Origin of the sequence: Humidesulfovibrio mexicanus (assembly GCF_900188225.1) — a bacterium.
Taxonomy (GTDB): domain Bacteria; phylum Desulfobacterota; class Desulfovibrionia; order Desulfovibrionales; family Desulfovibrionaceae; genus Humidesulfovibrio; species Humidesulfovibrio mexicanus.
Genome location: NZ_FZOC01000009.1, coordinates 1 through 82,543, shown reverse-complemented (window position 1 = coordinate 82,543; position 82,543 = coordinate 1). Strand labels below are relative to the sequence as shown.

The following is an 82,543-nucleotide window of genomic DNA, read 5'->3' as shown; positions in this document are numbered from 1 at the left end:
GGGTCGTCGACGCAGTACCCGTACCAGTCCCTGTCGCCGCCCTTTGCGCCCAGTGGGTCCAGGGCGGTGAAGCGGCCCGTGTCCGCGTCATAGTCCCGCCAGACAAAGCGCGTCAGGCCCGTATCCGCATCAAACAGCCCGCCCGCAAAGCCAAGAGGGAACCGCACAGGCCCCTGAAGCCCCCGAAGGGGGTTGCCGAAAGCATCGTACCGCATCGTCTGTACAATGTTTCCGTCCAGGTCGGCAAGGGCCAGCGGCGTGCCAAGGTGGTCGGGAAAAAGAATGATTCCAGACTGTTTTGGCTGGCGTTTGTGCCTGTCATGCCTCCGGCGGCCAAGGGGCCTCTCCGGCCCCTTGGAACCCCGGATACAGGGGGAGGCAAGGGGAGCGCGCTCCCGGTCCCGTAGACGCGGGTCCAGGGGCGCGTAGCCCCTGGCCTGCGGAGCACGAAACAGGCACAGCGCCCGCCCGCCACGAAAAACGCCCCCGCAGGCCGTGGGGGCTTGCGGGGGCGCGAGTGTGGGCGGATGCCGGGAGGGCCTTACATGGCGCTCGAGTCGATCATTTCCACCTGTTCCTGGATGGCCTTGGCCAGCGGTCCTTCCAGACCCATGATGTCCACGTTGAGGAAGCCGCGCACGATGGTCGAGGTAGCCTCGGATTCGTCCATGCCGCGCGCCATGAGGTATTCGATTTCGTCCTGGGCGATTTTGCCCACCGCGGCCTCGTGGGAGAGTTCCACGCCCTCCACGGTGGCGTCCAATTCGGGAATGGCCAGGGACCGGCCGCCGCCAAGGATGAGGCCCTTGCACTCCAGGTGTCCGCGGCAGGGCACGGCGTGCCCGGCGATGTGCCCGCGCGCGATGTTTACGCCGCCGGTGGTGATGGTGCGGCTGATGATTTCGCAGCGGGTGTCGGGTGCGTTCATGATGACGCGGTTGCCGGAGTCCACGTGCGAGCCCTCTGGGGTGACGATGACGGAGTTGAAGCGGCCCACTGCCCCGCGCCCGTTGAGCTCTATGGTGGGGTAGGACTGCAGGGTGCCTACGGGGCTTAGGAGCACGTAGTTGCTTTGGAACACGCCGCCTTCCTCCACCACGCCCACGGAGCGGGGGCGCACGCTGGCGTTCTGGCCCCAGTTGTGGATCATGGTGAAGGTGAGTTTGCCGCCCTTCTTGACGTAGTATTCGGTGATGCCCAGGTGCGCGGCGCTGGTGGCGTTATGCGCGGTGGAGCAGCCTGTGGTGATGTGCAGTTCGCTGCCTTCCTCAACCACCACGATGTTGTGCACGTTCTGCCCGGCCTTTTCGGCCTTGAGGAACAGGCACGACTGCACGGGGCGGGCGATCTTGGCGCCGGGCTTGGTGCGGATGAAGTAGCCGCCGTGGACGTTCTCGGCCACGTTGCGGGTGAACTCGTCCTTGTCGCGGGGGACGAGCTTCCAGGCGTATTCCGGCAGGCCGTCGTAGCGCTTCATGGCCACCTTGATGTCCAGAAGCTCCACGCCGGGGTCGCGGGTCTCGCAGTGCACGGTGCTCTGGTCCATGTGCATGAACACGGCGGCGGCGGAGTCGGACTCCACATCCACCCCGGCATACAGGATGCGGGTCTTGTCGCTTTGGTCCAGGGTGCGCAGGTCGGCGATCTCGCCGTGCTCGATGCCGCTGAACGCGTAGTCGCTGAGAGTGACGTCCTTCATCGTGATCTCCCCGGGCCTAGAGCGTGGTCAGCCCGTTGATGCCCCCGTTGGGGCCGGGCTCGTTCAGACATTTGATGCATTCCTGGTAGCCGTAGCTTCTGATGTGCTCCAGGATGTCGCGGGGGCGCGCCTCGCAGCACATGCGCCCCTGGTAGAGCACCTGGCCCCGGTCGGCGTTGATGTAGTCGAGAATGTAGCCCGTGTGGGTGATGATGAGCCCGCTTGTGCGCAGCTTGCACTTCAGCGGCTTGGCGCAGGCGCCCGGCGGCAGGTCCACCTCGCCGTCCAGCAGGCGGCGCACCACCTTGCCGATGAGCTGCATGTTCTCCAGGTCCACGCCGCTTTCCGGCTCGTCGAAGAGCACGAAGCCGGGCTTCTGCGCCATAAGCTGCAAGAGCTCCGATCGTTTGATCTCGCCGCCGGAGAAGCCCGCGTTGATGTCGCGTTCGAGGAAGTCGGTGAAGTTGACCTTGGCGGCCATGGCGGGGATGTCCACCTCGCGGCCACGGGCGCACATGCGCACCAGGTGGCGGGTCTTGAGGCCGTGGATGGTGGGCGGGCGCTGGAAGCTCATGCCTATGCCCAAGCGCGCGCGCTCGTACATGGGCATGTGGGTGATGTCCTGCCCGCGGAAGAGGATGCGGCCGCTGGTGACGGTGTAGCCGGAGAAGCCCATGAGGGTCATGAGCAGCGAGGTTTTGCCGGAGCCGTTGGGGCCGAAGAGAATGAAGGTCTCGCCCTCGCGTATGTGCAGATTGATGCCGCGCAGCACCGGACGGTCGCCTATGCTGACGCGCAGGTCTTCGATTTGGAGCATGGAAGCCTCGCTTCATTCCCGCCAGGGATTGCCTTCCCGATGAGGGGGGCAGGCGGGCTTGCGAGCGGATTCCTACCGTCTTTGTCAGGTGAAGTCCAGCCGGGTGGGGAACTCTGCCGGGAACCCGCTTTTCTCGCGGCCTGGAACCGTGTATCCTCGCCGCTTCGAGGAGAAGCCCATGAGCAAGAAGCTGCATTCGCTGGACGCGTTGAAGGAGTTGAAACTCAAGAGCGCCAAGCCGACCCTGGTGGAGCAGGCCAAGGCCGCCCTGCGCCAGGGCGCCAAGGGCCGCGTGGCCCCGGCCGGACCCAAGGCGAAAGCCCCGGAAGCCGCGCCCCAGGTCGAGGTGGCGGGCGCGGACGAGCATCTGTTCTTCAGCGCCATGCAGGGGGTGGAGCAGATCGGCGGCGCGGGCCGCCAGATCCAACCGCCTCCCCCGCCCGTGCCGGAGCCGGAGGACGAGGAGGGCGACCCGGAGGCCCGGCTTATGCGCCAGGCCATGCAGGGGCCGGTGGAGTTCGAGCTGGAGCTCTGCGAGGAGTACATGCACGGCTACGTGCGCGGACTGGATTCCAAGATCTTCCAGCAGCTCAAGGCCGGGCGTCTTTCCCCGGAGGGGCACCTGGACCTGCACGGCCAGAACGCCGACCAGGCGCTGGATTCGCTCTTGTTCTTCATGCGCGAGAGCTACCTGGCCGGGCGGCGCATGGTGCTGGTGATCCCCGGCCGGGGCAAGAACTCGCCCAAGGGCCTGAGCATCCTGCGGCAGGAACTGCAGGCCTGGCTCACCCGCGAGCCGCTCAGGCGCATCACCCTGGCCTTCTGCACGGCCCAGCCCAAGGACGGCGGCGCGGGCGCGCTCTACGTGCTCTTGCGCAAGATGAAGAAGAGCCAGGGCAAGGTGGCCTGGGACAAGCAGATGAACTGGGAAGAGATGGAGCGCTAGGGGCGGGTCCGCAAGGCCGCGTCCTCCCGGCCCCCTTTCGCATCCGGCTCACCTGCTGGTCATGGGGCCAGGCGGGTACCGCTTCACCGACTATGTGAAGATAGGCCTGCCCCTGACCCTGATCGTCATGCTGGTGTGCGTGTGGCTGCTGCCGGTGCTGTGGTCGGCCCAGGCCTTGGCGCGCGGCACTCTCCTTGGCCGCTGGCTCCACGAAGACATCTTCTACAGGAATCGCACCGTATTGCACGGCGAGGCGCCAATCTGCCGGATGGGGCCGGTTGCACGCACGGCTTGCACCGCCGCAGCTAGAATTCCTGGGGCAGTGTTTTCAGCTGGGCCTGGGTGAACACCGGGCCATCCACGCACACGAACTTGTCGCCGATGTTGCAGCGTCCGCACAGGCCGATGCCGCACTTCATGCGCCGCTCCAGGGTGGTGACGATCTGCTCGTCGGAGAAGCCGAGGGCGGCCAGGGCCTGGATGGTGAAGCGGATCATGATGGGCGGCCCGCAGGTGACGGCCACGGCGTTTTTCGGGCTGACGGCCAGCTCCGTGAGCACGGCGGGCACCACGCCGGTGCGCCCGGACCAGCCCTTGTCCGGATTGTCCACGGTGAGCTCCACGCGCATGTCGCCGCGCGCGGCCCACTGGGCCAGTTCGGCCTTGAAGCACAGGTGTTCCGGGCTGCGGCCGCCATAGATGAGCGTGATGTCGCCGTAGTCGGCGCGGTTGTCCAGCATGAACAACAGCAGCGTGCGCAAGGGGGCCAGCCCCAGCCCGCCGCCGATGAACACGATGTCCTTGCCCTTCATGGACTGGTGGTCGAAGTGGTTGCCCAGCGGCGCGCGCACGCCCACGGGGTCGCCCTGGCGCAGGGTGTGCAGGCGGTGGGTCAGCTCGCCCACGCGCATGACGGTGAACTGCAGAAAGTCCATGCGGGTGGGCGGCGAGCAGATGACGAAGGTGCTCTCCCCGGCGCCGAACACGGAGAGCTGCGCCACCTGCCCCGGCTCGAAGCGGAAGCGCGCCATGGCCTCCTCGTCTTTCAGCCGCACGCGGAAGGTCTTGATGTCCGGGGTCTCGTCAAAGGTCTCGACGATGACGCCGAGCATGGGGATGTAGGGATTCGCGCTCACTGTCCGCCGCCTTTCTCCAGAATGTCCAGCACCACGCGCCGGATGTCCACGGACACCGGGCAGGACTTGATGCATCGGCCACAGCCCGTGCAGGAGAACTCCGGCTGGCCGCCCCGGCCCTGGCCGGGATACTCCTGCGGGTGGTAGCAGAACTTGTGCCCCACGCGGTTGCGCAGGCGGTGCGCCCGGCTGGGGCGCGGATTGTGGCCGCTGCCCTCCAGGGTGTACAGGGCGCTCATGCAGGTGTCCCAGGTGCGGATGCGTCTGCCCTTCATGCCGCTGGCCTCGTCGGTGATGTTGAAGCAGGAGCAGGTGGGGCAGAGGAACGTGCATATCCCGCAGGACAGGCAGCGCGCGCTCTGGTCGGTCCAGAAGTCCAAGTCATCGAAGGCCTTGAGGAAGGCCTCCGGCGCGCCGGAGAGATCCGGGGCCGGGGCTGGCTCCGGCATCCGGGCGAGTCTGTCCGCCATCTCGTCCCTGGCCTGGGCCGATGCTTCGGGCAGGGCGGCAAGCAGCCTCTCCCCCTCCGGGGTGAGGGGCTTGGCCACGTGTCCGCCGCCATCGGCCGCCACGGCGAAGAGCAGCACGTCGGAGCCGTCCTCGGAGGCGGGGCCGCCGCCGGTCCAGTGGCAGAAACAGGTGTTCTTCATGCTTTCACAGGCCACGGTGACGAAGAGGGTGGCCCCCCGCTTGGCCGCATAGAGGGAGTCGGCCGCGCCGCGTTCCACCAGCACGCGGTCCAGCAGCGCGCGCCCGCGCGCATCGCAGGGGCGGCAGCCCAGCACCAGGGTGGGCTCCGGCGGCAGGGGCTCGGCCACGAAGACCTCGGTGCGGGTCAGGTCGTCCGCGTCCTTGCGGTAGGCGTAGGTCAGAAGATCCTCGGTCTGGGGCAGCAGGGCCTCCTTGGCCGAGGTCGTGGGCGTCCGGCCCAGGAAGGGGCGCATGTCCGGCGCCCAGGGGCGGTACACCACGGCCTGGCCCTCGCGCACCGGGGCCAGCAGGCGCACATCCCTGGCCCAGGCGGCGGCGATGTCCGGCAGGGCGCTTGCGGCAAGAAACTTCATCACCATAGCAGCCCCCGGTCGGAGATCTTCTCCTCCTCCATCTGGAAGGTGTGCAGCGGGGGCACGGCCTCCAGGTCCACCCCGGCCTCGTAGTTGAACACGTCCTTCAGCTCCCGGTTCATCTTGCGCTTGAGCAGGAGCAGCGGAATGCCCATGGGGCAGGAGCGCTGGCATTCGCCGCATTCGGTGCAGCGCCCGGCCAGGTGCAGGGCGTGCATCACCTGGAACAGCCATTTCTCCTGCAGGGTCGATTCGGCCGAAAGCCAGTGCGGATCGCGGCTGTCGGCCAGGCACACGTGCTTGCACACGCACAGCGGGCAGGCGTTCCTGCAGGCGTAGCAGCGGATGCAGCGGCTCATCTGCCGTTTCCAGAAATCGAAGCGCTCCCTCGCGCTCAGCTTCTCAAAGCCCTCCAGGTCGGCGTAGGTGTCCTCGGCGGCCGCCGGGGTCAGCTCCGGGCCGATGACATGGTCGGCCACGAGCGGGTTGGGGTAGCGGCAGCGCAGGCACTTGTCGGCCAGCACCTCGCTGCGGGGCAGCCGTTTTTCGCCTTCGGGCGTTTGCAGGCGCAGCTCCTCGCCATCCATGTCCGCCGCGCGCACCTGGCTCGTGTCCGCGCGCACGCGGATCTTGGCCAGGTCCAGCACGCCGTCGCAGGGGATGCCGAAAACCACCAGCTTGGAGCGGTCGAGCAGTTTTTCCTGCAGCAGTTCGACGATGGAGCGCGAATCGCAGCCCTTGACCACGATGCCCACGCGCTTGTCCGTAAGGCCGTAGAGGCTGGTGGCCAGGTTCTGCACGCAGGTTTCGTCGAAGATGAGCTTCTGGGCGTCCGCTTCCGTGCGCACGGTGACGGGCGTGGCGTGCAGGGCGTCGAAGCCGCGCGCGTAGCCCAGCACGAAGTCCACGTTGGGCAGTTCGCGGGCCACGGCCTCGCGCAGTGTCCGGGCGCGCTGGTCATCGGCCATGGCCGTTCTCCTCCTTGTCCGCCAGGCCCGCGATGTCGCTGGCCGAGAGCAGGGCATCGGCGCGCGGCTCCACGCGCGGCGGCTTGCTCCAGTCCGGCAGCCTGGGCTCGCCCGATAGAACGGTCTGGACCTGCCGGTCCGAGAGGGGCTCCGCGCCCATGTCCGGCTGCGCCAGGGATTGTCCAAGCATTCCGGAAAGCTGGCACATGGTGCGCACGGGCTCGGCCATGCGCGGCATGGGACCCAGGGCGTGGATCTTCTCGGTGAAGCTGGTGACCATGTCGCGCCAGCGCGAGCCTTCCGAGGCCGAGACCCAGATGTATTCGAAGCGCCCCTCGTTGACGCCCATGATGGGCAGGAAGCGGCGCAGCATCTCCAGGCGTCTGCGGGCGTAGAAATTGCCCTCGGAGTAGTGGCAGTCGCGCGGGTGGCAGCCGGAGACGAGCACGCCGTCGGCCCCGGACAAAAGCGCCTTGGCCACGAACATGGGGTCCACCCGGCCGGAGCACGGCACACGGATGATGCGCAGGTCCGTGGGCTGGCTGAAGCGCGCCACGCCCGCCGCATCGGCCCCGCCGTACGAGCACCAGTTGCACAAAAAGCCTATGATTCTGTAGTCTCGTCCCATGTCCTGCATAGGGCGTTGACCTCCGCGAGCAGTTGCGAGTCGGTGAAGTGGGCGAGCTGTATGGCCCGCACGGGGCAGGTGACGGAGCAGATGCCGCAGCCCTGGCACACGGTCTCCACCACCTCGGCGCGTTTGCTGCCGTCGCGCAATTCGCGCATCCGGATGGCGCCGAAGGGGCAGGTGCGCTCGCACTTGCCGCAGCCGATGCAGCGCGTGGCGCGCACCTGGGCGATCTGCGGGTCGCTTTCGAGCGTGTCCTTGGAGAGCAGGGCCAGCACCTTGCCCGCAGCCGCGCTGGCCTGGGCCACGCTGGCCGGAATGTCCTTGGGCCCCTGGCAGGCTCCGGCCAGGTACACGCCCACGGTGTTGGTCTCCACCGGGCGGAGCTTGGGGTGGCTTTCCAGAAAGAAGCCATAGTGATCGTAGGAGATGCGCAGCTTTTCGGCCAGGTCCGGGGCGCCGGGCGAGGCCTCGGCCCCGACCGCAAGCACCACCAGATCCGCGGCCAGCTCCACTTGTCGGCCAAGAAGCGTGTCCGCGGCGCGCACCAAAAGCTGCCCGCCCTCCGGCCCCTGCACCGGGTGGATGTGGGCCACGCGGCCGCGCACGTACTCCACGCCGTATTCCTCCTGGGCGCGGCGCACAAACTCCTCGTAGCCCTTGCCGCCCGCGCGGATGTCCATGTAGAACACGTACGCGCGCGAATCGGGGATGTGGTCGCGGGTGAGGATGGCCTGCTTGGCCGTGTACATGCAGCAGAAGTTCGAGCAGTACGGCCGGTCCACGCTGCGGTCGCGGCTGCCCACGCAGGAGATGAAGGCCACGGTCTTGGGCTCTTTGCCGTCGCTTGGGCGCTTGATGTGCCCGGCCGTGGGGCCGGAGGCCGAGAGCATCCGCTCGTAGGCCAGGGAGGTGACCACGTCCGGGTACCTGCCCGCGCCGTATTCGCCGAGCTTCGTGTGGTCGAAAAGCCCGATGCCCGTGGCCGCGATGATGGCGCCCACCTTTTCGGTCACCACCTCGTCCTGCATGTCGAAATCGATGGCCCCGGTGGGGCACACCCGTTCGCAGTTGCCGCACTTGCCCTTGGTGAGGCGGATGCAGTGGGCGGCGTTTATGGTCGCGCGCTTGGGAATGGCCTGGGGAAAGGGGATGCCTATGGCCGTGGTGCAGCTGACGTTTTCGTTGAAGGCGTCGGGCACCTTCTTGCTGGGGCATTTTTCCTGGCAGGCCCCGCAGCCGGTGCATTTCGTCCAGTCCACATAGGTGGCGCGCTTTCTGATCTTGACCTCGAAGTTGCCCACGTAGCCGGAGACCTCGTCCACCTCGGAAAGGGCGTGCAGGGTGATGCGCGGATGCTGCCCGCAGTCCACCATCTTGGGGCCCAGCACGCACACGGAGCAGTCGATGGTGGGGAAGGTCTTGTCCAGCTTGCTCATGATGCCGCCGATGGAGCTTTTCTTCTCCACCAGCACCACCTCAAGCCCGCCCTCGGCGCAGTCCAGCGCGGCCTGGATGCCGGCCACGCCGCCGCCCACGATGAGCACGCGCTTTTGCACCTCGAAGCTCTTGGGGGTGAGCGGCCGGTCCACGCGCAGCTTTTCCACGGCCATGCGCACCAGGTCGATGGCCTTTTGCGTGTTGCGCTTGCGGTCCAGCGAAACCCAGGCCACATGCTCGCGGATGTTGGCCATTTCGAACATGTAGCGGTTCAGGCCCGCGCGCTCCACCGCGCGGCGGAAGGTCTGCTCGTGCATCCTGGGCGAGCAGGAGGCCACCACCACGCCGTCGAGCTTGAGGTCCACGATGGCCTGCTCGATGCTCTTTTGGCCGGGGTCGGAACAAGCGTACATGTGGTCCGTGGCGAAAACAACGTCCGGGAATTCGCGCGCTGCCTGGGCCACGGCCTCGCAGTCCACGGTGGCGGCGATGTTGTTGCCGCAGTGGCAGATCATGACGCCTATGCGCATGGGGCGTCCTCCTTGCCGTTTTTGGCGGCCTCGGCCTGGCGGGCGGTGGCGGCATCCAGGGCCGGGGCGAGCGGCAGCACCAGCTTGGAGAGGGCCAGGTCGGCCTCGGGCAGGCCCAGGGCCAGGCCCATGAGCTGGGTGAAGTAGGGCACGGGCATGGCGTGGGGCGCGCGCGCCGCCGTGTTAGCTTGGCCGCGCCGCAGGTCCAGGTTCATCTGGCACAGGGGGCAGGCCACGGCGATTGCGTCCGCGCCGCACTCCGCCGCCATGTCCAGCAGCCGCGCCGTGAGCCGCCGCATCACGTCGAGCCGGGGCATGGCGAAGGCCGCGCCGCAGCATTCGGTCTTGAAGGGATAGTCCACCACGGTGGCCCCGCAGGCGGCCATGAGCTCGTCCATGGCCGTGGGGTTTTCGGGGTCGTCGAAGGCCATGAGCCCCGGCGGCCTGTTCAGGAGGCAGCCGTAGTAGCAGGCCACCTTGAGCCCGGTGAGCGGCCGCGTGACGCGGGCCTTGACGCCCTGCGGCCCGGCCTGCTCCATGAGCACCTGGAGCACGCTTTTGGACTCCATGGGGCCGGGCGCGGCGCGGCCCAGCAGGCGTTCCACGGCGGCTTTGTACGCGGGCTCGGCCAGGTGCGCGTCGGCCGTCTTGAGGGCGGCCAGGCAGCTGGGGCACGGGGTGGCGATGCAGCCGAACCCGGCGGCCTCGGCCTGCAGGAGGTTGCGCGCGGCCAGGGCCCCGGCAAGATGATGGTCCACGGTGTGCGCGGGCGTGCTGCCGCAGCAGGTCCAGTCCGGCACGTCGGACATGCCGATGCCCAGGGCGGCCAGGCAGGCGCGGCTGGAAATGTCGTTTTCCGCCGCGGTGCCGCTTTGCGAGCAGCCGGGGTAATAGCCCAGGCGCGCGCTCATTGTCCGTCCCCCGTGTCAGGGGCGCTCGTTGCGCCGTGCGCGCGCGCCTTTTGCCTGGCGAAACGCTCGAAGATGCCCGCTACCTCGGCCTTGGCCTGGGCGCTGGGTTCGTGGGGCAGAAGCGAGAGCTTGCCGCGCGAGAGCATGGCCGGACCCAGGCAGGCGTCCTGCAGGGGCTTGCCGCTTTTGAGGGCGAACACGGCGGCCAGACCCACCTCGAACACGCGGCCGTGCCGGGCCACGCTGGCAAGAAAGCCGTCGGCGAAGGTCTTGACCAGGCGTTCCGGGGCGTGGCCTGCGCGCCGCGCCATGTGCCGCAGCACGTCCATCACCCGCGCCACGTCGATGTTGTTGGGGCAGCGGGTGGTGCAGGCCTGGCAGGTGGCGCACAGCCATATGGAGCGGCAGGAGAGGGCCTCCTCGCGCTGGCCCAGCTGCACCAGCCGCATCACCTTGTGCACGGGGATGTCGAAGTCATGGCTGTAGGCGCAGCCCGCGGTGCAGTTGCCGCACTGGTAGCAGCTTTTGAGATCCTGTCCGCTTTCGCGCGCCACGGCCTCCATGAAGGCGAGGTCGCGCCGGGCCTCCAGGTCGAGGGGGGTGGTGGGCTGGCCTTGGGCGTGAAGGGACATGAACGGCTCCTCCGGGCTGTGCCGGCAAGGGGGGGCGAAGTGGCCCGCCGGGTCAGCCCCGGCAGGGGCGCGGCCCAATCAGGTTTCTGGTAAAGCTAGCAGACGGACCTTGAAAGAGCAAGGGCGCTGGCGGACTTGCATCCTCCAGCGCCCTGGTGCGTCCTGCGTGTCTGGTCCGCCCGCGCGGGGCCGGGCTGTTCCCGCTGATCCGGGGGCAGCGGGAGGCCGGCCGGGCGCGGCGGCCGGGGGAGGCAGGTTGGCCGACTGCGGTAGCGCCACGAGTCGGCCCCCCCCGGAAATGGCCTATTCGTCCAGCTTCGGCCTGGCGTACAGCTCGCCGCCAAAGGCGTCGTTGATGACGAGCAGGGGGAAGTTCTCCACCACCATCTCGCGCACGGCCTCCGGGCCGAGCTCATCGAAGGCGATGACCGTGCTTTTGGTGATGCACTTGGACAGCAGGGCCCCGGCGCCGCCCGTGGCGCCCAGGTACACGGCCTTGTGCTCGCGCATGGCCTGCTTCACCGCGTCCGAGCGCTTGCCTTTGCCGATGCTGGCCTTGAGACCCAGGGAGATGAGCCGGGGGGCGTAGGCGTCCATGCGGTAGCTGGTGGTCGGCCCGGCGGCGCCGATGGGCCTGCCCGGGGGCGCAGGAGAGGGGCCGACGTAGTAGATGGCCGCCCCGTTCAGGTCAAAGGGCAGGGGCTCGCCCCGGTCCAGCAGGTCCATCAATTTCTTGTGCGCGGCGTCGCGGCCGGAATAGATGGTGCCGGAGAGCAGCACCACGTCGCCCGCGCGCAGTGTTTCGATGTCCGCGTCCGTGAGCGGGGTGGAGAGCGTGTGCGTGGGCATCTAGAATTCCACCTCCTCGTGCCGGGAGCTGTGGCACTGCACGTTGACGGCCAGCGGCAGGCTGGCGATGTGGCAGGGGGCCACGGCTATTTTGACGCCCAGGCAGGTATGGTCGCCGCCCAGGCCCATGGGCCCGATGCCCAGCCGGTTCACGGCCGCAAGCAGCTCGGCCTCCATGGCCGCGATCTTGGGGTCGGGGTGGGTGTCGTCGAGCTTGCGCAACAGCGCCTTCTTGGCGATTTTCGGGGCCATTTCGAAGGTGCCGCCGATGCCCACGCCCAGGATTACCGGCGGGCAGGGGTTGGGCCCGGCCTCGGCCACGCGCTCCACTACGAAGCGCTTGATGCCCTCCCAGCCCTGGCTGGGGGCCAGCATGGTCACGCGGCTCATGTTCTCGCTGCCGCCGCCCTTGGCCATGTAGCTGATCTTGAGGCGGTCGCCGGGCACCAGGTCGATGTGGATGATGGCCGGGGTGTTGTCGCCGGTGTTCTTGCGGGTGAGCGGGTCGCAGCTGCTCTTGCGCAGGAAGCCGTCGCGGTATCCGGCCACCATGCCCTCGGTGATGGCGTTGTTCACGCCGCCGGGCACGCGCGCGTCCTCGCCCAGCTCCACGTAGAAGACGGCCAGGCCGCAGTCCTGGCACAGCGGCAGCTTGGTCTCCAGGGCCAGGTCCGCGTTTTCCAGAAGCTGGCGGAAGATCTCGCGCCCGGCCTCGCTGGTCTCGGCCGTAAGGCCCTGTTCAAAGGCGCGGCGCACGTCGTCCGGCAGTTTGGTGTTGGCGCTCATGCACATGCGCGCCACCGCGGCCGAGACCTCCGCTGGATTGATCTCTCGCATTGCGGCTCCTTGCTACTTCTTGCCGAAGAAGTTCTTGAGGGCGGTGATGCCCATCTTGCGGCGCAGAAAGCCGAGCTGGTCCTGCAGGGGCAGGTGCTTGGGGCACACGTCCTCGCAGGCGAGCAGCCCCATGCAGCCGAAGATGCCCATGTCGTTGCCCAGTATCTCGTAGTAGTCCTGTTCGCTGCGCTCGTCACGCGGGTCTATGAGGAAGCGGCCCACGCGGTTCAGGCCAGCCGCGCCCAGGAAGTCCGGGCGCATCCGGGCCGTGCCGCAGGCCGCGATGCAGCAGCCGCACTCGACGCAGCGGTCCAGTTCGTAGATGGCCTCGGCCGTGTCGTTGTCCATGCGCTCTTCCGGCGCTGCCGGGTCGAAGGTCTTCTTGGTGTGGATCCAGGACTCCACGGTGTCGTACATCTCGCGGAACCAGCTTCCGGTGTCCACGCTCAAGTCGCCCACCAGCTGGAACACGGGCAGGGGCAGCAGGGTGATCTCGTCCGGCAGGTCGCGGGTCTTGGTGTGGCAGGCCAGGCCCGGCCGGCCGTTTATGACCATGCCGCAGGAACCGCAAATGCCCGCGCGGCAGCAGAAGTCGAACTGGAGGCTCGGGTCCTGCTCCTCGCGGATGCGGTTCAGCGCGATGAACAGGGTCATGGAGTCGCTCTCGCCAAGGGTGAAGGACTCCATGTGCGGGGTGGATTCCGTGTCCTGCGGATTGTACCGGAAGATGTTGAATTTGAGCGATCTGGCCATGTCGTGCTACCCCTTGGTCTCGGCCGGAGTGTCGGCGGTGATGATCTGGCTTTTGCCGTAGCCGCGGTCTCCCGGCGGGATGTGGAAGACCGGGGTGGCCGGTTCGTAGTCGAGCGTGGGCATGTCGTCCTTCTCGCTCTTCCAGTAGGCCAGCGTGCGGCTCAGCCAGTCGCGGTCGTTGCGCGCGGGGTAGTCCTCGCGGTTGTGGCTGCCGCGGCTTTCGGTGCGCTTCAGCGCGCCAAAGGCCAGCATCAGCGCCATTTTGACCTGGCCCTCGATCTTGAGGGCGGCGGAGAGTTCCGGGTTGACCCCCAGGCCGTTGCTCTTGAGGCCCACCTTGCGGGCGCGGGCCAGTATTTCCTGCAGTTCGCCCACGCACTGGGAAAGACCCTGCTCCGTGCGGAAGATGTTGGCGCCCTTGTGCAGGGCGTCCTGCATGGCGCGGCGCACCTTGTACACGTATTCCGTTCCGGCCTTGCAGCGCACCAGGCTCTCTATGCGGTCGCGCTGGCGCTTGACCTCGTCGTCGATGACGCTGGAGTTGAAGGTGACCTCGGCCCCTTGCAGGAACTCGGCGATCTTCTTGCCCACAATGCCGCCGGCCACCACGGTTTCGGCCAGGGAGTTGCCGCCCAGGCGGTTGAAGCCGTGCATGTCCCAGCAGGAGGCCTCGCCCACGCTGAACAGGCCCGAAAGCCCGTAGGCGTGGCCGTCCTTGTTGGTGCGCACGCCGCCCATGCTGTAGTGCTGGGTGGGCCGCACGGGAATGAGCTGGTGGATGGGGTTCACGCCCAGGAAGCTGGTGCAGATTTCGTACACCTCCCTGAGCTTGCCGGTGATGTGCTTTTCGCCCAGGTGGCGGATGTCGAGCCAGAGGTGGTCGCCGTAGGGGCTTTTGACGCCCTTGCCCTGGCGGATGTGGTGGGTCATCCAGCGCGCCACCACGTCGCGGGAGGCCAGCTCCTGCTTTTCGGGCTCGTACACGTGCATGAAGCGCTCCTCGTTCACGTCCAGGAGCGTGCCGCCGTCGCCGCGGCAGCCCTCGGTGACGAGGATTTCGGTGGGCACGATGCCCGTGGGGTGGAACTGCACGGCCTCCATGTTGCCCATGGGCACCACGCCGGTGTTGAGGGCCGCGATGTGCCCGCCGCCGTCGCAGATGACGGCGTTGGTGGTGCCGGGGTACAGGCGGCCGAAGCCGCCGGTGGCGATGACCGTGGCCTTGGCCAGGTACACCAGCAGCTCGCCCGTGCGCAGGCAGCGCGCCACGCAGCCGAAGCAGGTGTGGCCGTCCTGGATCAGCGCGATGGCCTCGGTCTTGTCGTGGACCTCCACGCCCAGCTTGGCGCACACGTTGTCCACGGTGAAGAGCACGCTGTGGCCCGTGCCGTCGGAAACGTAGCAGGTGCGCCACTTGGCCGTGCCGCCGAAGTCGCGGGAGGTGATGAGCCCGCGGTTTTCTTCCTTTTCTTCCTTTTCGAATTGCTTGCCGCCCTTGTAATACATGCTCTTGCCGGGCACCACGCGGTTCCAGGGCACGCCCCAGAAGGCCAACTGGCGCATCTCGATGGGCGCGCGGTCGGCGAAGAGCCGCGCCACCTCCTGGTCGCAGCCCCAGTCGGAGCCCTTGACCGTGTCGGCGAAGTGCACGTCCGGGCAGTCGCCCTCGCCCTTGGCGCAGTTGCCCATGGCGGCCTGCATACCGCCCATGGCCGCGGAGGAGTGCGAGCGCCGCGAGGGCACCAGGCTCAGGCAGATGGCGGAGAATCCCGCCTGGGCGGCTTCGATGGCCGCGCGTTCCCCGGCCAGCCCGGCCCCCATGACCAGCACGTCTGTGTAGATGGTCTGCATTCCCTTTCGTCTCCCTAGGCTTCCATGAACCAGAACCGGAACAGCGTCAGCACGCTGATGCCGACGGAGACCAGGATGAGGGCGTATACGAAGCGCTTGAGGCCCTTGCGGTCCGCGCGTTTGGCAAAGCCCCATTTCACGGCGATGCGGTACAGCCCGATGCCCAGATGCACATGCACCAGCGGGGCCAGCAGCAGGTAGAAGGCCAGCCACCACTTGTTCTTTTGCAGGGTTTCTGCGCACTTGAGGGCGTGGATGGGCAGCTCCGAGAGCACGGCCCACATGTGGATGGCGCCCATGATCAGGATGACCATGGCGCTGGCCGCCTGCACGACCCAAAGCCAGGTGTCGGCGTGGTGGATGAGCCTGGCGTGCTCCCAGATGGTCTTCTGCCCTTCCAGGCGGAAGGGGATTTTGCGCGCGGCGAGCACGAAGTGCGCCAGGAACAGGGCGAAGATGAGCGGGCCGCCCACCTGCGCCATGCCGCTTTCCTCAAAAAAGGCGGCGATGGCGTTCATGATGGCGGGGCTTGCAAGCACGCTGCCCACAAGCAGCATGTGCGCCCACATGAAGGCGATGAGGCCGACGCCCGTGAGCATTTGCGCCCAGTCGAGCAGCCCGTCCAGCCGCTTTATGGCCAGGGTGGGGTGGTTGGCCGTCATGGGTTGGGACATGGATCCTCCAGGAACTTCGAAACGGTTATGCTTGCTACTCGTCCACGCGCACGGTCACGGGCTGCATGGCCCCGTCCAGCACTTCCTCGGGCGAGTCCGTCTCGCCCGCGCCGGAGAGCGCGCGCTTGAGGGCGTCGGCGTCGAGGGCGCCTTCCCACTTGGCCACCACGATGGTGGCGATGCCGTTGCCGATGAGGTTGGTGATGGCGCGCGCCTCGCTCATGAAGCGGTCTACGCCAAGAAGCACGGCTATGGAAGCCACTGGGATGGTGTGCAGGCTGCCCAGGGTGGCGGCCAGGGTGATGAAGCCGCCGCCGGTGACCGCGGCCGCGCCCTTGCTGGTCAAAAGCAGAATGCCCAGCATGTAGAGCTCGTCGTTGAGGGAAAGCGGGGTGTTGGTGGCCTGGGCCAGGAACACCGCGGCCATGGTCAGGTAAATGCAGGTGCCGTCGAGGTTGAAGGAGTAGCCCATGGGCAGGGTGAGGCCCACCACGGAGCGGTTGCAGCCCGCCACCTCCATCTTGGCCATCATGCGCGGCAGGGCGGATTCCGAGGAGCTGGTGCCGAGCACAAGAAGGATCTCCTCCTTGATAAACTTGAGGTACTGCCACAGGCTGAAGCCGGTTAAACGGCACACGGTCCACAGCACGCCGAAGATGAACACGATGCAGGTGGTGTACACCCCGGCCATGAGGTACATGAGCTGCTGGAGGCTGCCCACGCCGTGCGCGCCCACCACGTAGGCTATGGCGCCGAACGCGCCCATGGGCGCGAAGAACATGATGTAGTGCACGACCTTGAACAGGCCCTTGCTGAATTCATCGATGAACCTGGTGACGGTCTTGGCCTTTTCGCCCAGGCTGGAAAGGGCCAGGCCGAAGAAGATGGAGAAGAACAGCACCTGCAGGATCTCGCCCTTGGCGAAGGCGTCCACCACGTTGCTGGGGATGATGTGCATGATGAAGTCGACCGTGGAGAGCTTTTGCGCGCTGCCCGCGTATTTCTCCACCGCGCTCATGTCCAGGGTGGAGACGTCGAGGTTCATGCCCACGCCGGGCTTGTAGGTGTTCACCACCACCAAGCCGATGATCAGCGCCATCAGGGTCATGGTCCAGAAGTAGAGCATGGCCTTGATGCCCACGCGGCCCACCTTGCCCATGTCGCCCATCTTGGCGATGCCCACCACCACGGTGCAGAAGATGATGGGCGCGATGATCATCTTGATCATCTTGATGAAGGCGTCGCCGAAGGGCTTCATCTGCGCGGCCAGCCCCTCCTTGCCGGGGAAGACAACGCCCAGGGCGATGCCGATGCAGATGCCCATGATGACCTGGAAATAGAGTGATTTGTAGATCGGTTTCCGTGCTCCAGCTTCTGCCATGCCCCTGCTCCTTGGGCCGCTGTGCGGCTCAGTGGTTTGCGCCGGGAGCCCCCCTCCCGCGTGTGGCGCGATGTTTCGGCCGCAAGGCGGCCGCTCCCCTCATCGGCTCCGTGTCGTGTTCCCGTGCCCTCCCCAGGGCTTCGGGCCAGCGGCGCGGGCCGTTGGCGCTTTGAGCAATAGCCGTGCCATGGGGGAGGGGGAAGCGGCGCAAGGTTTGCGGCCATATTTTTGTTCGGTATTCCTTGTAGATGCACGAAAATGACGCGGCTGGCCCCGTTTCCTTGCCCAAGGAAGGAAGTGTGGCGTGTGCCACATGTGTGGCGCCTCATATGTGTGGCGCCACATGTTTTGTCCCGCACCGCCGGGAGGGCTCAGGATACCTGGTGCTTGGCCATGTTGCGGTACAGGGTGCGGCGGTCCACGCCCAGCAGACGCGCGGCCTTGGCCCGGTTGCCGCCCGCGTGGGCCAGGGCGCTCAGCACATCCTCGCGCGTCAGGCCCGCGTGTCCGCGAGGGCGGTCCAGGGCGGCGGCTGGTGTGGCGGCGCGGCTTGGCGCACGCAGGCCCGGAACGCCAAGTCCTGGCAGGCCCTGCTCGAAGCGCAGCAGGTCGGCAGGCAGGTGCGCCCGGCCGATTTCGCCGCCAGGGCAGAGGATGCAGGCGTGCTCCAGGGAGTACTTGAGCTCGCGCACATTGCCCGGCCAGGGGTAGGTCATGAACAGGCGCATCACGTCGTCCGAACATTTGGTGATGCGCTTGCCGAAGCTGGTCTGGAACTGGCTGATGAAGTGCCCCATCAAGAGCGGGATGTCCTCGGTGCGCTCGCGCAGGGGGGGCAGCTGGATGACCATGACCTTGAGGCGGTAGTAGAGGTCCTCGCGGAAGAGCCCCTGCCGTATCTTGTCCATGAGGTCCACGTTGGTCGCGGCCAGCACGCGCACGTTGGCCTTTTTCGTGCGCGAGTCGCCCACCCGCTCGAATTCCTTGCGTTCCAGCACGCGCAGCAGGTTCAGCTGGATGCGCGGGGAGATGTCGCCGATTTCGTCCAGGAAGATGGTGCCGCCCTCGGCGGCCTCGAAGCGGCCGATCTTGTCGCGGATGGCGCCGGTGAACGCCCCGCGCATGTGGCCGAAAAGCTCGCTTTCCAGCAGGCTTTCCGAAAGCGCGGAGCAGTTGACCTTGATGAGCGGGCCCTTGGAGCGCGAGCCGCCGTAGTGCAGCGCCTCGGCGATGAGCTCCTTGCCGGTGCCGGATTCGCCGGTGATGAGCACCGTGGACTCCACGTCGGAAAGCTGGTCCAGCACGGCGTAAATGTCTTGCATCACCTTGCTTTTGCCCACAATGCCCCGGTGGGAGTGCCTGTCGGTGAGGCGCTTCTCCAAATCGGCCAGGCGGGTGATGTCGCGGATGACCAGCACGGCCCCGGCGAAGTTGTTGTCCTGGTCGATCAAGGGCGAGCTGTTGATGACCACCACCTTGCCCGGAGTCTTGGTGCGGCACTCCACGCGATGCTCGAACACGGGCTTGCGGGTTTCGAGGGTGGTCTTGAGCATGGAGAAGCAGCCCCGGCTGCACGAGCCGCTGACGCCCGCCAGGTCGGTGGCCTTCTCCAGGCGCGAGCCGATGCAGCAGACCTCGGACAGGGCGCGGTTGGTCTGGATGACGCGCATGTCCGTGTCCACGGTGATGATGGCGTCGGGAATGGAGCGGAACACGGCCTCCAGCCCGGCGCGCAGGCGCTCCTTTTCCGCGTGGATGGCCTGCATGGCGCGCTCGGTCTCCATGCGGTGGTTGATGTCCTGCACCATGGGCAGCAGGTACAGGGGCGTTCCGGCCGAATCGCGCACCAGTCCGGCGGAAAGGTGCACCCAGACCTCGCGCCCGTCCTTGGTGATGTAGCGTTTGTCCTGCTCCCAGGAGTCGATCTCGCCGCGCTTGACGCGGTCGTATTGGCGCAGGCTTTCCCCTCGCTCGTCCGGGTGGGTGATGGAGTCGAAGGTGATGCGTTTGAGTTCGGGCTCGGTGTAGCCGGTGATGCGGCAAAAGGCCTCGTTGGCGCGCAGGAAGGTGTTGTCCAGGCTGACCATGCTGGCCCCGATGGGCGATTGGTCGAAGGTGTGGCGGAATTTTTCCTCGCTCTCCTTCAGGGCGCGCTCGGCCTCCTTGCGGGCGGTTATGTCGATGTTCAGGCCTTCGATGTACAACAACTCGCCGCTGGTGGGGTCGCGCACCTCGCGCGCGGTGAGGGAGATCCAGCGCGTGGAGCCGTCCTTGCAGATGAAGCGGGTCTCGAAGCCCTTGATCTGCCCGGCTTTGCCCAGCACGCGGAACAGGGTGTCGCGGTCGGCCGGGTCCACGTAGAGCTGGCTGCGCAGGTCCTTGAAGTGGGCGATGAGCTCCTCCGGCGAGTCGAAGCCCAGGATATTGGCCAGGCCGGGATTCACCATGAGGTAGCGGCCGCTCTTGGTGGACTGGAACACGCCCTCGATGACGTTCTCGAAGAAGCTTTGGTAGCGGGCCTCGGCGCGGCGCAAAAGCGAAAGGTCGGTCAGGGTGAGCAGCAGCAGGCCGCCCGCGCCCCCTTCAACCCGGCGCGAAGCCAGCAGCACAGGCACGCTGCGGCCCTGGGCCCCGCGCACGCGGGTTTCCACGCCGCTTATGCCTTCCAGCAGATCCTCAAGCGGGAATCCGCCTCCTGGGAACAGGGCGGCGAGCTTCGGCGGGTCCCCCCCGGGGCAGAGCATGGCGCGCGCCCGTTCGTTGGCCTCAAGCACCGCGCCGGTGCGCGCGCACAGCAGCAGCACGCCCGCGTTCACTGCGTTCAGCAGCTCGGCGTCGCCCTGCACGTTCAGGGGAGTGTTGTGCTCGGCCCGGCGCATGGATGTGGTTCAGCCTTTGCCGCGTCCCATCAGCCCGGCCAGCAGCTTCGGCAATTCATCCGGCCGGGAAATGATGTCCCGCGCCCCGTTCTCACGCAGTTCGGCCTCGTCGCGGAAGCCCCACAGGGCGCCCACGGGCAGCATTCCCGCGCCGCGCGCGGTCTTCATGTCCGTGGCGGTGTCGCCCACAAAGACCACCTCGCCTGGCGTGAGTCCGAGATCGGCCGCCAGCGCCAGCGCGCCGGCCGGGTGCGGCTTGTTGGGCACTTCGGGCCTGGCCCCGCGCACGTGCACGAACGGGGCGCTCGGGAAGAATTCGTTCACCGTGATGTCGGTGTAATACTGCGGCTTGTTGGACAGCACGCAGGCCGGGAGCCCCAGCTCCCCAAGCCCGGCGAGCATCCGGTCCACGCCGTGGTAGGGCCTGGTCTTGTCCTTCCAGCGGCGCTTGTACTCCACCCCGGTCATGGCCGTGGCCTCGCGCACGAAGTCCGGGTCGCGGCGGTCCTCGGGCAACATGCGGCGCACCAGCTCCTCTATGCCCAGGCCCACGAAGTAGCGGTAGGCGTCCACCGGGTGCACGGGGAGGGAAAGGGCGGCCAGCACGGCGTTTCCGGAGTCGGCCAGATCGTCCAGGGTGTCCAGCAGGGTGCCGTCCAGGTCGAATATCACTGCGCGCGGGGGGATGTTCATGGGGCTCCTTGGCTTTGCATGTGGCCGCGAAGGCGCGGTGGCGGAAATCTACACGCCCCCCGCCCCGCGTGCAAGGCCGTGGAGGGCTGCGGCCGGGGGGCTTGCCGGGCCGGGGCCGACGTGGCATCACGGGGCATGGCCAAGCCCTTCGTGTTCCGACTGCAAAAGGTGCTGGAGTTCCGACGCCAGCTGGAGGACCAGGCGCGCATGGCGCTGGCCCAGGCCCAGGCCGCCCACGACGCCCAGAAGCAGGCTTTGGAGGACGTGCGTCAGCGGCTTGCCGCGCACAACGCCGCGGGCTTCGGGCAGAGCGCCACCGAGGCGGATATTTGGCTTTTCATGCGCTACCGCGAGGCCCTGGAGCGCGACGAGGCCGCTGCCACTGCCGAATTGGAACGTCTGGCCTCGATTTTGCAAACCCGGCGGCAGGAAGCCGTGCTCCGCTCCAGGAATCGCAAGCTCTTGGAAAAACTCAAGGACAGGCAGGCCGGGAAACACCATGTCGCAGAAAATCTCCTTGAACAAAAAGAATACGACGAAATGGCAACGCTCCGGCATAAGCTTCAAGATCATTAAGGTTCTTGTGGCCTTGTGCGTGGTGGCGGCCGTGAAGCTGGCCGTGCTGGGCAGCCTGGGCATTGATTTGTGGCAGGAACTGGCCGAGCAGGACATGCTGCCCGTTCCCAGCGCCCTGGCCGCGCAATCGGCCAAGTCCGGCAAGGCGGCCAAGCCCGTCCCGGCCGACCCGGACGCTCCGGCCGACCTGGCCGCGCCCCTGGCCGAGGCCCTGGGCGAGGGCGGCATGTTGGCCGAGAGCGCCATTCCCCAGCCCAAGGTGGGCGAAAGCCGCGAGGCCGGGGCCGCCAACCGCCGCGAGGCCGAACTGGCCGCCAAGGAACGCGCGCTCACCGCCATGGAAAAGAGCATTGACGACAAATTGGCCGAGATGAAGCGCGTGGAAGCCTCCATCAAGAAGCTGCTGGACGAGGCCGACAGCCTCAAGGACGCGCGCATCAAGCGGCAGGTGGACACGTATCAGGCCATGAAGGCCAAGCAGGCGGCCGAGGTGCTCTCCAACATGGACCAGGACCTGGCCGTCAAGATCCTGACCGGCATGAAGCCCAAGGTGGCCGGCGAGATCATGACCTACATCAAGACCGACAAGGCGGCCAAGCTCACCGAGGCCATGACCAAGATCCAGGCCCCGATGCAAGGCCCGGCCCAGTAAAATTCCCGCCCCATTCGCACAGACCCGGCCCGGCGTTCCCCGTGGACGCCCGGCCGGGGCTGTGCTACCTGCGCCCCCATGGCGAAGACGACGACCACCACCCGCATCATGCTTACCCTGGCCTACGACGGCACCGACTTCTGTGGCTGGCAGCATCAAGGCGGCGTGCGCACGGTGCAGAGCGATCTGGAGGCCGCCATCGCCCGTGTCGTCGGGGAACCGACGCATGTGGAGGCCTCCGGGCGCACGGACTCCGGCGTGCACGCCCTGGGGCAGCGCGCGCATTTCGACGTGCCGGAGCGGTATGCCCGCGTGCCTTGGGACAAGGCCCTCAACAGCCTGCTTGCGCCGGACGTGCGCGTGCTTGCCGCTGTTCCCGCGCCAGCGGGCTTCCACGCCCGGTTCAACGCCGCAAGCAAGATCTACGGCTACACCCTGTGGCTGGGGCAAGGGCCGGTGAATCCCCTGCGCCGCCGCTTCGTGTGGGCCACGCCAGGGCTCAACCTGGCCGCCATGGACCAGGCCGCCACCCTGCTGCTGGGCACGCACGACTTCAACAGCTTCCGCAACCTGGGCACGCCCCTGGGGCCGCGCGGCACGGTGCGCACCCTCATGCGCATCTGGCGCGAGCCGGGCCCCGGGCCGGAGGAGTGCGTCTGGCGCTTCCAGGCCAACGGCTTTTTGAAGCAGATGGTCCGCAACATCATGGGCTGCCTGGTGGAGGTGGGCCGGGGTAAAGTCGCGCCCGGCGATGTCCGATGCATCCTTGAGAAGCGCGACCGCGCCGCAGCACCGGCCACGGCCCCGGCCAGGGGCCTGTGCATGGAGCGGGTGTTCTACCCCGGCGAGGGGGACGACGCCCCGGACGCGGGCGCGCCTTCGAAGGACGCGGCCCATGACGAGCATCAAATGGGGGGGCTCCCCGGGGATAGCCGGGGGAGCTGACGCCACCGGCCTGCCCGCCGGGGTCTCCCTGTACGTGGACGGCTCCCGCGCCCGCGTGGGCCCCACCCAATCCGGCCTGGACGACGCCCGGCAGCATTTGTCCTCCACCACCCAGAAACGCCTTGTGGGCAGTCTCACGGCCTCGCTTTCCGGGGCGCTCGCGCGGCTGGAGGAACGCCTGGACGCCGTGGAGTGGCCCGTGGGCGGACTGGGCCTGGGCGCAACGCCCCTGGGCGCGCGCACGGCCAGCGTGGGCGGCCAGGCCTTTGGCGCGCTTGCGGCCAGCGTCAACGAGCCGGGCGCGTCGTCCCTGGAGGAGCGCCTGGCCAGCCGCCAGCGCCGCGAATCCGCCGCCTCCGGCCTGGCCGCCGGAACCTATGGCCTTACCCTCTCCCTTGGCGAACAGACCGACAGCCTGAGCGTGGACATCGGCGCGGGCTGGACGGCCGGCCAGGTGCACGACGCCGTGGCCGAGGCCGTGAACGCCTCGTCCCTGGCCGTGGAGGCCGAGGTGCGCCGGAACGCCTCGGGCATGTTCATCGGCCGGGAAGCGCTGGTGCTTTCGGCTGATGCTTCGCAGGCCGGGCAGGCGGCGTCGCTCGCCGCGACCACGGGCGCGTCCTCGGCCCTTACGCGCTGGCTGGACCTTTCGGCCGGGGCGGCGGAACGGCTGGCGGGCGTTTCCGGAGATGCGGACGGCATCGCCGCGATCGGCGTCACCAAGGCGGCCGTGCTGTCCACGGCCAGGGCCACGCGCTACGCCAGCCAGGGCTTCGACCCCGAGGCCGAGACCACCCTTGCGCCCGGCGCCTACACCTTGGACTACCTCGTGGGTCCGGCCTCCGGGGCTGCGGGGGAGAGCGGCGAGGTGAGCATCCAGGTGGCCAGCGGCGACACCTGGGGCGAGGTGCTGGCGCGCATGGCGCGGGTGCTGGGTTCGGCCTCGCCCTCCATGGCCGCGCGGCTTGTTCCCGCCACCCGCGTGTACGAGCTGCCCACGGGCGAACGCGGCCTTGCCGAGGCCAGCGGCCTGGAGGTGACGGAGACCTCGGGCAAGAGCGGCTGGCGGCTCAGGCTTTCCGGGGCGGACGCGGCCGCGCAGGGGCTGCTGGACGCCTTGGGCCTGGGCGACCCGGCGGAATATGGCGGCGAGGCTGCAATGGTCGTCGACGGCCGAACGCGCACCAGTCCCAGCGGGGTTTTCAGCGCCGACTCCGGGCGGCTGACGCTGACGGCGTCCGGCGTGTTCGGGGAGGCCGCGCCCGTGCGCGTGCAGGAGGGTGCGCAGGCCCTGGCCGACGCCCTGGCCGCGGTGCTCGATTCCTACAACGAGGTGCAGGACCTGCTTTCCCGCAACGCTGGCGAGGTGCGCGCCGGTGTGGTGGACACCTGGACCAGTCTCGCGGCCAGCCGCTCCACGGCGCTCGATTCCATCGGCGTGGCGCGCACGGGCCAAAGCCTGTGGCTGGACGAGGAACGTTTTCTGGTGGCGCTGTTGTCGCGCACGGATGAGGTTCAAGACACCCTGACGGGCGGCGGCGGTTTCCTCACGGCGCTGGAGAGCGAGGCGCGGGGCGCGCGTGCTGGCGGCGAGGACGCCGCGGCTGCCGCCTGGATCGCCCCAGCCGCGCGGGAGCGGGCGGAAGAGGACGCCTCGGCCTCGGCCCTGCGCGTTTGCGAGGCGCGCACCGAAGCGCAGGTGGAACGCTCCAACCAGCTGCTGGACCTGTACGACGCTGCGCCAACGCTGGATTTTTCCGCGTTTTCCGGCAGCGGCGGCATCCTGAGCCGCAAGGGGTAGTTGGCCAGGAAATCGGCCAATGCGTAAGGCTCCGCGCCTTGAAGCCCGGTCAGTCAGGGCATAGCCTGCCGCTGAAGAGGAAAAAAAACCTGCAACATGCTTTCATTTTGGCCTTTTCCCTCTTGCTGTTTTTGGTTCGCTGGGATAGTGCGGCCTATAGGTCAAGGCAAGCTTGGGGCGCCGCAACACGGCTTCGGGTGAGCCGCGCCACGGCGACGCAAGGCGGGTATTCGTGTCTTTCACTTTTGAGGAGTAGGAAGCGATGAAGTCCATTTACGTCGGTAATTTGCCTTTCAGCGCCAAGGAAGACGAGATTCGCGATCTGTTCGCCACCTACGGTGAAGTGCAGATGGTCAAATTCGTCATGGACCGCGAGACCGGCCGCTTCCGCGGCTTCGGCTTTGTGGAGATGGAGGACGCAGGCGCCGCCAAGGCCATTGAGGCCCTGGACGGCAAAGACTTCGGCGGCCGCACCCTGCGCGTCAACGAAGCCAAGGAGCGTGCTCCCCGCCCGCCCCGCCGCTACTAGACACCACGCCGCATGGAACAGGCCCCCGCGTCCGTCATGGCGCGGGGGCTTTTTTGCGCCCGGCGCTGCGCGTTGCGGGCGATTCGGCGAGCGGCCCGGCGGACTTGCCGCAGACGTCTGGGCGGAGGCCCCGGCACTGCGCCCGGCCGCGCGCTTACGCGGGCAGGAGCTTCAGCCCCGCAATGCCCGCGGCGATGAGGCCGATGCAGCACAGGCGCAGGGCCCCGGCGGGCTCGCCCAGCACCGCCATGCCGAACGCCGCCGCGCCAAGCGTGCCGATGCCCGTCCACACGGCGTAGGCCGTGCCGATGGGCAGATGCCGCACGGCCAGGCCCAAAAGGCCCATGCTGGCGACCATGGCCCCGGCCACCAGCACCGAGGGCACAAAGCGGGTGAAGCCTTCCGTATACTTGAGTCCCACCGCCCAGGCCACCTCGAAGAGCCCGGCGATGACCAGATATATCCACGGCATGATGTGTGTTCCTTGAAGGCTGGCGGGGTCGTCCCCGTGAACGGGCGGCGCGGACGGTTTGTCCTCCGGCGGGTCGTCCCGCCGGGCCGGATGGGCAGCGAAGGGAATGCGCTAGTCCAGATGGACGTGGGCGTCAAGAACGGGGCATTGCGTCGTCAAAGCGCCTGGAGAAGGTCCGCCGCCGGACTGGTGTCGGCCAATCCGCTGCAGCGTGAAGTCCAGGGGGGGCGGCGTGCCGACTTTGGCATGGATTTACTTGCGCGCCTGCTTCTTGAGCATTTGCGCGTGCGGATCTTTCTCGGGCCAGAAGTCGAATACACGCAGGCCTTCCTTTTCGAGAACCGGCCCGACGAATTCCAGCTCCATGCCCATGGTCTTGAACAGGGCCGGGCAGGACACGGACTTGCCCTTGAGCCCGAAGCGTTTGTTGAGAGCGTCGTGGGAGACGCCGTACACTATTCGGGTAAAGCCAGCCATCGCGAGGGTCGCGGTGCACATGGCGCAGGGCGCGCAACTGGTGTACACGGTCGCCTCCGGGATGATCTGCCTTGACAGCGTGCGCGCCGCCTCCGCAATAAGATTCATCTCCGCATGGTTGGTGAAGTCGTTGTCGGTCAACACGGTGTTCTCCGCTTCCAGTACGATCTTGCCTTTGTGCACCAGCAGGGCTCCAAAAGGATGGTTCCCCTTCTTTCCGGCGTCTATGGCCAACTGGTAGCACCTGCGGATGAACGGCTCGTGTTCCTTGAGGGAAGCGTTCGCCAGTGTTGCGGCCGTATCGTCCGCCGTGTGCCCCTGCGGCTGCGCGTGTGCCGTGCCGCAGATCAGGCCGATGGTGAGGAGGAGGAAGGAAAAGAGTGAAGGGAAATGCTTTTTGCTGGCGGGAGACATGCACCGGTCCTTTGGCAAAAAAATGGGGGGACGCCACATTCTTGGCTGCACCGTGGTTATTTGTGAACAAACATGATTCGTTGTGAAAAATGGCGCCGGACCTTATCGGGTAGGCTGGATGCCGTTCGCCTCCCACGCCCGCGCCAGCAGTTCCTCCAGCATGGCCAGCATCTGCCCGCACACCCCGCCCGAGGCGGGCGGCAGGCCGAAGAGCGCGGCGCGCATGTCGCGCAGGCTGCGCGCGAACACCTCGTCCCCCCCGTCCATGCCCGGCGTCTGGCGCACGGTCATGTCCAGGCGCTCGGCCAGAAGCAGGCCGGAAACCCCCTGCCGGAACAGCGCCGCGAGCCGGGCGAATTCCTCCCGGCTGGCCTCCCAGAAGGCCGCGGCCGGGCCGCCGGGCGCTGGCGGGGCGCATTCCAGCGCCTCGCACACAAGCGCGTACAGGCTGTTGACGCCCGGTCCGGGAATGCCGCGCCGCCAGCCCAGCAGCCAGGGGTTGCGCCAGAACAGCAGCAGGTGCTCCTGCCCCAGGGCGATGACCTCTTCCACGGCGGCCTTGGCCGCCAGCAGCGCGGCATCGGGCCAGCGCGGCGGCGCGCCGCCTACGCGCCAGGGCGGGCTGGCCGCTTCCGCGCAGTGCGCGCCCGCCAGGCTGTGCAGCAAATGCGCCAGCCAGGCGTTGGCCTGGGGCGAATCCGGCGTTTCCAGGTGCGGGTAGGAGAGCACGTAGCGCCCCTGCCCATGGGTTCCGGCAATGACCGCCGGGCGGCCGAAGAGGAAGTGCGGCCGCACTTGCAGGCCGTATAGGTTTTCCCAGTCCGAGAGCGCCTCGTCCGGGAAACGGGCAAGGGCCAAGTCCGCCACCTGGAAATCCGGCCCAAGGCCGCAGTAGCGGGCCAGCACCGTCACGCCGCCGTCCCCTTCGCCGTCTTTGTCGCCGGACGGCGCGAACTGGGCGGGCCACCACACCTGGCCCAGCAGTTCCTGCGCGCCGGGCAGGGCAAGGCCGCCGGACTGCGGTGCAAGGGCCAGGCGCACATCGCCGGAGAGGAAATGTTGCAGGCGCCCGGCAAAGCCCATGCGGCCCCAGGGGCACAGGCCCAGGGAATCCCCCGGCCGTGGGCTGGTGAGCGCCAGCCCGGCCCCGCCGCAGAAGCCCAGGTAGCAGCCGCCCTGCGCCACGAAGCCGCGTATGGCCTGCACGCCCGCCGGACCCAGGCGCAGGGCCTTGCCGCGCGCCCAGCCTCCGGGCACGATGAGCAGGGGCGGGGCGTCGTGCGCTCCGCCATCGGCTATGCCTTCCCCGGCGGTCCCGCAGAAGGCGGCGGGCTTGCCAGACAGCGCGCCCTCGGCTATGTCATGGGCGCGCAAAATCTTGTGGGGCAGCCGGAGCGCGCGCAGAAAGCGCAGCACAAGCAGGCCCCACAGGTGCGAGTCATCCCACAAGACGAAAACGCGCGTCATTCAGCCGCCCCCAGGGTTTCCGGGCACCCTATCCGCGCCCGCTCCCCCTGGCAATCCCCTTGGGGACGCATGGCGGAGGGCGGTACACCGCCCGCGCGCGACCAAGGAGAGCACATGTCCGACGCCACCGCCGCGAAGAATCCCCAAGAAGTCGCGCTCCCCAAGGGCTACGAGCCCGCAGACGTGGAAGCCCGCTGGGGCAGGCACTGGGTGGAGAACAAGACCTTCACCCCCGATCCCCAGGACGTGCTTGAAGGCCGGAAGGAGCCCTTCTCCATCGTCATTCCGCCGCCGAACGTCACCGGCGCGCTGCACATGGGCCACGCGCTGGACATCACCATCCAGGACATCCTGTGCCGCTTCATGCGCCAGCAGGGCAAGAGCGTCCTGTGGGTGCCCGGCACCGACCACGCGGGCATCGCCACCCAGAACGTGGTGGAACGCCAGCTCAAAAAGGAGGGCAAGAAGCGCGACGACCTGGGGCGCGAGGCCTTCATCGAGCGCGTGTGGGACTGGAAGAAGGAGTACGGCGACCGCATCCTGAACCAGATCCGCAGCCTGGGCGCCAGCGTGGACTGGGACAACCTGCGCTTCACCATGGATGAAGGACTTTCCAAGGCCGTGCGCGAGGTGTTCGTGCGGCTCTACGGCGAGGGCCTCATCTACAAGGGCAACTACATCGTCAACTGGTGCAACCGCTGCCACACCGCCCTGGCCGACGACGAGGTGGAGCACGCGCCCAAGAAGGGCAAGCTGTACCGCATCCGCTACAAAATGGCCGGCGGCCCCCTTGCCGACGGGGCGGGCGAGCTCATCGTGGCCACCACCCGGCCGGAGACCCTGCTGGGCGACGTGGCCGTGGCCGTGCACCCGGAGGACGAGCGCTACGCCTCGGCCGTGGGCAGGAAGGTCGTTCTGCCTTTGGTCGGCAAGGAAATTCCCGTCATCGCCGATGCCTACGTGGACCGCGAGTTCGGCACCGGCTGCCTCAAAATCACCCCGGCCCACGACATGAACGACTGGGCCCTCTCCAAAAAGCACGACCTGCCGGTCATCACGGTCATCGACGACAAGGGCCTGATGAACGACAACGCGCCCGAGGCCTACCGCGGCATGGCTTGCGCCGCCTGCCGCCAGAAGATCGTGGAGGATCTGGAGGCGGCGGGGTTGCTGGTGGACATCGCCGACCACGACCACAGCGTGGGCGAGTGCTATCGCTGCAAGTCCGTCATCGAGCCCCATGTGAGCGAGCAGTGGTTCGTGAAGGTGGGCCCGCTGGCCAAGGCCGCGCGCGAGGCCGTGCCCGCGCAGACCCAGATTTTCCCGCCCAACTGGGAGAAAACCTACTTCGAGTGGCTGGACAACATCCGCGACTGGTGCATCTCCCGGCAAATCTGGTGGGGGCACCGCATCCCGGCCTGGACCTGCCAGGCCTGCGGCGAGATGGTCGTGGCCACGGAGGACCCGGCCGCGTGTCCCAAATGCGGCGGCGCGCTCACCCAGGAGGAGGACGTGCTGGACACCTGGTTCAGCTCGGCCCTGTGGCCGTTTTCCACCATGGGCTGGCCCGACCGCGACGCCGATCGCCTGAAGGCCTACTATCCCACCAGCGTCCTCGTCACCGGGTTCGACATCCTGTTCTTCTGGGTGGCGCGCATGATGATGATGGGCATCCACTTCATGGGCGAGGTGCCCTTCAAGCACGTGTACCTGCACGCCCTTGTGCGCGACGAGCAGGGCAAGAAGATGAGCAAGTCCACGGGCAACGTCATCGACCCCCTGGCGATGACCGCCAAGTACGGCACGGACGCCATGCGCTTCACCCTGGCCTCCTTCGCCGCCATGGGCCGCGACATCAAGCTTTCCGAAAAGCGCATCGAGGGCTACCGCCACTTCGTGAACAAGATCTGGAACAGCGCCCGCTTCGCCCTCATGAACCTGCCGGAGGCCCCCAGGGCCACGCTGGACGAGGCGCTTACGAACGCCCCCCTGGCCAACCGGTGGATTCTGCACCGGCTGGAGGAAGTGAAGGATGAAGTGGAGAGCGCGTCCCTGGAATACCGCTTCAACGACATCGCCCAGAGCCTGTACCGCTTCATTTGGAGCGAGTTCTGCGACTGGTACGTGGAGATGGCCAAGGGCGACCTGTACGGCGAGGACGAGGCGGCCAAGGACGCCACCCGCCGCGTGCTCTTGACCGTGCTTTCCGAGACCATGGTGCTGCTGCACCCGGTGATGCCCTTCGTGACCCAGGAGATCTGGAGCGTGCTGCCGGGCATTCCCGAGGAAAACAACGGCCGCGAGCTGGCCCTCTTGCCCTACCCGCAGCGCAGGCCAGGCTGCCGCGACGCCAAGGCCGCCCGCGACATGGCCTTTTTCCAGGGCCTGGTGGGCAGCGTGCGCACCATCCGCACCGAGCTCTGCATCGACCCGGCCAGGAAGCTGCCCCTGGTGGTGGATACCGAGGGCGCGTACGATGGCGCGCTCTCCGTGCTGGCGGACAACGTGCACCTCATCGCCCAGCTGGCCCGTGTGGACTCCGCCGACATCGGCCCCGGCAAGACCGGCCCCCGCGCCAGCGGCACCGCCGTGGTGGAGGGCGCGCGCGTGTTCGTGCCCTTGAAGGGCATCGTGGACTTCGGGGCCGAGGTGGCCCGCCTGGACAAGGAGCTTGGCAAGCTGGACAAGCAGCTCGCCGCCATCACGGGAAAGCTCTCCGCCCCCGGCTTCGCGAACAACGCCCCGGCGGACATCGTCGCCGCGGAGCGCGAGAAGCTGGCGGGCATCGAGGACGCGCGCGCCAAGCTGGCCGAACTGCAAGAGCGCTTGAAGAACGCCCTGGCGGAAGGGGAATAAGGCCGCCCGTCCGGGACAGCGAAACACATACCGCCGGGCATCCGGCACGGCCATACATCCAGGCCACGAGGAGCGAACACCATGTCCACCGTCCACCTCATCGGCGCAGGCCCCGGCGATCCCGGCCTGCTCACCATCCGGGCCAAGGAGCTCATCGAGACCTGCGACGTGGTGGTCTACGACTACCTCGCCAACAAGGACTTCCTCAAATACGCCCGCACGGACGCGGAGATCATCTACGTGGGCAAGAAGGGCGGCGACCACACCCTGCCCCAGGACCAGATCAACCAGCTCATCATCGCCAAGGCCAAGGAGGGCAAGAGCGTGGCGCGCCTGAAGGGCGGCGACCCGTACGTCTTCGGCCGCGGGGGCGAGGAGGCCGAGGAACTGGTGGAGGCGGGCATTCCCTTCGAGGTGGTGCCCGGCGTCACTGCGGGCGTGGCCGCCCCGGCCTATGCGGGCATTCCGGTCACCCACCGCGACTTCACCACCAGCGTCTGCTTCATCACCGGGCACGAGGACCCCACCAAGGAGGAGACCGGCCACAATTGGGAGGTGTACGCCAAGAGCACCAGCACGCTCGTGTTCTACATGGGCGTCAAGAACCTGCCCATGATCGCGGGCAACCTCATGGCGAACGGCCGCGACCCCAAAACCCCGGTGGCCCTGGTGCGCTGGGGCACCCGCTGCACCCAGCAGAGTATGGTCAGCACCCTGGAGAACGTGGCCGCCGATGCCGAGAAGCGCAAGTTCGCCGCGCCCAGCATCATCATCGTGGGCGGCGTGTGCTCCCTGGCGGACAAGCTCGCCTGGTTCGAGAAAAAACCCCTGCTCGGCAAGGGCGTTGTGGTCACCCGCGCGCGTGAGCAGGCCAGCGACTTGGCCGACGTGCTCAAGAACCTGGGGGCCTGCGTCTACGAATTCCCCACCATCACCGTGGAGCCGCTGGACGACTACGAAGAGGTGGAAAAGGCCATCCTGACCCTTGGCGCGGTGGATTGGCTCATCCTGACCTCGGTCAACGGCGTGAAGCATTTCTGGAATCAGTTGGCCGAAATCGGCCTGGATACGCGCGCCCTGGGCGGCATCAGCGTGGCGGCCATAGGCCCGGCCACGGCCGACGAGCTGAAGGCGCGCGGCGTCACGCCCGACTTCGTTCCGGCGAAGTACGTGGCCGAGGAGGTTGTGGCCGGGCTTTTGGAGCGCGGCATAGCGGGCAAGAACGTGCTCATTCCGCGCGCCAGGGTCGCGCGCGAAGTGCTGCCCGAGGAGCTTGCCCGCGCCGGGGCGCATGTGCGCGTGCTGCCCGTGTACGAGACGCGCCTGACCCAGCAGGACCCGGCGGAAATCGTCGAGGCGCTGGAAAAGGGCAAGATCCACGCGCTGACCTTCACCAGCTCCAGCACCGTGGAGAACTTCTTCACCCTGCTGTCGCCCGAGACCCTCAAACAGTATCCGGATGTCAAAATCGCCTGCATCGGGCCGGTGACCGCCAACACGCTTTCGCGCTTCGGCTTCACCCCGCACATCCAGCCCGAGGACTACACCATCCCCGGCCTGGCCGCCGCCCTGGCCCAAGGCATATAACGGAATCAAGGGGCGCCGCCCCCTGCTCCCGCCAAAGGGCCGCGGGCCCTTTGGAATCCCTTTGCCGAGCATGACGGCCCGGCAAGGGTTCTGGCGGGAGAGGATACGGTCTGGGGAGAGGCGGGGATTCTGGACGTTGCGCCGAAGAGGCCCCCGTTCTGGACCCATGCTCACGATGTGGAGACTGCGGGCTCCCGCCCGCAGTCTCCACATCGCGTGCGCAGGGGCTCCGGGGGGCGCGAAGCCCCCCGGCCGCCGGAGGCATATTCCTGTCCTCCGGCTGCTGCCGACCTGTCCGCCAGCAGGGGGGCTAGACGCCGAGCATCCCCTTGAGCACGTCCCACACGCGTTCGGGGCGGATGTCCTTCATGCAGTGGTGGTGCCCGAGGGGGCAGGCCTTGTGCCCGTGCAGCCCGCAGGGGCGGCAGTCCAGGTCGGTCTCCAGCACGCGGGAGTTCGGCCCGCGCGGGAAGAAGCCGAGGGAGCGGACCGTGGGGCCGAAGCAGGCGGCCAGCGGCACGCCTTGCGCCCAGGCCAGGTGCATGGGGCCGGAGTCGTTGGTCAGGCAGGCGTCGAGCCTGCCCAGGCAGGCGGCCAGGGCCGGGAGGGTGAGCATGTTGGCCAGGTTCACCAGGTGGCCCGGAGCGGGCCCGGCTTCGCGTTCGATGTCCGCTGCGAGCGTCTCTTCGCCCGGCCCGGCGAAGAGCAGCACCACGGCTCCGGCGGCCAAGGCGCGGCGCGCCACCTCTGCGAAGTGCTCTTTGGGCCAGCACTTTGTGGGCCAGGTGGAGCCGGGATGGATGCCCAGTATCGGCCCGTGCGGCAGGCCGGAGAAAATTTCATCGGCCCGGGCCTTGCCTTCGGGCGCGATGTCCAGGCGGGGCAGGGGGGCCGGGGTTTCGGCCGTGGCGAAAATGCCCAGCGGTCCGCCCAGTTGGAAGATGCGTTCGATCTCCTCCAAGCTGTCGAAGCGGCGGTCCACCAGATGGGTATAGGCCAGCCAGTTGAACCAGGGCGAGCCGTAGCCGATGCGCACGGGCGCGCCCACGCTTCTGGCCATGTAGGCGCTGCGCAGGCTTGCGTGCGGGGAGATCCAGAGGTCGAAGCCCTCGAGCGAGAGCTCGTTTCCCAGGGCGCGGGCGGCGAGCAGGCCCCTTTGGCTGCCGCGCTTGGCGAAGGGCCGGGCGCTGGCGAGCTCCTTCTGGGCGCTGAACAGCCCTTCGAGCCCGGCGCGCACGAAGAAATGGATTTCGGCCTCCGGGTAGCGGCCCTTCAACACCTGGACAAAGGGCAGGGTGAGCACGGCATCGCCAAGAAAGGCGGTCTGCCACAGGCCGATCTTGCGGAATTCGCGGGTGGAGAGGTCGCTCATGGGCGCGGCTCCTGGGTCCGAATGCGGAGAGGCGTCTTGCCCTTGGGCCAGGGCTGCGCTACTACAGCGCTAGAGTTCTGGGCGACCGCCCTGGAGGAAGCCATGAAGTACATCATGTTCGAGGATTTTTCCGGCGCGCCGGTACCCATCATTTTTCCCAAGCGCATCGATTTTGCCGAGCTGCGCGAGCAGATTCCCTACACCAAGGTGCTTTCCGCCGGGTATGTGCATCTGGCGGGCAGCGGCTTCGCCTGCCATGGCGAGTCCGAGAGCCTGGAGGCCCAGGCCAGGCCGGAGGACGCGGGCATCATTTCGGCCAAGCTGTCCAATCCGGATCTGTAGGGCCGGTCGCTTTTTTTGGGTGCGCCTGCGTGCTGGGGCGCGGCCGGACCTGAAGAACAAGGCCGGGGGGGGCACAAGCCCTTCCCGGCCTTGTTCGCGCCGCTAGTCGTACTTGACGGCGCTGAACTTCATGAGGCTGTCCCAGGAGTGGATGGCCTCGATGTAGCGGATGGTGCCGGTCTTGCCGCGCATGACCAGGGAGCTGGTCTCCGCGCCGTAGCCCAGGTAGCGCACGCCCTTGAGGAAGGTGCCGCCGCTGATGCCGGTGGCGGCGAAGAACACGTCGTCGCTTTTGACCAGGTCGCCCACGGTGAGCACGCGGCGGATGTCGATGCCGGACTGGGCCAGCGCGTTCTTTTCGTCCTGCTTCTGCGGGTCGAGCTTGCAGAACATCTCGCCGCCCATGATGCGGATGGCGCAGGCGGCCAGGACGCCCTCCGGCGTGCCGCCGGTGCCCATCATCACGTCCACTTCGTTGCGCGGGTCGATGGCCATGAGCGCCCCGGCCACGTCGCCGTCGGTGTGCAGCTGGATGCGCGCCCCGGCCTCGCGGATGTCTGCGATGAGCTTTTTGTGGCGCGGCTTGTCGAGAACGAAGACCACCAGGTCGTCCACGTCCTTGCCCAGGGCCTTGGCGATGCGGGTGAGGTTGGCGGGCACGGGGGCCTCGATGTCCACCACGTTTTTGGCCGCCGCGGGCACCACGAGCTTCTGCATGTAGAAGCTGGGTCCGGGCACGAACATGGTTCCGGCCGGGGCCACGCCCACCACGGAAATGGCGTTGGGCCGCCCATAGGCCAGCAGGCTGGTGCCTTCCACCGGGTCCACGGCCACGTCCACGGCCAGGGGCCCGCCGCCGCCCACCTTCTCGCCGTTGTGCAGCATGGGGGCGTTGTCCTTCTCGCCTTCGCCGATGACCACCGTGCCGCTGATGGCCAGCGAGTTGAACGACAGGCGCATGGCCTCCACGGCCGCGCCGTCTCCGGCGTTCTTGTCGCCCTTGCCCAGCCAGCGCGCGCTGGCCAGCGCCGCCGCCTCGGTGACGCGCACCAGGTCCAGGGCCAAATTTCTCTGCGGAGCTTCCATCCGTGCTCTCCTTGTGTGGGGACGAAGTGTCTTGTTCGTCGTATGTTGCGTGGGTGGGATGCTAACAGAGCAGACGGCAGGTCGGCAAGGGCCGTGGGGACATGCGGCCGCGGAGTCCGCCTGTGGCGGGCGAAAAAAAGCGGGGCGGCCCGTGCGAACCGCCCCGTGTGACGCCGTTTTGGAAGCCGTGTCCTAAATGCTGATCTTGGCGCCCAAGAGGGCCACGAACTGGGCCAGCCAGTCCGGGTGGGCGGGCCAGGCCGGGGCCGTGACCAGGTTGCCGTCGGTGACGGCCTTGTCCAGGGCGATTTCCGCGTACGCGCCGCCCGCGCAGGTCACGTCCGGGCCGCAGGCCGGGTAGGCGGCGCTTGTGCGGCCCTTGAGCACGCCCGCCGTAACCAGCACCAGGGGGCCGTGGCAGATGGCGGCGATGGGCTTCTTCGCCGCGTTGAACTGCCGCACGATTTCGATGACGCGCGTGTTCAGGCGGATGTATTCCGGGGCGCGGCCGCCGGGAATGACGAGCCCGGCGTAGTCGGCCGCGTTGATCTTGGCGAAGTCCTTGTTCAGGCTGAAGTTGTGCCCACGCTTCTCGGAATAGGTCTGGTCGCCCTCGAAGTCGTGGATGCTGGTGCGCACGATGTCTCCGGCCGTCTTGTCCGGGCAGGCCGCATCCACCTGGTAGCCCAGCATGAGCAGGGCCTGGAAGGGCACCATGACTTCATAATCCTCCACGTAGTCGCCCACGAGGAAGAGGATGCGCTTGACCTGGGCCTTCTCCGCGGCCTTGGGCGCGGGCTTCTTGGCGGCCGCCGCGGGCTTGGCCCCGGCTTTCGCCATGGGCTTGGCCGCTTTCTTGGGAGCCGCCGCCTTTTTCGCGGGCGCCTTGGCCGGGGCCTTCGTGACCGGGGTTTTCTTGGCCGGTGCGGGTTTTTTCGCCGTCGCCATGCATCCTCCTGAGAAAAGAAACAGGTTCTGGTCCCAACGCGCCGCACGGCCCGCCGGTGTTTCCGGCCCCGCCGCGGGCCTCCCTAGCCGAAGAAGCGCTCCCGGACCTTGCGGGCCACGGTGGGCGCGGTGAAGCCGTATTTTTCCGCCAGCTTGCCAGCGGGCGCGCTCTCGCCGAAGTGGCCTAGACCAAGGGCCAGGCCGTCCAGGCCCACGTAGCGGTACCAGCCTTCGGCGCGTCCTGCCTCCACGGCCACGCGCTTGCGGCAGGCCGGGGGCAGAACGGCGTCCTTGTATTCCTGCGGCTGCTCCTCGAAAAGCGCCACGGAGGGCATGGACACCACGCGTATCTTGCGGCCGGGGGCTTCTTTTTCCAGGATTTCCGCCGCTTCCAGCACCAGGGAGACCTCGGAGCCCGAGGCCAGCATGATGAGTTCCGGCGTCCCTCCGCAGTCCTTGAGCACGTAGCCGCCTTTTTTGACGCCTTCGGCCATGGCCGGGAAGCTCTTGGGATCCATGACCGGCAAGCCCTGCCGGGTGAGGAACACGCACGAGGGCTTGGCCGTCTGGCGCAGGGCCGTCTCCAGGCACAGGGCGGTTTCGGTGGCGTCGGCCGGGCGCAGGTCGATGAGCTCCGGAATGAGGCGCAGCGAGGCCACATGTTCGATGGGCTGGTGGGTGGGGCCGTCCTCGCCCACATGGAAGGAGTCGTGGGTGAAGATGTAGAGCACGGGCAGCTTCTGCAAGGCGGACATGCGGATGGCGTTCCTGCAGTAGTCGGAGAAGGTGAGGAAGGTGGCCCCGAAGGGGATGACCCCGCCGTGCAGGGCCATGCCGTTCATGATGGCGGCCATGGGGAATTCGCGCACGCCGAAGGACAGGTTGCGGCCGAGCGGGTTGTCCGCCCCGAAGATGCCCACGGCGTCGCGGAATTTCGCGGTCTGGTTGGAGGGGTCGAGGTCCGCGCTGCCGCCCACGAGGTTGGGCAGGAAGTCCTTCATGGCGTTCAGGCACGCGCCCCAGGCCTGCCGTGTGGCGATCTTCTTGCCGGGCTCGAAGGCGGGCATGGCGATGGGAAGCTCGTGGCGGCCGGTGTTCATGGCCTTCCAGAAGGCCAGGAAATCCGGATCGGCCTTTTTGAGGGTGCGCGCCAGCGTGCCCTGCCAGGCCTTGGCGCGCTTGCGCAGTTCCGGAAAGCGGGCCTGGAAATGGGCCTTGGCTTCGGCGGGAACCTCGTAGCACTTGCCCTGGTGCAGGCACATGCCGGTCTTGGTGGCGGCGATTTCCTCCGGCGAAAGGGGCTCGCCGTGGGTGCCGAAGTCGCCTTCGCGGGTGGCCGCGCCCTTGGCCATGACCGTGTGGCCGATGATGAGGCTGGGCTTCTTCTTTTGGGCCTGCGCCTTCTTGATGGCCGCGCGGATCTGGTCGCGGTCGTGGCCGTCCACGGACTGCACGTGCCAGCCCATGGCGGAGAAGACCTTGGCGTAGTCGGTTTTGTCCACGCGGCTGGTGGGACCGGCCAGCTGCACCTTGTTGGAGTCGTAGTAGACCACGAGTTTACCCAGCCCCCAGAGCCCGGCCAGGGAGGCCGCGCCCATGACCACGGGCTCCTGCATGTCGCCGTCGCTGGCCAGCACGTAGGTGTGGTGGTCCGCCACGGCCTTGCCCAGCTTCGCCCGCAGGAAGGCCTCGGCCTGGGCCATGCCCACGCCCATGGCGAAGCCCTGGCCCAGGGGCCCGGTGGTGGCCTCCACGCCGGGGGTTACGTCGTGCTCCGGGTGTCCGGGGGTGCGGCTGCCCAGCTGGCGGAAGCCCGCCACGTCCGTCTCGTCGATGAACCCGGCCATGTGCAGCAGGCCGTAGAGCAGGGCGGATTCGTGCCCGGCGGAGAGCACGAAGCGGTCGCGGTTGAACCAGCCTGCCCGGTCGGGGTCGAAGTTCAGGAACTCCGAGTAGAGCACGGCCGCGAAGTCCGCGGAGCTCATGGCGCCGCCCGGATGGCCGGAGTTGGCCGCGCGGGTCATGTCCATGATGAGCCCTTTGAGGGTGTTCACCACAAGCTGGTCTGGGGCGATGGTCTGTGCCATGGATGTCTGTCCTTCAGGTGGATTTGGCGCGAAAGCGCCCTTATGGTTTTGGGGTGAGCGCGTCGAACTGGCTGATGCGCCGCAGGTGCCGCGCGCCTTCGAAGCCGGTGGAGAGAAACACGCGGGCGATGTCGAGCCCGAGGCCCTGGCCCAGCACGCGCTCGCCTAGGCAGAGCACGTTGGCGTTGTTGTGCGCGCGCGCCATGCGGGCCATGAATTCGCAGGTGCACACCGCCGCGCGGATGCCGGGCAGCCGGTTGGCGGCCATGCTCATGCCGAGCCCCGTGCCGCAGACCAGGATGCCCAGGGTCTCGCCGTTCTGCCCCGCTTCGCCCGCATCCAGCACGCGGCGGCACAGCTTTTCGGCGTAGGCCGGATAATCGCAGGAGCCTGTGCCATCAGGCCCAAGATCCTCCACTTGGCAGCCCGCGTTGCGCAGGGCCTGCACAAGGGCGCCCTTGAGGGCGAAGCCGCCGTGGTCCGAGGCGATGAACACCGTCTTGCGCATCTGCTCCTCCTGAGGGGTTTGGCTCATTGCGGGCTTCTCCGGCCGTTCGTCGCCTGTTCCTCGCGCCGCAGCCGGGCGATTTCAATTTTGAGCATCTCCACCTGGCGCAGGCACAGGTCGCGTTCCGGTCCGGGCGCGGCGTCGAGCCTGGCCAGCAGGTCGGTCTCCTGGCGCAGGCGGGCGTCCAGCTGCCGCAGTTCGTGGCGCATGGCCTGCCGTGTGGCCAGCCGGGCCATCTCGCGTCCCCAGACCTTCACGCCCAGGACGAAGGTTCCGATGACGCCGGGCTTGTCGGCCTCAGCGACCGGAATCAGGGGCCGGGTTTCCTGTGCCATCGTCTCCTCCGGTAATGACTTCGCGCACCTGCGCGGGAGCGGCCTGCCGCTCAAGGGGGATGAATTCCACGCCGGCGGGCAGGACAAGCCCAAGGGCCTTGGCGGCCCAAGGCTCCTGCCTGGGGGTGACGGCTTTGACGCGCAGCACGGCGCTGTCGCCCTTGGGCAGGGTGAGGGTGAGGGTCTTGGCCGGACCCACGGGATCGCCTTCGTCCTCGGGATAGCCGGAGAACTCCAGTCCCCACACGCGCGGGCCGGAAATCTTCTGGCCGTCGCGCTCCACCTGGGCCTTGAAATGTTCGGAGAGCACGCCCTCCATGCGCTCTGGCCGACCGTAGCGGTCCAGGACCAGTCGGCGCACCGCGCCCGTTTCGTAGCTGAAGGCGAAGCCGCCGCCGGGAATGGCCCGCACGCGGTTCGGGGTCTCGGGCACAAGGGAGCCGAAGTGCCCGGCGCTCACCATGGCGAGGTCGCGCAGGGCGAAGGGGAAGGGCAGGCCCAGAAGCTGCGCGCCGACGACGGGGTCGCGGTGGGCGTAGGCGCGCTTCTGGCCGGGATAGAAGGCCAGCAGCCCGCCTTGGTCCTCGCGCATGAGGGCCAGCATGGTGCCGATGCCCGCGCGCACGTCGAGCCTGAGGGGCCGGTCGAACTCGCCGAAGAGCTGCACATCGGTACGGTTGGCCTTGGTGGGCGTGGAGTAGAGCAGGCTGGCGCGCACGGCCACGCCAGCGCCGGGAAGGCCCGGCTCCACGAACCGGGCGCGGAAGGCGGCCATGTCCTCCGCCGCTTCTTCGTGGCGGGGCAGCTCGATGCGCGGCGCGCAGGCGCACAGCGAGCAGATGCAGAGTGCGGCGGCCAGGGCGGCGCGGAGCCGATGGACATGGGGGGCGGTGACGGTCATTTCGCTCTCAGCTTTTTCTTGATGCGTTCGGGGTGCTCGTGCTTGAACTTGAGCGCGTTCTGGTAGGCCTTTTGGGCCTGGGCGGCGCGGCCGGACTGCTTGGCTATGTCGCCGTAGTGCTCCCACATGGTGGGATCGTCTTTGGTCAGGGTCACGGCGCGCTGGATGTGCTTCCAGGCTTCCTCCAGCTTGCCCAGGCGGAAGTAGGTCCAGGCCAGGGAGTCCACGATGTAGCCGTTCTCCGGCTTGAGGCGGTCGGCCTTCTTGACCAGGGCCAAAGCGCGCTCCAGGTCGCGGCCTTCCTCGGCCAGGGTGTAGCCGATGTAGTTGAGGGCGTCGGCGTGGTCCGGATTCTTGTCCACGATTTTCTGCATAAGCCCAAGCGCCGTCTTGCGGTCGCCCTGCCGGTCCAGCACGGCCCCCAGCTGGTAGCGCAGATCCTCGTCCTCGGGCTGGTCGTCCAGGGCCTTTTCAAGAACCTCCCTGGCTTCGGGGAGGCGCTTCTTCTCTATGAGGTAGCCCGCCTGCAGCAGCGGGAAGCGGCTCTGTCCGGGGTACAGCCGCTTGCCCTGGTCCATGAGCGCGACGGCTTCGTGCTCGCGGCCCATGCCGTAGAGCAGCTGGATGCGGAACTGCAGGGCCTGGCTGAAGTGCGGGTCGCTCTCTGGAACCAGGTCCAGGAACTGCAGCGCTTTTTGCGGGTTGCCTTCGCCATCGTGGGCGATGACCGCCTTGTAGAAGAAATACTCGCCGGGCACGGGCGGCTGGCTTGCCAGCACGTCCAGCAGGGTGCTGGCCTGGGCGGAGTAGCTCTCGTTCAGGAACAGCAGCGCGGCCGCCAGGATGAAGGGCTTGCCGCCGGAGCTTCGCAGGGCGGCGTCCAGGGCCTTGTCGGGGTTGTTCAGCTTGAGCCACAGGCCCACCACGCGCAGGCGGATGTCCTCCCGGCCTTCGCCCCCGCCGTTCTCGATGCGCTGGCGGATGTCCTCGCGCGTGGCGCCGAGTTCGAGGATCTGCGAATAGGTGGCCACGGCGGCGGCGTAGTCGCGGTCCATCTCCTGCTGAAAGGCCAGCTCCACCCAGGCCTCCAGGTGCTCCGGGTTCTGCTTCAGCAGCTGCTTGAGGGCGTTCATGGCCGCGGTTTTGCGGCCCAGCCGGGCCTCGGCCCGGGCCATCTGGAACTGGGCATCGGCGCTGCGTTCCTTGGGCGGGATGCGCTTCAAGGTCTCCAGCGCCTTTTCCGGCTGTTCCGAGTCCACGTAGAGCTGGCCCAGACGCTCGCGCAAGGTGGTGTTCTCCTGGCGCGAAAGATAGCCGGAGAGCACGGCGGCCGCCTCGGCGAGCCTGTTTTCCATGAGGAAGGCGTTGGCCAGGGCCGCGTTCAGATTATAGTCGTTCGGGTACTTCTCAAGGCCCTGGTCCAGTATGGTCCGCGCCTGGCCGGCCTGCTCGGGGTTCCAGTACAGGAAGGCCTTGTCCATGTAGAGAGAGGGCGCGGACTCGCGGGCGATGACGCGGTCCAGGGCCCGGGCCGCGGCTTTTTGGAGCGCGAGGGTGCGCGCAAAGGCTTCCGGGGAAAGTCGCGCCGTGGAGGCCGTGCGCGACATTTGCTGCAGAAGCGCTTGGTATTCCAGGTAGTCGTAGGTGGAGCTGGCGGCCTGGGCGACGGGCCGGGGCGGCTGGACCCTGGGCTGGGCCGGGGCGCAGGCCGTGCACAGGGCCATGGCCAGGAAAAGGGCGGGGCGCAGGCCCAGGGAAGAGATGCGACGCATTGTGGTCCTCATGTGTTGGACGGAACTCCATCGGCCAGTCTTTCGCGAATCATGGCCGCGTAGCGCCGGGCCAGGGCCTGCCCCTCGTCCAGCAAGGCCGGGCCGTAGCGGCGGCCTATCTCCGTGCGGAAGCTGCGCGCGCAGCTTGCGGCCCTGTCCGCGCCCTTGGTGAATGCCTGGGCGATTTCTTCCAGCGGCCATTCGTCACAGTCGCAGTATTCCCACATGGTGGCGGCGAAGATGTCGGGCCCGAAGCGGAAGCGGTCGGCGTCGTGCACGGCTCCGCAGATCAGGTGCGCGGCCTCGGGTCCGGCCTCGGCCAAGGGCAGGTCGGCCTCGTGCAGGGCCACGGCCTGGGCGATCCACACCCGTTCCTCCGGGGTAAGGGCATAGCCGCGCAAAAGCCGCAGACACAGGTCCGCGCCGCGTTCCGGGTGCTCGTCCTCATGGTTCATGGCATCGTGCAAAAGCCCGGCCATGGCGGCCAGCAGGGCCGCGCGGCGGCGGTCGTCCGGGGAAAGATCGCAGGGCTCGGCCAGCACGATGGCCGCGGCGTCCATGGCCACCCGCTTGCCGTGTGCGACACCGAAGCCGCAGACATCATTCAGGAACCCAATGGCATCACCCTGCAGGCGCAGCATCAGCGGATGGTCGAAGAAGAGGTTGGAGGCGTGGCGCAATTCCTCTGCGCACTCCGTGCTGAAGGCCGTCTTCGGCCGCGCGGCGGAGATTTCCTTCGCCCTGCGTTTGATGTCGAGAATGCGCGGATCCATCGTGAGAAGCCCCCCCGTCTAGTCGTTGCCTTTAATCCACTCGGGCGAAAAGTCCTTCACCGTGCTTTGCAGATGCGCCTTGAGCTTTTCCAGCAGGCGCGCCTCAATTTGCCGCACGCGTTCGCGGGTCACCCCGTAGCGGTCGCCGATTTCGCGCAGGGTCACCGGGCTGTCGGAGAGCAGCCGTTCGTTCAGGATGGCCTGCTCCTTGTCCGAAAGCCTGGGCGCGATGGTCTTGAGGTTTTCCAGCAGCAGCGCGGAAATCTGGTCCTGGCCGAGGATCTCCTCGATGCCGGGGCCAAGGGCGGGCAGGAAGTCCAGGCGCGTGTTCTCCGAATCCTCGCCGATGGAAATGTCCAGGCTCATGTCCTGGCGCGAGAGGCGCTGGTCCATCTGCTCGATTTCGGCCTCGCTCACCTGCAGGCTTTCGGAAAGCGCGCTGGTGGTGGGGTCGAAGCCCATGTTGGTGAGCCGCTGGCGTTCCTTGTTCAGGTTGTAGAACAGCTTGCGCTGGGTCTGCGTGGTGCCGATCTTGACCATGCGCCAGTTGTCCATGATGTACTTGAGGATGTAGGCCTTGATCCAGAACGCCGCGTAATAGCTGAACTTGATGCCTTTGTCAGGATCGAACTTGCGGACGGCCTTCATCAGGCCCACGTTGCCTTCCTGGATGAGGTCCTGCACGTTCTGCATCCAGCGGCGCTGGAAGTCCATGGCGATCTTGACCACCAGGCGCAAGTGCGAGGACACCAGCCGGAAGGCGGCCTCCTGGTCGTTCTCGTCGCGCACGCGCTTGGCCAGCTCGAACTCCTCTTCCGGGGCGAGCAGGGGAAAGCGGGCGATCTCGCGCAGGTAGTGGCTGAGCGAGTCGCGCGTGGAGACCTCGCCCCGTTTTCGGGCGACGGGTGCGGGCAGGAAGGGCTTCTTCCCGGCCAGGGCCGGGGGGGCGGCGGGCCTGCTCTCTGGGGAGGCGGCGTGGGTGTTTTCCGATTTCATTCCGAATTTGGCCGACCTGGCGGTTCGGCCCGGCAGGGCGTCTGGCCCCCTGGGCCGGGTCGTGGGTTGCGCAAGGGGGAAGCGTATAGTTTTTGTTTGTCCTTTTCAACGATTTTCAGTACACCCGGATTCCCGGCCCGGCAAAGGCTTCGCGCCCGTCGCGCAAGGGCCAGGACGGCCCCGCCCCGCCCGGCCCCACCGCTGACGGAGAGATTCCCATGTCCGACTTCCGCTCGCTTTTGTCCGATTCCTCCCTCCACTTCTTCGACGGCGGCTTCGGCGCGCTCTTGCAGTCGCGCGGGCTGCCCCCGGGCGTTGCGCCGGAAATGTTCGGCGTCAAGAACCCGGAACCCGTGGCCGCCATCCACGCCGAATACGCCGCGGCCGGGGCCGAGGTGGTCACCACCAACACCTTCGGCGGCACGCGCTTCAAGCTGGACCCCGGCGTGGACGCCCGCGCGCTGAACCGCGAGCTGGCGCGCATCGCCAAGCGCGCCGTGGACGGCCGGGCCTTTGTGGCGGGCAGCGTGGGGCCTTCCGGGCACTTCATCGCCCCTCTGGGCGACGTGAGCTTCCGCGAAATGGTGGCCGCCTATCGCGAGCAGATCTTGGGCTTGGCCGAGGGCGGAGCCGACCTTATCCTGGGCGAGACGCAGTTCGACCTGGCCGAGGCCAAGGCCATCGTCATCGCCGCGCGCGAGGTCTCCGAGCAGCTCTCCCGCGACCTGCCGGTGGGCGTCACCATGACCTTCGAGGGCGCCAAGTCCCTGACGGGAACGTCGCCGCTGACTTTCATCGACACCATGCAGAACCTGGGCGTGGACTTTCTTGGCACCAACTGCTCCGCCGGGCCGGAGCAGATAGTGGATGTAGTGCGGGCCATGCTGCCCAGGCTCTCCACGCCGCTTCTGGTGCAGCCCAACGCGGGCCTGCCGGAGCTGGACGAGGAAGGGCGCACGGTGTTCCGCCTGGGGCCCGAGGACTTTGCCCGGCAGTGCCGCGCCTTCGCCGAGATGGGGGCCAAGTTCCTGGGCGGCTGCTGCGGCACCACGCCCGCGCACATTTCCGCCTTGCGCGCCGCCGTGGCCGACCTGCCCTGGCGCAGGCCCGTTCCGCCGGACCCCTCGCCGCTGGTGCTGACCTGCCGGTCGTCCTCCGTGGCCTTTGGCGGCGAGAACCCGCTGGTCATCATCGGCGAGCGCATCAACCCCACAGGCAAGAAGGTTCTGGCGGACGAGCTTTCCCAGAACCTGCACGCCGAGGCCCTGCGCCTGGCCACCGAGCAGGCGGCCCAGGGGGCCGGCGTGCTGGACGTGAACGTGGGCGCGCCCATGGTGGACGAAAAGACCGTGCTGCCCGCCCTGGCCCTGGCCTTGAGCTCCCGCTTCGAGTTGCCGCTGTCGCTGGACACCTCGGACATCGAGGCCATGGAGAACGCCCTGTGGACGCAGCCCGGCTCGCCGCTGGTGAACTCCATCAGCGGGGAGCCCGGCCGCATGGAGCAACTGGGCCCCCTGTGCAAGAAGTTCGGCGCGCCCTTCATCCTGCTGCCCCTTGAGGGCCGGAAGCTGCCCTACACCGCGCAGGAGCGCATCGCGGTCATCGACCGCCTGCTCGCGCAGGCCGACAGTCTGGGCATTCCGCGCCGACTGGTCATGGTGGACGCTCTGGTGCTCACGGTGTCGTCCAAGGCGCTGGCCGCGCGCCACTGCCTGGAGACCATCCGCCACTGCGCGGACGTGCTGGGCCTGCCCACCACCATGGGGCTGTCCAACGTCTCCTTCGGGCTGCCCGCGCGCGAGCTGCTCAATTCAAGCTTCCTCACGCTCTCCATGGGCGCGGGCCTGTCCTCGTGCATCGCCAACCCGGCCAGCCGCCGCCTGCGCGAGGCCGCGGCCGCGGCCGAGGTGCTGCTGGCGCGCGACGCCAACGCCGGACGCTACATCGCCTCCTACGCCGACTGGACCCCAGGCGCGGGCGGAGTGGGCGGGCCGGCGTCTGGCGCGGGCGGCGGCGCGGGCCGGGGCAAGGCCGCCACCCCTGGCGAGGCCGTGGTCATGGGCGACCGCGACGGGCTCATCTCGCTCATCGAGGCCGAGCTGGCCGCCGGGGCCGACCCCTTCGCCCTGGTGGACGGCGCGCTCATCCCCGCCATATTGGAGGTGGGCCGCAAATACGAGCGCAAGGAATACTTCCTGCCGCAGCTGTTGCGCAGCGCCGAAGCCATGCAGGCGGGCTTCGCCCGGTTGGAGCCCCTGCTCATGGCCTCCGGCCGGGCGGAGAAGAAGACGCCCATCGTCATGGCCACGGTGGAGGGCGACATCCACGACATCGGCAAGAACATCGTCTGTCTGATGCTGAAAAACCACGGCTTCGAGGTCTTCGACCTGGGCAAGGACGTGCCCGCCGCGCAGATAGTGGACGAGGCCGAGCGCGTGGGGGCCAAGGTCATCGGGCTTTCCGCGCTGATGACCACCACCATGGTGCGCATGGAGGACACCGTGCGCCTGGTCAAGGAGCGCGGCCTCCCCATCAAGGTCATGATCGGCGGGGCCGTGGTCACCGAGGCCTTCGCCCTGTCCATCGGGGCGGACGGCTTTTCCCGCGATGCCGTGGCCGCGGTGAAGCTGGCGGCGGAGTTGTCGGGCCGGGTGCTGGCGCAGTAGCGCCTTTGCGTCCGCCGCGGGTTTCTGCTACACGGCCAGCAGACGCTGGCGCGGCCCTTTTGCGCGCCCGCTTGAGGAGTTCTGGATGAACGCATACGTACGACCGCTTTGGGCGGGGGTGTTGTCCTGCCTGTTGCTCTTGGCCGCCTGCTCCGGCGACGCGACGGCCCCGGCGCCCTCCGGCGGCAAGCTGGAGACCCTGGACATGCCCGCCGTTGAGCAGCGTTTCGCCGCCAACAAGGGCAAGATCACCCTGGTGATGTTCTGGGCCACCTGGTGCCCGGCCTGCAAGACCGAACTGCCCGTGCTGGAGCAGCTGCGCGCCAAGTACCCGCCCGAGGAGCTGGACATCCTGGCCATCAGCGTGGATGACACCGAGGAGATCATGGCCGAATACCTCAAATCGCGGCCCACCACGGTGCCGGTGTACCTCTCCAAGGCGGAGGTCGGCTCGGAATTCGGCGTCAAGGGCGTGCCCGCCCTGTACGTGCTGGACAAGAACGGCCAGGTGGCCTTCAATAGCGCTGGCGCGTATCCTTTTGAAATGCTTGACCAGGTCATCGGACCTTTGGCGAGGGACTAGGCGTTGGCGATGCGGTTGCGCAAGGCGCGCATCACCGACGTCAAGGGCGTGCACAAGCTCATCATGAACACCAGCGCCGACGACGGGCTGGTGCTGCCGCGCTCGTACAACCAGCTCTACAGCCACCTGCGCGACTTTTTCGTCATCGTGGACGAGTCGCGCGAAGACGAGGCGCTGGGCTGCTGCGCCCTGTCCATCTGCTGGGAGAACCTGGCCGAGGTGCGCTCCCTTGTGGTGGCCCGCGAGGCGCGCGGCCAGGGCCTGGGCCGCAAGCTGGTGGAGGCCTGCCTGTCCGACGCGGTGACGCTGGGCATCTACCGCGTGTTCGCCCTGACCAACACGCCGGACTTCTTTCGTCACATGGGCTTCGTCGAGGTGTCCAAGGACACCCTGCCGCAGAAGGTGTGGAGCGATTGCCTGAACTGCCCGCGCTTCCCCGACTGCGACGAGATCGCGTTGCATATCGAACTGTAAGGATTCTTTAAACATGTCCCACAGCATGAAGACCGTCATCGATTCGCAGTCCATCCAGCGGCGCGTGGCCGAACTGGGGGCGGAAATAACCGCGTTCTACGCGGGCAAGCCGCTGGTGGCCGTGTGCGTCCTCAAGGGCGCGTTCCTCTTCTTCGCCGACCTGGTGCGCCACATCAAGAACGACGCGCTGGAGCTCGACTTCGTGCGCATGGCCAGCTACGGCTCCGGTACAAACCGCAGCAGGCAGACCATCTTCAGCAAGGACATGGAGGTGGATGTCTCGGGCAAGCACGTGCTCCTTGTGGAGGACATCGTGGACACCGGGCATTCCGCGCGGTTTTTGTTCGACGTGCTGGAGAAGCGCGGGGCCGAAAGCGTGCGGATTTGCGCCGCCGTGGACAAGCACGAGCGCAGAGAGATCGCGCTCACGGTTGACTTTGCGGGCTTCCCCCTTCAAAAGGGGTTTATTGTGGGATACGGCATGGACTATGCGGAGAAATACCGCGAGTTGGACGCCGTGTACGAACTCGTCCTGTAACGGGGCGTTGGAGCTAGAGAAACATCATGATTGTCGCCTGTCCCAACTGCCAGAGCAAGTACAACCTCCCAGAGGAAAAGATCGCGCCCACCGGATCCAAGGTGCGCTGCGCGCGGTGCAAGCACGTGTTCACCGTCATGCCTCCGGGCAAGGATTTCGACAAGGAGCTTGGCGACCTGAACGCGGCCGAGGCCGCCGCCCGGCCCGCGCCCGCCGCGCCCGCCGCGCCCGAAGCCCCGGCCACGGCCCCTGGCAAGAAACTGCCCTGGGACGACGACGAGCCCGCGGCCCCTGCCGCTGCCGGAGGCAAGAAGCTGCCCTGGGACGATGACGAGCCCGCGGCTGGTCCGGCAGACGACGACGACCTGCCCGGCTTCTCCGCCACGGCGGGCAAGAGTCCCTTCGACGACGAGCCCGTCGCGCCTTCCACCAGGACCGATGTCGACGACGATGGCGGCAGCTTCAGCGCCAGCCTGGACGCGGCCTCCGGCCACGAGGCCAAGATCGGCGGCGAAGACGACTTCCTGAACTCCCTGGGCGGCGCCAGCCTGGACGCTCCCGCCAAGGACGCCGGGGCGGCGAAAAAGAAGAAGCTCATCATCCTGGGGGTCTCGCTTGCCGTGGTGGCCGCGCTGGTGGCCGCGCTCTTCGTGTTCAAGCCCTGGACCAAGATGAACATTCCTTTCCTGGGCTCCCTCTCCGGAGAGAAACAAGGCGAGGAGAAGATCGACAAGGTCAAGGACATTGCCCTCCGGAACGTTCGCCAGTACTACATCCCCAATGAAAAGGCGGGGAACGTCTTCGTGGTGGAAGGCAAGGCGGTGAACAACTTCGCCACCCCCAAGGAGCGCATCAAGGTCGAGATCACCCTGTTCGACGAAAAGGGGCAGGTGCTGGCCAGCAAGCAGCTTTTGTGCGGCAACACCCTTTCCCAGTTCCAGCTCCAGGTGCAAAGCGAGGAGGAGATCAACGCCAGCCTTTCCTCGGAGGTCGGCATCCTCACCAGCAACACCTTCCTCAAGACCGGCATGGACACACCCTTCATGGCCGTGTTCTTCAAGCCGCCAGACGCGGTCAAGGAGTTCGGCGTCAAGGTCATCGACGCGCTTGACCCCAAGTAGGGGCGCGGGCGGCACAGCTCTACACGCATCGGCGGCGCCGGGGCGGGCGCAACAACCCACCCCGGCGCTTTTTCTTTCACACCAGCAGCATCGCGAGGCCGTCCATGAGCCGCACGCCCTACACCATCGCCCTTGTGCAGACCGCCTGCCGCGACAGCGCCCAGGAGAACCTCCAGGCCAACCTGGAGCTGGCCGAGCGCGCCGCAGGCCTCGGGGCCGATGTCGTCTGCCTGCAGGAGCTCTTCAAAGGCCCCTACTTCTGCCAGCAGGAGGATGCCCGCCTCTTTGATTTGGCCGAGCCGGTTCCCGGCCCCACCACAGAGGCCTTCGGCACGCTGGCGAAAAAGACCGGCGCGGCCATGGTGGTCTCGCTGTTCGAGAAGCGCGCCATCGGGCTCTACCACAACACGGCGGCGGTCATCGGCCGCGAGGGGAACGTGCTCGGCGTGTATCGCAAGATGCACATCCCCGACGACCCGGCGTTCTACGAGAAGTTCTACTTCACCCCCGGCGATCTGGGCTTTCTGGCCGTGGACACCCACGTGGGGCGCATCGGCGTGTGCGTGTGCTGGGACCAGTGGTACCCGGAGGCCGCGCGTTTGACCGCGCTGAAAGGGGCCGAGGTCATCTTTTACCCCACGGCCATCGGCTGGCACCCGCAGGAAAAGGCCCAGCTGGGCCAGGAGCAGCGCGACGCCTGGATGCTGGTGCAGCGCGGCCACGCCGTGGCCAACGGCTGCTACATCGCGGCGGCCAACCGCATCGGGCTGGAGCGCCCTTTGCTCGACGGCAACAACGCGGCGGGCGCGGGCATAGAGTTCTGGGGCACGAGCTTCGTGGCCGGCCCGGCGGGCGAGCTGGTGGCCCAGGCGCCCACGGACGAGGAGACCATCCTGCTGGCCCGGGTGGACCCCGGGCGCATGGAGGACGTGCGCCGGGGCTGGCCGTTTTTGCGCGACCGCCGCACCGACGCCTACCAGAACATCGTGAAGCGTTTCGACGACTAGCAATCCCGCAAGCTCTAGCGAGGACCTCCAATGCGTCAGTTCATCAAACTCATGCTCGGCTTCGCGCCGTGGATCGCGTTCCTCTTCCTCGCGCACGGCTCCATGTTCCGGCTCAAGCTGGGGCTGGCCGTGGCCGCCGCGCTCACCCTGGTCATGGCCGTGCTCAAGCTGCACAAGGGCGTCATCATGTGGGTGGGCATCGTGTTTTTCAGCTACGCCTGCGTGGCCGTGTTCGCCTTCGAGCACATGTGGACCGTGCGCTTCATGGGCGTGCTGGCCAACGGCGCGCTGGCCGTGGGCGCCTGGACCACGCTCGCCCTGGGCCGCCCCTTCACCCTGGAGTACGCCAAGGAGCATACCGATCCCTCGCGTTGGAGCCATCCGGCCTTTGTGCGCACCAACACCGTGCTCACCGCCACCTGGGCGGCGGTGTTCACCGTGGGCGCGGGCCTGGCCTAGCTCAAAAGCCAGGGCACGGCATGGCCGGAGTGGCAGATCGAGGCGCTCAACTACTCCATGATGCTCTCCTGCCTGCTGTTCACCACCTGGTACCCGGAGCGTGTCAAGCGCCGGGCCCAGGCGCTGACCCGCACGTAGCCGCCGGGTGCGCTCGCGCCCTGTTGCCCCGCCCGGCCCCTTGGGGCGCGTTGCCATTTTCCGCGTCATTGGGTAGATGCATACATATCCACCCCCCCTTGAGTCCGCCAAGGAGGAACCCATGCGCATCCGCCCACCTTTGGCCCTCGTCCTGGCTGGTGTCCTGACCGGCCTGGCCCTGCTGGCCGCCGCCCCGGCCCTGGCCGACACCCAGAAGCGCCTGGCGCTGGTCATCGGAAACTCCGCCTACGAGTCCTCGCCGCTGAAGAATCCGGTCAACGACGCCACGGACATGGGCTCCATGCTCAAGAATCTGGGCTTCGAGGTCATCTCGCGGCTGAACGCCAACCAGAAGCAGATGGAGGACGCCATCCGCGAGTTCCAGGGCAAGCTGAACAAGGAATCCATGGGACTCTTCTTCTTCGCCGGGCACGGAATGCAGGTGGGCGGCGTCAACTACCTCATCCCCATCGGGGCCAAGATCAGCCAGGAAAGCGACATCAAGTACGAGTCCGTGGATGCCGGGCGCGTGCTGGACGCCATGCACAACGCGGGCAACCCGCTCAATATCGTCATTTTGGACGCCTGCCGCGACAACCCCTTTGCCCGCAGCTACCGCTCGTCCTCCAAGGGGCTTGCGCGCATGGACGCGCCCACGGGCACCTTCATCGCCTACGCCACCGCCCCGGGCGACACCGCCGCCGACGGAGAGGGCAGGAACGGCGTGTTCACCAAGTACATGCTGGAGTACATGCCCACCCCGAATCTGGAGGTGGACAAGGTGCTCAAGAAGGTGCGCGTGTCCGTCATGCGCGAGACCAGCAAGCGGCAGGTGCCCTGGCAGTCCTCGTCCCTCACCGGTGATTTCTTTTTCAGGGGCGGGGGCGAGACCGCGGGCGGAGCCATGGACAAGGCCGCGGCCGAGGAATGGGCCAGGATAGAGAAGGAGCGCGCGGAGATCGCGGAGCTCAAGCGGCAGATAGAGCGCGGCCAGCAGCAGGCCCAGGCGGCGGCTTCCAGGCCCGCCCCGGACCCGGCGGTAAGCCCTGCCCCTGCCCCTGCCCGGCCCGCGGCCCAGCGACAAGCCAAGCCGCCCAAGCTCATGCTGCTGGTGCAGGAGGACTGCGTGAACTGTCCGGTAAAGGGCATGAGCATGGCCGAGAACGAGCTTTTGGCCCGGCTCTCCGCCCTGGGCTACCCGCTCATCGACAAGGCCCAGCTTGAGGCCGCCAACCAGAAGGGGCAGGTGCGGCTGGCCCTTTCCGGCGACGCCGACGCGGCCAAGCAGCTCGGGGCCATGTTCGGCGCGCGGTACGTGCTGGTGGGAAAGGCCGCCATACAGGATGCGGGCGAGGTTATGCCTGGAACCAACCTGCGCTCCATTCAAACCAACATCCAGCTCAAGATCGTCAGCGCCCAGAATGGGCAGGTGCTGGGCTCCACGGTGCAGAGCGCGGCCGCAGCGCACGTAAGCGCGCTCAACGGCGCGCAGAAGGCCCTGGCCCAGGCCTCCCGCGCGACCATAGACGGCTACGTGGCCCCCACGTTGACCAGCCTGGCCATGAAGGACGCGGCCGAGGGCGGGCAGATACGCCTCTTCGCCACCGGCGTGGGCGACATGTCGGCCTACGCGTCGCTTTTGTCCGCCCTGCAAAAGACCTCCAGCGTGAACGAGGTGGCCACGGACCGCTGGAACAAGCAGAGCGGCCTGCTGGTGCTGGACGTGCGCTACGGCGGCACGGGCGAGGACCTGGCCGTGGCCGTGGACAACACGCCCCTTTCCGGCAAGCGGCGCATCGTGGTGCAGGATTTTGCGGCCGGGCAGGTGGACGTGCGCATCCGGTAGCCGGGCGCGGAGTCGGGGGCAAAACAAAAGGCCCCGGCGGGACGTTCGTCCTGCCGGGGCTTTCGCGTCAGGGCCGGGCTACTGGTTCAACGCGGCCATGATGCCCTCCACCTGCCGCTTGTAGGCCGGGTCGGCGGCCACGGTCTCGGCGAAGAGCTTCTCGGCCCCGGCGCGGTCGCCCTTGTCCAGGGCCTCCAGCCCGCGGGAGTACAGAAGCGCCGCGTCCATGCCGCTGGCCGCGGGCGGAATCTGCGACAGGCTCACCTTGAGGGCGGCGGCGATCTTCTCCGCCAACTGGCGCTCCAGCTTCATGAAGTCCTTCTTGCCGCCGGTGATGGAGGCGGCCATGATGCACTCGCTGGTCTCCACGTTGATGATGCGGGCGTCCATGCGCACGTCGTCGCCCAGGACCATGAACGCGCCGAAGGCGATGCTCTGCGCGCCCAGGAGCCGCCCGGCCTGCACCGCCGTGGCCGCGTCCACCATGCCGCTCTGGCTCAAGGCCACCTCCTTCAGGATGGCGGCGATCTGCGCCCGCTCGATGACCTTGAGGCTCGTTCCGGCCATCTTGAGGTCCGTGATGAGCATGGCGGCCAGCCCCTGGGCGAGGGGCTCGTACATCTTCGCATCGGTGACGGCGTTGTTCTCGAAGGGCAGCACGGCCAGGGTGGTGGGGGCCTGGGCGCGGGCCAGGCCGCACAGGGCCAGGACAAGAGCCAGGGCCATGGCCTGGGCGCGGAGTCGGATGCGCATGAAAAAAACCTCCTGTGTGCGGTGCTATTTGCGGCGGCTGGCCCGGTCCATGCCATAGGCGCGCAGATCGATCATGAAGTTTTCGCCCGCGCTCACGTCTTTTGCGCAATAGCCGGAGTTGTACTCGTCGATGTAGGCGGCCATGGGCTGCCCGCCCACCTTCACCGCGTAGCCGTAGATGCGCCCGTTGCGCAGGATATAGAGCCCCACGGTCTCCTGGCCCTTCTTGTACACGCGGATGACGGTGTCGTCGCCGGGGATCTCGTGGAATTTGTCGGCGGGCTTCTCCGTGACGAAGCGGAAGCCGCGCGCGATGAGTTCCTCCTCCGAGGGCGTGTCCATGCGGCCGGCGCCCGGAGCGGCCGCAGGCAGGCAGAGCAGAGCCAGGGCAAGCAGGGCCGCTGCGGAAGCGGCCAACGGCATGTGCGGATGCGCCTGCATGGCGGGGGCCTCCTCTTGCTGGACCGGGGGGTTGATACCCTACGTATGCACGAACACGCGTCGATTATCAAGGCGGGAAAGCAAACCCCTTGCCCGCACGGCGCGTTTCGGGATATGCTGTGTCCAAGCCCCCCGAACGTCCCGCGCATCTTCACCGCAGACGAGGAGGCCCCATGCCCAGGCGCATCGCCCTTCCGTTTCTTCTGGTCATCCTCTCCCTGCCGCTGTGCCGCGCCACCGCCCTGGCGGAGGAGATCATCCGCTACAAGCCCGTGGTGGTGCAGAGCGGCGACAACAATCTGTTTCCGCCCAAGGTGCTCATCGTGGACACCAAGGACGGCCACGTGTGGCTTTGGCGCGAACGCGGCCGCAAGGACGCCGCCGAGGGGCCGGACTCCCAGATCATCTACCAGGGCCGCGTGGCGCCGGGACGCGCGCCCGGCGAGGCCGTGGCCACGGTCAAGGGACGGTAGGGCTTTACTTGCCGCCCACGTTCACCCCGCCCACGGCGCTGTCGGCGCTGGTGTTCTGGCCCACGGACTGGGAATGGACCTTGTCCACGGCTCCGCTCACCCGCACGTCGCCGGTGCGGGCATCGGGGTGGATGGTCACGGAGTGGACCACGGAGCGCGCTTCGGCGTTCCGGCCCTCGGCCTGGGTGGACACCTTGCCCACCTTGCTGGAGACCGCGAGGTCGGATTCGTGCACCTGGGCGGCCAGCCCCGCCGCCGGGAGGGCAAGAGCTGCGGCCAGGCAAAGGAAAAGCATGTGAAACTGTGTCCAGTTCCCTGCAGCATCCGGCTTGTGGACGGGCAAGGCGTTCATGGCGTTCCTCCTCTCAAACGTTGTTTGAGGGTCTCCTGCACGGACGGCTGGGGGGCACAAGGTAATGACAAATGCTAGCACGCGCCGGAAAGCGTTGCAATGCCCCACGGCCAGCTTCTTCCTGCGTGTTGTTTCGTGTGCTCGCCTTGACAACAGTGTTGCGTCATTATACGTACATGGTATGCTGGAATAGCTTCCAGCGATACACGTAACGGACGGGCGTCCAGCCCCGGCGCAAGGCAGCGTCGGCGGGTGCGGCGTCCGGGGGAGGCGGCCATGAAGCGTCTTGCAGCGGTCATCCTGGGCATGAGCCTGGCGCTTGCCGCCGGAGGCCCGGCCCTCGCCAAGGACATGGACGACAAGATCGACAACGACGACGGCTTCGAGTTCGACAACACCCTCAAGAAGGGCACCAACGTCAAGTACGAGAAGGTCAAGGCCAAGTCTCTGGCCAAGCGCCAGCAGGGCGGCGCCATCGAGGCCGGATCCGGCGACACCAACGTCAACAGCGCGGTCGTGGGCGGCAACGTCTACGGCGACATCGTCATCATCGACGAAGGCAAGGGCGACAAGAACATCATCAAGGGAAAGTAGCCGGGAGCAGGCCCGGCGGGCCAAGCCCAAGGAGACGCTCCATGAACACCCGCGCCAGCATCGCGGCCATTTTGGCCATGGCATTGCTCCTGGTTTCGTGCAAACAGCCCTCGCCCACCCTCCCGGTGGAGCCGCCCAAGGCCCAGGAGACCACCTACACCGGTGCGCTCAAGCGCTTCGGCCGCCTGACGCGCGAGTTCCGCGTGGGCACCCTGCGCGTGCAGACCACCCAGGTGCAGGACGAGACCGGCTCCTCCCAGGCCAGCGGCGCGGAAATCCCCTTCGACATCACCAAGATGATCATGAGCGCCATCAACAGCATCGGCGGCAGCATCGTGTTCATCCCCTACGACCCCATCTACATCAAGAACCAGGCCGCGCTGAACATGACCACGCTGGAGGGCAAGGTGAAGCCCGACGTGGTGCTGAACGGCGGCATCACCGAGTTCGACCGGGCGCTGGAGTCCGGCAGCTCCGGGCTGGATTTCGGCGGCCAGTTCGGCGCGGGAAAGAACTCGCCGGGCGTGGATTTCGGCAAGCAGGACCGCGATTCCGTGTCCAGCATCACCATCGACCTGAACGTCACGGACGTTGAGACCATGGTCATGGTGCCGCGCGTGCAGGCCGTGAACACCATGCGCGTGTTCAAGGCCGCCAGCGACCTGGACATCGGCTTCTCCATCTTCGGGGCCACCTTCGGCTACAAGAGCAGCGTCAAGAAGATCCAGGGCCGCCACGCCGCCGTGCGCGTGCTGGTGGACCTCTCCGTGCTGGAGACCTTGGGCAAGTACCTGAACCTGCCCTATTGGAAGTGTGTGGACCAGGGCGCCAAGCCCGACCCCGTGGTGATGGAGAACGTCCGCGAACAGTTCGCCCTGGCCGACCAGCAGGGCCGCGTGCGCATGATCCAGAACCTGCTGTACGTGTACGGCTACCGCAGCCTGCGCAGCACCGGAACCCTCGATGCGGAGACCGGCGCGGCCATCCAGGCCGTGAGCGCGGCCTACGGTTTCCCGGCCGCCAGCCTGGACGAGGATTTTTATGAGAATCTGTTCCTGAACGCCCCCGTGCTGGGCGAGAAGAGCCGCGTGGCCGGAAGCGGGGCCGTCGCCGCCCAGGCTACGGCCGGACCGGCCCTGGTCAGCCGCGCCCCGGCCCAGTCCACCCAGCCCGGCGTGCCCCTCTCGGTGCAGATCAAGACCGACAAGGCCGTGTACAAGCAGGGCGAAAAGATCCGCATCACCCTTTCCGGCAACAAGGATTTCTACGGCAAGATCGTCTACGTCACCGCAGACGGCCAGACCGTGCAGCTTCTGCCCAACGGGCACCGCAGCCTGGACTTCTTCAAGGGCGGGCGCAGCTACACCGTGCCCGAGGACTCCGACGGCTTCTCCCTGGACGTGGCCCCGCCCTACGGCGCGGAGCGCATCGTCCTGTACGCCAGCGAGTCGCGCCTGCCAGCGGTCAAGACCCGCTCCCTGGGCGAAACCGGGATGCTCAGCGTCGAGGGCGGCGCGCAGGCCCTCAAGGGCTTGAGCCGAGGCATCAAGATCAGCGAGGCCAAGCCAGCGGCCCCGCCCGTGCCCACGGAGGCCAGGGAGGCCGCTCCGCCCATGAAGCCCCAGCAGGCCCCCGGCGCCTCCGCCGAGGTGGTGGAGCAGAGCGTGCTGATAACCACCAAGGCCAAGTAAGCGGCGAACGCCCCCCGCGGGGGAACCCCCTCCCCCTTGCGCATACGGAAGAGAAGGCCATCGAACCCGCAAATTCAGGAGGAGACCATGAAGAAGTTCGCACTGAGCATGATCATCGTGCTGGCCAGCACCGCGCTGGCTTTCGCCGCCGCCAAGACCGGCGACATCACCGTGGACAGCAAGGTGGGCAACGTGACCAACGTGGCCTCCGGCCAGAACGTGGAGGCCAAGACCAACGTGCATTCCGTTGATGTGAAGGACGGCGCCAAGACCGGCGACATCACCATCAAGGGCAAGGCCGGCAGCGTCACCAACGTGGGCTACGGCCACAACGTCAAGAGCGAGACCAACGTCGGCAGCGTCAAGGTCGGCGGCAAGTAGGACATGTCATGGCGGGAGGGGGCGGCCACAAACCGGGCCGTCTCCTTCCGCGAACGACCCGCGTTCGCCCGCCAGGGGCAACGGCCGATGCCCGCATTCGGGCAGGGAGGCGCGCATGAAGACCCGTTTCGCCGTATCGCTGTTGTGTTGCGCGGCCGTGTTGGCCGGGTGCAACGCCGCCATGAAGGGCACCAGCGCCCTGCGCGCCGGAAACTACGCCGAGGCCATCGCCGACTTCCAGGCCCAGGCGGCCGCGGATCCCGCCAACTGGCAGGCACGCGAGCTGCTGGGCTACGCCTACCTCAAAAGCGGCGACGCCGCGCGCGCCATCCCCGAGCTGGAGCGCGCCCTGGCCCAGGAGCCCAAGGCCAGCATGTGCCACGTGTACCTGGGCTGGGCTTACGTGAAGCTTGACCAGCAGGACAAGGCGCTTGCGGCCTGGCGCGCCTTCAACGACCCCGGCAAGCCGCTGGTGGCGCAGGAGGTGGGCCGCCTCATCACCCTGGTGGAAATAGAGCAGAGCAAGAAGCTGGCCCGCAAGGCCCTGGCCGCGGAGGGCCAGCGGTCCCTTGCGGCCGCCAAGGACAACTCCTACGCCGTGTTCAACTTCGCCATAGCGGGCAGCGGGCAGGAACTGGTGCCCCTGCAGAAGGCGCTCACCGCCATGACCATCTCGGACCTGGCGCAGATCAAGGGCATAAGCGTGGTGGAGCGCGCGCGGATGCAGGCCCTGCTGGACGAGCTGGCCCTCGGCGCAACAGGCGCTGTGGATCCGGCCACTGCCCCCAGGGCGGGCCGGATGCTCGGCGCGGAACGGCTGGTGGTTGGCAGCATGAACGATGCTTCGGGCAAGCTGGGCTTGGCCAGCAGCGTGGCCTCCACCAGGCAGGGCGATGTGGTCGGCTCCTTCGGGCTGAGCGAGGCCAAGGAAAAGTTTTTCGAGCTGCAAAAGCAGGTTCTTGCGCGCATCGTCGAGGTGAACAAAATCCAGCTCGACCCGGAGCAGGGACGGACGCTGTTGCGCAGCTACCACACGCGGAGCTTCGAGGCCACCGTGGCCTACGGCCAAGGGCTCGACGCGCTGGACAAGCAGGACTGGCTTGCGGCCCAGGAGCATTTCGCCCGCGCGGCGAAGCTCGACTCCAGTTTCATGCTGGCGCGCCTGGCCAGGGACCATGTTCCCGTGGGCGTGACCATCACAATCGGCCAGCAGTCCTCGGGCGATGTGGTGGGCCAGCGCATCGAGGCCGCCAGCGCGGCCCAGGGCGTGCTGCCCACCAGCACCACGCACCCGGTGGTCACTCCGGCCACGCCCACCTACACGCCGCCGCCGGTGATCCGCAGGCACGGCTGCTAGCCAAGCCAGGAGGGCACAGAAGAAAAGCCGGGAGGTTGGCCTCCCGGCTTTTGCTGTTTTTGGGGCGGGCGGCGCTTGGGTCCCCGGAGCCTATCTCCGGAGACCCGCGCGCAGGTGCGAGGGAGGGTGGGTGTGACAGGAGGGATCAGGCCACGAGGCGTGCGGCCTGGTAGATGACGACGGCCACGGCGTAGGCCAGGACGGTGTTGAAGACCATGGAGAAACCGGCCCACTTCCAGCCGACCTCCTTGGCCATGGCCACCACGGTGACGAAGCAGGGCGCATAGAGGATGACAAAGGCCATGAGGGCCATGGCCGCGGCCTTGGAGAAGCTGTCGTCCGCCGCGATCTTCTCGGACAGGGGGGCGGCGTCCTCGGCGTCCACCTCGCCCAGGGCGTAGGCGGTGCCCAGGGTGGAGACCACGACTTCCTTGGCCGCGAACCCGCCGATAAGGGCGATGTTCACGCGCCAGTTGAATCCGGCCGCCTCGCTGATGCCCTCCAGGGCCACGCCGGCGCGTCCGGCGAGGGAGTTGCGCAGCTCGGCCTCGGACTTCTCGGCCTCCACCGCGGCGACGGCCTCGGCAAAGGGGTCTGCGGGCTCTTCGCCTTCCGCGACTTCGGTCGTGGAGGCCGCGGCGGCGGGAGCTGCGGCTTCGGGAGCTGCGGCTTCAGGGGCTGCGGCTTTGGCGGCCTCGGCCTGGGCCTCGATGGCGGCGATGCGCTCGTCAAAGGGCGCGGCCTGGTCCTCGGGCAGGGCAGGGAAGGTCATGGCCGCCCAAAGGATCACCGAGATGGCCAGGATGACTGTACCGGCCTTGCGGATGTACGCCCAGCTGCGCTCCCAGGTATGGATGCACAGGCCGCGCAGGGTGGGCATACGGTACGGGGGAAGCTCCATGACAAAGGGGGTGCTTTCGCCCTTGACTATGGTGGAGCGCAGAAGCCTGGCCACCAGCAGGGCTGCGGCCCAGGCGCTGAAGGTCACGGCGCTCATGATGGCGGCCTCTTCGCCGGGGAAGAAGGCCGCGGCGAGCATCAGGAACACGGGCACTTTTGCGCCGCAGGTCATGAAGGGAGCGACCAGCAGAGTGGCCAGCTTCTCCTTGGGGCTTTTCAGGGTGCGGGCGGCCATGACGCCGGGCACGGCGCAACCGCCGGCGATGCCGCCGGAGATGATGAAGGGCAGCACGCTGATGCCGTGCAGGCCGAACACCCGGAACACGCGGTCGAGCATGTAGGCCATGCGCGCCACGTAGCCGGAGTCCTCCAGGGCGGAGAGCAGGAAGAACATGATCATGATGAGCGGCACAAAGCCGAGCACGCCGCCCACGCCGCCGATGGCGCCGTCCACGATGAGGGAGCGCAGCAGCCCGTCGGCCATGGCGCCGGTCACCGTGTCGCTCAGCCAGCCGAAGCCGTCTTCCAGCCAGCCCATGGGGTACTCGCCCAGCACAAAGGTGACGGTGTAGAGCAGATAGATGATGACGCCCATGATCACCGGTCCGGCCAGCTGGTGGGTGAGCAGCTTGTCCATGCGGTCGGAGAGGCGGATGCGCTTGGCGCGGTCCTCGGGGTAGCGCACCACCTGTTTGGTGATGCCCGCTATGAACCCGTAGCGGTAGTCGGCGATGATGCCGTCCGGCGTGGCCTTGAGGGTTTTCTTGAGGTGCTGCGCGACCTTGTCCACCAGGGATTCCAGGCGGGCCGAGGTGCTGGCGTCCTGTTCGCGCCCCTGGCGGATGACCGAGGAGTCGGCCTCCAGGTACTTGATGCCCACCCAGCGGGCGGGGCCCTTGGCGGCCAGCAGCCCGGCCTTCTCGATGATGGCCTCCATCTCGTCGAGCACGGGATCCAGGTCCATGCCGTAGGAAATGCGCAGGGGCTCGGCCTTGCCGTTGGCGCCCTTGGCGATGCGCACCGCCTCGTCCAGCAGCTGGTGCTTGCCCTTGCCCTCGCGGGCCACGGTCTCCACGGCGGGGCAGTTCAGCAATGTGGAAAGCAGGCCCACGTCGATGTCTTTGCCGCCCTTGCGCACCTCGTCCATCATGTTGAGGGCCAGCACCACCGGCACCCCAAGCTCCATGATCTGCACGGTGAGGTACAGGTTGCGCTCCAGGGCGTCGGCGTTCAGCACGCTGATGACCGCGTCGGGCTTGTCGTCGGTGAGAAAGTTGCGCGCGGCCTTCTCCTCCTCGGAGTAGGCCGTGAGGGAGTAAGTCCCCGGCAGGTCCACAATGTCAAGGACGGTTTCGCCCTGGCGGATGACGCCGCTTTTCTTTTCCACGGTGACGCCCGGCCAGTTGCCCACATGCTGGTGGGCCCCGGTGATGGCGTTGAACATTGTGGTCTTGCCGCAGTTGGGGTTGCCGGCAAGACCGATGGTGATTGTCGTTGACATGGCGGTTACTCCATCGGCTCCACGGTGATGTGGTCGGCCTCTTTGTTGCGCAGGGTCATGGTGAAGTCGCGCAGGCGCAGGGCCACGGGATCGCGCAGCGGGGCCTTGCCCACGACGGTGACCTCTGTTCCGGGCACAAGGCCCATGTCGCGTACCCTGCGACCCAGTTCGCCGTCGGCGTCAATGGAACAGATGCGCATTCTTTGGTTCAACTGCGCGTGGCGCAACGATAGACACGAATCCATGGAACCCTCCTCTGCGAATGCGCGGGAACACCCCCGCGCGGTTCAACATGCCTGGTCTTCCCGGCGCGGAACGCCGAACCCATTGGGGTGTTTCCGGTCGGCCAGCCCGGCCATTCCGGAACGTCCGCAAGAATTCTTGCCGACGCACCCGTCTTCATGAACAAGGGTCCGCCTGCCGAGCGTGGTTTGAAACCGCCACAGGGTCAGGCACACCCCCAGGGCGATGGTGAGATAGACCAGTATCTCCTGCCACATGCCGCTTGCTCCTTTGCGCGGCACGCCCACCCGGGCCTGTGCCGTCGGAAAGGTTCTATTGAAAATGATTTTCGATGTCAATGATTGGCGCGGAAAAAGACGCGGCACGCCGTTGGCATGACGGACGCTGCCGCCTGACAATCCTTGCGTTTCTAAACGGTTGCGAATGGATTGCCGTATGTTGCGCTGCAAGACGAAGGGTGAAACCGCCGCCGGAAGGCTGGCGGGGATGTCGGCGGCGGAAGAGGATGAAAATCAGAATCAGTTGCAGGCCGAGCTAGAGCCGCGCAACGACCTTGGCCAGCATGTCCATGAACCGGGCCAGTTCCTCCGGGGCAAGGGCGCCGGCCATGTCCTGGCTCAGCTGGCCGTGCAGGGCGTGGTGCTCCTTGAACAGCCGCCGTCCCTCGGGGGTCAGGCCCACCTGGATGGAGCGGCGGTCCTGGGGATTGGGGATGCGCTCCACCAGGCCCGCGCGCACCAGCCGATCCACCAGCACGGTGAGGGAGCCGGTGGTGATGCTCATCTTGCCCGCCAGTTCCTTCATGCGCATTTCGCCGCCAGAGCCGAGGATCTCCAGGGTATGCATCTGCTGCAGGGTGATGCCCGTGCCGCGCACCACATCCTGTTCCCAGGAGGAAAAGCGTTCGTAGAATTCGATGAGCAGTCGCGTGAACGCGTCGGTGCGGCGCTCCTCTTCGTCGGCGCCGCAGGCGCCCGCATGGGCGTTCTGGCCGGTCATGTCGTGTCCTCCTAGGCGTTGGGTGCGGTCTCCGGGGCCGGGGTGCGGTCCTTGTACAGCAGCAGGCTTGCGGAAGCCAGCACCACGAGGATGGAGCCCGCGTTGTGCAGCAGCGAGGCGGCGATCGGGGAGAGCAGGCCGCTCATGCCGCCGTACACGGCCACGGTGTTGGACAGAAGCCCCAGGCCGATGTTCATCTTGATCACCATGAGCATACGGCGCGAGAGGGAGACCACGAAGGGCAGGCGGGTGATGTCGTCGCGCGTGAGGGCCATGCCCGCGGTGTCCAGGGCCACGTCCGTTCCCGCCGCTGCCATGGCCACGCCGAGGTCGGCGCGGGCCAGGGCGGGCGCGTCGTTCACCCCGTCGCCCACGAAGAGCACGCGGCGGCCGTGACGCTGGTGCGCGGCGATGACCTCGCCCTTGTCGCCGGGCTTGAGGCTGGGCCTGGCGTCCGCAAGGCCCAGGGAATCGGCCATGCGCCGCACGGCCGCTGGTTCGTCGCCGGAGAGCATTTCCAGGCTGGTGATGCCGAGTGAACGCAAGGCGTCCAGGGTGCGCCGCGCGCCAGGCCGGGGCGTGTCCGTGATGGCGAGCAATCCCAGGGGCGCGCCATCGGCCAGCACCACCAAAGCCGTGGCTCCGGCCGCGCGCATGGCGTCCAGGCGTTCCGCCAGCTCCGGCGGCAGGGTGCGCCCGGCGAGCAGGGCCGGGCCGCCCACCTCGATTGCGCGGTGTGTTCCGTTCATGACCAGCCGCCCCCGCACCCCAAGGCCCGCTTCGGCCACAACGCCCTGCGCCTCCGGAATGGCGAGGCCGCGCGTTTCGGCCGCGCGCAGCACGGCCCGGGCCAGCGGATGCGCGGCGTGGCGTTCCACCCCGGCGGCGGCGGACAAGAGTTCGTCCAGGCCAACCCCCGCGGCGGGAGCGGCCTCGTCCACGCGGGGCTGGCCCAGGGTGAGGGTGCCGGTCTTGTCGAACAGCGCGGCGTCGGCCGTGGCGGCGGCTTCCAGCTGCGCCCCGCCCTTCACCAGCACCCCGGCGCGCGCCGCGCGCGCCACCGTCGCCACCGTGGCCGTGGGCGCGGCCAGCAGCAGCGCGCAGGGGCAGCCCGCCACCAGCACCGCCACGGCCCGCGAGGGATCGCCGCTTGCGGCCCAGGCCAAACCGGCCAGGGTGAGCACCAGGGGCGTGAACCAGCGCGCATAGGAGTCCACGAAGCGCACGGCCTCCGGCTTGTGGGCCTCGGCCTCCTCCACCAGCCGCATGACGCGTCCCAGGGTGCTGTCCGCGCCGATGCGCGAGGCGCGCAGCTCCAGCACGCCGTTGTGGTTGAGGGTTCCGGCCAGCAGGGTGTCGCCGGGACCGCGCTCGACGGGAATGGACTCGCCGGTGATGCTCGACTCGTCCACCGCGGCCGTGCCGGAGAGAAGCTCGCCATCCACGGGGATGCGCTCACCCGGGCGCACCAGCAACCTGTCGCCGGGCCGGATGCCCTGCACGGGCATGGTGCGCGGGCCGTCCTCGCCGATCACCGTGGCCTCCTCCGGGGTCATGGCCGCCAGCGATTCTATGGAACGCCGGGCCGAGTCGCTGATGGCCTCCTCCAACTGGGAGCCCAGGGCCATGATGAAGGCCACCACGGCGGCGGTGAGCACCTCGCCCTGGATGAGCGAAGCCGTGATGGCCAGCGCCACCAGCTCGTCCACGTTGACGCGGCGCTGCAAAAGCCCCTGCGCCGCGCCCCAGACGATGGGCAGCCCGTTCACCGCCACGGCGGCCAGGCCGAGCGCCATGGCCGCCCAGGCCGGTTCAAGCCCGCGCTCCGCCCACGCCCAGGAAAGCAGGGCCAGTGCACCGCCCGAAAGGCATTGGAGCACCTCGCGTTTGCGGAACAGCTCGCGGTATTCGCCAAGGTGGGAAAAGCGTCCAATCATTTGGGGGGCTCCTTGTCGTTTGATGTGATGGCTTTTTAGCTTTAAAAATATTTGAGTGTCAAGTGAAGTTGATGCGACAAACGTGCGCCATTTGACCCGCAGCGTGGACAGTTGTGCGGAAACAGGTATTGTGGGGGTGAATAGGGCCGTAGCCGAACGGGCGGGTGGAAAATACAGTGCGGCCCCTTGCCGCATGGTTTCAGATGGTTACACTCAGTCGACGGATGTCGGCTGAGTGCAGTCGGCCAGTGGGCCGCTGCGTCGTCGTGAAACAAGGAGCGTTCCATGCGCATCGCACAGTCCATGGCCGAACTCATCGGCGCAACGCCGCTGGTGCGGTTGAACAGGCTGGCCGCCGGGCTTTCCGCCCAGGTTCTGGCCAAGCTGGAGTCCCGCAACCCCGGCGGTTCCGTGAAGGACCGCATCGCCGCCTCCATGATCGAGGCCGCGCTGGCGGACGGGCGCATCACCCCGCAGAGCCTCATCGTGGAGCCCACCAGCGGCAATACCGGCATCGGGCTGGCGCTCATCTGCGCCATACAGGGCCTGTCGCTTGTGCTCACCATGCCGGAGAGCATGAGCCTGGAGCGCCGCAAGCTGCTGGCCGGATACGGGGCGCGGCTGGTGCTGACCCCCGCGGCCGAAGGCATGACCGGGGCCATCCGCAAGGCTGAAGAGCTGGTGGCCGCCACGCCGGGGGCCTTCATGCCCATGCAGTTCGCCAATCCCGCCAACCCGGAAGCGCACCGGGCCGCCACGGCCCTGGAGATCTGGGACGATACCGACGGCGGCGTGGACTGCTTCGTGGCCGGTGTGGGCACGGGCGGCACCATCACCGGCGTGGGCCAGGCGCTCAAGGCTCGCAAGCCCGGCCTGCGCGTGGTGGCCGTGGAGCCCAGCGACTCGCCGGTGCTCTCCGGCGGTGCGGCCGGGCCGCACAAGATCCAGGGCATCGGCGCGGGCTTTGTGCCCCAGGTGTTGGACACCGGCGTGTATGACGAGGTGTTCCCCGTGACGGCACAGGACGCCTTCGCCACGGCGCGCCGCCTCATGCGCGAGGAGGGGATCAGCTGCGGCATCTCCTCCGGAGCCAACGCCTTCGCCGCGCTGGCCGTGGCCGCCCGACCGGAGATGGCGGGCAAGACCGTGGTGTTCATCGTGTGCGACACCGGGGAGCGCTATCTGTCCACCCCGCTGTTCGCCGAGGGGGAGGAGGGCGCATGAGCGAAGACGCCGCGCCCGACGCGAACGCCGCCAACCTGGACAAGGACGCCGTGCTGGCTGAGACCGTGGCCCGGCTGTGCGCGCCAACGGCCTGCGAGGCCGCCTGCCACCACGTCAACCGCGACCAGCCCATGCCCTCGCTGGAGGTGCTGGCCGAGGTGGTGGAGCTGCTGCGCGCGGTGCTGTTCCCGGGTTTTTTCGGACCGCCGGACGTGAGCGGCCGCACCATGCCTTTTTACGTGGGCAGTGCGCTGGACCGCGTGGTGAAGCTGCTGTCCGAGCAGATCAACCGGGGGTATTGCTTTGTGTGCACCAGGGACAGGCGCGAGCCCTGCCTGGACTGCGCGGAGCGGTCCCGCGCGGTGGCGCTGCGGTTCGTGGAACGGCTGCCCAGGGTGCGCGAGCTGCTTTCAAGCGACGTGCAGGCCGCCTTTGACGGCGACCCTGCGGCAAAGAGCCCCGGCGAAACCATTTTCTGCTATCCCAGCATCAAGGCGCTCACCAACCACCGCATCGCCCACCAGCTGCACCATCTGGGGGTGGACATCATCCCGCGCATCATCGGGGAAATGGCGCACTCGGACACCGGCATCGACATCCACCCCGGCGCGCACATCGGCCCGCGCTTCTTCATCGACCACGGCACCGGCACGGTCATCGGCGAGACCTGCGTCATCGGCAGCAACGTGCGGCTGTACCAGGGCGTAACCCTGGGAGCCAAGAGCTTCCCCAAGGACGACACGGGCTCGCGCCTGGTGAAGGGCCTGGCCCGGCACCCCATCGTGGAGGACGATGTGACGGTCTACGCCGGGGCCACCATCCTGGGCCGGGTCACCATCGGCCGGGGCGCGGTCATCGGCGGCAACGTGTGGGTCACCAGCGATGTGGCGCCGGGCGCGCGCGTTGTGCAGGCGCGCGCGCCCGAGCAGTTTTTCATCAGCGGCTCTGGAATATGACGCTGGACGTTGCGGCTGGGGAGAACCGATAATTTGTTGCGCGTTGCGGTGGAAAAGACTTGAATTATTTGTGGCAGACGCGTAATGATTGGCGACAGTTGGCGTGTTTAAACAGTGGAGAGCACAGTGAGCCAGGACTGCATATTCTGCAAGATCATCGCCGGGCAGATTCCCTCGGCCAAGATCTATGACCAGGGCGGGGTGTACGCCTTTTTGGACATCGCCCCGGTGAACAAGGGCCACGCGCTTGTGGTGCCTAAGAAGCACTACGCGACCTTGTTCGACCTGCCCGACGACCTGGGGCGCGAGATGCTCGCCGCCCTCAAGAACGTCGGCCGGGCCGTGATGACGGCCACCGGCGCCAGCGGACTGAACGTGGGCATGAACAACTACGAGTCCGCCGGACAATTGGTGCACCACGCGCACTTCCACCTTATTCCGCGCCACGACGGGGACGGGCTGACCCTTTGGACCCAGCACGCCTACGAGAGTACGGAGGAAATGCGCAAGCTCGCCCAGGCCATCGCGGCGGCTCTGGGCTGAACAAACGGGAACCCCACGGAGGTTTCATGAGCGGGCAGACTTTGACCAAGGCGCACATCGTCGACGCCATCTACAAGAAGACGGACCGCAACCGCGCGGAAATCAAGGATCTCGTCGAGACCACCCTTGAGCTGATGAAGCAGGCCATCAAGAAGGACCATGCCATGCTGGTGAGCGGCTTCGGCAAGTTCGAGGCCTACGACAAGAACTCGCGGCGCGGGCGCAACCCCCAGACCAACGAAAGCATCACCCTGCCGCCGCGCAAGGTTGTTGTGTTCCGCCTGTCGCGTAAATTCCGCGCGGAGCTCAATCCGCAGGAATAAACGCCTGGGGCCAGTCGGCCTTGAGCTCTTCCAGGGCCTTGCGGGCTGCCGCGAGGTCCTGGAAGGGGCCTGCCTGCACGCGGTGAAACACCGTCTGCCCTTGCTCCACGCGCGCCACCCGCGCCTCCTCATATCCTTTTCCCGTCAGCCAGGCCCGCGCGGCCTCGGCGTTCTTCTCCGTCGTAAAGGATGCGATCTGCACCACCGGGGTCCTGGGGACGGCCGCCGGGTCCGCCTTGGCGGCCTGCTCGGCCGCGTCGGCCTTGGCCTCTGGCGAGGGCTCCGGCTTGGGCGCGGCCGTCTGCTGCTTCGGCGCTTCGGCCTTGGCCTCTGGCGCGGGCACCGCCTTGGGGGCGGCCGCCTTGGCCTTGGGCTCTGTCGGCTTGGACGCGGCGGGCGGATTGGAGGGTTTCGGGTCCGTGACCTCGGCGACGACCACGTCGCTCGTGTCGTGGGTCACCGGGCGCGTGTCCGGGACGCGCTCGCCGTGCGGGGGCGGCGGCCCTTTGCGTTCACCGCGCACCTCGGCCTCTGTGCGCACTTCTGGCGGGTCGGAAGGGATGGACTTGCGCGGGGCGCAGGCGGGCAGCAGGATGAGCCCGGCCAGGGCCAGCGCTTGCGCGCGGGAAAGCAGGCGTGGACCGTTCATGGGGGCCTCCGTGCGTTGGACGGGTGGGGGAGCCGTGTTTGTTAAACAAAGTCTAGAATAGGGCAGCGCGTGTTGGAATGCAAGGGGCTGAGGCGGGGATGGGCCGAGAATCCACAAGGGCGTTCGCCTGTCGGTCTCGGCTTCGTTCGCGTCCGTGGTCGGCTCCGAGTCTTTTGGTTCGTGTCGCCACACGCAAAAAAAGACGCCCGGTCTTTCGACCGGGCGCCGTCCTTAGCCGATTGTGCCCTTGCGGGTCTTAGAAGCCGTAGCCCAGGGCCTCGCGGATGTCCGCGGGCAGGTTGGCCTTGCTCTCAGGAGCGGACTTCTTCTTGGACTTGCCGGCCTTCACGCGGGCGGCCTTGGCGTCATCCAGGGAGAAGGCGCGGGGAATCTCGAACACCTGGCCGGGGTAGATCAGGTTGGCGTTCTTGATTTTGGCGCGGTTGGCCTTGAAGATCAGGGGCCACATGAAGGGGTCGTTGTAGATCTCCTTGAATTCGGAGATCCACCACAGGCAATTGCCCTTCACCACGGTGTAGGACGTGGGCAGTTTGGCGTAGTCGGCCTCGTAGATCTGGCGCGGGGACAGAGGTGCGGGGGCGGCTTCGCGGGTTTCAACGACGGGCGCCGGGGCCGGAGCCGGTGCGGGCTCGACCTTTTTGGAGCAGCCAAGGGCGAAAACAGCACAGCAGGCGATGGTCAGCAGCATGAACTTTTTCATAGTTAACTCCCTCCTCCAGTTGGGAACTGCAAGATATTCCTGGCCGCCGGAACCTGTCAAGCTTAACCAACCATTCTTTGCGTCCAGTTGTCGAGAATTTTTTTCTCCTGCAGCACAAGGCGCTCGTTCGGATTGATGGCCAAAGCGCCTTGCACGGCGAGCGCCGCTTCGTCAACCCAGCCGCCAAGGCGCAGGCTTTGCGCCGCCAGCACGAACATGCGTTCCGGGTGCTCGCCGTAAATGGTGGCCACGAGGTTGGCGTAATCCGCGCCAAAGACTTCGCGCACCAGCTGGTTTTGCGAGAACAGGTAGCGCGCCAGCAAGGCGTTTTCGCTGTGGCGGGCCAGGTAGATGGGGAACAACTGTCGGCACTGGCTCATGATGAAGCGGATGCGGTCGATTTCGCGGCGCATACTTTCTTCCGTCTGGCGCAGCACCTGGAAGAGCTCCTCCACCACCACGCGTTCGGCCTCGGGCAGGTCGCGGCCGCGCAGGGCCAGGAACCACGGCGCGTAGGTCAACGCCTGGTAGGCGTCCTCCTTGAGCTTGATGGTCTCGTGGAAGATGTAGCCCAGGCCCCAGTCCAGGAACTGCCCGGTGAGCGGGGTCTCCGGGTCGTTGCGGAACACGTGGTGGGAGGTGTCCTTCATGCGCCACAAGAGCCCCTTGTCCATCTCCTGTCCGATCAGGTCGCGCAGGATGGTGAAGGCCACCGCGCCTTCGCGGTCGAAGGAGCCGAACTGTTGCTCCAGCGCCTTGCACGACATGCAAAAGTTGCGGAACATGTCGCGCACGAACTCCGGCAGCTTGGCCCGAATCCAGGTCTTGGACATGCGTTAGCCCCTTTTCTTGCGTGGATGTTCGGCCTGGGAGGCCAGCCGCGTCAGTTCGGCCAGCCGCGCGTCCACCATGCTGTAGAGCGATCCCGGCGTGTAGCGGCCGTCCTTGCGGCGCGTGCCGGCGGGCAGGCCGGTCAGAATGGTCATGGCCTGCTCTATGCTGGCCACGGGGTAGAGGTGGAACTGGCCCGCGCGCACGGCCTCCACCACCTCGTCCTTCAGCAGCAGATGCACGGCGTTGTCCGCCGGGAAGAGCACGCCCTGCCGTCCGCTAAGTCCCCGCCTGCGGCAGACCTCGAAGAAGCCTTCCACCTTGCGGTTCACGCCGCCCACGGCCATGATGGCCCCGCTTTGGCTTACCGCGCCGGTGAAGGCCAGGGACAGGTCTATGGGCGCGCCGGAAAGCGCGGACAAAAGCGCCGCCAGCTCCGCGCCCGAGGCGGAGTCGCCCTCCACCCCGGCGTAGTTTTGCTCGAAGCACAGGCTGCCGGTCAAGACCAGCGGCTTGTCCTGGGCGAAGAGCCGCACCAGACAGCTCTTGATGATCATCATGCCCTTGGTGTGGATGGGCCCGCCCAGCTGGGCCTCGCGCTCCAGGTCCAGAATGCCGCCGTGCCCCACGCCCACGGTGCAGGAAATCTGGTGCGGCAGGCCGAACTCGTAGTCGCCGAAGAGCGTGACCGACAGGCCGTTGGCGCGGCCCACCGCGCTGCCGCCAGTGGCCACCTTGATGATCTGCCGGTCGTAGTCGGCCATGAACTCCTCTTCGAAGAGGTTGGCCCGGAAGTCGTGTTCGGCCACGGCGCGCGAAAGGTCCGACAGTTCCACCAGTTCCCGGCCGTCCATGCGGGCGATGGCCGCGGCCTCGATCATGCGTCCGCGAACCTGGGTGAAGGACAGGGTGAGGCGCTTCTGGTCTTCGGCCAGGCGGCTGGCGTGGTCCACCAGTCCGGCCAGCGCCTCCCGCGAAAACGGCGGCAGTCCGCCCTGGTCGATGATGCCCGCCAGGGCGGCGAGGTACTGCCGGGTGCTGGCGGCGGTGCGGGCCACGCTGCCCTGCAGATGGGCCTTGAGCTTGAAGTGCTTGCGGAAGCGGTCGTCGCCCGAAAGCAGGGCCTCATAGGCTTCGTCCGTGCCCACAAGGATGATCTTGAGGTCCAGGGGGATTGGCTCTGGCTCGATGGTGCGGGTCCGGGTCTGCTCGCCGTCGCCGGGGTCCTCCATGCGCAGGCGGCCCAGGCGCAGGGCGCGCAAGAGTCCCTCCCAGGAGCCCTGGTTGCCCAGCAGGTCCTCCACGTTCAGGATGAGGAAGCCGCCATTGGCCCGGTGCACGCTCCCCGCGCGCACCAGCGAGAAGTCGGTGTAGAACGCGCCCAGTTCGCTTTCGCGCTCAATGCTGCCCAGCAGGTTGAAGGCCGTGGGGTGGTCCTCCACCACAACGGGCGCGCCCTGCCGGTCCTGGGCCAGCCGTCCGTTGTCCACGAAGAGGTTCACCTCGTGGCGGTAGCCGATGTCATCTTGCGCCTGCGCCTGGCCGTGGGCTTCGCCGTGGGCCCCGTGGGCGGACTGCGCGGCCGGTGCTGCCGCGCCCCAGCGCTCCGCCGCGTCGCGGGGGAGATAATCGTTCACGTTGTCCAGGATGTCCTTTTCAACGGCGGCCATGTGCTCAATGAGCCGGGCATGGGCGGCGAAGTCCTTGCGCAGGGGGGCCAGGCGCGTGGTGAGGGCCTCGGCGGCGACTTCGCGGTGGAGCTTGAGTTCGCCCTGGCGGAAGCCCTGCTCGCTTTGGGTGAGCTTGCGCAACAGCACGCCGATGTCGGACAGCAGGCGCTCGCCCTTGGTCTTGAGCAGCTTGCGCCGGGCCGGAGGCAGGCGCCCGTATTCCTCGTCCTCCATGACCTTTCCGCCCGCCATGGGCAGTATGGTCAGCCCGCCGTTGTCGTCCATGTCCAGGGCGAAGCCCTTGTCGCGGGCCATGGCTTCCATTTTATTATAGATGCTGTCCCGCTTGGCCGAGAAGCGCTTGAAGAGCGTTTCGTGCTTGTTGCGGTAGGCGTCCTGGTCGAAGCTGGCGTTGATGGCCAGGCGCACGTCGGCCAGCGCCTTGGCCAGGGCGGTCTTGTAGGCGCGGCCCTGGCCGGCCGGCAGGCTCACGGCGTGCGGGCGGTCCTCGTCCTCGAAATTGTGCAGGTAGAGCCAGTCCGGCGGGGTGGGCCGCTTGGCCGCCTCCGGCGAGAGGATGCTCCGGACGAAGTGGGTGCGTCCCTGGCCGGGATCGCCGGCCACAAAGACATTGTATTCCAGGCCGGGGATCATGAGCGCCATGCGCAGGGCCTGCATGGCGCGCGGCTGGAAGGCCGCCTGGCCGTTACGCTTTGCGAGTCCGCGGCTGTCTGCGCAGGGCAGGGAGGCCGGGTCAAGGCGGGTCCTCAGTTTCTCCGGGGGCAGGGTCGCCGCCGCCCGGACGATTGTGGTGCCGGTCTTTCGGGTCATGCTCCATCCATGCTGGCTGTGGCGTGCGCGCAGTGGCGCGGATGACTGCTCATACTGGCTTCGGGCGCGATTGTCACTATTTGCGCCAGCGCGGCCTGGGTGCGGAAAAGATGAAAAATGCGTGGCCGCGAGGGCGCAACCGCATTGACGGGGCAAGGGGCTTGTGCTAGCTACTTCTCCTTGTGAAGAAATGAACGTCCCGGCATTCCGGGTCCGGGGGCCGCGCGCAGGCCATCCGGAACAACCGTCCGGGGTTTGAGTATGTTCTTTCCCAAGCAGGGCAAGCAATCCGGGGCACTGGAACTGTTCTACGTCGCCGGGACCATCGGTCTCCAGCTTGTGAGCGCCACCTTCATCGGCCTGGCCATGGGCTACTTTTTGGACAAGTGGCTGGGCACGAGTCCGTGGCTCCTGGTGGTGTTTCTCCTACTGGGCATCGTTGCGGGGTTCCGCGACGTGTACCGGGAGGCCAGGCGCATCCAGAGGCGCACTGGCGAGGGGACTGGCAAGGACGGCCAGGAACCGGGGAAATAGACGGCGGGCTTTTGGGCTCGTTGGCGCGAGGGTGCATGTTCGCAGAGCTTGTCCGGAAGATGGACGCCGTATTGTACCGCCGGGGCTTCGCCCTGGTGGAGGCAAGGCGGCTGATGCGCAACCAGGTGCTTCTGGCCGCGGGTGGGTCGGCGGTTGCGTGTCTGGCGAGCGGGTTCTCCAACTGGGGGTTCTCCTTCGCCGCCGGTGCGTGCATCATCAGCATCAATTTCTGGTGGCTTTCCAAGGCCGCGCAAGAGTTGGTCCGGGTGAGGCGCGGCGCCATGTTCACGCTTTTGACGCTCTTTTACGGAAGGCTGGTGTTGACCGCCGCCGCCATCGCCATGCTGGTCGCATGGGCCGGGGCGTCGGCTTACGGGCTTTTGGCCGGGCTCTCCACCGCGATCGCCAACGCGGTGTTGTGGGGGGTTCTTCAGATCAGGCACAAAGTCCCCACTGTGGGGAAGGGGAAGGAGGCTTAGGACATGTCTGCAGGACTTCCGCATCCGCTGACCTATTCGATGATCATCGACGAGAAGCTGGGGCTGGGTCTGCCGCCGCACGTGTATTACATGTGGCTGGCCATGATCATTCTGTTCACCTGCGCCTTCATGCTGCGCGGGCGACTCCAGCTGGTGCCCGGCGGGCTGCAGAACGTGTTCGAGACCGTCATCGGCGGGCTTGAGGACTTCACGGTGGCGAACATAGGAGAGGAAGGCCGAAGGGTGTTCCCGTTCCTGTGCTCCATCTTCATCTTCATCCTGGTGATGAACTACATCGGCCTGATCCCCGGCTGCGACGCCGCCACGGCCAACGTGAACACCAATGCCGCCATGGCCATCTGCGTGTTCCTCTATTACAACTACATCGGCATCAAGAAATGGGGCTTCGGCTACATTAAGCACTTCATGGGCCCCATGGCCGCACTGGCCCCGCTGATGCTCATTCTTGAGACCGTGAGCCACCTGGCCCGCCCGGTCTCGCTCACCCTCCGTCTTTTCGGCAACATCCGCGGCGAGGAAATCGTCCTGGTGCTGCTCTTCGTGCTTGCTCCGGTGCTCGGCACCCTGCCCATGTACTTCCTGTTCATCCTGGGCAAAACCATTCAGGCCTTCATCTTCTTCATGCTCACCATGATCTACTTGAAGGGCTCCCTGGAGCACGCCCACTAATCACGGGGAAATGGTCGTCTGACCACAACAACATACCTTTAGGAGTCACCCTCATGCGTAAAGCTCTTCTGATGACCCTGGCTATGGTTCTCTGCGCTTCCGCCGCCTTCGCTTCCGACGATGTCGCCGCCGCCGGCGCCGCTGTCGGCCCCGTGGCCGCCTGGGCCACCGCCATCGGCATGGGCATCGCCGCCGGCCTCTGCGGCATCGGTCAGGGCCTTGGCCTGAAGGCCGCCTGCGAAGGCACCGCCCGCAACCCCGAAGCCGGTGGCAAGATCACCGTTACCCTGATCCTGGGCCTGGCCTTCATCGAGTCCCTGGCCATTTACGCCCTGGTCGTCAACCTGATCCTGCTCTTCGTGAAGCCCCTGGGCGCCTAGTTTCCTGTCTGCATCCGGATTCAAGGAGGCCGTAAGGCCTCCTTTTTTCCGGGGCATCTGTTAATAATTTCACAAATATATATCCAGCCGGATGTAAGGCCGTGAAGAGCGAGCATATTCCCAAGGCCACCATTGCCCGACTGGCCACCTACATACAGGTCCTGTCGGAATTCAAGCGCGAGGGCACCGACGTTGTCTCCTCGGAGCGCCTGGCCGAGGCCTGCTCCGTGAATTCTTCGCAAATCCGTAAGGACTTGGCTTACTTCGGAGAATTCGGCGTCCGGGGTGTGGGCTACTACGTCCAGGATCTCATCACCTCCATCAAGCGTTCTCTCGGCATCGACCGCGCCTGGAACTGCGCGCTTGTGGGCGTGGGCAACCTGGGGCGCGCGCTTTTGCGCCACCGAGAGTTCTCGCGCAAGGGCTTCATCATCCGCGGCGCCTTCGACTGCGATCCCTACAAGATCGGCGAGGTGGTGGAAGGCATGGAGATTGTCTGCTCCCGCCAGTTGCCCGCCAAGGTCAAGGAACTGGGCCTGGATATCGGCGTCATCACCACGCCGCCGGAACGCGCCCAGCGCGCCGCCAATTACCTCATCGGCGCGGGCATCAAGGGCATCATCAACTTCGCCCCGGCGCGCATCGCCGTGCCCAAGCACATCCATTTGGAGTATGTGGATTTCTTCCACTATTTCTACGCCGCCGCTTTCCACATCCGTTTCGACGAATCCCGCGATTGATTTTCCCACTGGTCGCATAGCTTTTTGCTTATGCGGCGCGGTTGACTTGCGTAGTTGTTGGGCCGATGATGCTGACGCACACCACGCATCGCGCAGTATCGGAGCCTTCGCCAGTGCAGGATATTGATCAGCTCCCACGAGTGTTTCTCCATACGGGCGACTGCTACCTCGGCGTCCAGCCCACCCTGGTCACCACGGTGCTCGGCTCCTGCGTGGCCGTCACCATGTGCGATCCGCGCAAGGGGCTCGGCGCCATATGCCACGCCTTTTTGCCGAACAGCGTGACCTTTGATTCGCATGGACGCGAGCCCCAGCTCTGCCGCTTTGTCGATACCGCCCTGGACAGCATGTACGCCTCGCTTTTGAAGCTGGCGGTCCGGCCCGAAGATCTCGTGGTCAAGGTCTTCGGCGGGGCTTCCGGGCTTATGGGCGGGGTGCAGCGCACGTCGCTCTACGATATCGGCAGCAGGAACATCATGGCCGTCCGCCTCTGGCTCATGAACCATGGCCTGCCCATCTTCAAGTCGCAGGTGGGCGGAAACAACGGGAGAAAGCTCCATTTTCTCACGCATACTGGCGATGTGTGGGTGAAGCAGTTGAACCGCAGCGGAAGGGAAGGGTGAGTATGCAGCGCATCATGCAATTCGTTTTCTCGACGATTCTTTCGCTGGCCTGCCTCGCCAGCGCCATGGCGGCGGATACCCCCGCGCTCACGCAGGTCGGCGTCATCGATGCGCTGCTCGCCGGGGGGTACGAGGGGGCCATGTCCATCGAACGTGTGCGCGCCTTGGGCGACATCGGGCTGGGCACCTTCGACGCCCTTGACGGCGAGATGGTGGTGCTGGACGGTCGCGTGCACCAGGTGCTGGCCAGCGGCGCTGTGGTCATTCCGCCGGACAGTCTGACCACCCCCTTTGCCCAGGTGGCGCGCATGGGCGCGCAGGCGGCCTTCCCCCTTGAGCCCGGGCTGGACCTGGAGGGTTTGGGGCGGCGCCTGGACGCGGTGCTTGGCGATGCCAACGTCTTTGCCGCGGCGCGTGTGGATGGCCGCTTCGCCAGCCTCAGCGCGCGCAGCGTGCCCCGCCAGAGCCCTCCGTACCGGCCGTTGGCCGAGGTGGCCAAGGAGCAGACCCTGTTCCGTTTCCAGGCCGTGGAGGGGACGCTTGTGGGCCTGCGCGGCCCGGCCTACGCCAAGGGCTTGGGCGTTCCGGGCTGGCATTGGCATTTTCTTACCCGTGACCGCACGCGCGGCGGACATGTGCTTTCCTGCGTGCTGGACGCCACGGCACGCCCCCAGGCGCGGGTGTCCGCATTGCGCCGCTTTGTGCTTGTCCTGCCGGACAAGGGGCTTTCGGGCTTCGACCTTGGCCGCGACCGCAGCGGGGAGCTGCATTCCGTGGAGGCCCCGCAGTGAACATTCTCATGATCGCGGTGAACGACCCGGCGGGCACGGGCATCGGCTTCTGCCGGGCCGTGAACCGTCTGGGCCGCCACCACTGCCGCATGGTCACCCTGGAGACGCGCTACACCCATTCCTGGCCCAAGGATCTGCACGTGCCGGACCTGGACGATGCCGGTCTGGCGGAACTTGAACGCCTGCTGCGGCAGAGCGACGTGTTGCACTTCCACATGACCGCGGACGAGCAGTTGCGCCTTGGGCCGTTTCTGCCCGCCGACTACCTTCCGGGCAAGGCCGTGGTCCACCATGAGCACGGGCACCACGAGTTCCGCGCCGATCCGGAGCGTTTCCGGGAGAAATATCGCCGCCTGGGCCGCAGACACCTGCTGGTGAGCACCCCGGACCTGCTGCGCATGATGCCCGAGGCCCGCTGGCAGCCCAACCTCGTGCATCAGGACGACGAAAGCCTGCGGCCTTTTCCGCGTGACTGGTCCGGCCCGCTCAGGCTCGCCCATTCCCCCACGCGCAGGGATCTCAAAAACACCGAGGAACTGCTGGAGGTCACGGCTTCGCTGCAGGCCCAGGATATCGGCCTGGAGCTGGACCTCATCGACAATGTGCCCCATGCGGCGTGTCTGGCGCGCAAGCGGGCCTGCCACGCGCTGTTCGACCACATGCAAGGGTACTACGGGGTGAGCAGCCTGGAGGGTCTGAGCCAGGGGCTGGCGGTCATTGCGGGCCTGGACCGGTGGAATCTGGACCATGTGGCGGAATTTTCCGGGCGCTGTGTGGACGAACTGCCCTGGGTGCTTGCGCGCGATGCGGACGGTCTTGCCGCCGCCCTGCGCGGCCTTGCCGGGGATATGGACCGCTGCCGCCGCATTGGCGAGGATTCGCGCCGCTTTGTGGAGCAGTGCTGGCCTGAGGCCAAGGTGGCCGGTGGGCTGTGCGATTTCTGGGATGCGCTCTAGGGTTTGCTCCGGCGCGCGAATGGTGTAGGGTGCCGCCCATGCGAGCCTTGGAACGCCTCACGAACACAGTGGCCATGGGCACGGGCCTGGGCGCATTGGCTTTGGCCCTGTTTTTCGGTCCGGTCGCGGCCTTGGCCGGGGAGTGGGAGCTGCGGTTGCCTGTGCAGAAGACCGCGCGCATGACCCTGCCCGAACAGCCCGCTCCTGCCACCACCGACTCCGCTCCCGCCACGGCCGAAAAGCGGGCTGATGCTCCAACCGCCCCCAAGACGGCCCTGGGACGCGCCGCGGAGGCGGCCGCCACTGCCGAAAAGGCTGCGGCAAAGCCTGTGCGCACGTCCGAGGCGAAGCCCGCCCCGGCCAAGTCGGCCCAGGCGCAGCCCGTGGCGGCGGCCCATGCGCCAGGCGCGGCCAAGGCGATGGTCGCGCCGGACCTTTCCGCCGCGTCGAAAGCGGCCCCGGCCACGGCCGCAATTCCCCAGGCCGAGCCAAAAAAGGACGCCGCCCCGAAGGCCGCGGCGGAAAAGGCCGTGCGCGTGTCCGCCGCCCCGGCGGTCGACCCCAAGGCCCTGGCCCTGCCGCAACAAAAGCCGCAGGGCACGCCCCTGCCCCTGCCGCCGGATGGCAAATGGGTCGGCGACATCGTGCTGGAATTTCAGCCGGATCGGGTGATCGTGCACGCGGCCACCAACACCGTTGTGGAGCGCGTCACCTGGTTCAACCTCGCCACGCCGGACGCCCCGCGCAAGCTGGCCGTGGACCTGCGCGGCCCCTGGCGCAAGAAGGGCGGCACCTTGCTGCGCTACGACACCGGCCCGGTGAAGGCCGTGGCCGTGGGGGAACACCAGGACCGTTTGCGCCTGTCCATCGAGTTCCGCAACGGGGCCGTGTCCCGCGAGCTTGACCCGGATCTCGTCAAGGAGGCGGGGAGCCTGCGTGTTTCCATCCCCCTGGCCGTGCGTCTGGGGTCCTAGCCTTCCGTCAGCGCCGTCTTCCGTCACGCAATCGTCACAAATCCGTGGTCCAGATGTCGCTTCCCGTGCGTACATCTCCTGGTGCGGCACGCCGCGTCCGCGTCCCTGCGGCAAGCGGCGGCAAGCACACGGAGACGCACATGCCCGACATCAAAATCACGTCGCAATCCCTGGATTTCTATTACGGCGATTTCCACGCCCTGCATCAGGTGAGCCTGGATTTCGAAAAGCATCACGTCACCGCCCTCATCGGGCCCTCCGGTTGCGGCAAGAGCACCTTTCTGCGCTGCATCAACCGCATGAACGACCTCATCCCCGGCACGCGCGTCACCGGGCTTCTCGCCCTCGACGGCGAGGACATCCACGCCCCCGGAGTGGACGTGGTCGCCCTCAGGCGGCGCATTGGAATGGTCTTTCAGAAGCCCAATCCCTTTCCCAAGACCATTTATGAGAACGTGGCCTATGGGCTTCGCGTCAATGGAATAAGCGACAAGCGCGTGCTCGACCAGGGGGTGGAGTCCTCCCTGCGCGGTGCGGCGCTTTGGGACGAGGTCAAGGACCGTCTGGAAACCTCGGCCCTGGGCCTCTCCGGCGGCCAGCAGCAGCGTCTGTGCATCGCCCGCGCCCTGGCCGTGCGGCCGGAGGTGCTGCTCATGGACGAGCCCGCAAGCGCGCTGGACCCCATCGCCACCCAGAAGATCGAGGACTTGATCCACGAGCTCAAGCGCGACCTGACCATCATCATCGTCACCCACAGCATGCAGCAGGCCGCGCGCGTTTCCGACCGCACCGCCTTCTTCTACCTGGGAACCCTCATTGAGGAAGGCGACACGCGCACCATCTTCACCAAACCGCGCAACCGCCAGACCGAAGACTACATCACCGGCCGTTTCGGCTAGGAAAAAGGATACAGCCATGCAGCAACGCAGCCATTTCACTCAAAAGCTCTCCGAACTGCGGATGCGGCTCATCCGCATGGCCGCCCTCTCCGAACAGGCCGTGCAGCACGCCTGCCGCGCCTATTTGGAGCACGACACCGACCTGGCTGAAAGCGTCGTCATGAACGACATGAACATCAACGACATGGAAGACCAGATCGACGCCTTCAACCTGGAGCTGCTCGCCCTGGACCAGCCCATGGCCTGCGACTTGCGCCTGATCATCGGCTCCATGCGCATCACCATGAACCTGGAACGCGTAGGCGACGAGGCCGTCAATCTGGCCCACCGCACCCTGTTCCTTTCCACGCGCCATTCCCTGCCGGACAATCCGCGCATGGCCCAGCTGTGCGCCCATGTGCAGGACATGCTGCAAAAGGCCGTGCGCGCCCTTGTGGATGAGGATACCGCGCTGGCCGAAGGCATTTGCGCCATGGACCACCGCGCCGACGAGCTGTCCCTCAAGGTGCTCAAGGAAGCCATCAACACCATGGTGGACGAGACCCGCATCGTGGAGCGCAGCGTGCACGTCATCATGGCCTCGCGCCACCTGGAACGCATCGGGGACCTGGCCACCAACATCGCCGAGGCCGTGGTCTTCATCAAGGAAGGGCAGAACCTTAAGCACCGCTGCCGGGGCTGAGACGGGGCCAGGAAAGGCGGACCGTTCGCCGGGCCGCGTGGTGGTTGGTGCCGCAGGTACGCGGAATCCGTCTTTTCACCGGGCGCCACAGTGATACGAAAACGTCCCGGATGGCCGATGCGCCGTCCGGGACGTTTCTGTTTGGGCAGGGCCATTGTGGGCCTACGCCCTATTCGTCTCCTGTGCCGAGTCGACCCGTTCCGGAGCTGCTGCGGCCATGTTCGGATTGCGGCTCAGGAAGCGGTTGAGGCTGCAGGCCCAGGCTCCCAGCGCGAGCGCCAAAAGAGGCGTGGTGCACAGCAGGTACACCAGGGGTCTGTCGCTCTTGCCGACGTTTCTCCCAAAGACGAAAAGGAGATACGCGGCAGTCCAGACCACGCCGGAGAGCATGGCGCCGGTCAGGATTCTGGAGGGCGAAACGCAGGCGCAGTTGCTGGCGGTTCCTGAAGGGGGCTTTTGTCCGTCATTGGCTTGTCTCCATGCCGCGAGCAGCAGAAACAGGAGAATCCCCAGGCCCGTGGCGGCGTGTGCCCAGCGCAGCAGCGGGGCGGCATAGTCCAATTCGATGGTCACCGGCCCGGTCGTGGGGATGGCGATGGCCTGGAAGCTCAGATTGGCCCGCTGAACCGGCACACGGCTGCCGTTGATGCGGGCTGTCCAGTTTGGGTGGTAGTTGTTGGTGACCACGAGGCTGCATGGTTCGGAAATGTCGCCCTTGAACACAAGCCGGTCCGGGCCGTGCTCCACCAGGGCGATCTGTCCCGGCCCTGCCTGTTCCCCGGCAAAGGGCATTGCTGCGCTCGCCATGCCGGTGGCCGAAGCTGGGCCGCTTATGAACACGACATCGCGCAGGCTGGGCGTGTCCTGACCCGCCAGAACCGCCGCCAGGTCTTCATCCGAGGTGAAGGTTTGGGACTGGCGCACCAGGTAGCCGCGCTCGAAGGAGCCCTGCAACCGATACACATGCAGCGGAAGCGAGTACTCCGCATCCAACTGGCTGCCGGAAGGAGCCAGGGGCAGGCTGCGGCCGGGCAGGAACAGGTGCTGGTCGCTGTGCGCCTCCAGTCCTTCCACTGGCGAGGTGGAGAGGATGTAGCGCACGTTCATGGCCAGAAGCAGCGGCAGATTGAAATCCGCAATGCTGCGCGGCTGCCGCGGAGTAAGGGTCACCCGTGTGACAAACGGTGCGCGGTCTTCGGTGCGGCCAAAGTAGATGTGGTGCCAAAAGCTGTCGTACCATTCCACCTGGTCCAGGCGTTCCAACTGTGGCAGGATGACCAGCTTGGCGTAGTGCTTGTAGTGCTTGTTGAACAGGGGCCCCTTTTGGCCCAGCGTGTCCAGGCCGTTGCCCAGGGCCACCACAGGCTGAAAGTCCAGACACGCCACCCGGAAGGGAGTCTGCCGCTGTTCCTTGGCGATCTCCGCAAGCTGCGGGTGGTTTTCGAAGATGCGGGAATAGGGCATGGATTGCGTTTGGAGCAGGAACTGCTGGCGGGTCATCATGGTCCAGCCGCAGAGGCAGAAGACGAACAGCATCCAGCACGCGGCCGGGGACGGCCGGGACCGGGCCGCACGGGAGGCCGAGGCAAGGGCCAGTAGTCCGCCCCAGAACGCGCCGAGCAGAAAGAGTCCGGTTATCCCGTCTTGTACGCGGCCGCTGGCGAAGGCGGAGGCTGCGGCGACAAGCCCCCACCGCCAATCTGGCCGCTTTCCTGAGCGCAGCATGTCGTCGAAGGCCGCACTGAAGCCGAGAATAAGGGTCATCTCCGAGAAGAAACGGATGTTGGAAAGGTCCATCTTCAAGATGAATGAGCCTTCCAGCAGGTGCAGCAACTGGGTGCCGGGCATGAGGGGGTTGAACACGACCACGGGCAACACTGCGAAGGCGAACACCGGCCTGAGGCGTTTGCTGGCGAGCATCGTCGGCAGGGCGAATACGAGCAGCGGCAGGTATGCATTGTTGCGGAAGGCGTTGAACACCAGGCGGAGCGTCTGAAGCAGCGCCTGGGTCGGGCCATCGTAAGGGGTCGCATAGCCCCGGTGGACGTAGGGGACGAAGTTGTACAGCTCCAGCAGGTTCGGCATAAAGAGCAGAACGTAGGCCGTCCACAACAGGAATACCAGGGCCACGTGTCGGCGCAGGAAGGGATCGTCCCGACGGAAGAGCAACACCAGGGCAAGGTGCAGCACAGGAGCGTACGGCAGCGAGAGCACCGGATAGGAGAGGGAGCTCAGGAACAGCAATCCTGCCGCCTTGAGCCAGCGGATGGCGCGGCTCTGCCCGCCGCCTGCAAGATCCCGCGTCCAGGCGCACAGAAGCGGCAGGGAGTAGCTCATGACCGCGAGCACCAGACCCGACTGACAGGCCACGGCGAACAGCGCCCCGCCCAGGATCGCCGCCCGTTTGTCCAGGCCCAGGAAGCCTTCCAGCATTCTGTGCATTCCATATCCCGCGACGAAAGCCCGCAGCAGGTTCCAGGCCAGGGAAAGAATCCACAAGGGCATGACGGTGGCCAAAAGCGCTGGAGGCGCATAGGGAGGATGCTGCGAGGCGAAGGAGGGCAGCCCCCCGCACAGTAAGGGATTCCAGGAGAAAAGCCCGTGCTCCAGGGTCAGGGTTCCCAGAAGCCGGTACATGGGGAAATGGATTTCGATGGTGTCGAAGAAGGAGACCGCAGCGTAGGGACCGAGCATGATCTGGTCGATGCACAGGGCGGCAGCGAGCCCCAGAAAGAGCAGGATGTCCCTGTACGGGCGCGGGCGCGCCCCCTGGTCATGACTGGCGGAGGTCATACCGAAGCCCCCTTCGCGACGGGAGCCCTCGGCCTGCGGCCGCCGCGCATTTCCGGTCGCATTCTGTAAGGTGCAGTGCATTGGGCGGGGCAGGCCGCACAGTGCACTAGCTGGAGATCGAGCCTATTTCCACCACACCACTTCGCGCAGGAACTGGAAGTAGTATGCGGCGCCCCAGCGCAGGACCTGCAGCTTGCGCTCGCCGCCGATGCGTGG

General features: G+C 67.1%; 80 protein-coding genes and 1 pseudogene. 37 read left to right on the top strand and 44 right to left on the bottom strand.

Translation table 11 applies throughout. The features are described 5' to 3' along the window. The 3 genes from CHB73_RS15435 to CHB73_RS15425 all read right to left on the bottom strand — a co-directional run. The coding region (locus CHB73_RS15435; RefSeq protein WP_327438395.1) for an RHS repeat-associated core domain-containing protein at nucleotides 1-215 on the bottom strand (215 nt) is incomplete at its 3' end. Nucleotides 216-541: 326 nt separating this feature from the next. Continuing rightward, entirely contained in the window at nucleotides 542-1,699 is a 1,158-nt protein-coding gene (locus CHB73_RS15430) for a SufB/SufD family protein (RefSeq protein WP_089275500.1), read from the bottom strand. 16 nt (nucleotides 1,700-1,715) lie between these two features. After that, a complete protein-coding gene (locus CHB73_RS15425; protein ID WP_089275499.1) occupies nucleotides 1,716-2,516 on the bottom strand; it encodes an ABC transporter ATP-binding protein in 801 nt (266 codons plus the stop codon). Between the two features lie 178 nt (nucleotides 2,517-2,694). Here CHB73_RS15425 and CHB73_RS15420 point away from each other — a divergent pair, with 178 nt between their 5' ends. Then, complete coding sequence (locus tag CHB73_RS15420) at nucleotides 2,695-3,462, top strand: Smr/MutS family protein (protein ID WP_089275498.1); 768 nt, start codon at nucleotides 2,695-2,697, stop codon at nucleotides 3,460-3,462. Nucleotides 3,463-3,767: 305 nt separating this feature from the next. Here CHB73_RS15420 and CHB73_RS15410 read toward each other — a convergent pair whose 3' ends face one another. The 15 genes and pseudogenes from CHB73_RS15410 to CHB73_RS15340 form a co-directional block, all read right to left on the bottom strand. Further along, entirely contained in the window at nucleotides 3,768-4,574 is an 807-nt protein-coding gene (locus CHB73_RS15410; RefSeq protein WP_235641629.1) for an FAD/NAD(P)-binding protein, read from the bottom strand. 20 nt (nucleotides 4,575-4,594) lie between these two features. After that, nucleotides 4,595-5,668: a 4Fe-4S dicluster domain-containing protein gene (locus CHB73_RS15405; protein ID WP_089275495.1), complete on the bottom strand. Its 1,074-nt coding sequence runs from the start codon at nucleotides 5,666-5,668 to the stop codon at nucleotides 4,595-4,597. Continuing rightward, the gene (locus tag CHB73_RS15400; RefSeq protein ID WP_089275494.1) at nucleotides 5,662-6,630 is read right to left on the bottom strand and encodes a 4Fe-4S dicluster domain-containing protein; all 969 of its coding nucleotides are present in this window, start codon (nucleotides 6,628-6,630) and stop codon (nucleotides 5,662-5,664) included. The genes CHB73_RS15405 and CHB73_RS15400 overlap by 7 nt, the downstream gene beginning before the upstream one ends. Nucleotides 6,631-6,850: 220 nt before the next feature. Further along, a pseudogene (locus CHB73_RS17200) lies at nucleotides 6,851-7,267 on the bottom strand (hydrogenase iron-sulfur subunit); the annotation flags it as partial. Continuing rightward, complete coding sequence (locus tag CHB73_RS15390) at nucleotides 7,234-9,228, bottom strand: CoB--CoM heterodisulfide reductase iron-sulfur subunit A family protein (protein WP_089275493.1); 1,995 nt, start codon at nucleotides 9,226-9,228, stop codon at nucleotides 7,234-7,236. The gene CHB73_RS15390 and the pseudogene CHB73_RS17200, both read right to left, overlap by 34 nt. Next, complete coding sequence (locus CHB73_RS15385) at nucleotides 9,219-10,139, bottom strand: CoB--CoM heterodisulfide reductase iron-sulfur subunit B family protein (RefSeq protein WP_089275492.1); 921 nt, start codon at nucleotides 10,137-10,139, stop codon at nucleotides 9,219-9,221. Before CHB73_RS15385 ends, CHB73_RS15390 begins: the two co-directional genes overlap by 10 nt. Then, nucleotides 10,136-10,771, bottom strand: coding sequence for a 4Fe-4S dicluster domain-containing protein (locus CHB73_RS15380; RefSeq protein WP_179217086.1), 636 nt, complete (start codon nucleotides 10,769-10,771; stop codon nucleotides 10,136-10,138). Before CHB73_RS15380 ends, CHB73_RS15385 begins: the two co-directional genes overlap by 4 nt. A 303-nt stretch (nucleotides 10,772-11,074) precedes the next feature. Continuing rightward, nucleotides 11,075-11,620, bottom strand: coding sequence for a Fe-S-containing hydro-lyase (locus CHB73_RS15375; protein ID WP_089275491.1), 546 nt, complete (start codon nucleotides 11,618-11,620; stop codon nucleotides 11,075-11,077). Further along, entirely contained in the window at nucleotides 11,621-12,457 is an 837-nt protein-coding gene (locus CHB73_RS15370; protein WP_089275490.1) for a fumarate hydratase, read from the bottom strand. It abuts the gene before it with no gap. Between the two features lie 12 nt (nucleotides 12,458-12,469). After that, the gene (locus CHB73_RS15365; RefSeq protein ID WP_089275489.1) at nucleotides 12,470-13,210 is read right to left on the bottom strand and encodes a fumarate reductase iron-sulfur subunit; all 741 of its coding nucleotides are present in this window, start codon (nucleotides 13,208-13,210) and stop codon (nucleotides 12,470-12,472) included. 6 nt (nucleotides 13,211-13,216) lie between these two features. After that, nucleotides 13,217-15,061 carry a fumarate reductase flavoprotein subunit gene (locus CHB73_RS15360; RefSeq protein ID WP_089275488.1) on the bottom strand — a complete coding sequence of 615 codons (1,845 nt, stop codon included), beginning with the start codon at nucleotides 15,059-15,061 and terminating at the stop codon, nucleotides 13,217-13,219. Nucleotides 15,062-15,075: 14 nt separating this feature from the next. Continuing rightward, nucleotides 15,076-15,735 (bottom strand): succinate dehydrogenase/fumarate reductase cytochrome b subunit, encoded by a 660-nt coding sequence (locus CHB73_RS15355; RefSeq protein ID WP_235641627.1) that lies wholly within the window; start codon nucleotides 15,733-15,735, stop codon nucleotides 15,076-15,078. Nucleotides 15,736-15,769: 34 nt separating this feature from the next. Continuing rightward, on the bottom strand, nucleotides 15,770-17,116 hold the full coding sequence (locus CHB73_RS15350; RefSeq protein WP_089275487.1) for a dicarboxylate/amino acid:cation symporter: 1,347 nt from the start codon (nucleotides 17,114-17,116) through the stop codon (nucleotides 15,770-15,772). Between the two features lie 371 nt (nucleotides 17,117-17,487). Then, nucleotides 17,488-19,995, bottom strand: coding sequence for a sigma 54-interacting transcriptional regulator (locus tag CHB73_RS15345; protein WP_089275486.1), 2,508 nt, complete (start codon nucleotides 19,993-19,995; stop codon nucleotides 17,488-17,490). A 9-nt stretch (nucleotides 19,996-20,004) separates the two neighbouring features. Beyond that, nucleotides 20,005-20,688, bottom strand: coding sequence for an HAD family hydrolase (locus tag CHB73_RS15340; RefSeq protein WP_089275485.1), 684 nt, complete (start codon nucleotides 20,686-20,688; stop codon nucleotides 20,005-20,007). 135 nt (nucleotides 20,689-20,823) lie between these two features. Here CHB73_RS15340 and fliJ point away from each other — a divergent pair, with 135 nt between their 5' ends. From fliJ to CHB73_RS15315, 5 genes are all read left to right on the top strand, one after another. After that, entirely contained in the window at nucleotides 20,824-21,264 is a 441-nt protein-coding gene (gene fliJ, locus CHB73_RS15335; protein ID WP_089275484.1) for a flagellar export protein FliJ, read from the top strand. Next, nucleotides 21,188-21,916: a MotE family protein gene (locus CHB73_RS15330; protein ID WP_143337423.1), complete on the top strand. Its 729-nt coding sequence runs from the start codon at nucleotides 21,188-21,190 to the stop codon at nucleotides 21,914-21,916. The genes fliJ and CHB73_RS15330 overlap by 77 nt, the downstream gene beginning before the upstream one ends. Before the next feature lie 78 nt (nucleotides 21,917-21,994). After that, nucleotides 21,995-22,861, top strand: a complete 867-nt coding sequence (gene truA / locus CHB73_RS15325; RefSeq protein ID WP_089275482.1) for a tRNA pseudouridine(38-40) synthase TruA — start codon at nucleotides 21,995-21,997, stop codon at nucleotides 22,859-22,861. After that, entirely contained in the window at nucleotides 22,812-24,662 is a 1,851-nt protein-coding gene (locus CHB73_RS15320; RefSeq protein WP_089275481.1) for a hypothetical protein, read from the top strand. The genes truA and CHB73_RS15320 overlap by 50 nt, the downstream gene beginning before the upstream one ends. A 262-nt stretch (nucleotides 24,663-24,924) precedes the next feature. Then, nucleotides 24,925-25,191, top strand: a complete 267-nt coding sequence (locus CHB73_RS15315) for an RNA recognition motif domain-containing protein (RefSeq protein WP_089275480.1) — start codon at nucleotides 24,925-24,927, stop codon at nucleotides 25,189-25,191. Between the two features lie 154 nt (nucleotides 25,192-25,345). Here the strand turns inward: CHB73_RS15315 and sugE are convergent, their stop codons facing one another. The 3 genes from sugE to CHB73_RS15300 form a co-directional block, all read right to left on the bottom strand. Next, complete coding sequence (sugE, locus tag CHB73_RS15310) at nucleotides 25,346-25,663, bottom strand: quaternary ammonium compound efflux SMR transporter SugE (protein ID WP_089275479.1); 318 nt, start codon at nucleotides 25,661-25,663, stop codon at nucleotides 25,346-25,348. A 252-nt stretch (nucleotides 25,664-25,915) separates the two neighbouring features. Beyond that, nucleotides 25,916-26,554 carry a nucleoside deaminase gene (locus CHB73_RS15305; RefSeq protein WP_179217085.1) on the bottom strand — a complete coding sequence of 213 codons (639 nt, stop codon included), beginning with the start codon at nucleotides 26,552-26,554 and terminating at the stop codon, nucleotides 25,916-25,918. 102 nt (nucleotides 26,555-26,656) lie between these two features. Continuing rightward, nucleotides 26,657-28,021: a type 1 glutamine amidotransferase family protein gene (locus CHB73_RS15300; protein WP_089275477.1), complete on the bottom strand. Its 1,365-nt coding sequence runs from the start codon at nucleotides 28,019-28,021 to the stop codon at nucleotides 26,657-26,659. Nucleotides 28,022-28,135: 114 nt separating this feature from the next. On the opposite strand from CHB73_RS15300, the gene CHB73_RS15295 reads away from it, so the two are divergent. Then, a complete protein-coding gene (locus CHB73_RS15295; protein WP_089275476.1) occupies nucleotides 28,136-30,877 on the top strand; it encodes a valine--tRNA ligase in 2,742 nt (913 codons plus the stop codon). Nucleotides 30,878-30,958: 81 nt separating this feature from the next. Then, nucleotides 30,959-32,464, top strand: a complete 1,506-nt coding sequence (gene cobA, locus CHB73_RS15290; RefSeq protein ID WP_089275475.1) for a uroporphyrinogen-III C-methyltransferase — start codon at nucleotides 30,959-30,961, stop codon at nucleotides 32,462-32,464. A gap of 310 nt (nucleotides 32,465-32,774) precedes the next feature. Here the strand turns inward: cobA and CHB73_RS15285 are convergent, their stop codons facing one another. After that, nucleotides 32,775-33,836 (bottom strand): glycosyltransferase family 9 protein, encoded by a 1,062-nt coding sequence (locus CHB73_RS15285; protein ID WP_089275474.1) that lies wholly within the window; start codon nucleotides 33,834-33,836, stop codon nucleotides 32,775-32,777. 102 nt (nucleotides 33,837-33,938) lie between these two features. On the opposite strand from CHB73_RS15285, the gene CHB73_RS15280 reads away from it, so the two are divergent. Beyond that, entirely contained in the window at nucleotides 33,939-34,178 is a 240-nt protein-coding gene (locus CHB73_RS15280; RefSeq protein ID WP_089275473.1) for a hypothetical protein, read from the top strand. Between the two features lie 102 nt (nucleotides 34,179-34,280). Here CHB73_RS15280 and glpX read toward each other — a convergent pair whose 3' ends face one another. The 9 genes from glpX to CHB73_RS15230 form a co-directional block, all read right to left on the bottom strand. Then, entirely contained in the window at nucleotides 34,281-35,264 is a 984-nt protein-coding gene (gene glpX, locus CHB73_RS15275) for a class II fructose-bisphosphatase (RefSeq protein ID WP_089275472.1), read from the bottom strand. A gap of 192 nt (nucleotides 35,265-35,456) precedes the next feature. Continuing rightward, nucleotides 35,457-36,104 (bottom strand): DJ-1/PfpI family protein, encoded by a 648-nt coding sequence (locus tag CHB73_RS15270; protein WP_089275503.1) that lies wholly within the window; start codon nucleotides 36,102-36,104, stop codon nucleotides 35,457-35,459. A gap of 191 nt (nucleotides 36,105-36,295) precedes the next feature. Further along, entirely contained in the window at nucleotides 36,296-38,299 is a 2,004-nt protein-coding gene (tkt, locus tag CHB73_RS15260; protein ID WP_089275471.1) for a transketolase, read from the bottom strand. A 40-nt stretch (nucleotides 38,300-38,339) separates the two neighbouring features. Beyond that, nucleotides 38,340-38,807 carry a ribose 5-phosphate isomerase B gene (rpiB, locus tag CHB73_RS15255; protein ID WP_089275470.1) on the bottom strand — a complete coding sequence of 156 codons (468 nt, stop codon included), beginning with the start codon at nucleotides 38,805-38,807 and terminating at the stop codon, nucleotides 38,340-38,342. A 23-nt stretch (nucleotides 38,808-38,830) separates the two neighbouring features. Continuing rightward, on the bottom strand, nucleotides 38,831-39,142 hold the full coding sequence (locus tag CHB73_RS15250; protein ID WP_089275469.1) for a hypothetical protein: 312 nt from the start codon (nucleotides 39,140-39,142) through the stop codon (nucleotides 38,831-38,833). Beyond that, nucleotides 39,105-40,043, bottom strand: a complete 939-nt coding sequence (locus tag CHB73_RS16930; RefSeq protein WP_089275468.1) for a hypothetical protein — start codon at nucleotides 40,041-40,043, stop codon at nucleotides 39,105-39,107. The genes CHB73_RS15250 and CHB73_RS16930 overlap by 38 nt, the downstream gene beginning before the upstream one ends. Further along, nucleotides 40,040-41,815 (bottom strand): tetratricopeptide repeat protein, encoded by a 1,776-nt coding sequence (locus CHB73_RS15240; RefSeq protein WP_179217084.1) that lies wholly within the window; start codon nucleotides 41,813-41,815, stop codon nucleotides 40,040-40,042. The genes CHB73_RS16930 and CHB73_RS15240 overlap by 4 nt, the downstream gene beginning before the upstream one ends. 8 nt (nucleotides 41,816-41,823) lie before the next feature. After that, entirely contained in the window at nucleotides 41,824-42,588 is a 765-nt protein-coding gene (locus tag CHB73_RS16925; protein ID WP_179217083.1) for a hypothetical protein, read from the bottom strand. An 18-nt stretch (nucleotides 42,589-42,606) separates the two neighbouring features. Next, entirely contained in the window at nucleotides 42,607-43,584 is a 978-nt protein-coding gene (locus tag CHB73_RS15230; RefSeq protein ID WP_089275465.1) for a sigma-70 family RNA polymerase sigma factor, read from the bottom strand. Between the two features lie 218 nt (nucleotides 43,585-43,802). Here CHB73_RS15230 and CHB73_RS15225 point away from each other — a divergent pair, with 218 nt between their 5' ends. The 8 genes from CHB73_RS15225 to CHB73_RS15190 all read left to right on the top strand — a co-directional run bounded on the left by CHB73_RS15225 (nucleotide 43,803) and on the right by CHB73_RS15190 (nucleotide 52,416). Beyond that, entirely contained in the window at nucleotides 43,803-46,250 is a 2,448-nt protein-coding gene (locus tag CHB73_RS15225; protein WP_089275502.1) for a homocysteine S-methyltransferase family protein, read from the top strand. A gap of 85 nt (nucleotides 46,251-46,335) precedes the next feature. Next, the gene (locus CHB73_RS15220) at nucleotides 46,336-46,833 is read left to right on the top strand and encodes a TlpA family protein disulfide reductase (protein ID WP_089275464.1); all 498 of its coding nucleotides are present in this window, start codon (nucleotides 46,336-46,338) and stop codon (nucleotides 46,831-46,833) included. A 9-nt stretch (nucleotides 46,834-46,842) separates the two neighbouring features. Next, entirely contained in the window at nucleotides 46,843-47,307 is a 465-nt protein-coding gene (locus CHB73_RS15215) for an N-acetyltransferase (RefSeq protein WP_089275463.1), read from the top strand. A gap of 13 nt (nucleotides 47,308-47,320) precedes the next feature. Next, nucleotides 47,321-47,845 (top strand): hypoxanthine phosphoribosyltransferase, encoded by a 525-nt coding sequence (gene hpt, locus CHB73_RS15210; RefSeq protein ID WP_089275462.1) that lies wholly within the window; start codon nucleotides 47,321-47,323, stop codon nucleotides 47,843-47,845. A 26-nt stretch (nucleotides 47,846-47,871) separates the two neighbouring features. Further along, nucleotides 47,872-48,966: a DUF3426 domain-containing protein gene (locus CHB73_RS15205; RefSeq protein WP_089275461.1), complete on the top strand. Its 1,095-nt coding sequence runs from the start codon at nucleotides 47,872-47,874 to the stop codon at nucleotides 48,964-48,966. Between the two features lie 104 nt (nucleotides 48,967-49,070). Then, on the top strand, nucleotides 49,071-49,973 hold the full coding sequence (locus CHB73_RS15200) for a carbon-nitrogen hydrolase (RefSeq protein WP_089275460.1): 903 nt from the start codon (nucleotides 49,071-49,073) through the stop codon (nucleotides 49,971-49,973). Between the two features lie 30 nt (nucleotides 49,974-50,003). Next, nucleotides 50,004-50,432: a hypothetical protein gene (locus tag CHB73_RS15195; RefSeq protein ID WP_218819445.1), complete on the top strand. Its 429-nt coding sequence runs from the start codon at nucleotides 50,004-50,006 to the stop codon at nucleotides 50,430-50,432. 259 nt (nucleotides 50,433-50,691) lie between these two features. Beyond that, nucleotides 50,692-52,416 (top strand): caspase family protein, encoded by a 1,725-nt coding sequence (locus tag CHB73_RS15190; RefSeq protein ID WP_179217082.1) that lies wholly within the window; start codon nucleotides 50,692-50,694, stop codon nucleotides 52,414-52,416. Between the two features lie 78 nt (nucleotides 52,417-52,494). On the opposite strand, the gene CHB73_RS15185 is transcribed toward CHB73_RS15190, so the two are convergent. Both CHB73_RS15185 and CHB73_RS15180 read right to left on the bottom strand, forming a co-directional pair. Further along, nucleotides 52,495-53,169, bottom strand: coding sequence for a CsgG/HfaB family protein (locus CHB73_RS15185; protein ID WP_089275458.1), 675 nt, complete (start codon nucleotides 53,167-53,169; stop codon nucleotides 52,495-52,497). A gap of 24 nt (nucleotides 53,170-53,193) precedes the next feature. Then, complete coding sequence (locus CHB73_RS15180) at nucleotides 53,194-53,610, bottom strand: hypothetical protein (RefSeq protein WP_089275457.1); 417 nt, start codon at nucleotides 53,608-53,610, stop codon at nucleotides 53,194-53,196. Between the two features lie 173 nt (nucleotides 53,611-53,783). On the opposite strand from CHB73_RS15180, the gene CHB73_RS15175 reads away from it, so the two are divergent. Then, complete coding sequence (locus CHB73_RS15175; RefSeq protein ID WP_089275456.1) at nucleotides 53,784-54,083, top strand: hypothetical protein; 300 nt, start codon at nucleotides 53,784-53,786, stop codon at nucleotides 54,081-54,083. A 4-nt stretch (nucleotides 54,084-54,087) separates the two neighbouring features. On the opposite strand, the gene CHB73_RS15170 is transcribed toward CHB73_RS15175, so the two are convergent. After that, nucleotides 54,088-54,435 (bottom strand): hypothetical protein, encoded by a 348-nt coding sequence (locus tag CHB73_RS15170; protein ID WP_089275455.1) that lies wholly within the window; start codon nucleotides 54,433-54,435, stop codon nucleotides 54,088-54,090. Nucleotides 54,436-54,711: 276 nt separating this feature from the next. Between CHB73_RS15170 and CHB73_RS15165 the strand changes: the two genes are divergently transcribed. The 4 genes from CHB73_RS15165 (at nucleotide 54,712) to CHB73_RS15150 (ending at nucleotide 58,458) form a co-directional block, all read left to right on the top strand. Next, complete coding sequence (locus CHB73_RS15165; RefSeq protein WP_089275454.1) at nucleotides 54,712-55,029, top strand: hypothetical protein; 318 nt, start codon at nucleotides 54,712-54,714, stop codon at nucleotides 55,027-55,029. Nucleotides 55,030-55,070: 41 nt separating this feature from the next. After that, on the top strand, nucleotides 55,071-56,720 hold the full coding sequence (locus CHB73_RS15160; protein WP_089275453.1) for a DUF4384 domain-containing protein: 1,650 nt from the start codon (nucleotides 55,071-55,073) through the stop codon (nucleotides 56,718-56,720). A gap of 87 nt (nucleotides 56,721-56,807) precedes the next feature. Further along, complete coding sequence (locus CHB73_RS15155; protein WP_089275452.1) at nucleotides 56,808-57,101, top strand: hypothetical protein; 294 nt, start codon at nucleotides 56,808-56,810, stop codon at nucleotides 57,099-57,101. Between the two features lie 115 nt (nucleotides 57,102-57,216). After that, nucleotides 57,217-58,458, top strand: coding sequence for a tetratricopeptide repeat protein (locus CHB73_RS15150; protein WP_089275451.1), 1,242 nt, complete (start codon nucleotides 57,217-57,219; stop codon nucleotides 58,456-58,458). A gap of 145 nt (nucleotides 58,459-58,603) precedes the next feature. Here the strand turns inward: CHB73_RS15150 and feoB are convergent, their stop codons facing one another. From feoB to CHB73_RS15125, 5 genes are all read right to left on the bottom strand, one after another. Further along, a complete protein-coding gene (feoB, locus tag CHB73_RS15145) occupies nucleotides 58,604-60,859 on the bottom strand; it encodes a ferrous iron transport protein B (protein WP_089275450.1) in 2,256 nt (751 codons plus the stop codon). Nucleotides 60,860-60,864: 5 nt separating this feature from the next. After that, on the bottom strand, nucleotides 60,865-61,104 hold the full coding sequence (locus CHB73_RS15140; protein ID WP_089275449.1) for a FeoA family protein: 240 nt from the start codon (nucleotides 61,102-61,104) through the stop codon (nucleotides 60,865-60,867). Between the two features lie 42 nt (nucleotides 61,105-61,146). Continuing rightward, entirely contained in the window at nucleotides 61,147-61,551 is a 405-nt protein-coding gene (locus tag CHB73_RS16595) for a hypothetical protein (protein WP_143337419.1), read from the bottom strand. Nucleotides 61,552-61,636: 85 nt separating this feature from the next. Then, the gene (locus tag CHB73_RS15130) at nucleotides 61,637-62,101 is read right to left on the bottom strand and encodes a MarR family winged helix-turn-helix transcriptional regulator (RefSeq protein WP_089275447.1); all 465 of its coding nucleotides are present in this window, start codon (nucleotides 62,099-62,101) and stop codon (nucleotides 61,637-61,639) included. 11 nt (nucleotides 62,102-62,112) lie between these two features. Then, nucleotides 62,113-64,038 carry a heavy metal translocating P-type ATPase gene (locus CHB73_RS15125; protein ID WP_089275446.1) on the bottom strand — a complete coding sequence of 642 codons (1,926 nt, stop codon included), beginning with the start codon at nucleotides 64,036-64,038 and terminating at the stop codon, nucleotides 62,113-62,115. Nucleotides 64,039-64,323: 285 nt separating this feature from the next. Here CHB73_RS15125 and cysK point away from each other — a divergent pair, with 285 nt between their 5' ends. The 4 genes from cysK to CHB73_RS15105 all read left to right on the top strand — a co-directional run bounded on the left by cysK (nucleotide 64,324) and on the right by CHB73_RS15105 (nucleotide 67,084). Further along, nucleotides 64,324-65,262, top strand: a complete 939-nt coding sequence (cysK, locus tag CHB73_RS15120; RefSeq protein ID WP_089275445.1) for a cysteine synthase A — start codon at nucleotides 64,324-64,326, stop codon at nucleotides 65,260-65,262. Beyond that, a complete protein-coding gene (gene epsC, locus CHB73_RS15115) occupies nucleotides 65,259-66,218 on the top strand; it encodes a serine O-acetyltransferase EpsC (protein ID WP_089275444.1) in 960 nt (319 codons plus the stop codon). Before cysK ends, epsC begins: the two co-directional genes overlap by 4 nt. Nucleotides 66,219-66,344: 126 nt before the next feature. Next, entirely contained in the window at nucleotides 66,345-66,761 is a 417-nt protein-coding gene (locus CHB73_RS15110; RefSeq protein ID WP_089275443.1) for an HIT family protein, read from the top strand. A gap of 26 nt (nucleotides 66,762-66,787) precedes the next feature. Then, nucleotides 66,788-67,084 carry an integration host factor subunit alpha gene (locus tag CHB73_RS15105; RefSeq protein WP_089275442.1) on the top strand — a complete coding sequence of 99 codons (297 nt, stop codon included), beginning with the start codon at nucleotides 66,788-66,790 and terminating at the stop codon, nucleotides 67,082-67,084. Here the strand turns inward: CHB73_RS15105 and CHB73_RS15100 are convergent. The 4 genes from CHB73_RS15100 to CHB73_RS15085 all read right to left on the bottom strand — a co-directional run bounded on the left by CHB73_RS15100 (nucleotide 67,068) and on the right by CHB73_RS15085 (nucleotide 71,786). Next, complete coding sequence (locus tag CHB73_RS15100) at nucleotides 67,068-67,733, bottom strand: SPOR domain-containing protein (RefSeq protein ID WP_089275441.1); 666 nt, start codon at nucleotides 67,731-67,733, stop codon at nucleotides 67,068-67,070. The two genes, CHB73_RS15105 and CHB73_RS15100, sit on opposite strands and share 17 nt — an antisense overlap. Before the next feature lie 256 nt (nucleotides 67,734-67,989). Next, nucleotides 67,990-68,454 carry a LysM peptidoglycan-binding domain-containing protein gene (locus CHB73_RS15095; protein WP_089275440.1) on the bottom strand — a complete coding sequence of 155 codons (465 nt, stop codon included), beginning with the start codon at nucleotides 68,452-68,454 and terminating at the stop codon, nucleotides 67,990-67,992. Nucleotides 68,455-68,516: 62 nt separating this feature from the next. Continuing rightward, nucleotides 68,517-69,287, bottom strand: a complete 771-nt coding sequence (locus CHB73_RS15090) for a hypothetical protein (protein WP_089275439.1) — start codon at nucleotides 69,285-69,287, stop codon at nucleotides 68,517-68,519. A gap of 3 nt (nucleotides 69,288-69,290) precedes the next feature. Next, entirely contained in the window at nucleotides 69,291-71,786 is a 2,496-nt protein-coding gene (locus tag CHB73_RS15085; protein ID WP_089275438.1) for a Lon protease family protein, read from the bottom strand. A 261-nt stretch (nucleotides 71,787-72,047) separates the two neighbouring features. Here CHB73_RS15085 and CHB73_RS15080 point away from each other — a divergent pair, with 261 nt between their 5' ends. The 11 genes from CHB73_RS15080 to phoU all read left to right on the top strand — a co-directional run bounded on the left by CHB73_RS15080 (nucleotide 72,048) and on the right by phoU (nucleotide 79,534). Beyond that, nucleotides 72,048-72,320, top strand: a complete 273-nt coding sequence (locus CHB73_RS15080; RefSeq protein WP_089275437.1) for an AtpZ/AtpI family protein — start codon at nucleotides 72,048-72,050, stop codon at nucleotides 72,318-72,320. Nucleotides 72,321-72,355: 35 nt separating this feature from the next. Then, on the top strand, nucleotides 72,356-72,799 hold the full coding sequence (locus CHB73_RS15075) for an ATP synthase subunit I (RefSeq protein ID WP_089275436.1): 444 nt from the start codon (nucleotides 72,356-72,358) through the stop codon (nucleotides 72,797-72,799). Between the two features lie 3 nt (nucleotides 72,800-72,802). Continuing rightward, a complete protein-coding gene (atpB, locus tag CHB73_RS15070; protein WP_089275435.1) occupies nucleotides 72,803-73,489 on the top strand; it encodes a F0F1 ATP synthase subunit A in 687 nt (228 codons plus the stop codon). 53 nt (nucleotides 73,490-73,542) lie between these two features. Beyond that, nucleotides 73,543-73,869 (top strand): ATP synthase F0 subunit C, encoded by a 327-nt coding sequence (locus tag CHB73_RS15065; protein WP_089275434.1) that lies wholly within the window; start codon nucleotides 73,543-73,545, stop codon nucleotides 73,867-73,869. Between the two features lie 101 nt (nucleotides 73,870-73,970). Next, nucleotides 73,971-74,609, top strand: a complete 639-nt coding sequence (locus CHB73_RS15060) for a redox-sensing transcriptional repressor Rex (RefSeq protein WP_089275433.1) — start codon at nucleotides 73,971-73,973, stop codon at nucleotides 74,607-74,609. Between the two features lie 113 nt (nucleotides 74,610-74,722). Then, nucleotides 74,723-75,232 (top strand): chemotaxis protein CheD, encoded by a 510-nt coding sequence (locus CHB73_RS15055; RefSeq protein ID WP_235641626.1) that lies wholly within the window; start codon nucleotides 74,723-74,725, stop codon nucleotides 75,230-75,232. A 2-nt stretch (nucleotides 75,233-75,234) separates the two neighbouring features. Beyond that, nucleotides 75,235-76,023, top strand: coding sequence for an acetolactate decarboxylase (budA, locus tag CHB73_RS15050; protein WP_089275432.1), 789 nt, complete (start codon nucleotides 75,235-75,237; stop codon nucleotides 76,021-76,023). After that, entirely contained in the window at nucleotides 76,020-76,979 is a 960-nt protein-coding gene (locus CHB73_RS15045) for a glycosyltransferase (protein WP_089275431.1), read from the top strand. Before budA ends, CHB73_RS15045 begins: the two co-directional genes overlap by 4 nt. A 38-nt stretch (nucleotides 76,980-77,017) precedes the next feature. Then, nucleotides 77,018-77,953 carry a hypothetical protein gene (locus CHB73_RS15040; RefSeq protein ID WP_089275430.1) on the top strand — a complete coding sequence of 312 codons (936 nt, stop codon included), beginning with the start codon at nucleotides 77,018-77,020 and terminating at the stop codon, nucleotides 77,951-77,953. A gap of 140 nt (nucleotides 77,954-78,093) precedes the next feature. Further along, nucleotides 78,094-78,852: a phosphate ABC transporter ATP-binding protein PstB gene (gene pstB / locus CHB73_RS15035; protein ID WP_089275429.1), complete on the top strand. Its 759-nt coding sequence runs from the start codon at nucleotides 78,094-78,096 to the stop codon at nucleotides 78,850-78,852. A 16-nt stretch (nucleotides 78,853-78,868) separates the two neighbouring features. Beyond that, on the top strand, nucleotides 78,869-79,534 hold the full coding sequence (gene phoU / locus CHB73_RS15030) for a phosphate signaling complex protein PhoU (protein ID WP_089275428.1): 666 nt from the start codon (nucleotides 78,869-78,871) through the stop codon (nucleotides 79,532-79,534). 162 nt (nucleotides 79,535-79,696) lie between these two features. On the opposite strand, the gene CHB73_RS15025 is transcribed toward phoU, so the two are convergent. Continuing rightward, entirely contained in the window at nucleotides 79,697-82,327 is a 2,631-nt protein-coding gene (locus tag CHB73_RS15025) for a DUF6044 family protein (protein ID WP_089275427.1), read from the bottom strand. Nucleotides 82,328-82,543: the final 216 nt, after the last annotated feature.

Excerpts from the sequence above, each read along its gene's own strand:
- CHB73_RS15345 (WP_089275486.1), bottom strand. The coding sequence starts at position 19,995 with ATGCGCCGGGCCGAGCACAACACTCCCCTGAACGTGCAGGGCGACGCC.
- CHB73_RS15270 (WP_089275503.1), bottom strand. The coding sequence starts at position 36,104 with ATGGCGAAAGCCGGGGCCAAGCCCGCGGCGGCCGCCAAGAAGCCCGCG.
- budA (WP_089275432.1), top strand. The coding sequence starts at position 75,235 with ATGCAGCGCATCATGCAATTCGTTTTCTCGACGATTCTTTCGCTGGCC.
- CHB73_RS15285 (WP_089275474.1), bottom strand. The coding sequence starts at position 33,836 with ATGAGCGACCTCTCCACCCGCGAATTCCGCAAGATCGGCCTGTGGCAG.
- cysK (WP_089275445.1), top strand. The coding sequence starts at position 64,324 with ATGCGCATCGCACAGTCCATGGCCGAACTCATCGGCGCAACGCCGCTG.
- CHB73_RS15355 (WP_235641627.1), bottom strand. The coding sequence starts at position 15,735 with ATGTCCCAACCCATGACGGCCAACCACCCCACCCTGGCCATAAAGCGG.
- CHB73_RS15025 (WP_089275427.1), bottom strand. The coding sequence starts at position 82,327 with ATGACCTCCGCCAGTCATGACCAGGGGGCGCGCCCGCGCCCGTACAGG.
- CHB73_RS15420 (WP_089275498.1), top strand. The coding sequence starts at position 2,695 with ATGAGCAAGAAGCTGCATTCGCTGGACGCGTTGAAGGAGTTGAAACTC.
- CHB73_RS15400 (WP_089275494.1), bottom strand. The coding sequence starts at position 6,630 with ATGGCCGATGACCAGCGCGCCCGGACACTGCGCGAGGCCGTGGCCCGC.
- cobA (WP_089275475.1), top strand. The coding sequence starts at position 30,959 with ATGTCCACCGTCCACCTCATCGGCGCAGGCCCCGGCGATCCCGGCCTG.
- glpX (WP_089275472.1), bottom strand. The coding sequence starts at position 35,264 with ATGGAAGCTCCGCAGAGAAATTTGGCCCTGGACCTGGTGCGCGTCACC.
- CHB73_RS15155 (WP_089275452.1), top strand. The coding sequence starts at position 56,808 with ATGAAGAAGTTCGCACTGAGCATGATCATCGTGCTGGCCAGCACCGCG.
- CHB73_RS15170 (WP_089275455.1), bottom strand. The coding sequence starts at position 54,435 with ATGAACGCCTTGCCCGTCCACAAGCCGGATGCTGCAGGGAACTGGACA.
- CHB73_RS15340 (WP_089275485.1), bottom strand. The coding sequence starts at position 20,688 with ATGAACATCCCCCCGCGCGCAGTGATATTCGACCTGGACGGCACCCTG.
- CHB73_RS15095 (WP_089275440.1), bottom strand. The coding sequence starts at position 68,454 with ATGAAAAAGTTCATGCTGCTGACCATCGCCTGCTGTGCTGTTTTCGCC.
- CHB73_RS15430 (WP_089275500.1), bottom strand. The coding sequence starts at position 1,699 with ATGAAGGACGTCACTCTCAGCGACTACGCGTTCAGCGGCATCGAGCAC.
- CHB73_RS15125 (WP_089275446.1), bottom strand. The coding sequence starts at position 64,038 with ATGATTGGACGCTTTTCCCACCTTGGCGAATACCGCGAGCTGTTCCGC.
- truA (WP_089275482.1), top strand. The coding sequence starts at position 21,995 with ATGGCGAAGACGACGACCACCACCCGCATCATGCTTACCCTGGCCTAC.
- hpt (WP_089275462.1), top strand. The coding sequence starts at position 47,321 with ATGTCCCACAGCATGAAGACCGTCATCGATTCGCAGTCCATCCAGCGG.
- CHB73_RS15085 (WP_089275438.1), bottom strand. The coding sequence starts at position 71,786 with ATGACCCGAAAGACCGGCACCACAATCGTCCGGGCGGCGGCGACCCTG.
- CHB73_RS15175 (WP_089275456.1), top strand. The coding sequence starts at position 53,784 with ATGCCCAGGCGCATCGCCCTTCCGTTTCTTCTGGTCATCCTCTCCCTG.
- CHB73_RS15165 (WP_089275454.1), top strand. The coding sequence starts at position 54,712 with ATGAAGCGTCTTGCAGCGGTCATCCTGGGCATGAGCCTGGCGCTTGCC.
- CHB73_RS15040 (WP_089275430.1), top strand. The coding sequence starts at position 77,018 with ATGCGAGCCTTGGAACGCCTCACGAACACAGTGGCCATGGGCACGGGC.
- CHB73_RS15280 (WP_089275473.1), top strand. The coding sequence starts at position 33,939 with ATGAAGTACATCATGTTCGAGGATTTTTCCGGCGCGCCGGTACCCATC.
- CHB73_RS15140 (WP_089275449.1), bottom strand. The coding sequence starts at position 61,104 with ATGGATTCGTGTCTATCGTTGCGCCACGCGCAGTTGAACCAAAGAATG.
- CHB73_RS15405 (WP_089275495.1), bottom strand. The coding sequence starts at position 5,668 with ATGGTGATGAAGTTTCTTGCCGCAAGCGCCCTGCCGGACATCGCCGCC.
- CHB73_RS15220 (WP_089275464.1), top strand. The coding sequence starts at position 46,336 with ATGAACGCATACGTACGACCGCTTTGGGCGGGGGTGTTGTCCTGCCTG.
- CHB73_RS15185 (WP_089275458.1), bottom strand. The coding sequence starts at position 53,169 with ATGCGCATCCGACTCCGCGCCCAGGCCATGGCCCTGGCTCTTGTCCTG.
- CHB73_RS15150 (WP_089275451.1), top strand. The coding sequence starts at position 57,217 with ATGAAGACCCGTTTCGCCGTATCGCTGTTGTGTTGCGCGGCCGTGTTG.
- CHB73_RS15380 (WP_179217086.1), bottom strand. The coding sequence starts at position 10,771 with ATGTCCCTTCACGCCCAAGGCCAGCCCACCACCCCCCTCGACCTGGAG.
- CHB73_RS15190 (WP_179217082.1), top strand. The coding sequence starts at position 50,692 with ATGCGCATCCGCCCACCTTTGGCCCTCGTCCTGGCTGGTGTCCTGACC.
- CHB73_RS15250 (WP_089275469.1), bottom strand. The coding sequence starts at position 39,142 with ATGGCACAGGAAACCCGGCCCCTGATTCCGGTCGCTGAGGCCGACAAG.
- phoU (WP_089275428.1), top strand. The coding sequence starts at position 78,869 with ATGCAGCAACGCAGCCATTTCACTCAAAAGCTCTCCGAACTGCGGATG.
- CHB73_RS15330 (WP_143337423.1), top strand. The coding sequence starts at position 21,188 with ATGTCGCAGAAAATCTCCTTGAACAAAAAGAATACGACGAAATGGCAA.
- CHB73_RS15130 (WP_089275447.1), bottom strand. The coding sequence starts at position 62,101 with ATGACCGGCCAGAACGCCCATGCGGGCGCCTGCGGCGCCGACGAAGAG.
- CHB73_RS15300 (WP_089275477.1), bottom strand. The coding sequence starts at position 28,021 with ATGACGCGCGTTTTCGTCTTGTGGGATGACTCGCACCTGTGGGGCCTG.
- epsC (WP_089275444.1), top strand. The coding sequence starts at position 65,259 with ATGAGCGAAGACGCCGCGCCCGACGCGAACGCCGCCAACCTGGACAAG.
- CHB73_RS15375 (WP_089275491.1), bottom strand. The coding sequence starts at position 11,620 with ATGCCCACGCACACGCTCTCCACCCCGCTCACGGACGCGGACATCGAA.
- CHB73_RS16930 (WP_089275468.1), bottom strand. The coding sequence starts at position 40,043 with ATGACCGTCACCGCCCCCCATGTCCATCGGCTCCGCGCCGCCCTGGCC.
- CHB73_RS15350 (WP_089275487.1), bottom strand. The coding sequence starts at position 17,116 with ATGGCAGAAGCTGGAGCACGGAAACCGATCTACAAATCACTCTATTTC.
- CHB73_RS15195 (WP_218819445.1), top strand. The coding sequence starts at position 50,004 with ATGCGTCAGTTCATCAAACTCATGCTCGGCTTCGCGCCGTGGATCGCG.
- CHB73_RS15205 (WP_089275461.1), top strand. The coding sequence starts at position 47,872 with ATGATTGTCGCCTGTCCCAACTGCCAGAGCAAGTACAACCTCCCAGAG.
- CHB73_RS15385 (WP_089275492.1), bottom strand. The coding sequence starts at position 10,139 with ATGAGCGCGCGCCTGGGCTATTACCCCGGCTGCTCGCAAAGCGGCACC.
- CHB73_RS15080 (WP_089275437.1), top strand. The coding sequence starts at position 72,048 with ATGTTCTTTCCCAAGCAGGGCAAGCAATCCGGGGCACTGGAACTGTTC.
- CHB73_RS15215 (WP_089275463.1), top strand. The coding sequence starts at position 46,843 with ATGCGGTTGCGCAAGGCGCGCATCACCGACGTCAAGGGCGTGCACAAG.
- CHB73_RS15090 (WP_089275439.1), bottom strand. The coding sequence starts at position 69,287 with ATGTCCAAGACCTGGATTCGGGCCAAGCTGCCGGAGTTCGTGCGCGAC.
- CHB73_RS15105 (WP_089275442.1), top strand. The coding sequence starts at position 66,788 with ATGAGCGGGCAGACTTTGACCAAGGCGCACATCGTCGACGCCATCTAC.
- CHB73_RS15225 (WP_089275502.1), top strand. The coding sequence starts at position 43,803 with ATGTCCGACTTCCGCTCGCTTTTGTCCGATTCCTCCCTCCACTTCTTC.
- CHB73_RS15425 (WP_089275499.1), bottom strand. The coding sequence starts at position 2,516 with ATGCTCCAAATCGAAGACCTGCGCGTCAGCATAGGCGACCGTCCGGTG.
- CHB73_RS15160 (WP_089275453.1), top strand. The coding sequence starts at position 55,071 with ATGAACACCCGCGCCAGCATCGCGGCCATTTTGGCCATGGCATTGCTC.
- CHB73_RS15200 (WP_089275460.1), top strand. The coding sequence starts at position 49,071 with ATGAGCCGCACGCCCTACACCATCGCCCTTGTGCAGACCGCCTGCCGC.
- CHB73_RS15360 (WP_089275488.1), bottom strand. The coding sequence starts at position 15,061 with ATGCAGACCATCTACACAGACGTGCTGGTCATGGGGGCCGGGCTGGCC.
- CHB73_RS15100 (WP_089275441.1), bottom strand. The coding sequence starts at position 67,733 with ATGAACGGTCCACGCCTGCTTTCCCGCGCGCAAGCGCTGGCCCTGGCC.
- CHB73_RS15295 (WP_089275476.1), top strand. The coding sequence starts at position 28,136 with ATGTCCGACGCCACCGCCGCGAAGAATCCCCAAGAAGTCGCGCTCCCC.
- rpiB (WP_089275470.1), bottom strand. The coding sequence starts at position 38,807 with ATGCGCAAGACGGTGTTCATCGCCTCGGACCACGGCGGCTTCGCCCTC.
- CHB73_RS15390 (WP_089275493.1), bottom strand. The coding sequence starts at position 9,228 with ATGCGCATAGGCGTCATGATCTGCCACTGCGGCAACAACATCGCCGCC.
- CHB73_RS15075 (WP_089275436.1), top strand. The coding sequence starts at position 72,356 with ATGTTCGCAGAGCTTGTCCGGAAGATGGACGCCGTATTGTACCGCCGG.
- sugE (WP_089275479.1), bottom strand. The coding sequence starts at position 25,663 with ATGCCGTGGATATATCTGGTCATCGCCGGGCTCTTCGAGGTGGCCTGG.
- fliJ (WP_089275484.1), top strand. The coding sequence starts at position 20,824 with ATGGCCAAGCCCTTCGTGTTCCGACTGCAAAAGGTGCTGGAGTTCCGA.
- CHB73_RS15320 (WP_089275481.1), top strand. The coding sequence starts at position 22,812 with ATGACGAGCATCAAATGGGGGGGCTCCCCGGGGATAGCCGGGGGAGCT.
- CHB73_RS15365 (WP_089275489.1), bottom strand. The coding sequence starts at position 13,210 with ATGGCCAGATCGCTCAAATTCAACATCTTCCGGTACAATCCGCAGGAC.
- CHB73_RS15305 (WP_179217085.1), bottom strand. The coding sequence starts at position 26,554 with ATGTCTCCCGCCAGCAAAAAGCATTTCCCTTCACTCTTTTCCTTCCTC.
- CHB73_RS15410 (WP_235641629.1), bottom strand. The coding sequence starts at position 4,574 with ATGCTCGGCGTCATCGTCGAGACCTTTGACGAGACCCCGGACATCAAG.
- atpB (WP_089275435.1), top strand. The coding sequence starts at position 72,803 with ATGTCTGCAGGACTTCCGCATCCGCTGACCTATTCGATGATCATCGAC.
- CHB73_RS15065 (WP_089275434.1), top strand. The coding sequence starts at position 73,543 with ATGCGTAAAGCTCTTCTGATGACCCTGGCTATGGTTCTCTGCGCTTCC.
- CHB73_RS15230 (WP_089275465.1), bottom strand. The coding sequence starts at position 43,584 with ATGAAATCGGAAAACACCCACGCCGCCTCCCCAGAGAGCAGGCCCGCC.
- CHB73_RS15180 (WP_089275457.1), bottom strand. The coding sequence starts at position 53,610 with ATGCAGGCGCATCCGCACATGCCGTTGGCCGCTTCCGCAGCGGCCCTG.
- tkt (WP_089275471.1), bottom strand. The coding sequence starts at position 38,299 with ATGGCACAGACCATCGCCCCAGACCAGCTTGTGGTGAACACCCTCAAA.
- feoB (WP_089275450.1), bottom strand. The coding sequence starts at position 60,859 with ATGTCAACGACAATCACCATCGGTCTTGCCGGCAACCCCAACTGCGGC.
- CHB73_RS15315 (WP_089275480.1), top strand. The coding sequence starts at position 24,925 with ATGAAGTCCATTTACGTCGGTAATTTGCCTTTCAGCGCCAAGGAAGAC.
- CHB73_RS15240 (WP_179217084.1), bottom strand. The coding sequence starts at position 41,815 with ATGCGTCGCATCTCTTCCCTGGGCCTGCGCCCCGCCCTTTTCCTGGCC.
- CHB73_RS15370 (WP_089275490.1), bottom strand. The coding sequence starts at position 12,457 with ATGCGAGAGATCAATCCAGCGGAGGTCTCGGCCGCGGTGGCGCGCATG.
- pstB (WP_089275429.1), top strand. The coding sequence starts at position 78,094 with ATGCCCGACATCAAAATCACGTCGCAATCCCTGGATTTCTATTACGGC.
- CHB73_RS16925 (WP_179217083.1), bottom strand. The coding sequence starts at position 42,588 with ATGGATCCGCGCATTCTCGACATCAAACGCAGGGCGAAGGAAATCTCC.